Genomic DNA, 115,343 nt, shown 5'->3' with positions numbered 1-115,343 from the left:
CCCTGGTGATAACTAATTAATACCATTTTGGAGATATGACAAAACTAACAAAGAATAGAAAGTTAGCGTTAGATAAAATCGAAGCCGGAAAGCAATATTCGCTTGAGGAAGCAGCCAAATTGGTGAAGGAAATTACCAATACTAAATTTGATGCTTCGGTAGATATTGACGTAAGGCTGGGTGTCGATCCAAGAAAAGCGAACCAAATGGTGAGAGGTATTTGTACCCTTCCCCATGGTACGGGTAAAGAAGTGCGTGTGCTTGTTTTGTGTACTCCTGATAAGGAAGAAGAGGCAAAAAGTGCAGGCGCCGATTTCGTTGGATTGGATGAATACGTGGAAAAGATCAAAGGAGGCTGGACAGATGTGGATGTAATTATCACCATGCCTAGTGTAATGGCCAAAGTGGGTCAACTAGGACGTGTTTTAGGCCCTCGTGGTTTAATGCCTAACCCTAAGAGTGGTACAGTTACCATGGAAGTGGGTAAAGCCGTTACAGATGTAAAAGCCGGTAAAATTGACTTTAAAGTTGATAAGTTCGGTATTATACATGCTTCTATCGGTAAGGTGTCTTTTGATCAGAACAAAATTGTTGAGAATGCAAGAGAGTTTATTGAGGTAATCAATAAGCTGAAGCCTTCAGCAGCAAAGGGTACTTACATTAAAAGCATTAGTCTTTCAAGTACGATGAGTCCGGGTATTAGAGTTGATGCCAAATTGGTTGAGGCCTAAATGTTTAACTAACAGAAAAGAAAGGAATCATGAAAAAGGAAGATAAGAGCTTACTTGTAAAGGAACTCACTCAAACTATCGCCGAGTACAACCATTTTTATGTGGTAGATGCAGGTGGTATGAACTCGGGAAAAACGAGTGCCTTGCGTAGACTCTGTTTTAACAAGGAAGTGAAAATGATGGTGGTTAAAAACACCTTGTTTGTAAAAGCACTTGAGGAGTTAGATGGAGACTATGCCGAATTGTACGATGCGTTAAAAGGTTCTTCGGCAATATTCTTTTCAAACACAGGGAATGTTCCTGCTAAATTAATCAAAGAATTTAGCAAGGCAAACAAAAAGCCTGTTTTAAAAGGAGCTTTCGTTGAAGAGTCGATTTATTTAGGACCCGAGTACCTGGAGACCTTGGTTAACATCAAGTCTAAAGAGGAACTGGTGGGCGATATCATCGCATTGCTGCAATCACCAGCAAAAAATGTTATTTCGGCACTGCAATCAGGCGGAAGTACCATACATGGTGTATTAAAAACACTATCAGAAAAAGAGTAAATAAAAAGAATAAAACAATTTTTTAATAAATAAAAAGATGGCAGATTTAAAGAAGCTAGCAGAGGAATTGGTTAACCTAACAGTAAAAGACGTTAACGAACTTGCAGAGATCCTTAAAGAAGAATATGGTATTGAGCCTGCTGCTGCAGCTGTAGCTGTTGCCGGCCCTGCAGCTGGTGGCGATGCCGCCGCAGCTGAAGAGCAAACAGAATTCGACGTAATCCTTAAATCACCAGGTGGATCCAAACTGGCTATCGTAAAGTTGGTTAAAGAGATGACAGGCGTTGGTTTGAAAGAAGCTAAAGAATTAGTGGACAAATCACCTGCACCAATTAAGGAAAAAGTATCTAAAGAAGAAGCGGAAGCATTAAAAAGTCAATTAACAGAGGCTGGAGCAGAAGTTGAACTTAAGTAATTACTACCTTGTTATAAGGGACGGTGTAGGGACTTATCTTTGATAAGTTCCTATACCTATTTATACGTTTATGTTATAAGTTCAATTAATTTTTGTTGATAGATGACTCCAAATACCACAAGCGAAAGAATTAACTTTGCTTCTATTAAAAATCAACTTCAATACCCCGATTTTTTAGAAGTTCAATTGAAATCGTTCCGTGAGTTCTTTCAACAGGGTACCACACCCGAAGAAAGAAAAGTAGAAAGTTTATTTCAAGTATTTGAAGATAATTTTCCCATCACGGACACAAGAAACAATTTTGTACTAGAGTTTCTTGATTTCGGTATTGATCCCCCCAGATACTCTATTCAGGAGTGTATTGAAAGGGGACTCACCTTTAGTGTACCCTTAAAGGCCAAACTAAAGCTGTACTGTACCGATCCCGAACACGAAGATTTTGATACTGTTGTACAAGATGTATATCTTGGAACCGTACCATATATGACCGATAAAGGTAGTTTTATCATCAATGGAGCCGAGCGGGTTGTGGTTTCGCAGTTGCACCGTTCACCGGGAGTTTTCTTTGGTCAAAGCATCCATGCCAATGGTACAAAACTGTATTCGGCACGCATCATACCTTTTAAGGGGTCATGGATCGAATTCGCCACGGATATCAACAGTGTGATGTACGCGTACATCGACAGAAAGAAAAAATTGCCGGTAACAACATTGCTACGTGCAATTGGTTACGAGAGCGATAAACAAATTTTAGAAATATTTGACCTTGCCGATGAAGTAAAAGTAACCAAGGCAGGGTTGAAAAAAGTATTGGGTCGTAAACTGGCGGCACGCGTACTTAAAACATGGATCGAGGATTTCGTGGACGAAGATACCGGTGAGGTAGTATCTATCGAACGTAACGAAGTGATTATCGACCGTGAAACAGTTATTGAGCCGGAGCATATCGAGGAGGTGGTTGACTCTGGTGCCAAAACAATCTTGCTACATAAAGAAAATCAGAACCTGTCTGATTACGCAATAATATACAACACGCTTCAAAAGGACCCTTGTAATTCCGAAAAAGAAGCCGTGCTGCACATATATCGTCAATTACGCAACGCGGAGCCGCCAGATGAGGCTACCGCCCGCGATGTAATTGATAAGTTGTTCTTTTCTGATAAGCGCTACGACCTGGGTGAGGTAGGACGCTACAGACTGAACAAAAAATTGGGTCTGGATACAGCTACGGATACAAAAGTACTGACCAAACCCGATATTATACAGATCATTAAATACCTGATTGAGCTTATCAACTCCAAAACAGAGGTAGATGATATCGACCACCTTAGCAACCGAAGGGTGCGTACGGTGGGCGAGCAACTGGGTAACCAGTTTGGTGTAGGATTGGCACGTATGGCACGTACTATCCGCGAAAGAATGAATGTAAGAGACAATGAAGTATTTACACCTATTGATCTAATCAATAGTAAAACTTTATCGTCAGTTATCAATAGTTTCTTTGGCACAAATGCTTTATCGCAGTTTATGGATCAGACCAATCCGTTGGCCGAGATTACCCATAAACGGAGAATGTCTGCATTAGGACCTGGAGGACTTTCACGTGAGAGAGCTGGTTTTGAGGTGCGCGATGTGCATTACACGCATTATGGTCGCTTGTGTCCGATTGAAACACCGGAAGGGCCAAACATCGGTTTGATATCTTCGTTGTGCGTTTTCGCCAAAATCAACGATTTAGGTTTCATCGAAACACCGTATCGTAAGGTAACGGAAGGAAAAGTTGATCTGACCGGAGAAGGAGTGGCTTATTTAAGTGCAGAGGAAGAAGAGGAGTTGGTGATAGCACAAGCCAATGCACCATTGGATGAAGAAGGGAAATTTGTAAACAACCGCATTAAATCGCGACTGGAAGCAGATTACCCCGTGAGCACGCCGGACGAAATTGACATGATGGACGTGGCACCTAACCAAATAGCTTCGGTAGCTGCATCGCTTATTCCATTTTTGGAGCATGATGATGCCAACCGTGCACTGATGGGATCGAACATGATGCGCCAGGCCGTACCTTTGTTACGACCTGAGGCACCTATCGTGGGAACCGGATTAGAGGGTAAATTGATTAGCGATTCCAGAACCAACATTGTTGCCGAAAAAGATGGTGTGGTTGAGTTCTGTGATGCAGAGGAGATTGTTATCCGTTATGATTTAACTGAGGAAGAGAAATTTGTAAGTTTCGATTCTGAAACGAAACGTTACCGGATACCTAAATTTCAGAAAACAAACCAGAATACCTGCATCGACCTTAAGCCAATGGTAGTAACAGGCCAGCGAGTTAAGGAAGGTCAAATTCTTACAGAGGGATACTCTACCGAAAACGGAGAACTTGCACTCGGACGAAACCTGAAGGTGGCCTTTATGCCCTGGAAAGGATATAACTTTGAGGATGCGATTGTTATTTCCGAAAGCGTGGTACGCGAGGATGTATTTACATCGGTGCATATAGACGAGTATTCGTTAGAAGTACGTGATACCAAAAGGGGACTGGAAGAATTAACAGCCGATATTCCCAACGTGAGCGAAGAGGCTACCAAGGATCTGGATGAAAACGGGTTGATAAGGGTAGGTGCCCATGTTGAACCCGGTGACATTTTAATTGGTAAAATAACGCCGAAAGGCGAAAGCGACCCAACGCCCGAGGAAAAATTATTGCGGGCTATATTTGGTGAAAAAGCAGGCGACGTGAAAGACGCCTCATTAAAGGCATCGCCATCGTTAAAAGGGGTTGTTATCGATAAAAAATTATTCTCGCGGATAATAAAAGATCGTAAAGCACGATCGTCTGACAAACCCTTAATCGCTAAAATTGACGAGGAGTTTGATCGTTCGGTAGCAGATTTAAGGACAAGATTGGTAGATAAACTTTTTGCGATTACCAATGGTAAAACATCGCAAGGCGTTCAGGATTATTTTAGTGTAGACGTAATTGCCAAAGGCACTAAGTTTACACAAAAAATATTGAACGAGTTGGATTATCATAATATAAACCCGAGAGGCTGGACTACCGATAAAGAAAAGAATGAGGTAATACAAAATATTATCCATAATTATCTGTTGAAATTTCAGGAGTACGAGGCCAAAGAAAAACGTCAAAAATATAACTTGACGATAGGTGACGAACTACCTGCCGGTATTGTTCAGTTAGCAAAAGTGTATATTGCTAAAAAACGTAAGATAACGGTGGGCGATAAAATGGCCGGTCGACACGGTAACAAGGGTATCGTATCCCGTATTGTACGTGTAGAGGATATGCCATTTTTAGAAGATGGTACGCCTGTGGATATTGTATTGAACCCGTTGGGGGTGCCATCGCGGATGAACCTCGGACAGATTTATGAAACGGTGTTGGGCTGGGCCGGAAAACAATTGGGGGTTAAATTTGCTACACCCATATTTGATGGAGCCACCTTTGAGGATATGGATGAGTGGACTAAAAAAGCCAAGGTTCCTGAGCACGGTAAAACTTATCTTTACGATGGTGGTACCGGCGATAGGTTCCACCAGCCGGCCACAGTAGGAGTTATATATATGCTCAAACTGGGGCACATGGTTGAGGACAAGATGCACGCCCGTTCAATAGGTCCGTACTCATTAATTACGCAACAACCATTGGGTGGTAAAGCCCAGTTTGGAGGTCAGCGTTTTGGAGAGATGGAAGTTTGGGCACTGGAAGCTTTTGGTGCTGCCAACATCCTGCAGGAGATATTAACCGTTAAATCGGATGATGTAATGGGAAGAGCCAAGGCCTACGAGGCCATTGTTAAAGGCGACCCCATGCCACAACCGGGCATCCCCGAATCACTTAACGTGTTGTTACATGAGCTTAGAGGTCTTGGTTTAAGTGTAAATCTGGACTAAGCCATCTTTAAAGCCTTAGTTAAAGCTTTATATCATCGCACGGTGCATGGCACGGTGCGATGATTGCCTTATTTGTTTTTAATTTAATAGACGTCGACATATGGCATTCAGAAGAGATCAGAAAGTAAAGAGTAATTTTACAAAAATCTCTATCGGGTTAGCATCACCGGAAGAAATCTTGGAGAGATCGAGTGGAGAGGTGTTAAAGCCCGAGACCATCAACTACAGAACCTATAAACCGGAACGTGACGGATTATTCTGCGAAAGAATTTTCGGTCCCGTAAAGGATTATGAGTGTCACTGTGGTAAATATAAAAGAATAAGATACCGTGGAATCGTTTGCGATAGATGCGGTGTGGAGGTAACAGAAAAGAAAGTACGACGTGAACGAATGGGACATATTTCCTTAGTGGTTCCCGTAGCGCATATATGGTACTTTAAATCCCTTCCGAATAAAATCGGATACTTATTGGGATTACCCACAAAAAAAATGGATTCCATTATTTATTACGAACGCTATGTGGTTATTCAGGCGGGTATTAAAGAAGAGGATGGAATTCAATACATGGATTTCCTGACGGAAGAGGAATATTTGGATATTCTGGATACGCTACCGAAAGAAAACCAATACCTGGAAGACGATGATCCGAACAAATTCATCGCCAAGATGGGAGCAGATGCGCTGCACATGATACTCTCGCGCATCGATTTAGATGAACTGTCGTATGACCTCAGACATAAAGCCAATACAGAAACATCACAACAGCGTAAAAATGAGGCTTTAAAACGACTGCAAGTTGTTGAGTCTTTCCGCGAGTCTGTAGGACGCAACCGTCCGGAATGGATGATAGTGAAAGTGGTGCCGGTAATACCACCAGAACTACGACCACTGGTACCTTTGGATGGTGGCAGGTTTGCTACATCCGACCTTAACGACCTTTATCGTAGGGTCATCATTCGAAATAACCGCTTAAAGCGATTGATTGAAATTAAGGCTCCTGAGGTTATTCTGCGTAACGAAAAACGTATGTTGCAGGAGTCGGTAGATTCGCTTTTTGATAACTCTCGTAAAGCCAATGCCGTAAAAACGGATGCTAATCGACCATTGAAATCATTGAGTGATAGCTTAAAAGGAAAGCAAGGCCGTTTCCGTCAAAACTTATTGGGTAAAAGGGTTGATTATTCTGCCCGTTCGGTAATTGTTGTTGGCCCGGAACTTAAAATGCACGAGTGTGGTATTCCTAAGGGAATGGCTGCCGAGCTCTACAAACCTTTCGTTATCCGTAAGCTTATTGAACGTGGTATCGTTAAAACGGTAAAATCTGCTAAAAAAATAGTTGACAGAAAAGATCCGGTAGTTTGGGATATTCTGGAAAGCATAATGAAAGGGCACCCCGTATTGCTTAACCGTGCCCCTACCTTGCACCGTTTGGGTATTCAGGCCTTTCAGCCAAAACTAATTGAAGGAAAAGCAATACAACTGCACCCACTGGCTTGTTCGGCATTTAACGCCGATTTCGACGGTGACCAAATGGCGGTTCACTTGCCATTGGGCAACGCAGCAATTCTGGAAGCACAGATGCTAATGTTGGGTTCGCAGAATATACTTAACCCGGCCAACGGAGCTCCCGTTACGGTACCTTCGCAGGATATGGTTCTGGGTCTGTACTACATGACCAAAGAACGAAAGGGAGCCAAAGGTGAAGGCTTGACTTTTTACGATATAGAAGAAGTACGCATTGCCTATAATGAGGGACAGGTAGATTTACATGCGCTGGTAAAGGTAAAAGGTTACGACTTAAACGATGAGGGTGTACCCGAGTTAAAACTCATAGAATCGACAGTGGGCCGTATCTTATTTAATGAATTTGCCCCACGAGAGTCAGGTTTTATTAATGAGGTACTCACCAAAAAAGCACTACGCGATACCATTGGTAGAGTTCAGAAAATTTGTGGTACTCCGCGTACGGCAGAATTTTTGGACGATATTAAGAATCTGGGATATAAAATGGCCTTTGAGGGTGGATTATCATTTAACCTGGGCGACGTTATTATTCCCGAGGAAAAAGATACCATGGTTAAAGAAGGGTACGACGAGGTAGAAGAGGTATTGAACAACTATAACATGGGTTTCATTACCAACAACGAACGTTACAATCAGATTATTGATATTTGGACGCACGTAAATGCCAAGCTTACCAACACTTTAATGACACAGTTGAGCTCAGATCAACAGGGCTTTAACTCCGTTTATATGATGCTTGACTCAGGTGCCAGGGGTTCCAAGGAGCAGATACGTCAGTTGTCTGGTATGAGGGGACTGATGGCAAAACCACAAAAGTCAGGTGCTACAGGCGGACAAATTATTGAAAACCCCATTCTTTCTAACTTTAAAGAAGGACTGTCGGTACTTGAATATTTTATTTCTACACACGGTGCCCGTAAAGGTTTGGCAGATACGGCCTTAAAAACAGCCGATGCGGGTTACTTAACACGTCGTTTGGTTGATGTATCGCAGGATGTGATTATTACAGAGGAAGATTGTGGAACCTTGAGAGGACTTTCGGCTTCTGATATCAAAAACAACGAAGATATTGTAGCCACCATATACGAGCGTGTATTAGGACGTGTTTCGGTTCATGATGTATACCATCCTACAACAGGTGAGCTTATTGTTAATTCAGGAGACGAGATTGACGAGGTAAAAGCTAAAATTTTGAACGACTCACCTCTGGAAACGGTTGAAATACGTTCGGTACTTACTTGTGAGAGTAAAGTTGGGGTTTGTGCCAAATGTTACGGTCGTAATCTGGCCACAGGTAACTTTGTTCATATTGGCGAAGCGGTGGGTGTTATTGCAGCCCAAAGTATTGGGGAGCCGGGTACACAGCTTACCCTGCGTACTTTCCACGTAGGGGGTACAGCGGGTAATATTTCTACCGAGAGTAACCTGTATGCCAAATATGACGGTGTTGCCGAATTTGAGGAATTGCGTACCGTGCCAGCCAAGAATGAAGAGGATAAAGACATAGATATTGTAATAGGACGTTTGGCCGAATTACGTATCATCGATAAAAATACCGGTATAGCTCTGGTTAGTCATCCGATTTCGTACGGTTCGAAATTGTATATCAAAAACGGAAGTAAAGTTAAAGCGGGTGAGCTGATTAGTGAATGGGATCCTTATAATGCGGTTATTATTTCGGAGAAAGCAGGTAAGGTAAGCTTCGACAATATGATTGAAGGCGTAACCTATAAGGAAGTTTCCGATGAACAAACCGGATTTAAAGAAAAGGTTATTATAGAAACAAGGGATAAAACAAAGAATCCCGCATTGCGTATTGTGGATGGAGCGGATGAAACCCTTAAATTGTTTAACCTACCGGTAGGTGCACACGTTTCTGTTGAAGATGGACATAAGGTAAAATTAGGCGAAATTGTTGCTAAGATACCTAGAGCTGTAGGTAAAGCGGGTGATATTACAGGTGGTCTTCCTCGTGTAACTGAGTTATTCGAAGCGCGTAATCCTTCCAATCCGGCAGTAGTTTCGGAGATTGATGGTGAAGTAACCTTTGGTAAGATAAAACGAGGTAACCGCGAAATTATCGTAACCTCTAAAAACGGCCAGGTAAAAAAATATCTGGTTCCGCTTTCCAAACAAATCCTGGTACAGGAAAACGATTATGTACGTGCCGGTATCCCCTTGTCAGATGGGGCTATCACACCGTCCGATATTCTTCATATTATGGGTCCTACAGCGGTTCAGGAGTATATCGTAAACGAAGTACAGGACGTATACCGATTACAGGGTGTTAGAATCAACGACAAGCATTTTGAGATAATTGTTCGTCAGATGATGCGTAAAGTTATTATTGACGATCAGGGTGATACCAAGTTCCTGGAGAAACAAATTGCAGATAAACTGGACTTTATGCACGAGAACGACCATATCTATGATAAAAAAGTTGTGGTGGATGCAGGGGACTCGTCAAATCTTAAACCGGGTCAGATTGTTACCTCGCGTAGGTTGAGGGACGAAAACTCACAGTTGAAACGTAAGGACCTTAAACTGGTTGAATCAAGGGATGCTATCCCGGCAACATCGAGCCAGATTCTTCAGGGAATTACCCGGGCAGCGCTTCAAACCAAGAGCTTTATGTCGGCCGCATCGTTCCAGGAAACAACCAAAGTACTTAACGAGGCTGCCATATCCGGCAAGGTAGATAACCTGGAAGGCTTGAAGGAGAATGTAATTTGTGGACACCTGATACCTGCGGGTACGGGACAAAGAGCCCTTAAAAATATTATTGTGGGTTCGCAGAAGGATTACGATAAGTTAACCGAGAAAAAAGAAGTGGAAGAAGAGCAGGAGCAAGATTAATTGTTCTTACATATAAAAAAAGGGAAGTATGCAGATGCTTCCCTTTTTTGTTTTAAATTGTATTTTTTTATAAAAAACAGCAAGTAATGGAGGATAAGAAAAATAAAAACCAGCTCAATATTGAGCTGAATGAAGAGATAGGACAGGGTATTTATTCAAATTTGGCCGTAATCACCCATTCGCCCTCAGAGTTTGTATTGGACTTTATTCGAGTAATGCCCGGATTACCAAAGGCTCAGGTGAAGTCGCGGGTGGTGGTTACCCCCGAACACGCCAAGCGCCTGATGATGGCGCTGAAAGACAATATCCAGCGTTTTGAGGCCAACCACGGTCCTATTAAAAATATTGACGATGGTAACCCCGGGATGAACATTCCCATGAATTTTGGTTCTACCCCGCAGGCTTAGCTTATTGCTGTTACATAAAGTGTGATTAGGTATGATTAGGTTTTTATTTTTTATCGTCAGTGGTCTATTTTTACTATCGTTTTCGTGTGTATCGCAGCAAAGTAAAACAGAAGTGGAAACTATAGTGCCGGCAGCCGAACGTACAGAGGTTTATATACCTATGCTTAAAGATAAAAAAGTGGGCCTTTTAGTTAATCATTCATCATTGGTGGGGCAAACACATTTGCTGGATACCTTACTTAGCATGGGCGTGCATGTTCAAAAGATATTTGCACCCGAACATGGTTTCAGAGGCGAGCACGATGCCGGTGAGCTTGTTGAGAGCGATACGGATAAAAGAACCGGGCTGCCCATTGTGTCTTTGTATGGTTCAAATAAAAAGGCCAGCCCGGAACAATTGGCGGATCTGGATATTGTGATTTTTGATATTCAGGATGTAGGGGTGAGGTTTTATACTTACATTAGCTCTATGCACTACATGATGGAAGCCTGTGCTCAGTCTTCAGTTAAAATGATGGTGCTGGACAGGCCAAATCCGAATGGTGATTATTTTGATGGCCCCATACTAAAGAAGGAATACACATCGTTTGTGGGCATGCATCCCATTCCTGTGGTACACGGTTTAACAATTGGTGAACTGGCACTGATGATAAATGGCCAGGGCTGGCTCGATAAAGGCATCAAATGTGATTTGCAGGTGATTGAAATGGAGAACTGGAATCATGGCCTCAAGTACAGTTTGCCGGTTAAACCATCGCCCAATTTACCCAATTATATCTCGCTTCGTTTGTACCCTTCGTTATGCTTTTTTGAGGCCAGCAATGTGAGCGTGGGACGAGGTACCTACTTTCCATTCCAGGTTATTGGTTATCCGGATCCTACGGCTGGTGATTTTTCTTTTACGCCTGTTAGTATTGAAGGCATGTCGAAGCATCCCAAACAACAGGATAAAAAATGTTATGGCATGGATTTACGAGAGGAAGCTGAGGATCACCGTTTTACTTTATCCTACTTTATATCTTTTTATAAAAAGTTTGGCCACGAAGAAAGCTTTGGTCTAAATACCCGTTGGTTTAATTTACTGGCAGGAGATGGGCAGGTATTAAAGGACATACAGGCCGGGCTAAGCGAAACTCAGATAAAACAGAAGTGGCAAAAGGAGCTTGCTTTATATGCCAAACTGCGGGATAAATATTTACTTTACCCTTCAGGCCTGCTTTCTGATCGCTAAATTTGTTGGCAATGCCCCTGCACTGAAGCCATATCGCAAGCGTAAGGCGATGGTGGCTTACACTTACGTCGCAGCTTCAGTGACAGCGTACCCTTGGGGTAAGCTAAATCGGAGGCAAAGCTCAAATAGGAGCTGCACTTACGGTAAGATTGTTTAGGGCATATTAAAAGTTAATCGTATCGGGGTTCATGCCGGAACCACCAAAATAATCCATATTATTGATGGTTTGCATATCCTCCGGTGCTATCTCAAAATGATCAATTTGAATATTTTCTTTTATTCGGTGGGGTGAAGCCGATTTAGGCAAAGGTAAAACATCATTTTGCAATACCCATCGGATACATAGCTGTGCCACGGAGACCTTATATTTTTTTGCTATGGTAATCAAAGTCTCATTGTTCAGCATTTTTCCTGTGCCAAGAGGGCTCCATGCTTCAACTACAATATTGTTTTTGCGGCAAAGTTCAACAATGTCCTGCTGCATAAAACCCGGATGATATTCTATTTGATTTACGGAAGGCGTAAGGGTTGCACTTTCAAGTAACGGTTTGAGGTGGTGCGTAAGGAAATTACTCACACCAATAGTTTTAATTCTACCTTGCTTATTCAGCTCTTCCAGTGCTCGCCATGTTTCGGCATTGATTTTTTGCCAATCTTTGTATTGATTTTCAACGGCTGGCCAATGAATAAGATACATATCGAGATAATCCAATTGCAGATCGTTTAAGCTTTTATCAAATGCTCGCATTGTCTTTTCATATCCCCTTTCGCTATTCCAGAGTTTACTGGTCACAAATACCTCTTCGCGCTCAATTCCGCTTTCTTTGATGCCTTTTCCAACACTCTCTTCGTTTTTGTAAATAGCCGCTGTGTCGATGTGTCTATAGCCGGCTGCTAAAGCTGTTTTTACGGCATCGATAGCGGTACTGCCATCTGGCGTTTGCCACGTTCCAAATCCTATGGATGGTATTTGTAGGCCGTTGTTTAGTTTAAAATATTTTTTCATTGTATTTGATTGTTATAGGTTATTTAATAATGCTGTTGTTGGCACGCGGATAACACCGGTTTTCAAATACTGGCTGTAAAACCTGTGTTGCTTTGCATTCGCGTCATCCGCGTGCTGTTTCGGAAACAAGCCCTGAATTATCTATATATTGGACAAAATGACTTTTACGTCCTTAGCGGCTACGCGACCATATCCTTTTTCTTCCATCGCAACTTATAAATTTTAAATTTTCACCACCATTTTCCCTTTGTTTTTTCCCTCAAAAAGATCTAGAAAAGCCTGTGGTATGTTCTCAAACCCTTCTCGAATCGTTTCGGTATGATGCAGTTTGCCTTGACCTAACCATTCGGCTAATTGCATAATTCCTTGCGGATGCTTATCGGCATAATCAAATACCACAAAACCTTGCATCGAAGCGCTTTTCTTTACCAAAAACGGCTGTACGCTGATGCTTTTGGGCTGCTCGGTGTTGTTATATACAGAGATCGCTCCGCAGTTAATTGTACGGGAGAACTTATTGATATTGAAGAGTACGGCATCGGAAATCTCACCGCCAACATTGTCGAAATATACATCTACGCCATCGGGGCATGCTTTGGCAATGGCTTCGATCATATTCTCGGTACTGTTATAATTGATACCTTCATCAAAACCGAATTCCGATTTGATCATTTCCACCTTTTCATCGGTTCCGGCAATACCTACTACTCGTAATCCAAGTATTTTACCAATTTGTCCCACGACGCTACCTACCGCTCCTGCGGCACCCGAAACAAGTAAAGTCTCTCCTTTTTTTGGTTTTCCTATCTCTGTTAATCCCAGATAGGCGGTAAGTCCCGTCATACCCAGAACGCCAAGATATGCCGATAGGGGTGCCTTATCCGGATCCACTTTAATAAGCCCATCGGCTTTTGCCACCTGGGTTTCTTTCCACTCCATCATACCCAACACATGATCACCTTTGCTAAACTTACTGTTTTTTGACTCCAAAACTTCTGCAACAACACCGGATGCTATGGGCTTATTGAGCTCAAATGGCGGAATGTAGGATGGTGCATCGCTCATTCTTCCACGTAAATAGGGATCTACAGAAACATATTTAGTACTTAACAAAAGTTCTCCTTCCTTTAGCTCCGGAATTACGGAAGTGCTGAAATCAAAATCTGTTAATTCAGGCTTTCCGGTTGGTCGGTTCTTTAAATTTATCGTTCTTGTTGTGCTCATAATTATCTTTTTTATTTAAATTTTAATACTATTCCATGCCATTTCGTAGGCATCATTTACGTGAGTCGGTGTTAATTTATACAACGCACGCTGTTGTATGTTCATTAAAAATGCAATGGGGTAAATGCTAAATGCATACAACATATATGGCGATACCGGTTTAATGACCCCTTCCTTTTGGCCGCGCTCCCAAAGATCCAAGAGAGGTTGCAGATGTTTTAACCCTTCCTTTCTGCCGGCTTCATCTATCATGGGCGTGTTATCGCATTGCGAAAGAAACATAGCTTCTTCCACCTCTTTTAGTTTGAATTCTGCAATATTTTTCCAAATATTTTTAAAACCCTTTTCCACCGAAAGATGTTCCTCGTAATCCTTAAAAGCATATTGGCTAAAGGCAGCTTTCACCTCTATATAAACCTGATTGATCAGATCTTGTTTGTTATTGAAATAGAGATAAATGGTACCCGGGGAAACTTTTGCCATCTTAGCAATTTTAGACATGGGAGCGGCGTGAAAACCATTGTTGTTTACAAGGTTTATAGTTGCCCTTACAAGGGCTTCTCTCTTTATCTGGCCTTTAGAAACGGTGCACATATCTTTCCTAACTTTGGTACAAAGATAATAAAAAAAATGAACGTTCATTCATAATTATGCCAGAATTTCTTGTGGAGATGTTTTTTACCGAAAGTAGGCACTTGCGTTGAGAAGATGTTGTATCGTTATTTTTTTAGAGGATGTAGCTTAGTCGCTTCTGAGTAATTACCAACAAAAAAACCCACAGATCCTGATTTTATCTCAGCACCTGTGGGTAGGAGTATGGTGATTTATAGGTTTAATTTAAAACTATTTTATAATCAATTTTTCGATATTTTCATCAGTTTTAATCAAATATAAACCTTTTGGCAAAGCGGAAACATCAATAGTATTCTTTGTTTCGGAAGCCAGCTGGGTAGCCACCAGTTTACCTGTCATATTGTATAGGTTAATTACACTTCCTGGTTCAGCAATCACGTATACCACATCTTTTGCCGGGTTAGGATAGATCGCAAAACTTTTTTCTATACGCTTGTTTATATTGGTTGCATTTGATTCGGCAAGTACTACATCGTCGAAATGTACATTGGTTACGGCCGTACCATTTGTGGCCGTACCTAACTCAAACACAAGTTTTCCCATAGGTTCCGGATTGGTTTTAGTAAAAGTATGCGTATAAGTTTGCCATTCGGTAGTGATATCAAATGTTACACCGTCCATAAATGGATCGAACCAGGGATCAACATTTAATCCTTTTCCTACATTTACATTTATAGAGCGTGGGGCATCAGCTTTTGCTCTAAATGTTAATGTATAAGTAGCATTTGGCAGATTCATATTGTCTTGAAACAGCTGAACGGAGTAGCTAGCCCATCCTGCTTCATTTACCGATACTGTAGCCAGGTGATTTTCAAAATAGGTAACACTTCCGTTGCCACCATCTCCAAACCAGCTATCCCACAGAGGATGTGTGCTTTCGCCAATATCTATACCACCAGTATATAAATTTGGGTTTTCAGGTTGCGTTGCTCCTGCCGTGTAAATAATATCGTCAAAGGCAAAGCCTGAAATGGTAGAAGAGCCAGTGCCTTGTGTTACAAAAAACGGGAGCGGAACAGCCGATAAGTCAACATTTAAATCAGCAATAGGAACGATTACCCGATGCCATTCGCCATCTCTTAAAAAGCCGGCCGGATCGTTGCCTACTGTGAAATGAATTTCGCCTTTAGATCCACTTTTTCCTTCAATTGCAACAACAAAATTTTCTTGCGAAGATGTTTTGGCCGAAAAAGACAGTGTTCCATTTGCAAAATGAGTTAAATCCGGTGCAATATCATCATGAATTCCAAAACCGAACCAACCCCTGTCACTGGTGGTTCTCCAGGCCAATGATTCTTCTCCATCATAGGGCGCTGTTGGATATCCCACAAGGGTGTTTTCCCAAGAATAAATATGGCCCGTAACATCGTCAATAAGCAATTTTTCTGTCACATTGGGGTTTTCTGTATAAACGCCATAATAATCGGCAACAATTTTATTTTCTATCAATTCAATAGTAGCATTTCTATTAGGATTTAAAGCTGAATTACTCACATCATCAGGTGAAGTGGAATAATAGATATCGTCAATCAGGATATTGCTAACTGCCCCTTCTCCTCCTATCATAAAGATGTTGCTGGCTTTACTTAAATTTAAACCGGCAATTTTTAAGGTGCTTACCGGGATCGATATATTGTGCCATTGACCATCGCGCTGAAAGCCATACGGATCAGCGCCATTATTAAATTCAACTTTTCCTTCGTTTCCGTCTTGATCGCCTACGCCAATCCAAAAATTATTATCGGCAGTGGTACGTAAAGCAAATTTCAAGTATCCATTGTCATAATGTGATAAGTCAATACCATTGTTAGCGTTTATACCTAAACCAAACCATGTTCTTGAAGCCAATGCATAAAATGCCATTGCCTCAGTTCCATCATAACTGGGGGCGTCATTTAAAGGCTGAAGCGAATTCTCCCAAATCTGCAGCGAGTTGTTTAAATCATCAATAACAAAACGCTCGGTAATAGCAGGGTTTTCTGTATAGATGCCGAACTGATCGGCAGTTGGTGGTGCCTCGGGTGGTGTTATCACTACCTCGCCTTCACCTGTTTTCTGGTAAACCTTAATATAATCTACCATCATTTGTGCAGGTAGTGGAGCGGTGATATGATCAGGATTTGTAATTCCGGGAAAAGAACCACCCACGGCAAGGTTTAAAATAAAATAATGTGTCCAATCGCGAAACTCTTCTGCATCTGCACCATCGATATTCATCGCAAAATAAGGTACTGTTTCATTGTTGAAAAACATTTCAATTTTAGAAGGAGACCATTCCATGGTGAAAGTGTTGTACTGATACAGACTCGATCCTTGAGGAGCTGTATATTGGGGGCCGTGCCCGGCATAATTACCGGCATGCTGCCAGTGTACCGCACCATTAAATGATCGCTCCTGAGTACCAGCCGCAATTCCATCGGCATGACCACCCTCTAATATGTCAATCTCTCCGGAGGCAGGCCATACGTTTTTAGTTCCCAGGGTCCAGAAGGCAGGCCACAGCCCATCGGCCAGTACGGGCAACTTAATACGCGCTTCAATTTTCCCGTATCGAACGCCCACTTTACCACGGGTGTGAATGCGTCCTGAAGTAAACTGATAGCCTTCACGGGCTTCTCTCTTTGCCGTAATTATTAAAGCGTTATTGCCTTCTCCATCGGGTCCCACCGAAACATTGTCCGGACTATAATACTGCAACTCTTGATTGGAACCCCAATTCCAAATGCCTGTAGGGGTATCATAAGTCCAAACATCAGTGTTTAAACTTGTACCATCAAAGTTTTCTTCCCAAACTAAATTGTAGTTTTGTGCAGTTGTTGCCACGAATAACAAGAATGGCAATAAAAAAAGTAATAGTGTTTTTTTCTTCATGTTTAAAGATTTTTTTTAAGATATTCTATTGATAAGAAAATACAGCTCAATGATTACCATTGTGCTGTATTTTTAATAATTCTACTCCTTAATAAACTTGGCCGTCTTGCCCAACGATCGAATAAAATAAATACCGTTTTCCAAATCATTTAACTCAAAAGTTGTTGTTGATTCGTAAGCCGTTTTTGATGTTATTAAAGTACCAGAGATATTGTATAATGAGACTTTGCTTCCGGTTTTTACTTTTACATTCACTCTGTTTTTTGCAGGATTTGGATATACAAACAAGGTTTTATCATGAGCGTTGTGATTTACAGAACTTGCTATAGATGGCTTTAAAACTATATCATCAAAATAAACACTTGTTTCCGCAGTACCATTTTCAGTTTTACCCACTTCAAAAACCAACTTACCATTCGGGTAGGTATTACTTTTTGTAAAAACATGTGTAAATGTTTGCCATTCCGTGGTCAGATCAAATGATTGAGCATCCATAAAAGCATCAAACCATGGATCTACATTTAATCCCTTGCCGATATTTACAATAATAGATCGAGCAGCATCGGCCTTTGCTTTAAAAGTGAGCTCATAGTCGCCATCGGGCAACACTATATTGTCCTTAAAAAGTTGAGCCGAATAACTGAATGAACCAGCATTGCTTACGGCTACAGTGGCTAAATTACCTTGCTCATAGAGCACGCTGCCCGCTCCCCCTGCACCGAACCATGTGTTCCAGTCCGATTCTGGAGGAAGCGTTGTCTCCGGGTATTCATTTCCTTCTGTTTGATAAACCCTGATGTAATCCACCATCATTTGTGCAGGCAATGGGGCGGTAATACCTGCCGGGTTTGTTATACCGGGGAAAGAACCCCCTACGGCCATGTTAAGGATGAAGTAGTGAGACCAATCACGAAACTCCTCTGCATCAGCTCCTGAAATATCCATTGCATAATAGGGCTGGGTATCATCGTTAAAAAACATTTCAATTTTCGAAGGCGTCCAGTACATGGTATAAGTGTTGTACTGGTACAGGCTTGCGTTTGGAGGTGCGGTATGCTGATATCCGTAGCCTGCGTAATTACCCGCATGTTGCCAGTGTAAAGCGCCATTGAATGTCCGTTCCTGAGTATTGTTTGAAATACCTTCTCCATGACCGGCTTCTAATATGTCAATCTCCCCACTCGCAGGCCAAACGTTTTCTGTGCCCAACATCCAGAATGCGGGCCACAAGCCATTGGACAAAACGGGTAGTTTAATGCGTGCTTCAACCTTTCCATAACGAAAACTTTGTTTTCCCCGAGTATGAATACGACCGGAAGTAAATTGATAGCCTCCACGAGTTTCTCTTTTTGCCGTAATAATTAGTGCATTTCCACCTTCACCATCAGGTCCCACCGATACATTATCGGAACTGTAATATTGTAACTCTTGATTAGCGCCCCAGTTCCAAACTCCTGTTGGAGAGTCGTAGGTCCAATTTGAGGTGTTTAATGTATTCCCATCAAAGTTATCTTCCCAAACCAATTCATAGTTTTGTGCACTTGATATTGAAAAGGAAAAAAGTAATAAAAATAAAATAGCTTGTAAATTTTCTTTCATAATTGGATAAATTCAAATGATTAATATTTTTATTTTATTGTAAAAAATCATTAAAACATGACAAACATATCATCAAATGTATTTTATCACTAAAAATAAGACTCATTTAAAACTCACTAGACAGAAATTTAAACCTCACAATAAACACTCTTAAAAAAGTATAAACTTGTATATTATCAGGAACTTAGTGTCTTTTTAATCACTCTTTTGCCGACACTTTTACATTTAAACTACAGGTGGTGTATAATTGAGGAAAATAGGCTGTATTCAATAGTTGCGATATAATAAAACATACCCAGCTGTTGCCTCCTAAATGAATGAGGTTTTATCAATACATTATTTTTGGAGGCCATTCGTCCTCCGACTCATTGGGCATTGTAATTGCTTTAGCGGTTTGTGTTATGGGAGTTATTTGGATGTTTAAGCTGAAGCCATTCAGCTCACATCCAATTTTGGATTATGTATTGTAAGAAGAGGGTGTTTATTCTTAAGGGAAAGAAAACCAGTGGCTTGTGTAATAGATGTTCTGATTTAGGTTTAAGGCTACTTTGCGTTTTTCAATTGCCTTGTCAGACTCCCCAATAGCGGGCACTTTAATTTGTTACTGTATTAAGCTGTTGATATTGTAGCTTTGCACTACACCATACGAGCAGGCCATCTATAGATAATGTTGGAGGGATCGTGTTGTGTCTGCCATAGAACCTGTCTCTTTGCGCTTTGTATTTCTAAATGCCAGACCTTAAAGGTTAGTTTGGGCACCACTTTCATATAATTATTACAGAAATGGTTAGGAATCATTGAATGAATGATGCTTATTGCCCTTGTTCAGAATCAAAAAAGTAGAGAGCTCGATTTAATCCTTTTTTATATAGTTTGGTTAAAAATCAACCTCTCCAGGATGCCAGCGTGCTGTTTGTTTTGCCCACCATTTTTTATCGAATATCAAGTTATTAGGATAGGCATCAATTACACGCATCCCAATTTTATTTATGTCTTTGCATCTCATATGCTTCAACTATACGTCGGGCCTTTTCGAAATACTTACTTAAAACGATTACCTTTACAGAGCCGGCTCCGCCTGGCGCACTATACCATGGTGCAATGGTGCCGATGTACTCATCTTTTAAGAAGGCTTCTATGTTTTCATTCTCCAACAGGTTTTTTACCATTTCGGCTTCATATAAATCACCCGAGAATATTTCTATCGGGGTTGATGGTTTTTTTGTCGTCATATTTTTTATTTGATATCCAAGGATTACATGAATTTTAAGTGTACTTGAAGTGCGACTAAAGTTGGTTCTGGCTTGTCCAGATCCGGGTAAAATAATAGTCGCACCTTAAGAACAACGGACAAGCACCAGGCTCCAAATCCAAAACCGGGGGAAGTGATATATCGCCACTTTAATTTAATTGGCTTGTCTGTCACTACCAGGGAAGAAGCTTTGTTGAGCGAAAAAGCCTACATGCTCATAGCAACGTTTCTTGCGCTACGCTTCCTTCGGCCATAAACCATCTGCTATCAGCTATAATCTGCCAAAATATTCTTCACATCTTCGGCGGCTACGCGACCATATACTTTTTCGCCAATGGTAACTACCGGAGCCAATCCGCAAGCCCCCACGCAGCGCAGGCTGCTCAGTGAAAATTTACCATCGGGGGTAGTTTCGCCAACCTTCACATTCAGCAGGTGCTTAAATTCATCAAGCACTTTTTCGGCACCGCGCACGTAGCAGGCTGTGCCCATGCACACCGAAACGGGATGTCGGCCCTTGGGTATCATGGTGAAAAACGAATAAAACGTAACTACGCCATATACGTGGGCTACATTCACTTTTAACTCATCGGCCACCACTTCCTGCACCTCAGCGGGCAAATAGCCAAAGATACTCTGTGCCTGGTGCAACACATTAATCAATTCGCTTTTATCGTAATCGAATTTTTTGCAAACATCCTTTAGTTCCCGGACTTTGCTGTCTGCTAATTTTAATTCTGCCATATCGAATTGCTTTTGATATAAGTTATTCAATAAAAAAAGAGTCAAGTATCAAGATTGAATTATTAACATAAAAGCATCAAGGTGAAGGTGTTAAAGTCCTTCGAAAACAAGTTTGGAACAAATCGTACCGAATCCTTTGTATATGTAGCGATATGCTGCTAAAAAATAAAATAATCCTAATGATAAGATACCAACCTGTTATGTTCCATTTCAAATAAAATATTATCTATCTACGTATTATGATACTTTGCACTTGATACTTTGTACTTATCTTGTTAATCATTTTTAATCTCCACCTTTTTTTTCTTGTCAAAATATTGGGTGTGCAGCAGTTGATGTGCCAGTTTACTGCCCGGCTCACCAAGGAACTCTTTGTACAACTTAATAATGAAGGGGTTTTCGTGCGATTTACGTATGGCTTTGCCCGCATCCTCACGATAAATGGCCGACGCTCTTTTTTTGAGTATGCTTGAATGACCATGATGGTAGGGCTGTCCGCCGCCGCCGATACACCCACCAGGGCAAGCCATTATTTCGATGGCATGATATTGCGATTTCCCGGCTTGTACATCTTCCAGTAACTTACGGGCATTCCCCAGGCCATGGGCGATACCAATTTTTAGGGGAAGTCCGTCAAAATCTACTTCGGCCGAGCGGATACCCTCGAAACCGCGTAATGCCTCAAATTCCACTTTCTCCAGTTTCTTTTTGGTATGTACTTCGTAAGCGGTGCGCACCGCCGCTTCAATCACACCGCCGGTATTGGCAAAAATAACACCGGCACCGGTAGATTCGCCCATAGGGTTGTCAAACGCTTCATCCGTTAGTTCCATAAAATTGATATTGGCACCTTTTATCATCTGAGCTAGCTCGCGAGTGTCGATAGACAAATCTACATCCGGATTTCCATTCACGGCAAACTCCGGACGGGACGCTTCATATTTTTTTGCCAGACAAGGCATGATGGAAACTACCACCATATCTTCCCGCTTGATACCCATTTTGTCGGCCAGATACGTTTTGGCTATGGCGCCAAACATCTGTTGGGGCGATTTGGCTGTGGAAGGAACATCCAACATATCTGGGAAGTTGCTTTCGAAGAAATTAACCCATCCCGGACAGCAAGAGGTAAGGATAGGCAGTTTTACATTCTTATCGCCTGTCAGATGCTTGTTTAGGCGATCCAGCAGCTCGGTTCCCTCTTCCATGATAGTGAGATCCGCAGCAAAGTCGGTATCGAACACCTTATCGAAACCCAGTTTTTTTAATGCAGACACCATTTTTCCGGTTACTAAGGTGCCTGGTTCCATGCCAAACTCCTCGCCTAATGCGGCACGCACAGCGGGTGCGGTTTGTACCACCACGGTTTTAGCGGGATCTACCAGGGCAGCGATCACCTTGCGGGTATTGTCCACCTCGGAGAGCGCTCCTGTTGGGCAAACGGCCACACACTGCCCGCAATAGGTACAGGTAGATTTTTCCAGATCCATCTCAAAAGCCGGTGCTACCACCGATTCAAAACCCCGGTTGATAGCCGAGAGGCAACCCACGGTTTGCAGCACGTTACAGGCCATTTCGCAGCGGCGGCACATAATACACTTGTCCATGTCGCGGATGATGGCAGGCGAGCGGTCTATTTTGTAATGCGATTGTTCCCCTGCGAAGGGGATTTCGCGAATGCCCAGGTTCTGTGCCATAGTCTGCAATTCGCATTTGCCGTTTTTAACACAAGTAAGACATTCGGGGGGATGATCCGACAGGATGAGTTCCATTACAGTGCGGCGTGCGTTTATTACACGTAACGAGTGGGTATTAACGTTCATATTCTGGGTGCATTCCGTTTTGCAGGCCGGAGCCAGATTTCGTCTGCCTTCTACCTCCACCACACAAATGCGGCAGCCGCCGGGTTTGTTCTCCACATTTAAATCGTGCATTTTCAGGTGGCACAAGGTAGGGATATTCACCCCCACGCTTTGGGCAGCTTCTAACAGGGTAGTGCCTTTTTCAACTACTACTGCTTTGTCGTCTATATTTAATTTTACGATATCCATTGCTATGATCTTTAAATTGGTTACTGGATGCTGATGGCATTGAATTTACACTTTTCCATGCAGGCGCCACATTTTATACAAATGGAGGCATCGATTATATGGGGTTGTTTTTTATCGCCTGATATAGCATCTACCGGACAAACACGGGCACAGAGGGTGCAACCCACGCAGGCCACCGCATCGATGACGTACATCATCAGATCCTTACACTGCCCGGCCGGGCATTTTCCGTCCTTCACATGAGCCAGGTATTCGTGCATGAAATTATCCATAGTGGAAAGTACGGGGTTAGGCGATGTTTGCCCTAAGCCGCAAAGTGAGGTATCTTTAATAACATTACCCAAATTGCGCAATATCCCCAGATCTTCCTGGCTGGCATTTCCCTTGGTAATTTTATCCAGCATCTCATATAAACGCTTATTGCCTATGCGGCAGGGAGCACACTTGCCGCAGGATTCCTCCACCGTAAAATCGAGGTAGAACTTAGCTACAGAAACCATACAGTCGTCCTCATCCATCACTATCATACCACCCGATCCCATCATGGAGCCGCTGGCCAATAAAGTGTCGTAGTCGATGGGAATATCGAGGTGTTTTTCGGTAAGACATCCCCCGGAGGGGCCTCCTGTTTGTACGGATTTAAACTTTTTGCCGTCCTTGATGCCTCCGCCAATATCAAAAATAACCTCGCGCAGGGTAATACCCATGGGCACTTCTATCAGACCTACGTTATTGATTTTACCGGCGAGCGCAAATACCTTGGTACCTTTGCTTTTTTCGGTGCCGATAGACGAAAACCATTCGGATCCATTGATAACGATAGCAGGAATATTGGCAAAGGTCTCCACATTGTTTACGTTGGTGGGCATGCCTTTATAACCACTTACCGAGGGGAAGGGAGGTTTAACGGTAGGTTCGCCGCGCAAACCTTCCATGGAGTGTATTAAGGAGGTTTCCTCGCCACACACAAAAGCACCGGCACCGTAGCGCAGCTCCACATCAAAATCAAATCCGGTACCGAAGATGTCCTTACCCAAAACGCCCAAATCCCGGGCTTGATCGATGGCTATTTTTAATCGATTGATAGCCAGAGGGTACTCGGCTCGTATGTAAATCAAACCATGGCTTCCACCGATGCAATAGCCACAGATGGCCATGGCTTCCAAAACCGAATGGGGATCGCCTTCCAGGATAGAGCGATCCATAAAAGCACCCGGGTCGCCCTCATCGGCGTTGCACACCACATATTTTATGTCGCTCATTACTTTGTTGGTTATCTCCCATTTTAAGCCAGTTGAGAATCCGCCTCCGCCACGTCCGCGCAATCCCGAGTCTTTAATTATTTTAATGGCTTCTTCGGGTGTCATTTCGCTAAGTACCTTGCCCAGGGCAGCATACCCATCGCGGGCAATGTATTCGTCTATATTTTCGGGGTTAATAAAACCGCAATTGCGCAATGCGATGCGAATCTGCTTTTTATAGAACCCCATGTGCTTCGAATCGGTGATGTGTTCCGATGTTTCGGGATCGACATACAACAAACGATCTACTTTGCGTCCTTTTATCAGATGCTCCGAAATAATCTCGTCGGCATCTTCGGGATTAACGTGGACGTAAAAAGTATTGTCAGGAATCATTTTTACGATGGGGCCTTTTTCGCAAAAACCGAAGCAACCTGTACGTACCACCTGTATTTGATCGTCTAAGCTGTTATCGGTAACCGCTTGCTTTAGGTTTTCAACGATCTCCTCGCCCTTGGAAGCACGACATCCGGTGCCTCCGCAGACTAAAATGTGACTATTGTATTTGGCCATAGCGCTGAATTATTTTTCGTTACGATGTTCGTTTGATGTTTTATAGGCGGCAGGTATTATACCATCGACCAACTCACCACCAATGATGTGCTTGGTAATGATCTCCTCGGCCTTTTTAATATCTACATCGCCATATACCACCGGATCGGTTCCGGGTACGTGCACCTCGATGGTGGGTTCGGAGTGGCAATAGCCCATGCAGCCCGTTTGTGTTACCACCGCATCCAGGGCTCTATTATCTAACTCTTCAATCAGATAACTCATGGTTTCCTTGGCCCCTGAAGCAATGCCGCAGGTGGCCATCGACACTTTTATCTGAACTAATTTTTCGGGACGATCGCTGTTTTCACGAAGGCTAATCTTCGACTGAAGTCCTTCTCTCATCTTTTTTAGATCATCTAAGGTTTTTACTTTTGCCATATCGTTTGAGTTTTAAGAGTTTCAAGCTCCCTGAGTGTGACAGACAAGCCTTTAATTAAATTTACGGTGGCGGTATGTCGTTTCACTCCATTTGGGTTTATAGATATTGCTGCGCAATGTTTTCTCGATCCACGAATTACACAAAGTTGCTTTCCTTTGTAAAAATTACTAAAAAAAGGATTAGGTTCAAAACCACCCCGTCTGATGTTTCGTACCTCAACATCATCTAACTCCCGAATGCGAATTCGGGACAGGCTCTCCTTTTTTTAAGGAGGGGAATCCGTTGAGTGAAGCATATTTTTACAACAACTCATCTCATTTAATTTGCAAACTCTTCCCTCTCCCATTTTTTGGAGGAGGGGGAAGTACCGCACCGTAGGTGTGGGGATGGGGGTGAATTTACTGCTTACAGCAAACAGCTATTTCACATCTCCACTCCAATTTCCGTTAGGTTTTCGTTTATCATTTCTTTTATAAATTTTATAACTGGGGCTTGGCTTATTTCAACACCATCGAGCACGCTTTTTACTGAGCGGCTATTAAATATATATTCCTGTTCATTTATACGGTACGTAAAACAAAAATCGACATTGGGGTTTCCTGCTACCATCAGGCTTAGGGTTCCGGGTAAATCACCCATAGGCGGCCTGTCTATATGCGAACGGATAAATGTAGCGGTAAGTAAAGTTCCATTTCCCGGTTGCGACTCAATAAGCACGTTTCCACCTGTTAGTTGTGCGTTTTGCTGTAACAGGGGAATGCCCATCCCCACCTTACGGGTAGTGCGCGAAGTAAAAAAGGGATCCATCGCCTTTGCAATTGTTTCCTTATCCATGCCGCAACCGTTATCCTTAACGATCAACACCATGGTATCCTCGTTCGTGTTTTCAATGACGGACACCTCAACGAGTGCGGCTCCGGCTCTGACCGAATTTCCGACTATATCAAGTAGGTGCATGGATATGTCGCGCATGTTTTTTTAAGATTTTAATTCGTTAATCAAGTCTTTTACAAGTTCAACCCCCATTCTGTCGGTTTCTTTTTTATATTCGTCCAGGTACATCCAAGTAAATTTTTTGGTAGAATGCTTTCTGTTCCCTAACGGTTGCTCTTTGTTTTGAATAGATCCTTCACCCTGAGCATTCGATTCTCCATTGTTTGTAATTGTGTAATCGTATGTGAGATTTATTGGATAGGGACTTATTGCTTCAAACACACTTACCGCATAGGCAACCACTACAATAATTGTGTTGCCTTTATTTTCGTACAGAAACTTGCCGGGGATATCCTTCAATTTAATTTCTATTTTTTTATCACCTGCATACTGTTTCAAATCAAGACTATCTGCAGCCCTATAAATTCCATTTCTCACGTATTCCAATCGTGTGTTAAAATCCAATTCACATTCGATGGTGGAGTTCCATCCCCAATAAAAAATGGCCGGTACAAATGAATTTTTCTTTTGGTTGTATTTAGTTTGCTGCGGCTCTGCCTGTTCTGTATGTACAAGTAACCAATCATTTAAGTTAGACTCCGCTCTTACGTCTTTTGTTTTTGGATCAACAATGGAGGCGTATTTTTTTGTAGTTACGCAGCTGATAGAAAACAGAACTAAAATAGAAAGTAAGATTATATTCTTCATTTTTTATATTTTACAAGATTACAGCTATTCGTATCTGATCCGTCTAAATTAATTATATACAGCATCATACTCCATAACGCTCTCCTTTTTTCATTATACTCAATACCCGTCTTCCGGTTTCGTTTTTCAAGGCCATTTTCACTTCATTAAACGATGATTCCTGCAATTGCATTATGGTATAACTGCTCCCAATCTGTTCCGGTATATGGGCGTCGGAATTGGTGATAAGGCTATATTTTTTTATCCACGGATGTTTATTTTTAAACGCTTCCATATTAGCATTGGCGCTGAGCTCAACTCCCGAAACAGTAAGATTGCCAGGTAAAAAACCCAATTGACTGGATATGCTGTTACGGGGTTTATCCACGTGTGCCGGAATAAACAATCCGCCCAACTCGGCTACTTTTCTGTTCACTTCGTCAATCGATGCATCCAAACCCACAATCAACAGTCTTAGTTCTTCGCCTAAAATATTATTGTCTTTATCTACCCAAACCTGGTCGCCGAACAACTCCGGTTTATTTTTTATCCTGGGGAGATGTGTGTCCAGATATTGCTGAAATTGGTTGAGTTGGTTGCTATCTTCAAAGAACGTAAGGCAATGCACCTCTTCTTTGGTGTTTATTTCGGCACCACATAAAACCGTTAATCCTACTTCGTGGCCCATCTGTCGTATCACTTCGCACTGTTTGGTGCTGTTATGGTCGGCAATGCCTATGATGTCTAACTGTTGTTCCAGGGCCCGCTCAACAATCACATCGGGGCTCATCTGCAAGTTCGCGCAGGGCGAAAGTACCGTATGGATATGTAGATCGACCCGATAGTTTTTCATTGTAAATGAGTATCAAGTTTTTAGTATCAAGTATAAAGACAAATGAACACAGTGGCACAGGGACACCGCGTTAATTTTTATTATCTTTTTTCTAACAGCGCATATAATTTGCCGGCTATTTCAAAGGTTTCCAGTTTGGTTCCCAATATGGGGATGCCTTCCTGGTTGCTTTGTTCCCGGGCTGCTTGCTCGGGCTCGTGGCCTTTAACCAGAATGATGGCTGCTACCTCTTTTAAAGAAGCGATAGCCACAACGTTTTTGTGGGTTTGCAGGGTAATCCATACTTGGTTTTCATCTACGTTGCCCATCACATCGCTTAGTAAATCGGACACATAAGCGCCAAGCACAGAATTGTTGATGCCTTGATTACCACAAAATACTTTTAAGTCGAGTTGATCGACCAAATCACATACCTTCATTTTTAGCTCCTAACTTTTTACAGTCCTTACTCAATCTGTCTTTGCCCCATGTTTTTTCAATGATACGAATGGCGTGCTCACTACTTAGCTTATTGCTTTTTTCCATCATCCGCTGTAAAAAAACACAGTTACTCAGGTTGGCTTTGCGTTGCACTACATCTTCGGCCAAAGCCTGGCAATGGGGCGATCCACAGGCACCACAATCGATACCCGGTAAATAGCACATCAGGTTTCGGATGCGTTCCATTTTTTTTAAGGCTTTTGAAAAATCTGTATCCAGCGCCATGGCTGGCAAGGGATTTACCTTACTTATAAATAAATCTTTATCTTCAATAATGTCATTATGCGCTTTCCAATCCACATCGCCGTTTTCACTTTCTAACTGCTTTGCTCTCAGTTTCATTCTTTCTACGGTTAAAAAGCGGTTGCCATGTAGCAGCACCCCTCCGGCACAGCCTTGATCGCAGGCACGCAACTCCAGGTAATCTACCGTTGGAATCTCCTCATTTTCCAGAAGCTCTAAAAACTCTATTACATTATGTATTTCGTCCACGGCAAGGCAGGTACCCTTCATGTTATCGGTTTCGCCACGCGTTAAACTCCATTGCGTAGCTTTTGCGGACAGATGAGGAAGGACGGGAAGTTGGCTGGTTCCTGTTTTGTTATTTTTTATTCGGGTATATAGTTTATTGTAGAGGTAGCGCATATTAATTACCCCGTTTATCACTGTATCTTCATCATTGTTTATGCCTTTGAGGGCAGCAATTTTAGCAGCACAAGGGGTAATATAAAAAATACCTATTTCTTTTTCGGGCACGCCTTGAGTAGCCAACAACTTGCGATAAAAAGCCGCCGAAGCATCTACCGGTGGTTTTACCGAGGCTATATTATCGATCAGCGATGGAAACTTGACCTGTATGAGTCGAACAACGGAAGGACAAAAGGTGGATATCAGGGGCTTTTCGGCTTTCGACTGCATCTGGTCGTTCATGAGGCCATTGATAACATCCACCATAAATTCGGCCTGAAAAACATGGGTAAAGCCCAATTCCTTCATAATGCTAAATATCTCCTCTTCGGAAATGGAAGTAGGAAACTGACCTGTAAAAACTGCCGGTACCAGTGCCACGCGGCATTCATAATCAAATATATTGTCCCAATCGTCCTGCTCTACATAAATGGCATCTACGGGGCAGGCCTTAAGACATTCGCCACAATCTACGCATCGCTTTTTGAGTATCAACGCTTTACCCTTGTTTATACGAATAGCATCGGTAGGGCACACACTCATGCAATGGGTGCATCCGTAACAAATATCTTTGTCAACCTTTAAGGCATGATATATTTGTTGCTTTTTCATTTGCGTTGATGGTTCTCTTAACAGATTATACAAATACGCTCTTTAGTCTTTCCCTAACGTTAGAAAAGACTTGCAGGGAGAGGGTATGGCTATAGAAATACGGCAATCATTCACTTGAAACCTTTTAAGCTATGTGTCCCCCTCTACTCTCCTTTAGCCGGAGGGGGCTCTTCATTTTTTTTTCGTGATAAAAGAAACGAAGCAAAGAAAATATTTCATGTTGCACGTTTCGAATAATTTATAAAACTAAAAATCCATCAAAAAAAGAATTCGTCAATTCTCGTAAACATTATCTATGTCAATTATTAGCCGTCATTGGTATTTTTTTGTTTCATAGGAATCTTACAAGTTCTATAAATTAGTTTTCATCTCTACTTTGGTTCCTTTGTTTACTATGCTGCTCACCTTAAGCTCGTCTACATTCTTTTTTATATTGGGAAGCCCCATCCCTGCACCGAAACCCATTTCACGTACTTCACTGGATGCTGTTGAGAAGCCCTCGCGCATGGCCAGTTCAATATCGGGTATGCCGGGCCCTTCATCATCCAAAACAATAGATATATCTGCTGTGTTAATGTTAATGTTTATGGTACCCTTGTAGGCATGAGCCACTATATTAACTTCGGCTTCGTACAAGGCTACCACTGTTCGTTTAATCACTTTAGGATTTACGTTCAGTTGTTTCAGTACTTTTTTTACGCCACTTGCAGCGTTGCCCGCCTTGGAAAAATCTCCTCCCTCTACTTCATAAACAAATTTCATGTGTCTAGATATTCTTTTTTAATTGCCACTAACTTATCCCGCCATTGCGGGATAGCCTGCCCCGATTTTTTATCGGGGGAACTCTCCCAAACTAATCAGTCCCTCTTTGTGAGAAGTATTCTCTCCGCTTTCGAAGAGCAGGCTATGGCGCGTTTCATAATGCTTTAATAAACGGGTAACAAACCTGCCTCGTATAACTTGCCCACAGCTTTAAACATGGAATATTTACATTGTATTAGTACTAAACCTTCCATGCCCGCCAGTTCCAGCATTTGCGGTGTTACCTGCTTGTTACGCACAAACACAATGCAATTAATTTCCGACATTTCTACGGTTCGGATGGTTTGTACATTAGCCAAGCCGGTTATCAGTACCACCTTATCGGTATCTAAGGTTAGTACGTCGCTCATTAAATCGCTGGCAAAACCACGGGTTATCTCGTTTTCTAAATATTCCGAACCACATACCACCTGGGCATCCAGTATATCCGCAATCTCTTTTATTTTCATTAAAGAAACTATTCGTTAATCACTTGTAAAATACAATGTATCCTTCAAAAAAAAAACGGGGATTATCATGTATGCTGTAATACATAATCAGTCTAAATAGGGCAAATAGAAATAAATGGAAATGGCCAGGAATAGCGGCGAGATACGATCGGATTAGAAGAAAAAGAGAAATGTTAGCAATAGGGGGTGGTGAGGGGTTTGGGGAATGACTTTGATTTTGACTTGGAGAAGCATAAATTGGGCAAAGGGAGTTATGAGTTGCTTGTATCTTTCAACCATGACTTAGTTCCTACATAATGTAAATTAAACTCCCATTGAGAATAGTAATTTATCCCCTAACATCATTTATGCTGTCGTCGGATTCAAGTACTTTGGCAGCATAAGAGCATCGGGCGGTAATTTTGGCCTTCTTTTTACGCGCAAATTTTACCGCCTCCATTACCATTTGCTTACCCAGACCTTTACCGGTAAACTTAGCTTCCACGGTGGTGTGCTCAATAATAAATTGAGTTTCTCCGGCCCAGGTATAAGTCATTTTGCCTGCAAAAATGTCCTTTTCATAAATTACAAAGCGTCCTTGTTTACCATTGTCCTCATGTTTTATCTTTGCCATAGTGTTATGCATTTAGATGTTTTTAGTACTGGTTCTTATAACTTATTCCTGACCCCATCTTATTCCTGACCCTATCAAAAAACCAAATTTCATAAGCATTAAAGATATGAAAAATGATGGAATATTGCAGATAATATCGTTAGCCTGCCCTATCCGTAGATTTTATGAATAGGGCAGGCTAAAAGGAGTGGTGAAAGCGTTGTTGCTTTAATCTTCCAAATAGCCATATTTGCCGGAGTTGAAATCATGGAAGGCCTGTTGTAACTCTGCTTTCGTATTCATCACAAAAGGACCTTGAGCTGCAATGGGTTCGTTGATGGGGTGCCCGCTTAAAACCAGTACTAATGCATCATCAGTAGCTTTTATTTTAAATTTTTCGCCATCGTTGGCCATGAGCACAAAATGGTTGGTGGGTGCTTTAGTGTTATCGTTTATCGTTATGCTGCCTTCAATTACTAACAGTGCTGTGTTATAATTGGCAGGGAACGTAAAGTCAGTTGTGCCCTCTTTTTTTAGTTTTGCATTGAACATGTGAATGGGTGTAAAAGTAGAGGCGGTGCCTAACACACCTTTGTATTCGCCGGCTATAACCCTAACTTCACCTTGCTTACCTTCCAGTTGATAGCACTTGATATCGCTGTGTTTTATAGCTTGGTATTTAGGTGTACTTTCTTTGTCTTTTTTTGGTAGGTTTACCCAAAGTTGCACCATCTGAAAATCGCCCCCTTGCTTACTCCATTCCTCTTCGTGATATTCTTTATGCAACACACCGCTTGCGGCCGTCATCCATTGAATATCGCCCTGGCCTATTACACCACCGCCGCCACTACTATCGTGGTGAGCTACTTTTCCCTGATAAGCTATGGTAACCGTTTCAAAGCCTTTATGGGGGTGAACGCCAACTCCTCTTGGTTTGTCGGCTGGCGGGAAAAAAAATTTGGAATTATAGTCCATCAGTATAAATGGATCCATTCTCTGCATGCTTAAGCCCTTAACGCTGGGGATAAAATTATGAACCCGAAAGCCATCGCCCACAAAATGCGGTTGCATGGGGCTTACAACTTGTTCTACTGTTTTTATTTTCATCTTATTACAAATATTTGTTCTTTATTGGTATTCGATTGGCTCCTTCAAATTCAGGAGTATGATAGAACCGGCCATTAAGGGCCCTGTTCCATCTTACTTGTGCTTTAAATGTTTTATCTCAATAACATAATACTTTGAGCTTTGTTCTATTGAGGCTTGGAGTGGGGCGGCTTTGGGTGGGATTTGAAGCTTGAGGATTACTCCTGGCGCTACTTAGGGTGGCACTCGGTGGAGGAAGAACCCAGGTTTTTACCGATAGTAAAAAGCCTCTGCAATTCAGTGAAGCCGGTTATGCGGGAAGGGATGCGGCACAATCAGGTGAGCTGTCGATTATTGTAAACTTTCCTACATTTCCTAAAACCAGGTTGTGGCTGCATGATGACGGCATTTGCGTTGGTTGCTTTTTTATCGAGCCACTCAAAAAATACCGGGTTTTCTTAAATGCACTATATATACTCCATTGAAACTTCTTTCAGGAACTTACTCTCGAGCAGGTGGGCGATACGTTTGACCACGGTGCGCCGTATTTCGAGCTCTACAGGTAAGCTGGGGTCCTGATGGGCTACGTTGATGCGTGTTCCATTGATGATTTGTATTTTGTCGCTCTCTAAAAAAAGCTTTACAATTTGATTTGCCGGTCCTTTGCCAAGGGTGCTGTTTTTATCAAAATGCTCCATTATCCGCACTACCTTGCCCAAGGTGAGTATTCCTTCGGTAACCAAATCAATACCTTCCATTTGTGCAGTAGGGGGCAGGTCCGGATCGGACATATCAAGCCCCGAGGAAAATTTCAGACCCAGTTCGCGAGCTATAATTTCGGCTGTTGTTCCTCCGCTCACTATTTTTTTTCCACCAAAACGTTGTACTTTCAAGGCAAAGTCTACATCTGTTTTTTCATCGAAAGGGGGCCCTGTTACAAACAGGAGTCTGCGTGGTTCGCGCAGATAGATAATGCCGCAGGAAGTGTCGTCCAGCGGGCTGCCTCCATCGTTGAGTGAAGCCATATTAACAATTTTGCGCGACAGTTTGGCCGAGGCGATAAATGGGGTGTTTTTAACACTTTTAATCACATACAGTTCGGCTTCGTCGCGTCCCCAGCCAAAGGGCAGTGTTTTGCTACCCATACCCGATTGAACAATGCCATCCGACCAAAAAAATATCCGGTCCTCCTTGCGGGCCTGAAAATGGCAGGTATGTAGTTTTTTTCCTTTGTTGCGTTTACTATCGAGGGTAATCTCGTTCCATCCCGGATCGAACGGACGATGGCTGCGCATAATAAGGCAACGAGGATTGTCGTACTCCACAATGGTAGTGCTTCCCTCATCGTCGATATCAATGATGGTAAAAGTAGAGTAGCTCACCTTACGCACGCTGCATACCGGTAAGGTGTTCATTATAATTTCGGCTGTTCGCTGCACCTCTTTGTGTTCCACGGTAAAGTTGACGGCCATGGATGCGGTTAGGGTGGCCAGCACATTGGCTTTAACGCCACTGCCCATTCCATCCGAAAGAACCACAATGGTGCGTGCATCCTCTTTGATTCGGCGGGAAAGAAACACATCGCCACAGATGTATTCGCCAAAATGGTTATTTTGCTGGCAGTCGATGTCGAGAAAAAAATCTGGTTCTTTAACCTCCATGGCTGTCTCCCAATTTTTGTGCTTCGATGATGGAGCTTAATACTTTTTCGGTTTTTGAAGCGCTCTCACCCAGCAAAAAGGCTATTTGCTGCACTGTTTGCAGATTGTCGCGGATAACGGAACGTGCCCGATTGATGACCTCTTCGCGTCGGACCTCAGGTGCGGTAAGGTCGCGGATGATACCACCAACAATTTGATGCTTTTTAATGGTAAACACCGATACGTTTAGTATGACATCGTCCTGAGTGGTGTCGCGATTGATGATTTCTTGTCCGGTTTGCAATACCGTACTGAACATGGCACCAAAGGGGAGAAAGGTATTGATGTCGGCTCCTTTTAATCCGGGTATTATCTCGTTAAGCTGTTTAGCATCTTCGCCCATCATATTCACGAAGCTCAGATTAGCTTCGATGATATTCAGCCTGGCATCAACCATAACAATACCTGCCCTTATTTTATTGAGCATGGCGGTAATGGTTTCTGCGGCCTCGCGGGCTGCCAGCTCTTCCTTGCGTGCTTTTTCCTCACTTTCTTTAAGGGCTTCCTTGGTGTTTTTTAAGTTTTCGTTAGCAGCGTGAACCTTATTGATGTAGGTGTGCAAGGTTTTTAAGGAGTAGGAATAGCACATCTCAAAATTGGTGAGCCCCTGGCAGTAGGCCACTGCAAACTCCTTGCAACTGGGATAGCCGCAGGCGCCACAACCTAATTGGTCCTCTACATTACTCTTGCCCATATCATGCAATACGCGTTGAACTTCCTGCTCCGAGGGTTGGGGGAGTCTACGGTCGGTTATTTTAAAGCTACGGCTCAAATCAATGTCCTTAAATTCCTTCATATCCTTTTCCCATAGTGTATTGTCAATTACTTTAAGGCGTTTTTCTACATACCGGACAACATTAGACTGACGCAAAAACTTTTTATCACCGGGCGACATGCCCGGCCCCATGACACAACCCTCGCAATAATACAGATCGAGGTTTTGGTTAAGGTTAGTATGGGCAGAAAACTCTTTGAGGGAGCCCAAAAAATTATTTCGTCCATCAACAGATATGATGTTGGTATTCAGTAAGTCTTGTTGCATATCTACCGTCTGCCATAATCCCTGGTTGATGGGATATAAACCTCCTTTGCGTCCTACGGGTGGATCAAAGTCGCTGTATTCTACCGAGGCTTCATTAATGTCATCCTCTTTAAACATGGCTCGGAGTTCTTGAAAGGAAATTACTGCATCGATTTTACCATCGGTATGGGCAAAAGCCATAGCTTCATCTTTGGCCGCCACACAAGCGCTAATATACACCACTTTAACATCGCTGCCATATTTTTTATGCATCACCTTGGCCATGGCCACAAATGGGGGTACGATGGGAGCCAGGTTATCCACCAGCCCGGGGCGATATTTTTCTACGTACGAGCGAACCGGCGGACAATGCGTGCTAACGTAGTATTTACCGTGGAAATCGCCCAGCAGCTCTTTGTACTCCTGCGCAACCAAATCAACACCAAATGCCACTTCGCTCACCAGGCTAAAACCCAGCTCACGTATCATGGCTACAAACTTACGGTAGTCGGATATATCGTCGAATTCGCCCGATATGGCGGGGTCGCATATGGCGGCCACCTTAACATCACTATTCAACATTTTACGCACAGTATCCACCTGATTGCGGAAACTAATGGCTTTTTGGGCACACACCACCACGCAATTGCCACAACCTATACACCTGTCGGGCATAATGTTAGCATAGTTATCGGCAATTTTTATGGCCTTTGCCGGGCATACTCTGATACAGGTGAAACTAAGGTTGCATTTATCCTTATTTCCTTTGATTAGTTGTGCCATACCTTAGTGGTTTACGTTAAAGTATTCGTTCAATATCTGAAATACATTATTGGAATTGACTTGACTGTACATCGCATTGTCTATTTTTAGGATAGGGCCATTTTCGCAATTACCGCTGCACAATTCGCCCCTAAAAAACACCAACTCCTCTAATTCGTGCACCGATAAAAACCTTTTAACGATATTTAAAATTTCCTTATTGCCCCGTGCAAAGCAAGAGCTACCCAGACATATGGTAATGGTATGTTCGTTTTGCATATCGTATAAGTTTTAAGCCCACATAATAAAGATAAACATATTTTACAGATTTGTGATATTTGCAATGTGCCCCTGGCATAATGATACCTGCAAAATTAATTATGAAGGCATACAATTGGCCGTAATCTAAACTAATCACCCACAGTCCGTTAGACAGCCAATTGGTGTAGAAATTTTAAAGTGCATATTTCCCAGAGTGGGACGGAACCTACCGGGATAAAACAACGGTAGAGATATTACCCCTATGGGAATTCCACACCCAGCCCATCTGATTCCTTTTTTTACGATGATTTATATCTAATACCTATTCCTTCCGATATAGCTGGTATGTAACAATTCATGCGACTTATGGCCCAGGGGTTTTTTCAGGAATTCTTTGTAAAGTTTCACTACTTCAGGATTTTCGTGTGACTTTCGGATAGGTTTTCCTACATCCTCCCTGTAAATGGCTTTGCTACGCTGCCGGCGTATGGTGGCGTTGGTAGGTATGGGTTGTCCCCCTCCACCCAGGCATCCACCGGGGCAAGCCATTATCTCAATAAAATGATAACTTGCTTCACCTTTTTTTACTTTGTCCATTACCGTTTTAGCGTTGGCCAATCCGTGTGCAACACAAGTTTTTAATTCTACACCGTTTAAAAAGTCCCACTCAGGTAGTGCGTCCTCTATTTTAATAGTAGCCTCTTTTACTTCGTCCATGCCACGCACAGGGGTTATGTTTAAACCTTTAAAAGGTACTTCGCGTCCGGTTACCACTTCGTAGGCGGTGCGCAGAGCGGCTTCCATCACACCTCCCGTGGCTCCAAAAATAACCCCGGCTCCGGATGAAACACCCATAAAAGAATCGAACTCTTCGTTTTCCAGTGCTTCAAAATCGATGCCTGCCTGCTGAATCATTTTGGCCAGCTCGCGTGTTGTCAGCACCAGATCTACATCTTTATATCCACTGGAATGCATCTCGGGGCGGTTGGCTTCATATTTTTTGGCAGTACAGGGCATTACCGATACCGATACCATATCTTCGGGTTCGATATTCATTTTTTTGGCATAATAGGTTTTTGCCAGGGCACCAAACATTTGCTGTGGTGATTTGGCGGTTGAAACGTTAGGCAGATACTCGGGGTACATGTGTTCGATGTATTTAACCCATCCCGGTGAGCAGGACGTGGTCATGGGCAAATGAACATCGGGGTTCTTGTCAACCAAAGCAGCTTTTAAACGATGCAGTAGTTCGTTGCCCTCCTCAATAATGGTAAGGTCGGCCGTAAAGTCGGTATCCAACACTGAATTGAATCCTATGCGACGCAAAGCACTCACCATTTTGCCTGTAACAATTTTACCGGCAGGCATGCCCAGGGCTTCGCCCAAGGCAATGCGTACGGCAGGTGCCGTTTGAACCACCACATGTTTATTGGGATTACTAATGGCAGCCCAGACCTCGTCGATGTAATTATGCTCTACCAGCGCTCCTGTGGGGCATCTGTTCACACACTGTCCGCAATTGGTACAGATTACCTCGTACATAGGTTTCTCAAAAAAGGAGGATACCTTCATATCTTCCCCTTTATAGGCGACTGAGAGTGCACCTATAGCTTGCAGTTCGTCGCAAGTGCGCACACACCTTTGGCAACGGATACATTTGGAGTCATCTTTAATAATGGAAGGCGAAAAGTAGTCGATGGTATATTCTTTCAGCGGAACCAGATCGATATAACTGTCCTCACCTATCAAGTATTCGGAGGCAAGATGCTGAAGCTCGCAATTACCATTTTTATAACAACGGGTACACTCGGCCCTGTGCTCCGATACCAACAAGTCGATAACGGTTTTACGGGCGTTTCGTACCTTTAAGCTGTTGGTACGTATTTCCATGCCTTCCGAAACGGGAGTGGCACAGGCGGGCAGTAATCTATCGCTCCCCACTTGTTCAACAACGCATACCCTACAGTTTCCGGCAACACACAAATCTTCGTGATAACATAAAGTAGGTATTTTTATTTTCAGTTGGCTGGCGGCGTTCAATAAGGTGGTATCCCGTTCCACGCTCACCTGTATATTGTCTATGTTAAGGTTTACTTTGTTCATATGCCTGGTGTTTAACGATTAGTAAATCATTTCTTCCTTAAAATTCTCTACGATGGACGAAAAAGAATTGGCCACTGACTGCCCCAGTCCACACTTGGCTGTCACCCTCATATTTTCGGCCAGATCGAGTAGTCGATTTAAATAATCCGAGGGACGTTCTCCTTTTTTTACTGCTTCAATACCCAGCAATAATTGTTGCGTACCCACACGGCAAGGAGTACATTGGCCACAGCTCTCTTCTACAAAAAAATCGAGGTAGTTGTGTAGTACGTTATACATGCTTCGTGAGGAATTAAAAATCATCATGGATCCCCCGGTGGGTAAGGACTCGCCGGTGAGTTTACCCTGATAGCCAATTTTTGTGTTAGCAAACCTTTTTCGGGGTACACAAAAGCCGGCAGCGCCGCCCACTTGCACCGCCTTGGTATCGCCATCGCCAAAGTCCTCTACAAATTTTTGTACCGACATACCAAACTCAAGTTCGTAAATACCGGGTATGGGGGTATCACCCGAAACCGAAAAAACTTTGGAGCCTCTGGAATCCTGAACCCCCAGATCTTTAAACATCTCGGGGCCGTATTTAAAAATGGAGTAGGTATGGGCCAATGTTTCCACATTGTTAATTACCGTGGGCATACCTCTGTATCCCGATTGGGTGGGAAAAGGAGGTTTATTGCGAGGCTCACCCCGGAAGCCTTCCATGCTTTCGAAGAGGGCAGTTTCTTCGCCGCAAATATAAGCGCCACTGCCTAAAAATATTTTTACTCTAAAATCTATGCCCATTTTATTCATCCAAACATGGAAATCGTCAATAACATCGTTGAGCTGTTGCACTAAAAATTTATATTCTCCCCGCAAATAAATAAAGCCTTGATGGGCTCCTATTATCCTGGCACAAACTGCCATCCCAACTAAAACTTTATTGGGTACCTGACTTAATATTTCTCTGTCTTTAAATGTTCCGGGCTCACCCTCGTCGGCATTGCAAATTACATATTTCATCTCACCCTTTGCTTCCGAAGCCAGTTTCCATTTTAACCCTGTGGGATATCCGGCACCGCCCCGGCCTTTAAGTCCCGATATAATTAAATCATTAACAATTTCCTGTGAGGGGCGAGCCAATGTTTTTAGCAGTATTTTTTCGCCATCGTGTTCGTTTTTGAAAATGAGGTCTAATCTCTTTAGGTTTTTTTTAGACATAACGTTTTAGTTTAAAGGGTTGGAGGTGCTGTCCACTAAATCGTCTTTTTTTAACGATTGAATTATATCTCTTATCTTTTCGGGGGTGAGATCCGTATAGGGTGTTTCGTTAACCAGCATGGCCGGCCCTTTGTGGCATTGTCCCAGGCAGTTGGTTTCTAAAAGTGTAAACTTGCCGTCGTGCGAGGTTTCGCCCAACTTAAGTTTCAACTGTTTTTCGAGCTCTTGAATCATGATGTTTTTTCCATGCATCATGCAGGTGATAGTTTTACATACCCGTATTACATGCCGACCCATGGGCTTGGTGTTCAGGAAAGAGTAAAAGGAAGCTGTTCCAAAGACCCGCGCCGCCGAAATATCCAGTTCGCGTGCTACCTCTACCATAGATTCCTCTGAAAGGTAGCTTTCCTTTTCAACTACTCCCTGTAGAATGGGTAATAAGCTTTCGTGATATCGACCGTACTTGTCGGCCAGGCTCTTCACAAGATTTACAGTTTCGGTCATAAGGCATATTTTTAAGAAGTACGATAAAATCAATAAAGAAATATTTCAGCAATAAGTTAATCAAAGCACGTTTAAAAGCAGCTAACAAATGTCATGTTTTACAGCAGAAATGAATCATTAAAGCCTGATAATCAATATGTGTTTAGACTAAATAAACAAATACAACACTTTAACCTTTGATTTGTAGCACAGGCACAAAATCCTTATTTTTGCCTTAAATTATTGAGTGATGACAAATAAGCAGTTGCAGGTTAAAATAGCGGAAGGAGAGCACCAACAACAAGATTTTAAATATGCCATTAACGATTCTAAAAAAATTGCCCGTTCACTAGCTGCTTTTGCCAATAGCGATGGAGGTAGCTTGCTTTTGGGCGTTAAAGACAACGGAAAGGTAGTTGGTGTTGCTTCGGAGGAAGAGTTTTACATGGTGGAGGCCGCAGCTCAAAGGTACTGTAAGCCACCGATAGCATTTGAAACCTACGAATGGGAGGAGGAGGGTAAAACGGTTCTTGAAATAAAAATCCATAGAAGTGCACATAAACCGCATACCGCACCCAACAAGGAGGGTAAACCCATGGTTTATGTAAGGGTGGACGACCAGAATTTACTGGCCAACAAAATATTACTGGATTATTGGAAAGCGCAGAAAAAAAACAGCAATAACCTGTTCCGGTTAAACGAGCCCGAAAAATATATTTTGAATTATCTGGCCACTAACGAATCCATTACACTGACTCGTTTTCAGAAGCAGGCACGTATATCGTATTACAGAGCGCAAAAAATAATGGTGAGTTTATTATGTATGAAAATAATCAATATTCACATTACTGAAAAGGGGGTTTATTATACCTTAGCTCAACAAGCAGGTAAAAAGCAAAAAGTGGATTAGTTGGAAAAGATATTTGGTTAAATATACAATATAGTATGACGGCATCAATTCAGGTATTAGAAAAGGAATTTGTGAATTCACTCATTGCTTATCGTCAGGGCGAAGAAAAGCTGGGGCAAGGAATGGACATATCGCATGATGGTAGTTTGAATAATTTTAGGGGGAAATTTGTGATAGTAGGAATTCCGGAGGATATAGGTGTCAGAGCTAATCATGGAATGGCCGGTGCCTACACCGCTTTTCATTCTTTTTTGCAAAGCTTTGTAAATATTCAAAATACCGAGACTTTAAATGGGAGACAGTTTTTTTTGTTAGGACAAGTAGATACGTGTCAATTGATGCAAGAAAGCCAAAATGCTAACATTCAGGAGTTGAGGAGTTTGACGCAGGCCTTGGATGATAGGGTATGCCCGGTTATTCAAATGATTGTTAGTGCCGGTAAAATACCAATCGTTATCGGAGGAGGGCATAACAATGCTTTTCCCATACTTAAGGGCTGTTCATTGGCACTCAAACAAGGAGTTAATGCTATTAATTTAGATGCACATACCGATTTTAGAACCAAAGAAGGAAGGCATAGTGGTAATGGTTTTAGCTATGCCTATGATTCCGGGTTTTTAAAAAGATATGCCATGTTGGGTTTGCACGAGGCCTATAATAGCGATTATTGTACCAATGAATTACGAACTAACCCGGACTTTTTGCCCCTCTTTTTTGAGGATGTTTTTCTGCGAAAAAAAGAATCGTGGGAAAATGCCCAGCAACGCGCCATTGATTTTGTGAGTGATGAATTATTTGGGGTAGAATTAGATGTAGATAGCGTACAAAATATGCTGAGCAGTGCGTGGAGTCCTGTGGGGATTTCTGCCAGGGAATCTTTAAACTATTTATACTATTGTGGCAAAAACAAGGGAGCTGCTTACTTACACCTTGCCGAAGCGATTTATAAACGCAGTGATGGACAGGAAGATAGACTGGTGGGTAAGTTGCTTAGCTATATGGTGCAAGCTTTCTGTAAGGGGGTGATTGAACGCTAAGTTTTTTTTGTTTCATCTCAATTTAAATATGAGTTCTTTATTGGTAGTGGATGCCTGACCGGCGCAGACGGTAACTCCCCATTTACAACCAGCTAACACCAAGCATTATGAAGTACTTATTTTTGTTATTATTATTGCGTTTGAGTTCCTAGTTTAAATTTTATACAGCAACCATGCCTACAGCTAAAACAAAACATACAAACGAATGGCAAAATAAGCAAATGCAGGACGGAAATAGTAAAGATAGATTTGTAATACTTGGGCAGGAAATAAAATTGGGCGAGAGCGCTGTTATTGAGATGGAGGTAGCTAAATTACACACCCGAAACAGTTTAAGCATACCCATAATTGTGGAGCGGGCTAGCTGTGAGGGGCCGGTTCTTTTGCTGATGGGCGGGGTACATGGTGATGAAATTAATGGTGTGGCTATTGTTCGTGACCTTATCCGAAAAAAAATCAATAAACCTACCCGTGGTACTGTCATATGCATACCTGTATTTAACGTTTTTGGTTATTTGAACCAACAAAGGGAATTTCCGGACGGCAGGGATTTAAACAGGATGTTTCCGGGTACCGCAAAAGGTTCCCTGGCAAGCCAGTTTGCCCATAAGTTTACGGAGGAGATTGCTCCACTGGTCGATTACATCCTGGATTTTCATACGGGAGGGGGCAACAGGTATAATTATCCCAATATCAGGTGCGATTTTAAACAAACCGAAATGGTGAGACTGGCCAAAATATTTGGAGCCCCATTTGTAGTACACTCAAACTATATAGCCAAATCAATACGGGAAACCATCAATAAAATGGGGAAAAGTATATTGTTGTTCGAAGGAGGTAAATCCTTGCAACTCGATCAGTCGGTTGTTAAATGCGGTGTGGAGGGCACGCTTAACCTAATGAAACACCTGAAAATGCAAGACGGTGAAATAAAAATAGAGGAAGAGCCCATTGTTTTAAAAGATAGCAAGTGGTTGCGTGCCCCGTATTCAGGTATATTTGAGCCCCTGGTAAATAATGGTTGCCGGGTGCAGCGCAAAGCAATCATAGGCAGGATTTCGGATCCTTACGGCGAATTTGAGAAGAAAATTTATGCCCCCTTCAATGGCTATATTTTTGGTGTGAATACCGCTCCTATCGTTTATAAGGGCGACGCCATATTCCATGTTAGTGTTGAGGAGAACACGCACGTGGATTGAATACCTGTACTTACCTATTAAAACCAACAAACCCCGGAGTGTTGCCAGGCAATACCGGGGTTTGCAAAGTAAAGTTTAATATGGCTATTGTGTTTACCTCCCGATTACGGCAGGTTCCTGATGGCGCTGTTAATTAAGGTACTAGTAAAGATAATTTATATTGATGCGTCTACCACTTTCTTACGGTAGTCATCGATAGCTACATGGTAATCAGGGTCTTTTAGTATGTTTACATCGCATATTTTTTCAGCTCTTTTTATCAGTTTAACGCAATCACCACTAAGGTAACGCAGGTGTACGTTGGTACCTATCAATTGATACCTTTCGGCCAGTTTATTGATGGCTTCAATAGCTGATTGGTCCATAATTCTGGATTCCTCAAAACTGATGACCACTTCTTTGGGGTCGTTTTTAACATCAAATTTAGAAATAAAGGAGGTTGTGGAGGCAAAAAACAATGGGCCATGCACAATATAATGCTTTACTCCTTTCCGGTCGGTAACATTCGAAACCCTTATTTTAACTGCATTTTCCCAGGCAAATACCAATGCCGAAACCACTACACCTGCTGCAACAGCTACGGCCAAATCAAATAGCACGGTAAGTACAGTAACTAATACGATAACAATAACATCGGCCAGGGGAATTTTATTGATGATTTTAAATGTACTCCATGCAAAGGTGCCAATAACCACCATAAACATTACCCCCACTAATGCGGCAATCGGAATCATTTCGATATAGGTAGAGGCAAATACGATAAAGCCGAGCAGAGCCAGTGCAGCCACAATGCCCGACAAACGACCTCTACCGCCCGATTTGATGTTGATGATGCTTTGTCCTATCATGGCACAGCCACCCATGCCACCAAAAAATCCGTTGGTGATATTGGCAAGCCCCTGAGCAACACATTCGCGGTTGCCGCTGCCCCGAGTTTCGGTGAGCTCATCTACCAAGGTAAGTGTCATAAGCGATTCAATTAAGCCAATCATAGCTAAAATAAAGGCATATGGACTAATAAATCGTAACGTTTCCCAATTAAGTGGTATCATGGGTACATTAAAGCTGGGTAATCCGGCTTTAATACCGGTGCCACCTTTTGCAATCACAAAAGAACGTACCGTTTCGGTTTCTACTCCACCAAATATTACGATGCACGAAACAACGATAATTGCAACCAATGCTGCCGGAACTTTTTTGCTGAACTTGGGCAGGATATACATTATGGCCATAGTGAGCAGTACTAAGCCAAGCATCACATAGAGTGCAGATCCGGATATGTATTCCCCGTTGGTTTTAAACATACCCAACTGCGAGGTAAATATTACGATGGCCAAACCGTTTACAAACCCCATCATTACCGATTGGGGCACCATACGTATAAATTTACCTAATTTTAAAATGCCGGCTGTCATTTGAATGAGGCCTGCCAACACAATGGTGGCAAACAAATATTGCAGTCCGGCGGAGTCGCCTCCCATTTGATTTCCCTCGGCCACCAGACTAACCATAACAACGGCCAGTGCACCCGTAGCACCGGATATCATGCCGGGGCGTCCTCCAAAAATAGCTGTAACAATACCCATCATAAAAGCTCCGTACAAGCCTACAATGGGCGATACGCCGGCCACAAAGGCAAAGGCAACCGCTTCGGGTACAAGTGCTAAGGCCACCGTTATGCCCGCCATAATGTCATCTTTGACAGATACTTGGCGTTTATCGATAAAGGAAAAATTGAATTTCATTATTGTAGCTTTTTGTTAGTAGGATTGCCCACAGGTTTACACCGTAAGGTGCCTACTTTTTAAATAAGGGCGCAAAAGTAACAAAAAGCAACGAAACCACCATATCTGGATAAAATATCGTTACGCCTTGTTTAGGCAGTAGCTTCTATACCCTATGGTTTCATAGTGTCTCAGGCTTATGAAAAATATAATTGTTTGTTATTCTAAAGCGTTCCTTTAATAGTGCCACCCTCGATGGCATATACCTGCCCGTTTACAAATTCTGAAAGTGGCGAAAGCAGCCAGGCGGCCAGTGATCCCGCTCCCTCCGGTTTTCCCATGTTTTTTGAGGGTTGTTTGTCTAAGAAGATAGCTTTGGATTCCTGAAAGCTAATTTTTTGCAGATCGGCCTGTTTTTGTATCAAACGGTCGATGGCCGGTGTATCATGCGATCCCGGTGCAATCATGTTAAAGGTGATGCCTTGGCCCGACAACTCTTGCGACACGGTTTTCATCATACCCACCACAGATAGGCGCAACGCTGTGCTCAGTACCAAATTGTCGATGGGTTGTTTTATCGAGGCGCTTTCTAAATAAACGATGCGTCCGTACTGTTTTGTTTTAAAATGGGGGAGTAGTGCCCTGGTAAGTGCCACTTTCCAGCGCAGTAGTTGGTGGTACGCATTGTCCCAATCATCGAGTTCGGTTTCCTCAAACTGCATGGCAGGAGGTCCGCCGGCATTAATAAAAGCACCCGATATATCGCTTTCCATCGCTATTTTGGCCACTTTTACTACGTTGTCTATCTCGGTTATATCGCCGCAAAAAGGAATCATTTTTTCTTTATGCAGCTTGGTCATTCTGTTCAAATTGGATTGGGTGCGCGCCACGCCAATTATTTTGGCACCCCCGGCCATCAGATGTTCGGCAGTAGCTTTGCCAAAACCACTGGTTACGCCGGTTACCAAAAAAGTGCAGTTACGTATATTAAGGTTCATGGTGTTTTTTTACGGATAATGCTGTAAGTAAATGACATAAAAGATACAACTATTTATTTAAGATATAGTTATACTCAGCACTTATGTTCGTTTTGGTTGGAGACTCCCTCGTTTTTTTGCTTTACAAGCCTGTTGTATCTGTCAACAGAAGTGCGCGTGAGTGGCTATGATTTTTTAGGATTTCCGCTTTGTGCTATCCGCTATTCATTTCCCACTCTCCGCATTCCCCTGTATTGCTTTCCATTTATCTCCTTCACTCATCGCATTTACCAGCTTTATTTTAAATTATAAAAAGTAACAAATGCTTTTTTTGCATAGGCATGATCCAATACGCCTCCGAGTTCACGCACCGAGTGCATGGCCAGCATCGGGTTGCCAATGTCCACAGTACGCATATCTATTTGGCTGGTTGATACATTGCCTAATGTTGAGCCTCCCTCCATATCCGATCGGTTTACAAATTTTTGGAAGGGCACACCGGCTTTTTTACATATGGTTTCGAACACGGCACTGGAATCGCCATCGGTGGTATATTTTTGTTTGGCGTTAATCTTAATTACCGGGCCACCGTTTATGGTAGGCTGTAAAACCGGATCGTGCTTTTCAATCAGGTTGGGATGAATGGCATGAGCCATGTCGGCGGATATCATAAACGAGTTGTAAATCGTTTTGTAAAAATCGTCGGCATTATTGCCTAGTGCAAAGTTGATGCGCTGCAGAATATTATTCAGAACCGGCGATCCGGCACCCTGCTTGCTAACACTGCCCACCTCTTCATTGTCGAAGATGCATAGCATTTGTGTGGTTTCGTTGTTGTTTGATTCCAATAATGCTTCTAAACCTGCATGCGTCATGGCCAGGTCATCGAGTTTAGGCGAACTGATCATTTCGTTGTTCATACCCATTATACAGCCCTTCTCAAATTCGTAAAGCGTAAGGTCAAAGTCGATGATATCCTCCTGTTTTATATCTAACTCTTTGGATAGTAGGCTCAATAGAAAATTATTTTTTTCAAAAGTATCGTTCACAATACCCATTAAAGGAAGCATATCCTTTTGACGGTTCAAAGCGATACCGTCATTTATAGCGCGGTTTAAATGGATAGCCAGGTTAGGGATGATGAGCAAGGGACGATCGAAATTAACAAAAGCAGAAGTGGGGTGCAACGGATCGTTGCTTTTTAAGCTTACTCTGCCGGCAATGGAAAGCGGACGGTCCAGCCAGGTCATTAATATAGGTCCACCGTACACTTCGGTGTTAAGTTTTAGTAAGTGGTTACTGACTAACATTTCGGGTTGTGGTTTTATCTTAAAACCCGGTGAGTCGCTGTGTGCACAAATCATTTTTATGCCAGTTTGAGGCATTGCTTTGTTGCCTATAGTGATGGCAAATATTGCCGAATCGTTCTTGGTGACAAAGTATTTTTTACCCTTAGCTATTTTCCATGTTTCGGTGAGGCTCAGTTCCTCAAATCCGTTTTTTAAAAGCGCTGATTTAATGTTGCTAACTACCTGATAGGGGGAGGGGCTTTGGTAAATAAAATCTATCAATTCTTGTGCGAATGCGGTTTCATTGTTCATATCGTAAAATTTTGGATGCAATTTAATGAATTTGGGTATAAATCAACTAACACAAATGTATGAGATTTGTTGGTAAGGGTATACCGCAGTTGTAAAAATATGCGCCATGCTGCGCAAGAAATTGTACCGACATATCCGCGGCATTGGTGTTGGTTAGTTATACATGAGTCAAACATTATAAATCTCAAAATTATTCATTTTCTTAAAAAAGGAAAGCATAACAAAAATGTTTACTTTTGTCTGTTGGATTCCTGGGAATTCATTTCAGGTGCATAAATTAAAACTAAAAAGGACAAACTGATGACAAGAAATTTATTATTATCGCTTTTTATATTGATTGGGCTTGCTTCATGCAGAACAGGGGAGAGGGATACGGAGAATAGCCCAAAACCCAATATCATTTATATATTAGCGGATGATTTAGGATATGGCGATTTGAGCTGTTATGGACAAAGTAAGTTTTCTACACCCAATATAGACAAGCTGGCCGAGAGCGGTATTCGCTTTACCCAGCATTATTCGGGGAGCACAGTATGTGCACCCTCCAGATCGGCACTTATGACCGGGCAGCATACCGGGCGCACCTACATCCGTGGTAACCGCGAATACCAACCCGAAGGACAGCATCCTTTGAAAGAAGAAGCGGTAACAATAGCCGAGCTGATGAAAAAGGCGGGTTATGCAACGGGTGCTTTCGGAAAATGGGGGCTGGGGTATCCCGGTTCGGAGGGCGATCCTAATAACCAGGGCTTTGATGTGTTTTTTGGATACAACTGTCAAAGGTTAGGACATCACTATTATCCTTATTTTTTACGATCGAATCAGGACAGTCTTGTGCTTGAAGCCAATGCAGGCAATAAAGAGGGAGTTTATGCACCTAATCTTATTCACGAAAAAACTTTAGAGTTTATAGACGATAACAAGGATAAACCTTTCTTTTTATATGTTCCTACCATCATACCTCATGCCGAGTTGTTTGCACCCGAAGAGTATATGGCTAAATATCGTGGTAAATTTGATCCGGAACATCAGTACAAAGGGGTGGATAGTGGTGAAGGTTTTAGAAAAGGAGCATACGGATCGCAGCCCGAATCGCATGCAGCGTTTGCAGCCATGATTGATTTATTGGATACCCAGGTGGGCGAAATTGTGGCGAAAGTAAATGAGCTGGGACTGACCAATAACACACTGATCATATTTACTTCCGACAACGGACCACACAAGGAGGGTGGTGCTCAGCCGGATTATTTTAACAGCAACGGGCCGCTTAGAGGCTATAAACGTGATTTGTACGAAGGTGGTATTCGTGTTCCTTTTGTGGCCAGTTGGCCGGGTCAGATAAAGCCGGGCACCACATCCGATCATATTTCGGCCTTTTGGGATATGCTACCTACTTTTACCGACCTGCTTGGCATGGAGCATCCCGACAACATTGACGGTATTTCTATGTTACCAAGCTTAACAGGACACGGAACTCAAAAGGAACATAACTATCTGTATTGGGAGTTTGCGGCTGTAGGTGGCCGTAAAGCAGTGCGCATGGGGCAGTGGAAAGCTGTACAGTACGATATTTCCAAAAATCCGGATGCACCGATTGAGCTGTATAATTTAAATGAGGATTTGGGGGAGGAAAACAATGTGGCGGCTAATCATCCCGATATTGTTGATAAAATCGTGGACATAATGAAGGAAGCACACGTAGAATCACCCTTATTTAAATTTTAAAACATTTATAAATATTCATTAAGCAGTCCGATAATCGCATTGCGATTATCGGCACGGCTTTTTTACTTCCAACAAAAACAACTACTTTTGTGCTTTTTAAATTTTATTAGTGGGTAGGATTTTAGCGATTGATTACGGACAAAAAAGGACAGGGCTGGCTGTTACCGACCCTTTACGGATTATTGCAAGCGGGTTGGACACTGTGCCTTCACATACCTTGATAGAATATCTGGAAAAGTATTGTGCACAGGAACAGGTCGATTTAATTTTATTAGGTTATCCCAAACAAGCATCAGGGTTGGACTCTGATTCGATGCGCTTTATCAAACCTTTTTTTAATCGATTAAAAAACAAATTCCCCCATATACCCGTTCAATGGGTAGATGAGCGATATACCTCAAAAATAGCATTTCAGACTATGATTGACGGAGGTCTTAAAAAAAAGGCCCGTCAAAATAAAGGATTAGTTGATAAAATTAGTGCTACCATTATATTGCAGTCGTACTTAGAACAACATTGTAGATGATTAAGAAAAAATAATATGGCATTACCGGTAGTTGTATATGGACATCCTGTTTTACGAAAGATGTCGGACGAAATAGACGAGAATTATGAAGGTTTAGAACAGCTGATAGAAGCCATGTGGGAAACCATGTACGATTCGGACGGAATAGGTCTGGCAGCTCCCCAAATCGGAAAAAACATTCGCCTGATCGTAATTGATGGGGATCCACTTTCGGATGAGTTTCCTGAGTTGGAAGGCTTTAAGCGCGTGTTGATAAATCCGATTATTACAGAGCATGGTGAGGATCAGTGCATAGAGTCTGAAGGTTGTTTGAGCTTGCCCGGCATACGTGAGGAGGTAAAAAGACCAAAAAAAATAACGGTGGAGTACGAAAACGAAAACTTTGAGTTGGTTGAGGAAGAGCTTGATGGCTTTGCTGCCAGGGTAGTTCAGCATGAGTACGACCACGTGGAAGGTAAACTCTTTATTGATCACTTGTCGCCCTTAAAAAAGCGCTTGCTTAAAGGTAAGTTAAATGCCATTTCAAAGGGCAAAGTAGATGTGCGCTACCGGATAAAAACGGCGTAACCGTTCCGATAATTTTAAACGGTTACAAAACACAATTTAAAACATAGATAGAATAATAACAAAAGCCCCTGTTTGCATTGCCTACAGGGGCTTTTGCGTTAGTATTATTTAGTTTTCAATTGTACTGTTGTTAGTCAGGGTATAAATGTCGGTTCTTCTGTCCCTTAAGTTTCGCACGCCACCGCTATGATTTAATTCGCGTAGCAAATCTATGTCTACATCAGCTATCAATATCATTTCGGTGTTGGGGGTAGCTTCTGCCTTTACTCCATTTGTGGGAAAGGAAAAATCGCACGGTGTAAATACCATGGACTGGGCATACTGAATGTCCATGTTGTGTACTTTGGGCAAGTTACCAACACTGCCGGCGATGGCTACGTAACACTCGTTTTCGATGGCTCTTGATTGGGCACAATGGCGCACCCTTGAATAGCCGTTTTGTGTGTCCGTTAAAAAAGGCACGAACAATATGTTCATACCCTGGTCGGCCAGCAGGCGGCTCAGTTCGGGGAATTCCACATCGTAGCATATTAATATGCCAATCTTACCGCAATCAGTATCAAAAGTATGAATCTGTGAACCGCCCTGCAAACCCCACACCTTTTTCTCGTCGGGTGTTACATGCAGCTTTTCAAAGCGTTCAATTCCGCCGTCGCGCTTGCACAGATAACCCACATTATACAAACTGTTGTGCACCACCTCGGGCATGCTGCCGGTAATAATGTTGATGTTGTAAGTGATAGCTAACTCAGAAAAACGATTAACTATCTCCTCAGTATATTCTGCCAGGCGGCGTATGGCTTCAGGCTCTGAGAGGTGATTGTATTCCGACATTAAAGGTGCATTAAAGAATTCAGGGAATAGTGCAAAATCTGAACGGTATCCGGATACGGCATCGACAAAATACTCTACTTGCTGCATCATTTCGTCAAAATCTTTATACAGGCGCATTTGCCACTGTATCAATCCTAAACGTACAATGGTTTTGTTTTTGGCGGCTTTGGTCGATGTTTTTTCGTAATATACATTGTACCATCTGAGCAATACGGCAAACTCTTTCGAGTCTTTATCACCCTCCAAATAACCACGCATTATCCTCGATGGATGAAAATCGTTCGACATTTGAAAGTTCAGCACCGGATCGTGTATCTCTTTGTTTCGCACTTTATCAATGTACTGACGGGGTGTAATTTTGTCGGAATATTTATGGTAGTTGGGTATACGGCCCCCAAAAACAATGCCCTTCAGGTTAAGGCGCTCGCACAGTTCTTTTCTGTAATCGTATAAGCGGCGTCCCAATCGAAGGCCGCGAAATTTAGGACGAATAAAAACATCGATACCATATAATATGTCGCCATCATTGGTATGGGTGTTGAAGGTGTAATTGCCCGTTATCTCGGCGTAGGTGTGTTTGTTATCAAAATTACTATAATCTACAATAATGGACAGTGCGCATCCGGCCAATACTCCATCTACTTTTATGGCTACCTGCCCGTCCGGAAACTTTTTTATCAAGGATTTGATGTGTTTTTCCTGCCAATACGATTCGGGTAGGTTTGGATATGCCTCTATCATGGCATTTTTCACCTCGGGATAGTCTTCATTTTTAAGAAATACCAATTCAATATTTTCTATTCCTTGTACGTCCATCTTTTTTTAATTTGCAGATATGCCGCAACGCCTATTAAGCGCATGTCGGTCTGATTTTATTAGTTGTGTAAGCTAAATATTTTACTAACAGCTTATTTTAATGCTCTCAAAAATACAGATAAGCATCGGTAATATTGCTGCAAGGTTCGATAAAATAACAGCACCTCAGCTACATTGTTTTTAGAGATGGGTAGGAAATGGATTCTTGGGTTAATGAACTTATCTGTTTGTTTGTAGTAGTAATAACCACCAATAAAATGGAAGGTTGTGGCAGACTAGGCCTGCGGTGTGGTGTTTTATTGATTCTTTTATCTTGTATGGTTACGCTGCTTTGTAGGTTTGCCCTTACTATCCATTTATGGTTGGCAAAGCCGTATCGTTTGTATTAGGTGACAAAACCAAAAGAGCGTGCCTCCTGCGAAATACGCGCTTAAGGGTTGATGTTGTATTATTCTACCTCTAACACTGCTTCTTTTAAATTTGCAGCACTGTTTCCTACCATAATTTTAAACTTCCCCGGTTCCACAACAAAACTCTTGTCGATACTATAAAAGGCAAAGTGATCGGGAGTCAATTCAAATTCAATTGTTTTACTGCTTCCGGCCTCAAGCGAGACCCTGCTAAATCCTTTTAGTTCTTTAATAGGAAGGGTTACAGAGCTTACCATGTACCGAATATATAATTGAACCACTTCATCCGCAGCTACATTGCCGGTATTTTTAACATCTACCGTTACTTTAAAAATTTTATCTTTTGACGTTTTAATAGTCGATAGTTGGAGAGCGGATATTTCAAATCGCGAGTAGCTCAAACCATAGCCAAAAGGATAGAGTGGGGTAACCTCGTCGTTAAAGTAACCTCTTCTGTCGAAAGGCTTATGGTTGTAATAGGCAGGGATGTGCCCGACCGAACGGGGGAACGAGATGGGTAGTTTTCCGCCCGGATTGTATTCGCCAAAGAGCACTTTTTTTGCATTCCACTTTCCCTCCGCATCCAATAATTGATCGGCATTACTTTCCCATACACAAATAGTTTGTGTCACTTTTTCTGCCAGGGGTCATGTGCTTGAGTAAATTATTGGCTCGTATCGCAGGGGATAAAGAAGCATCTTTATATCTTAAATCGCTTTTAAATGAGTTCATTGTGATTTTATTAAGAGATTGGTTTTATCGATAAAAGCAATAGAGTTGTTCGCAGTCGTTATTATAATTGTAGCATAATTTATTCTAACTGTAATTGAAAAAACTTTCTGTTTCTAATTTTAAGTATTAAAATTGTCGAAAGTTAGTTGAAAAGCCTGTATTGTCAATGAAAACAACAGTTGGGGTGTGCTTATCTTATTATGTTTTTTAATAGGCCTTACTTTTCCGCTTATCCTGACGCAAGTCATGCTTTAGATATATCGAAATATATAATTTTGGTTCAGAACAAACGCAAAACTAAACATATTGCCATGGATGCAAAAATTAAGCAGTTTATAGATGTTGTTAAAATGAAAAATCCCGGTGAGGATGAGTTCTTACAGGCTGTTCAAGAGGTGGTTGAAACGGTTTGGGATTTTTATTGCGAAAACCCGCAATACCAAAAGGCGAAGATCCTGGAGCGGATGACAGAGCCCGAGCGCGTTATTATATTTAGGGTTCCCTGGGTTGACGATAGTGGAGAGGTTCAGGTGAACCGGGGGTATAGGGTGGAGTTTAACAGCGCAATCGGACCTTACAAGGGCGGTATCCGTTTTCACCCTAGTGTTACCTTGAGTGGTCTTAAGTTTCTGGGTTTTGAGCAGACCTTTAAAAACAGCCTTACGAGTCTGCCTATGGGCGGAGGTAAAGGTGGTTCAGACTTTAATCCTAAAGGAAAATCGGATTATGAAATCATGCGGTTTTGTCAAAATTTTATGAGCGAACTATTCCGGCATATTGGTGCTAATACGGATGTGCCGGCAGGCGACATAGGTGTTGGAGGGCGAGAGATAGGATATTTATTTGGACAATATAAAAAGTTACGAAACGAGTTTACCGGTGTGCTCACCGGTAAGGGACGCGAGTACGGAGGTAGTTTAATCCGTCCGCAGGCAACAGGCTTTGGAGCAATTTACTTTGTTCGCGAAATGTTGAAGCTGAAAGGTGATTCGTTAAAAGGTAAAACTATTGCATTATCGGGCTTTGGCAATGTTTGTTGGGGTGCGGCCATAAAGGCCAGCGAGCTGGGCGGTAAAGTGGTTACCCTGTCCGGCCCCGATGGTTACGTTTATGATCCCGAAGGAGTAAGTGGCGAAAAAATCGATTACCTGTTAGAGCTTCGTGCTTCCAATCAGGATGTAATACAACCATACGCCGAACGATTTGGGGTAGAATTTTTTGCCGGGAAGAAGCCCTGGGAGCAAAAGGTAGATATTGCTATACCGTGTGCTATCCAAAATGAGCTGAATGAAACGGATTGTAAAATGCTGATTGAAAACGGATGTCAGCTTATTGCAGAAGCTAGTAATATGGGATGTACGGCTGAGGCCGCCTATTTGGCAGAGGAAAAAATTACATTTGCACCAGGTAAAGCGGTTAATGCAGGTGGTGTGGCCGTATCGGGTCTGGAGATGACACAAAACAGTATGCGTTTAAACTGGAGCACCGAAGAGGTAGATGCCCGTTTGAACCAGATTATGACCAGCATCCATAACGAATGTGTACGTTATGGAACAGAGATGAACGGAAAGGTGAATTATATAAAGGGTGCCAATATTGGTGGCTTTGTAAAAGTGGCGGATGCCATGATTGCTCAAGGAGTTGTTTAGCAATCGAAAAAAATAATTATAAATTAAAACCTTGGGAGGCAGCTTTGCAATCCCAAGGTTTTTTTACACCTACTTATACATACATTGGTTACCCAATAGCGTAACTTTTGCCATTTATTACAACTTAATGCTTTATGTCCATTATTGATACGCACACGCACATTTACGCATCACAATTTAGCAAGGATAGGGATGATGTCATTCAGCGGGCTTTTGATTCAGGCGTAGATACCCTACTAATGCCCAATATTGATGTAGACTCTGTTATCCCGATGTTACAGATTGAAGATAAGTATCCCGGAAAATGTATTTCAATGATGGGCTTGCATCCAACATCGGTTGATGAAAACTATATGGAGCAGTTAAAAGCAATGGAGCTGTGGTTTAGTAAGCGTAAATTTTGTGCCGTAGGTGAAGTAGGTATCGATTTATATTGGGATAAAACATTTCTAAGCCAACAGATTGACGCTTTTAAAATCCAGCTTTCCTGGGCGCAAAAGTACAATCTTCCTGTAGTAATGCATGTTCGTGATTCCTTCGATGAAATTTTTCAGGTACTCGATGGTTTTGATCTTGACGGTATTACAGGAGTGTTTCATAGTTTTTCGGGAAATGACGATCAAGCCCAAAAAGCATTGTCATACGGTTGTTTTAAGTTAGGTATAAACGGTGTTGTTACGTTTAAAAATTCTAATTTAGGCGAAGTAATTAAAAAGCAAGGTTTAAAACATTTGATTTTAGAGACCGATGCACCTTACTTAACCCCAGTGCCTTATAGGGGTAAGAGGAACGAACCTTCGTACCTTAAGTTTATAAAAGCTAAATTAGCAGCGCTATTTAAAACAAGCGAAATGAAGGTAGAAAAGGTAACTACCCACAACGCCAAGCAACTATTTAAGCTCTAATAATGTCGTCAAAAAATACGGGAGGATTCATTTGAAACGAAAAGTACTTATAATATATACAGGTGGTACAATAGGTATGGCTATCGACCCGGATACCAATTCGCTGGTGTCCTTTGATTTTTCGATGATTGAAGAAAAAGTGCCGGAAATAAAACGTTTTGATTTTAATGTGGACAGTACTTCGTTTAGCCCCATCATCGATTCCTCCGACATGAAACCGGAAGTGTGGATAAAGTTAGCTACCATTATTCAGGATAATTATCCAAAATACGATGGCTTTGTAGTGTTGCACGGTACCGATACCATGGCCTATACGGCAAGTGCATTAAGTTTTATGTTGCATCATCTGGGTAAGCCTGTGGTTTTTACCGGTAGTCAGTTACCCCTGAGTACTATCCGTACAGATGGTAAAGAAAACCTTATTACTGCCCTGGATATCGCATCAACGTATGAAAACGGATTGGCCAAAGTGCCTGAGGTGTGTATCTTTTTTCAAGACAAGCTTTTCAGGGGCAATAGAACAACAAAATATAATGCAGAACATTTCAGGGCTTTCCGCTCTGACAACTATCCTCCCCTGGCCGAAGCCGGGGTTCATGTAAAATACAACAACCCCTATATTCATAAAGTAGATCCCGAGGCCGCTTTTTCGGTTGCTAAAAATATGGACAATAGGGTAGGTTTATTAAAAATTTTTCCCGGTATCAGCAGCACCTTTCTACAGGCGGTTCTCCAAGCTCCCGGATTAAAAGCTTTGGTTTTGGAAACATTTGGTTCGGGAAACGCACCTACCGACAAATATTTTTTGGGTTTAATAGAAAAAGCACTCCGAAACGACCTTATTATTTTAAATGTAACACAGTGTTTGGCGGGGAGCGTAGCCATGGGAAGATACGAAACGGGTATACATTTGATGGAGATGGGTGTGTACAATGGTGGCGATATGACAACAGAGGCGGCAATCACTAAACTTATGTACTTATTAGGTAATACATTAAATATAGATGAGGTTAAAATTGGATTAAATAAATCATTAAAAGGCGAAATCTACCTGTAAACAGTTTGTATTTGCTGTTTTTTTTGTATTTTGCACACCTGAAAAATCTAAGAATTTTATTATTAACTTGTTTGATATCTTAAAAAAAATAGGGATATTTAAACTATGCTATTTATTAACAAACTAATGCAAATTAAAAATTTATTACAGACTATGAAAAAGCTATTTGCGTTTTTTGCAGTTTTCGGAATGATGACTCTTGGAGCATCAACAATTTATGCGCAGGATGAAACTGGAGCACAAGATGTAGAAACTGTTGAGGAAGTTGCCAGCCAAGGGGCTGATGAAGAGATGGCTGTAGAAGAAGTAGCTACAGACCAAGCCGAAGCCCCCAAGGGGATTCACAAACAAATCAAAGCCAAATTTATCGAGGGTGGTGCTGGTTTCATGAGCTTTGTGCTTTTGTGTCTAATCTTTGGATTGGCATTGTGTATCGAAAGAATCATTTATTTGAATCTTGCTTCCACAAACACAAAAAAATTGCTTCAGAACATTGAAAATGCCTTGAGCGAAGGGGGTGTTGAAGCTGCAAAAGAAGTTTGCCGTAACACACGCGGACCTGTTGCATCAATTTTTTATCAAGGATTGGATCGTGCCGACGAAGGTATGGACGTAGTTGAGAAATCAGTGGTTTCTTACGGATCGGTTCAGATGGGTCTTCTGGAAAAAGGGCTGACATGGATTTCGTTGTTTATCGCTATTGCACCTATGCTCGGGTTTATGGGTACGGTAATCGGTATGATCGAAGCCTTTGACAAGATTCAGGCTATGGGTGATATCTCGGCAACGGCTGTGGCGGGTGGTATTAAAGTAGCACTTATTACTACAGTATCGGGTTTGATTGTAGCCATCATTCTGCAAGTGTTTTACAACTACATCGTTTCTAAAATCGATGGTATTGTTAATACAATGGAAGATGCTTCTATCTCCCTGTTAGATATTTTGGTAAAATACAACATGAAAAAATAATAAAACATGACTAAGCTTTCAAAAATATTAAGTTTGGTACTATATGCTTTGTTGGGTGTAACAGTGGTGTTAACAATAATGTATTTCACCGGTGGCGATGTTCCCGGCGAAACCTTTAGAACACCTGTTTATACCGACACATTTTTGAACTGGGCAAAAATATTGGTGGTGGCTACCGCTGCCATTGTTGTGCTGTTCGAGCTTGTTAATATAGTACTGAATCCAAAAAATGCTGTCCGAAGCCTAATTTCAGCAGGTGTATTAATTGTTATTGCATTGGTTTCCTACAGCATGGCAGATGATACAGCCTTAAGATTAAGTGGATACGAAGGTGCAGACAACGTACCTTCGATGCTTAAAATGGCGGGTGCTTTTCTGTATGGTACTTACATACTTTTAGGAATTGTATTTGTTACCATACTGGGAACAGAACTTTCGAAAATATTCAAATAATTGGACAATTATTATGGGAAAAAGAGATGTACCTGAAGTAAACGCCGGTTCTATGGCCGACATAGCGTTCCTTCTGCTCATATTCTTCCTTGTAACCACTACCATGGATACGGACTCCGGATTGGCCAGGCTTTTGCCACCACCGGTGCCCGAAAATCAAGAGCCGCCACCGCCAATTAAAGACAGAAACGTTTTTACGGTGCTTATTAACAGTAAAAATCAGCTGTTGGTAAAAGGTAAACCCATGAAGATAGGTGAACTCAAGGATGCTGCTAAAGAATTTGTTTTGAATCCGAACAGGGATGAAAAATTACCGGAGTTTAAACAAGAAGAGATCGAATTTTTTGGTCTTTACGAAGTTTCAAAAGGGGTAATTTCTTTGCAAAATGACAATGGAACCCAGTATGCACAATATTTAATGGTTCAAAATGAACTTCAAAGGGCATATAATGAGTTGCGAAATGAACTGGCTCGAAGAAAATGGGATAAAGATTACGAACAACTGGATGATGATCAACAAAAGGCGATTCGTAAAATTTATCCTCAAAAAATTTCAGAAGCAGAACCTAAAAACATCGGTAAAAATTAGCTATGGCAAAGTTTAGAAAGAAGAAAAGTGAAGGGCAAGCTGCCATTAACACAGCATCTTTGCCTGATATCGTTTTCATGCTTTTATTCTTCTTTATGGTGTCTACAACTATGAAGGAGGTAACCATGAAGGTGAGTATCCAAGCTCCTGAAGCAACCGAGTTGGCAAAGTTGGAAAAAAAGAGTCTGGTAACCTATATTTATGTTGGAGTACCCACAAAACAATATCAGGGAATGTACGGTACCGAACCGCGTATTCAGCTTAACGATGCGTTTGCAACAGTAGGAGATATTCAAAGTTATATAGCACAAGAACGTGAGGCCATGAAAGAGAATGACCGTCCGAAAATGACAACCTCTATTAAGGCCGACTATGATACCCCGATGGGAATTATAACCGAAATAAAGCAAGCATTGCGTAAAGCGCAGGCGCTTAAAATTAATTATTCGGCGCGTCAAAAATCAGAGTATTAATAAAAATTGCTCTTTATATTAAAAAAAAGGGGAACCCAAAAGGTTTCCCTTTTTTTATTGCTCCAAAATTATCGTTCTACCCTAATTCAATTAATCCATTCACTCATCTGGTATTATTAATTGTGTATCTTTACTGATGTGGCCTCTCAGTAATCATTAATTTATAATTAGCCTATACATGGATTCCGCAAGCTCATTTACAGATACACAGTTCAATAAGTTAATGCAAAAACGTATCCAGTCGGTACTGTTGATTTCGAGCAGTTACGACGCTTTTTTATTGGAGGAAGATGGTAGGATAGAAGAACAAATTTTTAACGAGTATGTATCGTTAAACCTACGTTACCCACCCCGGTTTATACAGGTAACAAATGCAGAAGATGCCCTGCGCATAGTACAAAACGAACCAATTGATTTAATTATCTCCATGTTAAGTGTTGGAGGCATGAATCCTTTTTGCCTGGCCAAACAAATAAAAAATGACTATCCGGATATTCCCATCGTTGTTTTAACACCCTTTTCGCGAGAGGTGAGTATTAAATTATCGCAGGAGGATACCAGTGCCATCGATTATGTGTTCTGCTGGCTGGGTAATGCCGATATACTGGTGGCCATCATTAAGCTCATTGAAGATGAGATGAATGCCGCTCACGATATTTTAACCGTAGGGGTACAGTGTATTTTATTGGTTGAGGACTCTATACGCTACTATTCCAGTTACCTTCCTATCATCTATCGGATTGTGTTTAACCAGTCGAAAAAATTTATGAGCGAAGCGCTTAATGAACATCAAAAGATGATGCGAATGCGTGGTAGGCCTAAAATATTATTGGCACGTAATTATACAGAAGCCGTACACCTTTATAAAAAATACAGAGCTAATCTATTGGGAGTAATATCAGATGTTACTTTTACCAAAAACAACGAAAAATATAACCATGCGGGGATTGAATTGGCCGAAATGGTTAAAAAGGACGACCCTTACATGCCCTTTTTATTACAGTCGTCTGACATTTCGGTGGCAGAAGTGGCTAAATCTATAAGGGTGGGTTTTTTACATAAATATTCAAAAAGCCTTTTGCAGGAATTGAAACAATTTTTAAAAATATACCTGGCCTTTGGCGATTTTATATTTACCGATCCCGTAACACAATGTGAAGTGGGCAGAGTAAGCAATTTAAAACAATTGCAGGAGCAACTGTTTGTACTGCCTGACGATTCATTGCGGTATCACTTTCAACGGGACCATGTATCAAAATGGCTTAAAGCCAGGGCACTTTTTGCCATATCTGATGTGATTAAAAGCTTGAGTGTCGACGATTTTGAATCACTCGAGGCCACAAAGCAATTTATCTATGATACGATCGTAAATTTTAGAATATCAAAAAACAGAGGTGTTATTGCTACTTTTGACATTAAGAATTACGATAGGTTGGTAAAATTTGCGCGCATCGGGGAGGGGTCTATTGGAGGTAAAGCACGAGGGCTGGCGTTTTTAAATACCGTACTTTCTAAAAAAGCAGACTATCTTTATTTTGACAATCTGGATATTACCATACCGCGTACCGTGGTTATTGCTACTGATGTTTTTGAACAGTTTATGGAGTCGAACAACTTGTATCAGATAGCACTCTCGGATAAATCTGATGAGGAGATATTAGATTGTTTTGTTCAATCCAAATTACCGCCTAAAGCTCATTTGTATCTGCGTAAATTTATTTCTGTTATAGATAATCCTATTGCTATACGTTCCTCTAGTGTGTTAGAGGATAGCCATTACCAACCTTTTGCCGGAATCTATTCTACTTACATGGTTTCTAATACCGACGAAGTGGAAGTGGTGCTGAAACAAATAAGCGATGCTATAAAGTGCGTGTACGCCTCGGTTTACTTTAAATCGAGCAAAGCCTACATGCGGGCCACAATGAATATTATTGATGAGGAAAAAATGGGCATTGTATTGCAAGAAGTGGTAGGTCAACAGCATAATAATCGGTTTTATCCTACGATATCGGGCGTAGCTCGGTCGATCAACTTTTATCCCATTGCACCCGAAAAAACTGAGGATGGTATTGTTAACGTAGCGCTTGGCTTGGGTAAACAGATTGTGGAGGGAGGAACTTCGCTGCGTTTTTCGCCCAAATACCCTAAAAAAGCATTACAATTATCCAGTACAGAGTTTACTATTAAAGATACGCAAAAGGAATTTTTTGCGCTGGATATGGATAATACCACTTTTAAGCCTTCGGTAAATGATGGTATTAACCTGCAACGCCTTAGTATTCGGACAGCACTTAAGGATGGTTCCTTAAAATGGTTGGGCTCCGTTTTCGACCATCAAAATAATATTATACGCGATGGTGTGGGCAGGGAAGGTATTCCTCTGGTTACCTTTGCCAATATCTTAAAGCATGATGCATTGCCATTGGCAAGTATGCTGCAACGTCTTTTGGAGTTGGGGCAAGATAAAATGAATCAACCGGTAGAGATAGAGTTTGCGGTAGACCTGCAAATACCCAATGCCAAACCAATATTTTATTTGCTTCAAATAAGACCTATAGTAGAGCTCGAAGAGGCTATTGGAGAGGAGGTTGAAAGCCTGGATCCGGCAAAGCAGTTGATTTATTCAACATCGGCATTGGGCAACGGTGTAATTAATGATATTTGCGACGTGGTTTTTGTTAAAACCAATGGGTTCTCGGCAGCTAATATGATAAATATGGTACCTGTTATAGAAAAAATAAACAGTACCTTATTGGAAAAAGATACCAATTACATTTTAATAGGGCCCGGTAGGTGGGGCTCGCAAGATCCCTGGCTGGGGGTTCCGGTTAAGTGGGCTCAAATATCGGGTGCACGACTTATTGTGGAGACGGCCATGGATGGGTTCTCCGTTGATCCGAGCCAGGGAACGCACTTTTTTCAAAACCTCACCTCTTTGCGTGTGGGATATTTAACGGTAAACAGGTTTGCAGGCAGTGATTATTATAACGAATCTCTTTTGCTACAACAACCGGCGGTATATGAGGATGAATGGATAAAACACGTTCGATTCAGTAAGCCCCTATTGGTTAAAATAAATGGTAAAAAGGGTCTTGCTTCCGTGTCAAACCCGCTATTTTAGGTTTTGTATAATCACACTGAAATAATTGTATGGAGCGGTTTATAGCGGCCTGCGGTCAATAACAAAAAATGCTACGCTTTTATTTTAGATGGGCTTTTAATTTGCTCACCAACTCTTCCGTTTGAAAGGGTTTGCTTATATAATCGTCCATTCCGCTGGCTATGCACCGTTCTTTGTCTTCAGGAAAAGCGTTGGCTGTAATGGCTATGATAGGTATATGTGTGTTTGTACTCTTTTCAATCTCTCTAATTTTCTTTGTTGCCTTGAGCCCATCCATAATGGGCATTTGAACGTCCATCAAAATCAGATCGTACTTGGTTTTACCAAACTTATCGAGCGCTTCCTTACCGTTGTAGGCTACCTCAATCTTATTTACCAGGTTTTTAATGTATAAAATAATTATTTGCTGGTTGCTGAAATTGTCTTCCACCAACAAAATATTAGCATCTTTAATATCAACCGAAGGTTTGTAGAACGAGGTGCTATTTGAAACTTTTTCTTTTATGTTTTTAACCGAATAGCTTTGCGTACTTTCCTTAAAGGTAATGCCAAATTCAAAAGTGGTTTTGTCTGCTTCCGGCTTTATGGATAACAAATGACCGTCTTGTTCTATCAACTTCTGGGTTAGCCCCAACTCTAAAAACTGAATGTGCTTGGAGGTGTTTAGCAATAATATGTCGGTACCATAAAGCGACTCGTCGGATCGGTACTCCTTAGGGAAAGGGATATTGCCGGTAGCGGTAATTTTAAATAATAATTCAAGGGTACCAGGCATGTTGTTGGTTCGGCTCACCTCAATAGTAATTTCTTTGTTTTCGGACAGGTTGTATTTAGCAATGGAGTTTAAGATGTTAAGAAAAATTTGCTTTGTTTTAATAGCATTACCCGTCATGTTAGAAGGGACTTCTGCCGAAAACGAAAGGCTGAACTTTTGTTTGCTGTTGTTTTCGGAAAATAGCCTAATCGTATTGTTTAGTGTAGAAAATAGGTTGAAACTTATTTTTTCTTCCTGAATGCGAAGCTCATTTGATTTTGTTGTAGATACCATATTGGAAACTACATTGACCAAATTATTGGCCGAGGCATGTATGGTATTGATGTAATCGCGCTGATCGTCGCTTAAGTTTGTTTTACCCAAGATATCCAGGATGCCTGTAATGTTGCTTAAAGGGGTACGTATTTGCCTGGATAAATCGGCAATTTGTTCGTCTCTTGATGTACGATTGTTTTGCGAGTTTATCATTGCCCGTTCCTTACTGAAGAGTACCTGGGCAAAAACAAACTTAAGGGTGTAAGCCAAAATAAATGAAAACAACACATAAATAGAAATAAGAACACTCATATTTAGTGTGTAATGTTGGGCCAGAGGAATGATTTTGCTCAATAATAAAAAATCAATTAAAATAAAAACAAACATCCCTAATGAATACAATGAGCCAGCTTTTCGTCCAAAAAGATTGATCGCAATAAAGGGAAAGCTACCTACCCAAACGATGTTGACTCCGGTGGAACCACCAAATATGATAAAGAAAACAAAAGTGAGTATAATAAATAGAAATAATAACCTATTATATAATGCTATGTTAGGGCGTCGGCTGATGTAGAGGTAATTAAATGCAAATAATACACTAAGAGACAACAATGTGCCGGCAAAAAAAAGTTTCTCTTCCAATAAAGATATGATTCCTTCTACAAAGACAATAACAAATAAAAAAAAGTTTAAAACATTTGATAGTAACAAAAAAGCTTGGGTTTCAACGTCAAGTTTTTCATCGTGATCAAAGGCAAAGAGCAATAGAAATTTATTGATAGATTTCATATGTAAATTAAGTATAAAGCAATAATAACTGTTATATTCGTGTGAAATATTTCCCTAATCAGTATAACTATTTATGCGGCATATCGTATAAGGTGGTTTCCAATTATGCTGCGTTAGGATATTTACGAACGCGGGAAATATAGTATAAAATTATTATAAAAATAGTATTGCTGACAATATTCTAATAAATCTACAGTTTTGTCTAATACCAACCATTTATTACACTAATTATAAAAACAAATTAATGAAGCATTTATTTATACACCTGTTGCTGTTTCTGTTTTTTGCCGGAGCTGCCAATGCGCAAAAGCACCTTCCAACGCCAAAGGACTATAAAGATTTTTTAAACACCAAAACTTTTGTGGTATTAGATGAAAATCCAATGTCGGATTTTAACTTTATGATTAAAAAAGTGATGCCGAGAATATGGAACATCACCGATTACGAAGTGATTTCGCAGGCTGAATTTGAAGAGAAGCGACGTGACCCTTCCTATTCATTTATTGTAACTTCAACGGTAACTTTCGACAGGGACAAAACCAAGGCGCGATACACTTTTGTTAGCCTATTGATGGGCAAAGATGTAAAGTCGATAACCGAAATGCCCGATTTGTGTTCCATTCCCTTATCCTACGTACGCGTGGAGGACGATAGTTATGCATATAAAATGGAAGGATTTATAAGGTTTATGCAAGACCACGTTGAGTTGGTAAATCGTGAGCCTAAAATCATCAGCAATAATATGTTTAAGTATTACAATAAAAATGTAAAGAGTTTAAGTAATAAAATATTGTATGTTGTAAAGGAGGATTTGGCACCTGATGTAAATACCATAAATAAAATAGAAGCGGTGTATCCGTATGCGGTGCAAATTGTTTCGCAAGAGAAGATTGCCGAAGCTATTGAAAAAGAGGATCCTGATGTTGTTTTTTTACACAAGGTAGGACCTGAAGGTACTAAGTTTAAAGCCCGTTGTTATAAAATAATTATAGGTGCGAACGATTCGCAGTTTTATTATTTCGATTGGCATATGGTGAGCCTTAAAAAACGAGATGGTTTGTTAGCTAAAGATTTTAAAGCTATGGGAAAGAATTAAAAAAAGTAATCTTGAAATAGATAATTGTTGGTACAGCCCTGTTAAAACTAATTTGACAGGGCTTTGTTGATTGTTTTTTGTTGAAAGTAATTTGTAATTTAGCGCTTAATTGTAATTAGCATTAATATAAAACAATAGAATAATTTAAAAAATCATGTCTGACGATAAAAAAATAATTTTTTCGATGGTTGGCGTAAGCAAGGTGGTGCCGCCCCAAAAAAAGATACTAAACAATATTTACCTTTCTTTTTTCTATGGAGCCAAGATTGGTATCATAGGTTTAAATGGCTCAGGAAAGTCAACCTTGATGAAAATTATCGCTGGTGTGGATAAGAATTTCCAGGGCGAAGTGGTTTCATCGCAAGGTTATTCGGTGGGTTACCTGGAGCAAGAACCATGGTTGGATGATGAAAAAACGGTAAAGCAGGTAGTGGAAGAAGGCGTACAGGAAGTGGTTGACGTGATGAGCGCCTACAATCAGGTGAACGAAAAGTTTGGCGATGCTGATGTCCTGGATAACCCGGATAAAATGGATGCACTTATTAAGGAACAAGCACGCTTGCAGGAAAAGATAGATCAGTACGATGCGTGGAACCTGGACAGTAAGTTGGAACGGGCTATGGATGCGCTGCGCTGTCCGGAAGAGGATAAATTAATTAAATATCTGTCGGGAGGCGAAAAGCGTAGGGTGGCACTCTGCCGCTTATTGCTTAAAGAGCCCGACGTGCTTTTGCTGGATGAGCCTACTAACCACCTGGATGCCGAATCGGTACAATGGCTCGAGCAACACTTGCAACAGTACAAAGGAACGGTGATTTCGATTACCCACGACCGCTATTTTTTGGATAATGTGGCGGGTTGGATTTTAGAACTCGACAGGGGAGAGGGTATCCCGTGGAAAGGTAATTACTCATCCTGGTTAGAGCAAAAAACCAAACGCATGGCCCAGGAGGAGAAAACAGCTTCTAAGCGACGCAAAACATTGGAGCGCGAGCTTGAATGGGTTAGGATGGCACCCAAGGCCCGTCATGCCAAATCCAAAGCCCGTTTGTCGGCCTATGATAAGTTAATGGATGAGGACACCAAGGCTAAAGAAGAAAAACTGGAGATATTTATCCCTAATGGCCCCAGGTTAGGCGACAAAGTAATTGAGGCACATGGCGTTTCCAAGGCTTTTGGCGATCGTTTGCTTTTTGAGGGTTTGGAATTTGTGCTGCCTAAAAATGGTATTGTGGGTGTAATAGGTCCTAATGGAGCAGGTAAAACCACCTTGTTTAGGATGATAATGGGGCAGGAGAAAGCAGATAAGGGTACTTTTGAAGTGGGCGAAACGGTAAAAATAGCTTATGTTGATCAAACACACCAGGACATAGATCCCGAAAAGTCAATTTATCAGGTGGTAGCCAACGGGCAAGAAACCATAAAAATGGGGGGGAGAGAGTTGAACTCCAGAGCTTACCTGAGCCGTTTTAACTTTGCAGGTTCGGATCAGGAAAAAAAATGTGCGGTACTATCGGGTGGTGAGCGAAACCGCTTGCACCTGGCCATGACCCTTCGCGAAGAGGGTAATGTGCTGCTGCTGGATGAGCCTACCAACGATATTGATGTAAACACGTTAAGAGCCCTCGAAGAAGGTCTGGAAGGCTTTGCCGGTTGTGCCGTCGTTATTTCGCACGACAGGTGGTTTTTAGATCGTATAGCCACGCATATACTTGCGTTTGAAGGTGATTCGGGGGTGTATTATTTTGAAGGTTCGTTTAGTGAATATGAAGAAAATAAGAAACGTCGCCTGGGCGATGTTGAACCGAAGCGATTAAGGTATAAAAAGCTAATGAGTTAATATTATTGGAAAAAAAGGCTGTCGTTTTTCGGCAGCCTTTTTTTGTCAGTATAAATCAAAATTTTTGCACACTTTTGAAAGCTCAAGATTAGAGTAAACATTCATCACATTATAAATCTCCATTTTATTCATGCCTTTTAGGCTCACAACACCTTGTTTTTCAAAAATAAAATCCTCACTTGTTAATTCATAAGTAGAAGTGCTTACGGCGATATCCATTGGCGAACATTGGTGTTGTATGCGTGAGGCTGTATTTACATTTTCTCCAAAAATATCAAAAAGATAATTTTCAAGTCCAATTAAACTACCAACTATTTCACCGCTATTAATGCCTGTGGTAATTTCCCATTTTATCGAACTCAACATGTTCCGCTCCAGAATAAACTGACGAAACTCAATTGCTGCCCGGATAATGTTGCTAGCGTGATTCTCGTCCTCTTCCGGGAGCCCCGAAGCAACAAGGTAGGCATCTCCAATAGTCTTGATACGGGTACATCTGTTTTTTGTAATTATTTTATCAAATGAAGAGAATATATCATTTAACTCATTAATTAATCTTTTAGGCGACATAGAAGTGGTTTTTGCGGTAAAACCAACTAAGTCGGTAAACATCACCGTGGCATTTTTGTATCGTTTGGGTTTTGAATTGCCGGTTTCCTTTATCTCCTCAAGAATTTTAGGAGGTAGTAAGCCTTTTAATATTCGTTCTACTTTTTGTCGTTCCAATTCCAGTTCCTCTTGTTTTTCAATCAACGCTTTAAACGATTGTGTTAAGTTAATGGCGGATTGAACACGAGCAATAAGTTCTGTGGGGTCTATTGGTTTTTTTATATAGTCAACTGCGCCAGCTTCAAGTGCCTTTCTTACATCTGTAAAACTGGACATGATAATAACAGGAATATCTTTGATGGATTCATTTTTCTTCATCAACATCAAGGCATCAATTCCATTCATTTTGGGCATCTCCCAATCCATCAGTATTAAGTCAGGCTTCGACTGCTGTGCAATTTTACATGCACTTCTTCCATCATTGGCCTTCAGGTAGGTGAAATCCTGGTTCATGGTATCCAAATGTAATATGATGATGTCCAAAATAATTGCCATATCATCTACCAACAGTATTTTCAACGAAGAAGGAGTCATGTTTTAAACGGTTTATATCTGTGCTTGTCTTTTAAAGTGAATATAAAGTTATTACCATCTATTGTTGCCATCTATTCAAATGGGAACTGTTTATCTTTGACTTTAAATAATACATATTCTTTACTCCCAGCCCCTTAACGTCATTGGGTAAGCGCTCTATGTATCGGAACTTATCACGCGTAGATAAATACGTGCGCATACCAATGTTGATTTGGTTGGGGGCGCAAGTCTTTTCCATCCGTGCTGCAGTATTTACTGTGTCGCCAAAAATATCGAACAAAAAATTATTTGTACCCAGTATACTGCCTATTACTTCGCCCGAATCAATTCCGATTTTTAATTCCCATTTTACCGCATTGCTTTCATTCCTTTGGGATAGATACGCTCTCATATCAATAGCTGTTTGTATTAATTTAACGGCATGTTGTTTATGTGGAGTGGGAATTCCTGAAACAGCCAAATAGCCATCTCCCATTGTTTTTATACGCGTACATCCATTTTTTTTAATAATGGAATCAAAAGCATTAAAAATCTGGGTTAGTTCGTCAATTAATATTTTGGGTGCCAGCGTGGTTGATTTTTTTGTAAAATCAACCAGGTCCACAAATAGCACCGAAGCTTCCCGGTATTTTTTTGGTCTTGATTCGCCCGAAACGGTCAGCTCATCAATGATTTTTTTGGGTAACAGACCCGATATTATTTCGTTTACTTTATTTTGACTTTCCCTGATAACATCAGCCTGATGGTTTAACTTTTTTACGGTACTGGATAAAATAAGGGCGGTGCGCACACGTGCAAATAATTCAATGGGCTTAAAAGGTTTTTGTATAAAATCCAGTGCTCCTGCTTCAAGCATTGTTTTAATTAGTTTAGCACTTTTTTCTACAAAGCATACAAGTATCGGTGTATTGTGATTTTGATGCGATTTCTTTACGATTTCTATTTTCTTTAATAGTTTTTCAGGTGACCCCCCAAAATCTATAATCACCAAATCGTGATGTGTATTGTTCAATTCGTACACCGAATCATGAAATAATTTTACTTTTATACGCCACTCTTCGCTAAAGGACATCAACTGGTGTTCCAATAGTTCCAAATTACAATAATCTTTTCCTATTAATAATATTTTACCAGTATCCATCGAGTAATATTCTTTTTTGGAATTCTCATCATTCTTAGATTCTATTTCGTACATATTTTTACTTGCAATAAGTAAAATGGTTAAAAGTATGTGGCAAAAGGTGCTGTTTTGTTTGTAGATAACGCTATTTAGGCGATGAAATACTGTAGCCGTATACGATAAGGAGACGTGATGGAAATTATTGCTGCTTGTACTTGCTATTATAGGATTACGTAAGTTTAAAAAAATAAATAACTTTGCGCCTCTAAAATAAAAATAAATACTATGGCTCAAAAACCCGCTATACCAAAAGGAACAAGAGATTTTACGCCAGTTGAAATGGCAAAACGGAATTATATTTTTGATAGCATTAAAGCAATTTTTTTAAAGTATGGTTATCAGCCTATCGAAACGCCTGCCATGGAAAACTTATCCACATTAATGGGAAAATACGGCGAAGAGGGGGATAAGCTGCTTTTTAAGATATTGAATTCGGGAGATTTTTTGGCCAAAGCAGATATTGATGCCTTAAAGGAAAAAAACTCAATTAAAACTACCACACAAATTGCGGATAAAGGACTTCGTTACGATCTTACCGTTCCATTTGCCCGTTTTGTAGTGCAGCACCAAAACAACATAACTTTTCCGTTTAAGCGTTACCAGATGCAACCCGTATGGCGAGCCGACAGGCCGCAAAAAGGACGTTACCGCGAGTTTTATCAATGCGATGTGGATGTGGTTGGCTCTAACTCCTTAATAAATGAGGTAGAGCTTATACAAATTGTAGATGATGTGTACAAAGCGCTCAAAATTAATGTGTTGGTTAAGATGAACAATCGGAAGATCTTGAGCGGAATTGCGGATATCATAGGGCAGGCGGATAAAATTGTTGACATCACTGTGGCTATAGACAAGTTGGATAAAATTGGTATTCAAAAAGTGAACGATGAGTTAATTCAGAAAGGATTACCTCGCGAAGCGGTGGATAAGTTACAGCCTATTATTAATCTTTCCGGAACCAATCAGCAAAAACTCGATACTTTAAAAACTGTTCTTAAAGCTTCGGAAACAGGCCTAAAAGGGGTAGCGGAAATGGAAACCGTATTTAGTTATCTGCAAAATATTAATGTGACCACAAAAGTTGAATTGGATTTGACCCTGGCACGTGGCCTAAATTATTATACCGGAGCTATTTTTGAGGTGAAAGCGCTGGATATGGAAATTGGCAGTATAACTGGTGGTGGCCGGTATGATGATTTAACAGGCGTATTTGGTTTGCGCAACGTATCAGGCGTAGGTATTTCGTTTGGTGCCGATCGTATATACGATGTGATGAACCAATTGGATTTGTATCCTAAAGAATCGATTGTTTCTACGCGTTTGATGTTTGTGAATTTTGGTCAGCGAGAAGCTATGTATTCTCTGCAAGCGCTGCAAAAGGTTCGAAACGCTGGTATTAATGCCGAGCTTTATCCTGATGCAGCTAAAATGGGAAAGCAAATGAATTATGCCAACAAAAAAGAAATCGCCTTTGTGGCCATGGCCGGCGAAAATGAAATACAGCAGGGCAAGCTAACACTTAAAAATATGCACAGTGGCGAGCAGCAACTTTTATCGGTTGAAGAGGTGATTAATATCATCGGCTAAAGTAAGATTTTTATATAGTTTGCGGGACTTAAAAAAAACTGGTAGCTCAATAAAACTCGCATAGTTTAAAATGGAAAATACACATTATATATCCCCTGCACCTTTAACTTTTGATAGGCTCGACGAATTGATGCGCAATCCGGTGACTGTTAAATTGTCGTCCGAGTCAAAGGATCTGATTCAAAACTGTAAAAGTTTTTTGAATGATTTTTTAAAAAATCACGAAGGACCGGTTTACGGAATAAACACCGGATTTGGTGCCTTACACAATAAATCAATATCAAAAGAGGATCTGAGTAAACTGCAAGAAAATTTATTGCTTAGCCATGCCTGTGGTGCCGGAAAAGAAGTGCCGGCCGAAGTGGTTAAAATGATGCTATTGCTTAAGGCACATGCATTGAGTTTGGGTAAGTCGGGTGTGCAGGTAAAAACGGTAGAGCGGATATTGGATTTTTATAATCATTCAGTATATCCTATCGTTCTCGAGATGGGTTCGCTTGGTGCATCGGGAGATCTGGCTCCCCTGGCGCATTTGTTTCTCCCTTTGATTGGGCGTGGCGAGGTGTATTTTAAAGGCGAGAAGATGCCTGCCTCGCAGATGCTCAAAAGGCAAGGATGGGAGCCTATCAAACTCGAAGCTAAGGAAGGGCTGGCATTGCTTAACGGAACCCAGTTTATGAGTTCGCATGCCGTATATACCTTGCTAAAAGCATTCCGCCTGGCAAAATATGCCGATATTGTGGCGGCTTTGTCTCTTGATGCTTTTAACGGACGGATAGACCCCTTTAGGCAGCAAATGCATGTGATCAGGCCCCATGCCGGACAATTAGAGACCGCAAAAAATATTACGGCCCTGTTGGCAGGTAGCCAAATAATTGAACAAAAAGACAAACAAGTACAGGATCCTTATTCGTTTCGGTGTGTTCCGCAGGTGCATGGGGCAATCAAAGATGCCATAAATTATGTGGCAGGGGTTGTTTGTACCGAAATAAATTCAGTAACAGATAACCCCATCGTGTTTCCGGAGGAAGGAAGTATTATTTCAGGGGGTAATTTTCATGGCGAACCTTTAGCCTTGGCGCTCGACTTCTTGAGCATAGCACTGGCCGAGATAGGCAGTATTTCTGAAAGACGAACATATAGGCTTATTTCCGGTGAACGTGGTTTGCCGGAGTTTTTAGTAGCCAACCCGGGTTTAAACTCAGGCTTTATGATTCCGCAGTATGCTGCCGCCTCAATTGTAAGTCTTAATAAGCAAATGGCAACACCCTCGTCGGTAGACTCCATCCCCTCTTCCAATGAGCAGGAAGACCATGTAAGCATGGGCGGTAACGCAGCAACCAAAGCCCTCAAGATAGTGGAAAATGTGGAACGGGTGATTGCAGTGGAGCTTTTTAATGCAGCACAAGCTATTGAGTTCAGACGACCTATGAAAACTTCGCCTTACCTCGAAAAGTTTTTATCTGCTTTCAGGCAATATGTTCCTTTTGTTACCGAAGATAAAATAATGTACCAACAAATGGAGGCCGCTCTCGAATTTTTACATAAGGGTGAGTTCGATGAGTTTAAAAGCCAGGGGTAAATACTATTTCCTTCTGCTTTATAAGATGTTTATGCACGATGCTGTTTAGATAGGTTTTGGCCATATAACAGTTTGGTTGCATAGGCACTTTTACAAACAATCCTTGAAAGAATCATGATTTATTAAATAAAAAAGAGCCTGTCATCGTTCGATCGACAGGCTCTTTTCTATTGAAAATCTCTTTACAAAGCTACCAACTGAATAGTCGTATTTTATTCGCAGTATGCGACAACTGAACACCCACATGCGGCCATGTTACCTTGCTCAATGATAATGACTTAGGCCTCAGCCGGAACAGTCACTAACTCACCTTCTAACGAAAACTTAGCTGCCGCACTAACTTTTAACTCAATTATTTGACCTATTAAAGCTTCGTTGTCTGATTGAAAGCGGATGACCAATTTTCCATCGGTATGTCCGGACAGATAACCTTCTTTGCGGTCGTGCTCGCGTACCAAAACTTTAACGGTTTTTCCAATCATGGCACGATTGTATGTCAAGGTATGTTTGGCCAGCTCCTCACTTAATATGGCATAGCGTTTTTTCTTGTCTTCCAGGCTAACGGTATCTTTCCAACGGTACGAGGCCGCACCGGGTCGCGGTGAATACATCGCAATATAGGCCATATTGTATTTAAACTCTTCCATCACCTTACGTGTATTTTCCAGCTGTTCATCTGTTTCGTCGGTAAAACCAACAATAATGTCGGTAAAAACAGTAGCCTGCGGTAGTATTTCACGAAGGGCATGCATGGTTTCGCGGTATTTGCTCACCGAGTGGTTACGGTTCATTTTAATCAATACCTTTTCGTCGCCACTCTGCAAAGGAAAATGGATTTGTTTACCCAGGCATTCGTACTTGGCAATGATATGAAAAATATCGGTGGTCATGTCTCGTGGATGGGGCGAAGTGAAATATACCCAGAACTCGTTGTCGATTTCTTCGCCCATTTGACCAACTTTTTCCAACAGCTGGGCAAAGTTTATTTCGTGTCCGTTTTTATCCAGCCCATAGGAATTTACATTCTGTCCCAATAGGGTAATGGTTTTATATCCTTTTTCGGCCAGTTCTCTTACTTCCTGCAATATTTCGTCCGATGGTCGTGATATTTCCCGGCCACGCGTGTAGGGTACAGCGCAATAGGTACAGTATTTATTACAACCATTTTGTATGGGCACAAAAGCTTCAAATTTGCTATCGTACTTGGGCTTCACTTTCCAAAAAAGTTTTATCTCATCAACGGGCGATTGTGGCTCGGCGATCAAACTCAGCGGGTTGGCAATACCATATTCACCAAGCATACGCGGTAGTTGAGGCAACTCGGGCATGGTAAACACAATGTCAAATAGCTTTAAAAATCGCTCTTTGTCCGAAGGCAGCATACAGCCTGATATAAAGGTAACCAGATTTTTTTTATCTTTCCATTTGTTCCACTTCGCTATTTTATTGTAAACTTTATCAATTGCCTTTTGGCGGACAGAACATGCCAGTATCCCAATAAAATTCGCTTCCTCCTCAGTCTCTACTTTTTCGCAACCTGCCGCATCAAGCACTGATGCTACGCGTTCCGAATCGCTCATGTTCATTTGACATCCAAGTGTCATTAAAAAGTACTTCACAATTTTTTATATTATTAATTGATTAAATAACAAGGCACAAAGCGTAAAAGATGAATAATCCCAATATCTCTTAACTACCTATCCCTTTGTGTTCTTAAAAATAAACCTCAGCATGAATGCGCTCATTGGGTATCCCTTTGTTTTCCAGAATATCGTATGCGTCATGTATCATGTTGCAATTTCCGCACAAATATACTTCAGATTCTTTATCAATTTCTAATTCAAGCAAATAATTTGTCAACCTACCGGTGTAATCCCCACTTGTATCGCGCGAGGAACATAGGGTATAGCGTTGTTTCTCGTACTCTTCTTTTTCGTAACCTTCGTTAAGTGATCGTACCCCGTGTATGATTTGATAATCCAGTTCGGGATATGATTTTACCATGCAGTGGAAAGGCGAGATGCCTGTTCCTGTAGCAATAAATAAAAATTTTTTCTTTGTCTTGTCGGCACCGTTAAGACCAAAATAGCCTACCGGTTCCTCCACAACCACCGAATCGCCCACCTTAAGTTTTTTGAGTACGGGCGTTATCAACCCGTTTTGCACCTCTTTTACCAAAATTTCAATATACGGATCGTTAACTGCACTGTAAATAGAATACTCGCGTGTGTGTATTCCGTTTGGAGGTCCAACGCAAACGTGTTGCCCGGGGGTAAATTCCAGCCCGTTTTTTTCAAATCGAAGAATAAACGTGGACTCGGTTAAATTTCTTACTTCCAAAATCTCATGTAAATTCATGCGTTTTCTGATCATATTCATTATATAATATTCTTTTATTTTCTATTTTTATAGGATTGCTATTACAACTTAAAATAAGATGATTTGTTCAACCCGTTGCAGGGGCAAACAGTTGCATGAAAAAATTACCATATGAGTGTAAAGAATTTTAGAAGTAAAGAGATTAGTTGGCTTTCGTTTAACGAAAGGGTATTGCAGGAGGCTATGCGCGATAATGTTCCCTTAATTGAGCGGATAAAATTTCTGGGAATCTACTCCAACAATATGGATGAATTCTTTCGCGTTAGGGTTGCAATACTTAAAAGAATAGTTCAGTTAGATAAAAATACCGTCTTTGAGGGAGGATCCCCGCAGGAAATATTACAAGGAGTGCATGAGTTGGTGCGCAAGCAAGGTGCAATGTTCGACCAGGCCTACCGTATGGTTATAAAAGATCTGGCCAAAGAAAATATTTACCTCATAAATGAAAACGACCTGAGCAAAGAACAGGGGGAATTTGTGCAACGCTATTTTCATAAAAAAGTACGCGGCAAACTTATGCCTATAATTATCAGCAATAGTCGTCCTTTACCCGATTTAGCCGATGATGGAATTTATTTGGCGGTGTACTTAAAACGAAAAGACAACCGCCGTGTTCATTACGCACTGATAGAAATACCTCCATCGCTGGATCGTTTTGTTTTGTTGCCATCAAAAGACGGTAAAAAATATATTATGCTGTTGGATGATGTAATTCGTTACGAGCTGGGCGATATATTTTATATGTTTAAGTTTAATGAGATAGGTGCCTATACCTTTAAACTGACCCGCGACGCCCAACTCGATATCAACGAAGACATATCAGAGAGTTATGTAAAAAAAGTATCAAAGGGCTTGGAACGACGAAAGGAAGCCGAACCCGTGCGTTTTGTTTACGACAAATTAATGCCCGAACCCCTATTGAGTCTTCTGTTAAAAAAGCTTCACTATTCATCAAACAGCTCCATTATAAAAGGAGGCCGTTACCATAATTTTAAAGATTTCATCGACTTTCCTAAGATAGGGAGTAAAAGCATGACCTACCCTGCTCTGCCTGCCATAATACATCGCGATATTGAGCCGCAATCTTCTTTTTTTAAGATAATTAGTAAAAAAGATATCCTTTTTCATTTCCCGTATCATTCGTTTCATTATTTCATCGATTATCTGCGCGAAGCTTCTATTGACCCTATGGTGCGCGAAATAAAAATTACCATTTACAGGGTAGGAAAAAATGCGCCTGTAATCAAGGCCTTGATTAACGCGGCTCGCAATGGTAAAAAAGTGACCGCCGTAGTGGAACTGCAAGCGCGTTTCGATGAAAAAGCCAATATTAAATGGGCTAACCGTTTAAGGGATTCAGGCGTAAAGGTAATATTTGGTGTGCCCGGATTAAAAGTACATGCCAAGTTGTGCATGGTAGTGCGCAAAGAACGAAGCAAAATGGCGCAATACGTGTGTGTAGGTACGGGTAACTTTAACGAAGATTCGGCCGAGGTATTTGCCGATCATTTACTATTTACAAAACATACTGGCATTACACGGGAAGTGGCATCTATTTTCGAGTTCTTTAATAAAAACTACAATATCCCTACCTTTAAACACCTGTTAGTGGCGCCTTTTATTTTGCGTAGTAGCCTGGAGGGCTTTATCGACCGCGAAATAAAAAATGCCCAGGAAGGAAAAGAAGCGTACATCTATTTAAAAGTGAACAACCTGGTTGATTTTGACTTGATTTTTAAGTTGTACGATGCCCAGCGATTAGGCGTGAAGGTGCAGTTGAATGTAAGGGGTATGTTTTCGGTATATCCGAAGTTCGACAGCAACGAAAGTGCCATTGAGTCTATTGGAATTATCGACCGCTTTCTGGAGCACTCACGGATATATGTTTTTTGTAACAATGGAAAGGAGAAAATGTATATTTCCTCTGCCGATTGTATGACGCGTAACCTGGATCGTAGAATAGAAGTAGCGTGTCCTATTTACGATGTAAAAATACAGAATGAACTGAAGATGATGTTGGAAATGCAAATGAAAGATAATTGTTCGGCACGCTTGCTAAATAACGAAATGGATAACAAAATTAGAGAAGTTGAAGTAGACAAAGGTGAGTTTCGCTCCCAATTGGAGTTTTATAAATGGTTGAGCGATGTAAGCGAATAAATAAAAGTATTTGTAATTGAGATTTATCACTATGTCATACTTATTTTGCCTCTATCTTTATGCCGTTAAAGTGGAAGTATAAAAACAAATAAGTAAATTGTTTATGGCAAAAATGAAAGCGCTTGTAAAAGCTAAGCCCCAAAAAGGTATTTGGCTACAAGAAGTGGATATGCCCGAAATAGGGGTAAACGAGGTGCTGATAAAAGTGTCAAAATCGGCCATCTGTGGTACTGATTTACACATTTACCATTGGGATGAATGGGCACAAAAAACCATTAAAACCCCAATGATCATAGGGCATGAGTACGTGGGTTATGTAGCCGGAGTGGGATCCGAGGTAAAACAGTTTAAAGAAGGCGATCGGGTTACAGGCGAGGGGCATATCGCATGTGGACATTGCAGAAACTGTAGACGCGGAAGACAGCATATTTGTGAAAATACCGTGGGAATAGGGGTAAATATTGATGGCGCTTTTGCTGAGTATGTAAAGGTGCCCGCTAATAATGTAATTAAGGTGCATCCCAACATCTCGGATGAGGTAGCTTCTATCATGGATCCCTTTGGAAATGCAACTCATACTACACTTAGTTTCCCTATTATTGGTGAAGATGTACTAATAACAGGAAGTGGTTTAATTGGCAGTATGTGCGTGGCCATTGCAAAATTTGCAGGAGCGCGTTATGTGGTGGCCACCGAAACCAATGAATACCGGGCCAATTTGGCGCGTAAAATGGGGGCAACACGAGTAGTTAATCCCTTGAATGAGGACTTACACAAGGTGGTGGTGGACGACCTTAAAATGAAAGGTTTTGATATTGGACTGGAGTGCTCCGGAAACCCGATGGCATTTAACTCCATGGTAGATAATATGTATAATTCGGGTAAGATTTCGTTGTTGGGCTTGCTCCCTTCAAATACCCAGGTGGATTGGAGTAAAATAATTTTTAAAGGGCTTACGCTTAAAGGAATATATGGTAGAGAGATGTTCGAAACCTGGTATCAGATGGAACAAATGATACTGTCAGGTATCGATTTAACACCTATCATCACACATCGTTTTCCCATTGATGAATTTCAAAAAGGTTTCGATATCATGGAATCGCACAATAGCGGAAAAATAATCCTCAATTGGGATTAGATTTACAATTAAGCTCAAGGTGCAACAATATTCTAGTGGTATTATTGTGCCTTGAGCAATCCCGTAGCAGAATCGCTGTGCTGTAATCGCTGCTCAGAAAAATAGTTGGCCTGAATTGCTATGTCACATCGAATATAGTATGCCAAACAGGCTCAACTTATTGCCCCACCATTTCACAATCTCACTGACCACAAATTACTTAAAAACCAGCACCAATCCGGCAAAGGAACCATATAAAACGCTGTTTACCGGATTTGAAGTTATGGCGCAGGAGCCTGTGTTACACCCTATAAAATAGTAGTAAGCATATCCTGCTACGGCACCCAAAAAAACTCCCAATAAGATACGCTTTAAACTTTGTTGTTTTATTTTCTCCCAAATCTTCATAATTTCGCTTTTATAAATATCAAAGAAACAAATATATTAAAATATATAACAATGTATATATTTAAATTGTCATTTTTGTTCATATTCCTTTTTTCCTTGAATGGCGGGGCCCAAAATAATGGGGTGGATTTTGACCTGAAAGCCAAATCTATTTCTGACTTGGACGATATCAACGAAAAAAAATACCAACTCACAGAATTTGCCAGTGCGTTTGCGAATTATCTGGAGCAAAATGTTGTGACCATAGCTGCCGGTGAGGATTCGTATATTAAAACAACCAACTCCAGCGATTCAAAATACACCCTCTATTATTTTAACACCTTTGCCAATGGAATTATTTACAGGATTGATTGGTTTGTGCTGTATGGCGATATCGATAGGCGCAAAGTTTTGCACGGTTTCGACGACCAGGTGAGTAAGCAGGTGAAAAAGGGAAATGGCGAATTGGAATTGCATCTGGCTCGACAGCAACATAAGCAACTCTACTTGTACCCTTTAACTTTTTCGTTTAAAGAAGATAAGAAAACCTACAAGGAGTATCGTGATGTGGCTGTGATTTGCTATTTTGAAGAACTGATGCAGCGAAAAACTGAAGCAGAGCGTCTTTCCTTAAATGATTCTATCCTGCATAGAATGCAAATATTATGGGAAAACCCCGAGTTATTTACCGACAATTTTAACGGTATAAAGCGAATGTCGACTTTACTGTCGGAGGATGGTAAGGTAAAGGTGTGCACCTGGAATCTTGTACTTCCCAATTCCACTAATAATTTTTATGGTGCCGTGGTTGTTAAAACAAAAAATGGCGTTAAAGTGTCGCCATTAAACGATAATACGGACAAGATACGTTCGCCCGAGCGATCCTCTTTGACAAATAAAAGCTGGTATGGGGCCATCTATTACGATATGGTGCAGGTAAAAGATAAAAATAAACGGGTGTACTATTTGCTACTCGGCTATAAACCCAATAACGAAATGACCAAGAAAAAAGTGGTGGAAACATTGATGGTGGTGGGCAACGGACAGGTGCGCTTTGGCCATAGCGTTTTTCGGGAAAACAGGTACTTGTACAAACGCTTGGTTTTTGAATATGGCGCGGCGGCAAATATGATGCTGCAATACGATAAGGAAAACCAAAGGATTGTACTGGACCACCTGGCTCCGCCCAATAGTATGTATATCCAAAACAAAAGGTTTTATGGCCCCGATTTTTCGTACGATGCGTATGTTTTTGATAAAGAAAAATGGGTGCTTGTAAAAGATGTAGATGTTTTTAATCCGACAATAACACAATAGTCCCAAATTATCTCAACCCTTGTCTGTTATGGGTTGTTTAAAGATAGAATAGCAACTTGAATAATTACGAATGGAAATAATTGTAGATAAGTTTGATGATATTAAAATATTGCGTTTTGAGGTGCCGGGTTTTGAAAACCTTGACTTGAAAAAAAAATTGTTTATCTATCATTTAAGCCGGGCTACCCTGGCCGGTAGAGATATTCTATGGGATCAGCATGGGAAATACAATTTGATGTTGCGCGATGTATTGGAAGCTATTTATCTTCTGGATGAAGAGGGGGAGGAGTGGGATAACTTTGTGGTTTACCTGAAAAAAGTATGGTTTGCCAGCGGTCCGCACCATCATTATAGCACCGATAAATTTGTGCCCGGTTTTTCAGTTGATTCCTACCATAGTTGGATTTCGCAACTCAAACCCGGCATGGCTAAGCTTACACCGGAACATCTTAGGGCCGAGAACATAAGTTTGTTGCAGCGCTTGATTTTTGATGCGGATTTTTTGCCCAAGCGCGTAAATATGAACCCTAATGTTGATTTGATAGCAGGCTCGGCCAATAATTTTTACCAGGGCCTTACCCAAAGCGAAGTGGAAGCGTATTATGAGCAGCAAAAGGAAAAGTCGGAAAATAAAAAATTGTCCTTTGGGCTCAACAGTAAACTCATAAAGGAGAATGGCAGATTAAAAGATCAAAAATATAGCGTAGGCGGCCTTTATGGCAAGGCATTGTCGGCAATTAACGGGCATTTAAAACGAGCACTCCCTTTTGCCGAAAACAAAGAGCAACAAGAGATTATCAGCTTACTGATTGATTTTTATAAAACAGGTCGTCTGGATTTGTTCGACACCTTCAGTATAAAATGGTTAGCTGAGTTGGATGGTGATGTTGATTTTATCAATGGTTTTATAGAAACCTATGGCGATCCATTGGGTATAAAAGCCACCTGGGAAGGTGTGGTGCAATGGATTGATAAAGAGGAAACACGAAAAGCGACCACCATAGCTGATTATGCCGATTGGTTTGAACAAAATTCGCCTACACACAAAAAGTATAAAAAAGAGAAGGTAAGTGCTGTATCCTTAAAAGCAATAAATGCTGTTATGCTTGGTGGTGATTGTTACCCGGCCAGTCCGCTGGGCATTAACCTGCCCAATGCCGAGTGGATTAGGGAAGAATACGGATCTAAATCAGTTACCCTAATCAATATTTCTAACGCACACCATAAGGCCTCGCTGAGCACAGGTATAACCGAGGAGTTTACATTAACCGAGGAGGAAATGGCCTTAGATAAAAAATATGGTGCCCTGGCAGATAACCTTCATACGCATTTGCACGAATGCATTGGACATGGCTCCGGAAAAATGCTGCCCGGGGTAAGTGCCGAGAGATTAAAAAACTATGGTGCTGTTATTGAAGAGGCCAGAGCTGATTTGTGTGGGTTGTATTTTATGTATAGTCCTAAAATGATTGAACTGGGTCTTATGCCTAATTTAGACGTAGTCAAGGCACATTACAATGCCTACATCCGCAACGGTCTTTTAACGCAAATTACACGAATTAAGCGGGGCGATAAAATAGAACAGGCTCATATGCGTAACCGACAGATGATTGCCGCTAGGGCATATGAAGCAGGGCAGGGTAAAGTGATAGAAAGAGTAGTAAAAAACGAGAAGACGTATTTTATAATTAAGGATTATGCCACCCTGCATAAAATATTTGGCGAGATGCTAAGAGAAATACAACGGATTAAATCGGAAGGTGATTTTGTTTCGGCTCAGAACATTGTGGAGGCTTACGGTGTTAATATAAACCGTAAACTGCACGAAGAGGTGTTGCAGCGTTTCGAGAAGCTAAAGGTGCCGCCCTTCACCGGGTTTTTGAATCCTAACCTGGTGCCAATATACAAGGATGGGCATATTAAAGATGTTAGGATAAAATATGTTACCGATTACGCCCAACAAATGATGCAGTACTCTGCAGAATACGGTTTTTTAAACGCAATAGAAGAGTTGGAATAGTTAAAATAACCTTTGCGTAGAAATCGGTTTTTTTATAATTGCTTTGGCATTTCTTAAAAAACTCGCTTTCTTTGCACAATAATTAATTTAGCCTGAACGATTTGGGTAGAACAGAATTCATTAAAAATAAAACATATGGAGATTTCAAGAAATAAGTACGTAACCGTTTCCTACGTATTAAGATTACAAGGGTTTGAAGGGGAGATTGTAGAAGAAACACCCGAAGATAAGCCATTAGAGTTTATCTTTGGGACAGGACGTATGCTTCAAATGTTTGAAGAAAAGTTAGACGGTTTAAAAGCTGGCGATAACTTTAGCTTTAAACTAACTTCTGAAGAGGCTTATGGAGAGATCAATCCCGAAGCTAAAGTGGAAATTCCACGAAATATTTTTGAAGTGGATGGGAAAGTTGATGAGGAACTGATTAAAGTGGGTAATATGGTTCCGATGCAGGATGCGCAGGGAAACCGATTGAATGGTATTGTTCTGGAAGTTACAGACCAAAATGTGAAGATGGATTTCAATCACCCATTGGCTGGCGACGACCTATATTTCTCCGGTTCAGTTAGCAACGTTCGCGAAGCTACTGAGTCCGAATTGATGGCTGCTGTTGGTGGCGGTGGATGTGGATCAGGTTGTGGATGTGAAAGCGGTGAAACAGTGGGTTGCGAAAGCGGATCATGTGGTCCCGACGGTTCCGGTTCTGGTGGCTGCGGTTGTTAGTAACCTGAAAGTTAAACGTTGGCAATAAAGAGTAAGCCGGATATGCTTAACTTTAAAAATATAAAGCCTGTTCTTATATAAGAGCAGGTTTTTTACGTTTTTCGGGGAACTGCATATCATCTATTACAAAACAATTCATCATGAGCCAATTTCATCTTTTCTTACCTAAAATCTCTTATCTTTTTAATTCATAAACATGGCTGGTAATACTTTTGGAAACATATATAAATTAACCTCATTCGGAGAGTCGCACGGCAAAGCTGTGGGTGGTGTTATTGAGGGCGTTATGCCGGGTACAGAAATCGACTTGGATTTTATCCAGTCTGAGCTGAACCGTCGTCGTCCCGGTCAAAGTGCTATTACTACGCCTCGCGACGAAAAGGACAAAGTGGAAATACTCTCTGGCGTTATGGACGGAAAAGCCACGGGAACTCCTATGGGTTTTGTCATCTGGAATGCAGATCAGCGTTCCAAAGACTATGGCAACATAAAGGATGTGTATCGTCCATCACATGCCGATTACACCTATCAGCAAAAATATGGTATTCGCGACCATCGGGGAGGAGGTCGTTCTTCGGCGCGCGAAACGGTGGCCCGGGTAGTGGCGGGCGCTATTGCTAAGCTCATGTTAAAAAAATATGCTGTACAGATAAATGCCTATACTTCGCAAGTGGGCGCCATAAAATTGGAAAAAGCGTACAACGAGATGGATTTGGCTAAAGCCGAAGAAAATATAGTACGTTGTCCGGATGCCGAGGTGGCACAACAGATGATCGCCTATATCGATCAGGTACGCCAGGATAAAGATTCGGTAGGAGGGGTGATTACCTGCGTCATAAAAAATGTTCCCGTAGGTCTGGGAGAACCTGTGTTTGATAAGTTTCATGCCCAAATGGGGCAGGCTATGCTAAGTATTAATGCCGTTAAAGGTTTTGAGTATGGTATGGGTTTTAAGGCCTGCGACATGAAAGGCTCCGAGCATAACGATGAGTTTTATATGGATGGTGACAAGGTGCGTACCAAAACAAACCGCTCGGGAGGTGTGCAAGGTGGAATTACCAATGGCGAGGATGTATATATGAATGTTGCGTTTAAACCTATCGCTACGATCTTAAAGGAGCAGCACACTGTTAACAAGCAGGGCGAGGAGGTGGCCAGCACGGTAAAAGGTCGTCACGATCCCTGTGTACTACCGCGTGCAGTACCCATTGTGGAAGCCATGGCGGCCATGGTGATGGTAGATATGATTTATCTAAACAAGATGTATTTGTAATTACGCTCGGAGCTGGCACATCAGGGGTAGTGCAGTAAAAAGATCTTGCCTGTAGTTTTATTATGGGGTATTTTATGGTGCCGCACCTCCTGGTTTTTACAGAAATTTATCAGCAAATCAGCAGCCTGTATGTAGGTACCGGGTTATTTTCTTGGTACCGGCAGCCGTGTTAGATTATAGGATAACTTCGTGTTTTCACTGCGTGTATTGACAGAATAGTGAATGGTGTTCAACATAGAGTTGTCGTGATTCCCAATTCTTCAAAGCAATTTTCTATAATAAAATATGCCAAATAAATTTACGAAGATGAGCGAACTATTTGTCCATTCTAATTATTGAGTGTTGAATTGGATTACGGTTTGTACATGCCCTTTTTAACAATATAAGCATATGCCTCTTTGGGCACCATAAACGTATAGTTTTTACCCTCGCGAATGCCTTTGCGTATAGTAGTGGAATCGATGTTAAAAACAGGGGCTTCAATCGTTTCGAGTTGAATTTTAAGGTGTTTCTGCTCTGTTTTAAATCCCGGGCGAGGATATACCATAAAGGAGTAATTTGCGGCAATCTGTTGGGCATTGTTCCAGCGGTGCAACTGCTGCAAATTATCGGATCCCAGGATAATGGTGAAAGTAAAGTCGGGATAAGTTGCTTGTAATTTTTTTAAGGTAAGATAGGTATAGGATGGGGTGGGGAGGTTCAATTCGATATCACAGATTTTAAATTTCGGGTATCCCTTAACCGATGCCTCTAACATTTGTAAGCGCAGGGTGGTGTTAGCCAGTTCATCCTCTTCCTTAAAGGGGTTTTGAGGACTCACTACAAACCATATCTGTTCAATGTAGGAATTTTCAACTATATAATTGGCCAATGCCAAATGTCCCACATGAACCGGATTAAACGATCCAAAAAATAAACCTATTCTTTTTTTGTTCATTGTAAAAAGTCTGTCAATAGATGCGCAGCTTCGTCAATAGCTGTTTGCAGGTCGTTGTTAACCACAATGTGGTCGAATTTTTTGGCATATTGTAATTCTTCTTCGGCTTTATTAAGGCGTTGTGTAATTACATCCGGGGTGTCGATGCCACGGCAAATTAACCTGGTTTTTAATGCTGCAATGGATGGAGGTTGAATAAAAATAGCCAGTGAGTTTTGGGGAAACATTTTTTTTATATTGAGTCCGCCTACAACATCTACGTCAAACACTACATTTTTTCCCTGTTTGGTGATGCGTTCGACTTCGCTTTTTAGTGTGCCATAATATTTATCGGCATAAACTTCTTCCCATTCTAAAAGTTCGTTGGCATTTATTTTTGCTCTGAACTCATCGGGTTGTAAAAAGTAATAATCCACACCGTGTTTTTCCTGGCCACGAGGAGCACGCGTAGTGGCTGAGATGGAAAATTCGAGATTGAAATTTTTCGTGAGCAAGCTTTTTACAATGGTGGTTTTGCCCGATCCGGAGGGAGCAGAAAAAATAATTAATTTGCCGTTCTTGGGGTTTGTGCTGTTCATTGGTTAAGGCGTAAATTATGGCGTTGAATATGTCTATACAGAATAGGATGGCTATTTTAAATGGCCGGTAGCTTTTGCTTAAAGCACATTTAAATTCTGTTCTTTTATTTTTTCCAACTCGTCCTTCATTTGAATTACCAATTTTTGTATTTCGGAATGATTGGCTTTTGAACCCATGGTGTTTATCTCGCGTCCTATTTCCTGGGTGATAAAACTAAGCTTCCGTCCCACTTGTTCTTCTTTTTCCATGGTTTGTAAAAAATAGTCCAAATGAGCTGTCAAGCGTACCTTTTCCTCGGTGATATCTAACTTCTCCAGGTAAAAAATCATTTCTTGTTCAAAGCGGTTCTGATCCAGACTTATTTTCTCTTTTAATTCGTTCAGTTGATCCAAAATCCGTTCGCGTACTTTTTCTATCCGTTGCTTTTCATAGGGTTCAACGGCGGCCTGTAACCGTCGGATATTGTTTATTCTGGCTGTTACCTCCTTTTGCAGTACCTCACCTTCCTGTTCCCTAAAGTTGTTCAGGTTGTTTAATGCTTCTTTAAAAGTTTCAAAAACAATACCCCATTCTTTTTCGTCCAGCTCGGCCTGTTCTATTTTTACGGTGTCGGGCAGGGTCATAATTACCCGCAGCATATCACTGTTTTTACTTAAACCCAGTTTGTCACTAATGGGCTGTAACTGGCTGAAATAGTTTTCGACAATATGCGAGTTGATAGAAGCATTTTTTTCTGAGCCTAAATAATCAATGTAAAACCCAACATCTACCTTACCTCTTCCTAAATTACCTGCAAGCTCGTTGCGAAGTAGCATGTCTTTTTCACGATAAATATTGGGTAAGCGCAAGTTGAGGTCTAACTGTTTGCTATTGAGCGATTTTATTTCGATGCTAATTTTTTTATCCGAAAGCTCACAAGTAGCTTTTCCGAAACCTGTCATTGATTTAATCATAAGGTAAAACTGTTTTTTTTGAAGCCACAAAGTTAATCTTTTAACTCGGATTTAACGGATAAGCACACCGCTGTTTGTGAGTAGAATAATAGATTTTTCATATAGTGTTTAATAAAATACAAAAAAGAATGAACAAAAATAAGCATGTTGATGTTTAGCTTTTAAACTAATTTATTAAACAAACTTGACCACGTCAATTAAGAAGTGGCCAACAAACAAATTTTCAGACTATTATTTAAATTAAAAATCAGCACTAAAACAAAAAATTATGAAAGCACAAAAATTTAGTTTTTATTCCATCTTTGCGATGCTAATGTTTTTAGGGTTCTCACTAACTTCATGCGATGATGATGACGACAAGCCGAAACCTGTAGAAACCAATACGGTTGTAGATATTGCACTTAGCAGTCAGGACTTTTCTATATTGGTGGCGGCACTTACAAAAGCCGATTTGGTTTCTACCCTAAATGGAAATGGGCCATTTACTGTTTTTGCGCCAACCAATACTGCCTTTACCGATTTATTTGCTACTATGGAAGGTGTTTCCGGTATAGACGACCTTTCAGCGGAAGCCTTAACACCGATCTTACTTTCACACGTTGTGGCAGGGGATGTACGATCATCAGCGCTGACCAATGGAGCAGTACCAACCTTAAATACAGGTAAAAGTATTGTAGTAGATATAAGTAATGGTGTTGTTATAGACGGAGATGTAACAGTAACCGGTGCCGATAAAGTTGCAGATAATGGGGTTGTGCACATTGTTAACAAGGTGATCTCCCCGGAAAATTACGAAGAACCTAACACGGTTGTAGATATCGCGCTTGGAAATGATGATTTCTCCATTTTGGTAGAAGCGCTCACGAAAGCCGATTTGGTATCAACACTTAGTGGAACGGGTCCTTTTACGGTTTTTGCACCAAACAATGCCGCTTTTGAGACCTTATTTGCCACGATGGATGGTGTGTCCGGCATAGCTGATCTTTCAGCCGAAGCTTTAACGCCTATCTTGTTATCGCATGTTGTTAGCGGCAATGTTTTGGCAGCAGATTTGGCTAATGGAACCGTGCCTACATTAAATACAAACAAAAAACTATTTGTGGATATTAGCGCGGGTGTTGTAATTGATGGAGATGTAAACGTTACTGATGCCGACGTGCTTGGTGATAATGGGGTTATTCATATTGTTGATAAGGTGATATCTGCCCAAAATTATACCATTGTAGATATTGCAGTTCGGAATCCTGATTTCTCTATCTTAGTAGAGGCGCTGGCCAAAGTCGAATTGGTTAGTACATTGCAGGGCGAAGGTCCGTTTACGGTTTTTGCACCAACTAACACAGCTTTTGAAGCATTGTTTGCCGCCTTGGAAGGTGTATCGGGAATAGCAGATCTTTCCAAAGAAGCCTTAACACCTATATTGCTTTCTCATGTTGTTGCCGGTAATGTTATGTCAACGGACTTGTCAAGCGGTTCAGTGCCCACTTTAAATGATGGCAAAAGCATTCGTGTTGATGTTGGTGATGGTGTAAAAATTGATTATGGTATTACGGTTACAGCCGCCGATATAAGCGCAAGTAATGGTGTGGTTCATGTTATTGATAAGGTAATTTCAGCATCCAATGCAACCTCTGTTGTAGATATAGCAGCTGGAAATATGGAATTCTCCATACTGGTAGAAGCACTCACAAAAGCTGAGCTGGTTGAAACATTGCAGGGGGAAGGTCCTTTCACAGTATTTGCACCCAATAATGCAGCTTTTGAAGCATTATTTGCCACACTGGATGGCGTGACTGGAATAGCCGATCTGTCAAAAGAAACATTAACACCAATTTTACTCTCTCATGTTGTAGCTGGTAAGGTGATGTCCACAGATTTGACCAATGGTGAAGTTCAAACATTGAATACGGCCAAAAAAATAGCTGTGGATATAAGCCATGGTGTTGTAATAGATGGAGATGTGAATGTTATAACAGCAGACCTGGATGCAGATAATGGCGTTGTACATGTTGTTGGCAAAGTTATTATGCCATAAGCATATAACGGATAGAGTTTAATACTTATTAAAGGCCGTATCAGAGAGCGGAGAGTTTTCAGTAAATCAAACTGGCCATATGGCAGGTGGTTTTACTGTGGACGCTCTGCTCTTTTTATATACATGGCTCCATCGCTTGCTTTTGCCTAAAGTTATATTAAATTTGATGAACAAAAACAAGCAAGTAAGGGTTAAAGAATTGTAGTTTTGGCTTAAAGCTTTGTAGAAATACCTTGTTGAAGCTTTTGAATTCAAAAAAAAACAGGATCACCTTAAACGCAAACCGAACACAATTTAAATCATGGCAGTATATTCAATAAAAGATTTAGAAAAAATATCCGGAATCAAAGCCCATACCATACGTATTTGGGAACGAAGATATGCTGTTATTGAGCCAATGCGAACCGAAACCAATATCAGGCAATATACGGATGATGATTTAAAACGGATTCTTAATATATCTATTTTATATCAAAATGGGTTTAAGATATCTAAAATAGCGGGTCTCAATAACCACCAGCTCAAAGAAAAGGTGATAGATCTAAGCTTGGATCACAGCAATACCAATGTTCAGATAGAAGGTTTAGTAGTGAGTATGTTAGAGCTGAACGAGCATAAGTTCAATGGAATATTAACCAATTCCATTATAAAAATTGGTTTTGAAAACACTGTTGAAAAAATCCTGTTTCCATTTTTAGACAGAATAGGTATTTTGTGGCAGGCCGGAACCATTAACCCTGCACAGGAACATTTTATTAGTAACTTGATACGCCAAAAACTAATTGTTGCCATTGATAACGAGATGGCAACGGAGCATCGCAATAAACGGATTATATTTTTCTTGCCGGAAGGGGAGCTCCACGAAATTAGTTTGCTGTTTTATAGTCTTTTGGCTCGTAAAGAAGGTTTCGGTGTTATCTACCTTGGGATATCTGTACCATTTACCGATTTAGAAACCATACATCAAATACAAAAAGCCGATGCTTTTTTTACCGCACTCGTAAATCCTCCATCTAATACCGATGTGAAGGAAAAACTGGAGAGATACAAATCTACCTTTCCCGACACACCATTTATTCTTACAGGACTTCAGATAAAACATCACGCCGATGAAGTGCCTGATAACTTTTATCTGGTTAGCTGCTCACGCGATTTTAAACAAATCATAAAAAAATTGTAATATTTAAGTAGTTTTTCCCAGTCACCTATTATTTTTTGTGAGAATCGCAGGGAAAGATAAATATTGCTTTTCTGTGGCTTGTATTAAATAATTATTAGCCTATATTGCATGCAATATCAAATACAAATCATTAAAAAAGTGATTTATTTAAACATATATTGTAATGGATAATATTTTAATAGGTGAGGGCATGGGTAATATCCGTTTTGGAATGACTCGTGACGAAGTAAAAAAAATATGGGGTCAGCCCGATGAGATTGATACTTACAGCAGTAGCGATATGAAGGATGATAACACGGAAGCGTATCATTACGACGAGATGGAAGTTTCCGTTTCTTTTGATCAGCTCGACGGGTGGCACTTAAGTTCAATAGCCGTAAGCAGCCCTGAGGTTCGCCTGGAAGGGCTCCAGTTAATAGGCACCTCGAGCGAGGAACTGTTGCAAAAGGTAGCCAAACTTGATTTGGGTGAATATGAAAGGGAAGACGTTTCGTCGGTTGAAACACCGAACCATGAGCTGATATCTTTTTATGATGCAGATTTAAACTTCTGGCTCGAAAATGATCAGGTAACGGAAATACAGTTTGGGCCTATTGCCGACGACGAAGGATATGCCGAATAGGACAAAGTGGAATGCCAAAGGATAAGAATAAAAACGCCGTTTTGAATTTCAAAACGGCGTTTTTTTTGAATGTGAAGTGTTTGTACCGGGTAATCAGTTTATTTGGTAAATATTAGTATTTTAGTGAGGTGTTGTATTTAAAATAAAAAAACATCCCAAATTGCTTTAGTGTACTAAAATTGAAGCTGGCAGAGAATGATACGAAAAGATTATATTTTACGGATGATAGAGGAGATTGGCAAAATGATTGCCGCCATGCTTGCTTTGCTTAGTAAGGGAGATACAGAAGAGGCACAGAAGCTCTATATCCAGGGGCTAAAACGGGGTTTTGATATAAATGAAGATACCATGCTGGATATGGATATTAGGCAGCTGCGTGCTGTTTTAGAAAATAAATTTGGCGAAAGTTTTGAAGGGCTCGAAGTGCTGGCAGGCTTAATATCGGCCGGTGGCGATCTTCATCTTAAAAACCATGACCAAGAAAAAGCTAAAGAATGTTACCTTAAATCAATGCAGCTTTACAAGCTGGTGGACTTAGAATCGGCAACGTATTCGCTAGCACGCCAAGCCCAAATGGGTAAGGTTGAAGCGGTGCTTAGGCAATTGGACTAAGCACATAAAAAAATACCAATGTTCAATGTTGTTGAAAAGGTTGCATAACATGCTGTGCAGCATAACATGCAACTTCCATTTTTGGAAGGAGGCCGCCGGTTATCTGAATGATGATTGCTTGTATTTTACCTGACGAACATCGTTATTTATGAATAAAGACTTCCTGTAAAATATTATAAGCCTCCATTCAACGGTGCCCGTGCGATGGTCTGTACTGAAAAAGGAATGTGTATGAAATTACTAATACCTCTGATAATTTCTTGGTGTTCCTCTTTTAGTTTCAATTACCAACACACCATTTTTTGCGTCTTTGCCGTATAAATCCATCGCTTTTTCACCTTTTATTACGCGAATCGATTTTATGTTGTAATATGCCAAGGTGGTGAGTCCCAGTACTTTTTTCTTATCCACTATAAATAGGGGAGGGTTGTTATTTATGTAAAATGGTTTTAACTGTTGGCTTAGTTGCTTGTTTTCCTCCGACAGATAAAAATGTACGGGAATAGTTACTTGTGTGGCTACGTTGCGCCCGTCTAATTTGGCAGGTTTCCATTTTTCCATTGTACCTACCACCCTTAAGGCTTCTTCGTTGGTGCTTGGGGTAAGGCCTTCTTCTAGCCTAATGTCTTTGATATTACCACTGCTGCTTACCACAAATGACACCAGTACCTTGCCTTCAACAGCTTTGGCCAGTGCGTCTACAGGATATTGCAGGTTTTTGCTTAAATATTTTTGAACATGCCCTCTGTTTTTTGTGAAAACAGGCACCTGGTTTACCGTTTCGTATATTTTCTCCGCTTGTATTTCCTCTGATTGTGTATAAGCAGATAGCGATAAAATTGCAAAAATGATTGTAAATAGTAGAGTTTTCATGCTGTTAGTTTTTTATTTGGCAAAATATTTTAAACAAAATTTATGCCTTATGTCATTTTTTGCATAAAAAAAAGCCCCAAAGGGGCTAATTTATTCCAATATAGAGTAATACATTATTTGTTTTTATTTCTTTCCCGGTCAATTCGGGAGATGATGTCCCTGATATCTTTCATGGCATCTTTTCTTGTATTAGAAGATTGTTGCTTACCTAAACTACTATTACCTGCGGATAGGTTTGTATCTGACTTTGGAGCTGGATTATTTGAGGATCGAATCTCAAAATTTCCACCGGGATATACACGTGGCTCGTTAACAGGTTTTATTTCTTCGTACTTTGTAAAACCCAATTTATCCATCAGATGTCTAAAAAACTGCACCTCTGTATCCTCAATTTGTATTTTATAGTTTTTCATAATTTTTGCGGATTGAGTCGATTAAATACTAATCAAAAAGTATTTGTTTTAAATTTAACTATAAAATTGTTAGTTTGCAAGCGAAGGAATTGTAAAAATTAATCTACAATCAAATTAAAGTTATCCCCGTCTTTGTGTGCGGCAAATTTCTCTTTAAATAATTTTAGTTTATTAAAATCAAAAGTGCAATATCTTATAACATCTACTTGTTTATCTAAATTTAATAGGGATACACCTTTAAAGTCAATAACTTGCGATTCGCCTATGTAATTGATGTTGCCACCTGAGCCCACCCGGTTGAGGCCGCAAACATAGCATTGGTTTTCGATGGCTCTGGCTTTTAATAAGGTGTTCCAAACATGTTGTCGGGCAGCCGGCCAGTTGGCCATATAAATAGCCAAATCGTAATCGTTTCTGTTTCGGCTCCAAACAGGGAATCGCAAATCGTAACATATTTGCGGTAAAATACGAATACCTTTGTAATTGAATATTTGCCGCTCGCGACCCGGAGAATAATTTAGATGCTCATTTCCGGGACTAAAAAGATGCCTTTTGTTGTAATGGAGCACCTGTTGGTTGGGGAATACGAATAGTGCGCGGTTGTAAAATTTCCCTTTTTCTTTGATTGCTTGTGAACCCATGATAGCCATTCCTTTTTCTTTGGCTTTTTGCTTTAACCAGCTAAGGACTTCACCGTCCATACCTTGTGCAATTTTTGTGCTGTTCATCGAAAAGCCTGTAGCAAACATTTCGGGCAGAACTACTAAGTCAACATGGGGTTGAGTGTTATCAATCAAATCGCTCAGCTTGCTTAAATTACTTTTGGTATCTTCCCAAATGATGTCGTGTTGAACCAATGCGATATTAAAAGTCATAATAGATTCCTTCCGTTTTAATTATTTTTCAAGTATCAGCCCGGTCATTATCTGATCTATTTTTTCTCTTATCTGTTTTGTAGGCACTATATAATTATTGGTAAGGATGCAGAAGGCAGTTTTTTTTCCGGAAAGCGTGGTGAGATAACCACAGTAGCCCAGTACCCCTTCCATCGACCCGCTTTTTCCTATCAGTTTGCCTTTTATTGCCGGATTTTTAAAAGTGGTGCGCAAGGTGCCTGTCTCACCGCCTTTGGCGAGGGACTGGGCATAAAACGCAAAGTTTTTACTGTTTTGCTCCATCCAGATAAGCAGCTCTACCATCCCACTGGCCGAAATCAGGTTTTTGGGCGTAAGACCACTTCCGTCGCGTAAACGGAAATTATCTTCAAAAGATATTTTATTTAGCCAAAACTCCCGAACAACTTGGTTGCCATTATCCCATGATGGTGTTCCCTTGAATAGTTTACCCAATGTTAATAAAAGTTGGTCGGCGAAAAGGTTATGGCTTTGCTGATTAATGGTTTTGATTATCCCGGACAGTGGGGGTGATTGATGCGTAAATAGGGTGATTTGCTCCGTACTAGCAGCGTGCAAAGGCGGGTTGTGACTGATGTTTATCCCTCGATTGCGCAGAAAATCCTCCAGACCGTTTTTAAAGGCTTGTGCCGGATCGGGCAGAGCCGATTTAATCCTGAATTTATGGCGATGTGGCGGTATAGATCCTTCTATCCACCATTCAGGCAGGTTTTTTAGGCCATATACGTAGGCACTATCCTTGTTGTGCGATCCTGCCACGGCAAGGCAACGAACTGTATAAGGTGCAATATGCGGCTCTAAAGAAACAAGTGTAGCCGTACTGCCGATTTCTGCCGACCGCAATGTGAGCACGGCGGTATTGTCGCGCCAGTTAAAGCCTTGGGGCGAGGCACCATAATAATTGCCCATGTCTTCCCATAGTCTCGGGGCCGAATAATTTATCTTATCCGATTCAATAACAACTGTTCCGTCGATACTTTTTATGCCGGCCATATTAAGCGCATTGGCCAAGCTGTTGTAAATTATCTCGGGCTTGGTTTGCTCAAAATATTTCGAACCCAAGGTAGGGTCGCCACTTGATTTTATAAGCAAGTTACCTAACAACTTGCCTTTTTTAATCTTTCCTAAAGCATAAAACTTAGTAGAATAAGTGAATTCGGGTCCCAGCAATTCCAGCGCTGTTGCAGTAGTTATTATTTTGGTAAGCGAAGCGGGTGTTAAACGCAATTCCTCGTGCTGAGACAGTAGTATTTCGCCTGTTGATACTTCTGCTACTTTTAGGGTAACAATTGTACCTTTGTCTTCTGTTTGAAATTGGGCATAACAATTGGTTAGGATGAAGAAAAAAAGCAAGGTGGGCAACGATTTTTTCATTGTACTACGCCTCCTATTTGTTGTTTTAAATCCTTTATTTCCTTCCTTCTTTTGTTCATATAAAAGGAGTACGATATGATTCTCTTTTTGTCCACATTAACGGATTGACCTGATAGAAAACTTAAGGCCTCTGTTGCCTGATCGAGCCAATATTGTGCAGATTCATAATCGTCTAACATTTCCGATGCCAAGGCTAAATTATAGGCGGCACGTGCCTTGGTCTTTTTTTTGGAGTGATCAAAGGCATACTTCCAAAGTTTGATGGCTTCGCCCCATTGATTTTGGCGCACAAATTCTGTGGCTTGTAAAAAATGATAAGTGCCTGTGGCGTAATAGCCCCTGAGTTGGGCTTCCCATATGGGGGTTGAATGATTTGCAGCTTGTTCGCCTAAATAAATGGCCAGCTCTTCGAGTCCCCCTTTTATCGTAGGTAATTGGCGCGCTACCTGCTCTATGTTGCCGCCTATTGCATCCCACGATATAGTGTCCACCTGTGTTTCTTTATAGATTAGTTCCTTTGTAAGGTTGTTATATGCCCGCCATAAAATTACCCCCGAAGCATCCATGTAGCCATACAACCCCCCGTCGTAGCTTCGGTCTACTTGTATTTTTGTGTCATATATATATCTTTCAAGTGCGATAACGGCTTGTGCATTGTACTGTTCGCACAATGCATTGACCTGTTGCCAACTTAAAGCCCGGTTTACCAATCTATCATCACTTTTTAAGCGGTCGGGATGTAAGTAAACCGAATCGAAAAACATACGTACTTGCATCTCTTCTTTTAGCGTACCCAGATTACGGGTGGAAAAATCGTCGAACCAAATGGTATCTACCGAAAATTTACTTGTTGGTGTTTGTACTTTGTTCACATCTTTGCCTCGGAAGGGGATGGAATTATCTACCAATACCACGGATTTTATTTGGGGCTGAAAAGTATGTTTGGCCGGTTTTAAAACATCTATGTTCAATACCTCGTAGCTTGCACATGAGCCTAGTAGTGCTATTAAAAACAGTATAAGAAATCGCTTAATTAACATATGTTTAATTTTAAGATACTCAATCATAATGCAAAAACTATACCTAAAGGTTGCTAAAGGTGATAGCAGTGCCAAGCCTACATTTACACAATGTTAAATGGAGCCATACTTTAATAATAGCTTTACCAGATAACCGGAGTCAGTTACAAAGCTGTTTGGTTAATCCAAATTACGAATCAGGGTGGGTAGTTTGAACCTAACCCTACTTGCTCATTTCCAGTATCTGCGTAACAGCTGCATCATTGAGTCTGCAAAAATATCCGATAGGTCCAAACTGACATGCCTTTTTACCCATTTCGGTAAAATGCGTATCCGGAATATCTACCTCCGACAATTTTGATGGCATACCCAGTGAAACAAAAAAATCGCGGATGGCATCAATGGTTTTGTTGGCTGCGACCATGGGATTCTCATCTTCGATACCAAACACATGCTTACCCAGACGAACAAACTTAAAGGCATTTCGTTCGTTTAGCACAAATTTCATCCAATAAGGGAACAGTATGGCCAAGCCAACACCATGCGTCAAATCGTACATGGCGCTTAACTCGTGTTCTATCGTGTGGGTTGCCCAATCGCCAATTAATTTACCTGTACCGGTAAGCCCATTCAGTGCCAGGCTCGATGCCCACATCAGGTTGGCTCTGGCTTCGTAATTTCGGGGCTCTTGAATAGCAATAGGGCCATATTTAATACATGTTTTCAGTATAGCTTCTGCAATGCCGTCCTGGAGGTCGGTACCTGAATCGGGTGTAAAATAGTTCTCGAACAGATGGCTCATGATATCTGCCGTTCCGGCTGCCGTTTGCCACTTGTTGACGGTATAAGTATAAACCGGGTCTAAGATGGAAAATTGGGGGCGTAATAAGTCGCTTCCCATAGGTAGTTTTTCCTGTGTACGCTCGTTGGTAATAACGGCCGAACCGTTCATTTCGGATCCTGTGGCCGATAGGGTGAGTACAGCGCCCAATGGAAGGGCATCTGCAGGCGTGGCCTTTCGGGTGCAGAAATCCCACACGTCGCCATCGTAGGCAAATCCCGCCGCAATAGCTTTGCTGGCATCAATGATACTGCCTCCGCCAACAGCCAAAATCAAACCTATATTTTTATCTCTGCATATTTTAATGCCTTCTCGTACACTTGTCAGCCGGGGGTTGGGCTGTATGCCAGAAAGCTCCTCAATATGGATTTCCTTTTCGATAAGCTTGCTTTTAATCGTATCCAGCAAGCCGCTCTTTACAACAGATCCTTGTCCGTAGGTGATTAAAACCCGATTGCTGTGTCGCAGTACTTCGTTTGCCAATTCATTGATTTTATTTTTTCCAAAAAGGATTTTTGTACCGGCCTGAAAGTTGAAATTCTTCATGTTGTTATATGTTGATAATACTTTAAAAATAATTATTTGGCTTTAAAATTGTACATTGGTTTTATCCTCCCCACAATTTCAACGGTGTCTGTAATAGTCGATTTTATCTCGTCCAACGACTTGTATGCTTGTGGTGCTTCATCCAATGTTTCAGATGCTATCGATGTTGTATAAACACCTTTCATTGCTTTTGCAAAATCATCCAGTTCAATATTTTCCCTGGCTTTTCTTCGGCTCATTAAACGCCCGGCCCCATGTGGTGCCGAGTAATTCCAGTCTTTATTGCCCTTTCCTATACACAGTAAGGAGCCATCGCGCATGTTAATGGGGATGAGCAGCGTTTCTCCTTTTTCGGCACTAACGGCGCCTTTGCGTAATATCATGCGTTTAAAGTCGATGTAGTTGTGAATGGTCTCAAAGCGGTTTGCTTCGGACAGTCCCATTTCGGCAATGATTGTTTTGGCCATGGTTTGGCGATTGAGTGTGGCAAACTGCTGAACAATAGCCATGTCATTCATATAATCGGAGAAACCCTGCCCTTCGAGATACGCCAGGTCTTTATGTGGAACAGGACTTTTGCGTCTGCTTTTTTTAAGTTTTTTTATTTCTTTCGAAATTTCTTTTTCTCTGTTATCAGCCTTGCGCTTTTCTATCAGCTCGTCCACATCAGGGAGTCGTTCAATGGCCTGTGCTATGGCTTGGTTCTGATAATACTTACACACGTCGGCCCCCAGTTTCCGGCTGCCCGAGTGTATAATCAAAAACAACTCGTCCTTTGCAGATAGGCCTACTTCAATAAAGTGGTTTCCGCCCCCCAGTGTACCAATAGAAAGCATAGCCCGTTTGACATCCACTTTTGATGCGCAGCGTAAACTCGATAAATCAAAGTTGTTTATTGCTTTTTTGTGTACATTAAAACCACTGGGTACCTTAGCTTTGATAATCTCGTCGAGTTGAGCGAAATCCATTTTTTTGTCATTCAGCCTAATGGTGAGCATCCCGCAACCGATATCAACGCCCACCAAATTGGGCGTTACCTTATCCCTTATGGTCATTGTAGTTCCTACGGTACATCCCTTACCTGCGTGGGCATCGGGCATAATGCGTATTTTGGAACTCTGATATGCTTCAAAGTTTGCCAGCTTTTTTACCTGATCAAATGCTTCGCTCTCAAATGTGTGGGCAAAAATTAAGGTTTCAATACCTTTGTTGTTTACGATGGTGTTGGTCGGTTTCATAACATAAAAGTAGAAAATTTACAAATCAATAAGTATCGGCTTAGTAATAGGAATACCCCATCGTAAAGCATTTTTATGCTTACGAGGTTAGTGGATGATTTGCGGTTTTCTTATAACCTCCGGATATTCCCATTAGCAGCAACAAAGGTATTTGCTCCCAGCTTTTATTTTAAAAAAATATTAGTGCGGTAAGGTTTCGCTTGGAGCGAAATTTTGGATATCCAAGCGAAACGTACCGTTGATACTATTTTAACAAAGTCATTTCTTCCAACAGATAGTTGGCTCCGGCAAATTTATCAATCAAAAATAGCACATAGCGCATGTCGAGACTGATATTGCGGCATTGCTCCGGATTGAACATCATATCGCTCATCACGCCTTCCCAGGCACGGTCGAAGTTGATGCCCACCAGGTGGCCATGGGCATTCACCACCGGACTGCCCGAATTACCTCCGGTGGTATGGTTGGTGGCCACAAAACACACAGGTACGGTTCCGTTTGTTTCGTACATCCCAAAATGTTTTTGTGCATAGAGTTCCTTGAGCTTTTCGGGAACACGATAATCGTACACATCCGGATTGTCTTTTTCCATGATACCATCCAGCGTGGTGTAGTTTTTAAAGACCACCCCATCGCGCGGTTCGTAGCCTTTTACCTGGCCATAGGATACCCGTAAGGTAAAATTGGCGTCGGGATAAAACACGGCATCCGGCTGATAAGCCATTTGTGCAGCCATATATTTTTTATCGAGCTCCTTTATTTTTTGGCTCAACTCGGCATAGGGCTTTGCCACCTTGTTTTCAAGTACATCCCTAAAGCTACTGAACAAAATATAGGTGGGGTCTTTTTGCAGCTTCTTAATACTTTTAGCCGAAAAATTAGCGGCCAGTTCCATGCTTGCATTTTTATCGTCGAATATCGTTTTTGTAAATAGGGCATCTACATAACGGTTTATATCACCCTTATACTTTTTATCTATTAGCTGATAAATATCGGGATGGAACTCGGGGTTCACCCTTTCTTTATAAATACGCAAAACGGCAGTGCTAACTTCCTTATCGATGGGCTGATAGTAATCTTTAAAGAAATTATCGAGTTGTTTAGCCAACTCTTTTTTTAATCTATTGATTTGCTCAATGTTTACCGTATCCTTTTGGCAGGCCTCTTTCAAACGATTAAACCTCCCGGCCATCTGCACTGTTTCCATGCCGTTGCGTACCAATGCTTCCAGGATATAATTGTAGGCTAAGCGGTAGTCGTCATAGGAGTTATAAACCGCTTTGTAATCGTTTAGCAAGGAGGAGTATTCTGGAGCAATGTTATCCGCCCAGTTTTGAAATCCTTTTTCGTATTTTTCCTTTTTTTCGATGGCGTTTAACTTTTCCAGTCCGCTTATTTCGCCTTTCCAGCGTTTCCAACTGTTGGATATACGCGCTGCCTTGGAGGCATATTGTATTCTGACGGCAGGATCCTGGTTCTGGTATTTTTTTATTATTTGTAACTTTTGGGTACGCATGTCAATCAAGGCGGGGTTCACCTGTTGGGTAATCATCTTTAAATGAAACGATGGGGCATATTGTTCCGTGGAACCGGGATAGCCGAACACCATGGTGAAATCACCTTCTTCGACACCTTTTAGCGAAATAGGAAAATGCTTTAATGGTTTGTAGGGCACATTATCTTCCGAGTAGGCTGCGGGTTTATTGTCTTTGTCGGCATAAATCCTGAACAAGGAAAAATCACCCGTATGGCGGGGCCACATCCAGTTATCTGTATCGCCGCCAAATTTGCCTATGGCCGATGGTGGGGCACCTACCAGACGAACATCGTTGAATACTTCGTTTACGGATAAAAAATATTGGTTACCGCCAAAAAACGGTTTTACATTAGCGGTAAAATGCGTACCATCGGTGGCCTCTTTGATTATGGCATTTATATTTTTCCGGATACTGTCGGCCTTTCCCTCCATGTCGTCGCTCAGGCCCTCAAGCACCCTATCGGTCACATCTTCCATCCGTTTTAAAAAAGTAACCGACAGGCCTTCATTGGGCAGTTCCTGTGATGGATCCTGCGCCCAGAAACCATTGGTGAGGTAATCGTGTTCCACGGAACTGTGCTTTTGTATTTGGCCATACCCACAGTGGTGGTTGGTAATGAGGAGGCCATTGTCGGAGATGAGCTCGCCGGTACATCCACCGCCAAAAATAACGATAGCGTCTTTCATGCTGGCCTGGTTTACGCTGTAAATATCTTCGGCAGTAAGCTTAAAGCCCATTTGCTGCATTTCTTCGATATTGTATTTTTTGAGCAACATGGGAATCCACATCCCTTCTTTGGCATGTAGCGGCAAAATGATGATGGCCGATAAAATCAGTAAAGTGATCAGTTTTTTCATATGTGTATAAATTAGATGAAAAATTATAAGACTGGAGATAAGAGACTGCTAACACAATTTGTTCTGCCTAAGCAGAAAGGAATTGCTTTTGGCGTCGGACGATTTTTTTATAATCATTGGTCTGGCCGATTTATCAATTCTCCTGTATGTTTATACCATGTAATCATTGGTGCGTTGGTTTTTAGATCTACTTTCGAGCTGCGAGGTTTTACGCAAAGAACGTAAAGATACACGCAAAGAATACAAAAAAAAAGAAGTTTAAAGGAAATTCAATGTGTTGTGGGTTCAGGTTTTTTTGAGCATCCAAATAAATAAAATCAGGCACTACCTTCCGAAATATCGAAGGGTAATGCCTGAAAAATTCATTCCATGCCTGCCACCTGTTTAATTTTCAGGCAGGATGAATGGGTAAGCAGCGCCTAATTACTTGCTTGTACCATGCCAGTTACCGGGCTAATGGTAAAGCTGTACGTATAGTTTTTATCGGTCAACCTGTATTTCTCATGCGTCCATGCACCCCAGCTGTTGTCGCCGCCCACGCCCATTTGTTTGTGGTCGATATTTACCGAGGTAAGCTCGCGGGACTTCACGTCGGTGGTGTGCCTGTTTATCACCGGCACGCCTTCAACCTGGCGGCCATCGGTACGGTGCGGCGATTCAAAGTCCTCCATAATGTTGTGGTGGGCCGATACTTCCAATAGACGCTTGCCCGTGAATTTAAGGCCAAAGCCGTTTCCGTCGGTGATGCTCACCCAGCGCACATCGGTTTTATTGCCGTTTTCCTGCGGACGGATATATGGAAAGTACTGATCGGCCACCGGGCCTGAATACAAATCAACAAAGGCACTGGTTTTGCGGTCGATGTATGATTCGTGCGGACCGCGGCCCAGCCAGGTCATTTGGTCGTAGCTGCCCGGCATTACCAGGTTGGTGCCCATGCGCACAGGTTCGGGCGCATCTTTCCCGGTTATCTTCAGCTCATTGAATACCTGCACCTTTCCTGTTCTGTCAACGGTATAAACTACCTTTCCCGTTCCTATTTGGTCCCCTTTGTAGGCATACTCAAAATTATAGCTTACGTTTACGCTTTGGGGCGTAGATATGGTTTTGGCTGCGGTTACCTTTCTTTCCTGCCCTGCCTTGCGCCATGCCCGGGCCCGTTGGTCCAGTTTGTTGCCAAAATCATTGTCGATGGGCGCCCTCCAAAAATTGGGCGTGAGCCCTTGCTCGATCATTTCCCTGCCATCCGTAATAAAAGATATCAATGTACCTTTGTCGTTGTCAAACACTACTTTAAAAGCCGTATTGCCAATGCTCGTTTTTCCACCCTTTTCTTCAACGGTTAAATCCTCGGCCTTGGGGGCTACCTGGGCAAGTTGTTTGTAAACGGGCAGTTTAAACTGCTCTTTGGCCAGTTCCGTACCGGCATCCACCCGCCATTCTGCTTCTTTCAGTTTGGCATAGATATTTAAAAAGTACTCGGTATTGGGTTCCGGATCAAAGTTTACGTCCAGATTGAAGTTTTTATGCTGGTCCGGATTCAAGGATACGCCATTGATAGCACCTTCCTTCACTACTTTGCCGTTTCCTTTTACCTGGTAGGTAAAATCGAATTTATCGGTATTGATAAAAGCGTATTTATTTTGGATGTTTACAATACCCCTGTCCAGGTTAACGGGCTTGAACTTGATGTACTGGTACACTTTTTTCATTTCTAACAGGTGCGGCTTGATGCCCCTGTCGGGATTTACCAGTCCGTTGATGCAGAAGTTACCGTCGCTGGGCACCGTGTCGGGGCCGAAGTCGCCACCGTAGGCCCAAAACTCCTCACCGTTTTCGTTGGTGGTCAGCAGGCCTTGGTCCACCCAGTCCCAGATAAACCCGCCTTGCAGGTTTTTTTCCGACTCGATGGCGTCCCAGTAGTCCTTAAAGTTACCCAGGCTGTTGCCCATGGCGTGGGCATATTCACATTGTATGTAAGGTTTTTCGGCCACGTTTTTGGCATAGTTCAACATGCTGCCTATCCTCGCATACATGGGAACCATGAGGTCGGTATTGCGTCCGTTACCGGCCCTTTCGTATTGCACGGGGCGCGAGCTGTCCATTGCTTTGAGATAATCGTAGGTGGCATTAAAATTTACCCCGTCGCCGGCCTCGTTGCCCAGGGACCAGATAATAACGGACGGTTGATTTTTATCGCGTTGGTACATATTGCGGGTGCGATACAAATGCGCCTCTTTCCAATCGGGATCCTTGGCCAGGGATTCTTCGCCGTAGCCCATGCCGTGCGATTCGATATTGGCCTCGTCGATAACATAGAGGCCGTAACGGTTGCACAGCTCATACCAGCGTTCGGGCTGTGGATAATGGGCCGTGCGTACTGCATTCACGTTGTGGCTCTTCATCACCTCAATATCTTTTAGCATGGTAGCCTCATCCACCACATGCCCGTTCACATCGTGGTGCTCGTGCAGGTTTACACCTTTTAGGTACACGTATTGTCCGTTTACCAACAGGGTGGCGTCCTTAATTTCTATTTTTCGGAAACCTACATCCTGACGAACAACCTCCAGCACCTGGTCGTTTTCGTCCATCAGGGTGATGAGTAATTCGTATAAGTGGGGTGTTTCGGCAGTCCATTTTTTTACCTCGGTTACACTACATTCGCCTACCGCCTGTTGGCTGGTGCTGATGATCATGGTTTGTAATACCTGGCTGCCGTCCTTCAGTACGGCCTTCACTTTGGCCTGTCCGGGTGTAGCTACATCCACATCTACCTTAAACAAGCCGGTGTTGTAGTCGTCGCTCAGGGTAGCGTTTACCCTAAAATCTTTAATATGAACGGGGTTGCGGGCCATTAAAAACACATCGCGCGTGATGCCCGCCAAACGCCAAAAATCCTGATCTTCGAGATAGGAGGCATCGCTCCACTTAAATATTTCGACGGCCAGGGTGTTTTCGCCATCTTTCAAATAGGAGGTGATATTAAATTCCGACGGTGTTTTGCTGTCCTCGAAATAGCCCACCTGCTGCTCGTTAACCCAAACATACACGGCAGAACCGGCTGCTCCAAAATGAAGGATCACATCCTTGCCTGTCCAGTTTTCGGGGATGGTAAAGCTGCGTTTATAGGACCCCACGGGGTTATAATGAGCCTGGATGGTGGGCGGTGTTTTGGCGTGCGGATATTTTACATTGGTATAAATGGGGTATTCAAAACCCTCGCACTCCCAGTTGGCCGGTACTTTTATGGTTGTCCATTCGCGTGTGTCAAAATCGTCCATAAAAAAATAGAAGGGACGCTCTGAGGGGTTTTGGGCGATATGGAACCGCCATTCCCCGTTCAAAGACTTTATGAGCGACGAGCCCCAGATGTTATCGGCATCCACCTCTTGCGCATTGGCAAAGGGGATAAAATAGGCCCTGGGCGCCATCCGGTTAATTTCGCTTACCGCAGGGTTTTCCCAGTCGGCGGGGGATTTTTCCTCCCAGGGCACGTCCTCGTAGGAGTTGTAGTTGGTGCAAGACATAAAGACCAACAGGAGCAAGGCCATGCCGTAATTTTTGATTTGACGCATTTGACTGTTCATTTTATTTTTATTTAGATAACTAATGTGATGAAATAATGCTAATTAAGGCTGTACACCTGAAATATTTGGTATAATTTTTATTCCGCTCTTTTTCATAAGTTCACTAGCGTTAAAATCAGTGCAAATACCGGGATTGAGTTCGTAGTTGAAAATCATTGAATTATCCTTAATATTACTGTTAAAGCTATAATTTACAACCCATTTTTTATGCTCCATTAATTTGGCAAGTTCAATATCGTGTGTTGCAATAATTCCTGACGTAGGGAGCTCATTAAATTGATTAATCAAGGAAAAGCTTCCTTTATGTCTATCTTTTGAGTTGGTACCTTTAAACATCTCATCCAACAGAAAAAATACATTGCAATTATTACCTATCAATGTCAGCATTTTTTCTATTCTATCCAATTCTGCGTAAAAGGACGAAACTCCCTCCTTCAAATTATCCTGGGTTCGCATACTTGTAAATACTTTCAGGTTCGAAACCTGCCCTAATTGAGCACAGCAAGGCGCACCGGCCAGTGCCAATACTAGGTTTACGCCAACGGTTCTTAATAAAGTACTTTTCCCTCCCATGTTAGAACCTGTTATCATAACAACTTTACCCTGTCCTTCGGAGTGAAAATCATTACCAACACGTTTGTCAGCATCTATTAAGGGATGTCCTAACAACTCAAAATGTACGTAGTTGTTTTTTTCTGTTATCTCCGGGAAAGTATATGATGGGTTTGAATAGCAAAAACCTGCAAAACTATTTATTACTTCAAACTCACTAACTGCTTCGGCCCAAGATTTTAAATATGTTTTATTTTTCGATTTCCATTTTTCTGTCCCAATAACCAAGTAAATATCTATTAGTAGAAAACTGTTAAAGAGTGAATAAAAGGGATTTCCTTTGATCGGAATCTTTATCTTATTTACACCTCTTTGCTGAGAGAAGTCTAATAATTTGCAAAGCTTTTTAATTTCTCTGGATGCTGAGTAGGTATCATTGGATACCAGTGATTTTAATTGTGCTAATTTCTCCGACTTGAAACTCGCGCATTCTATTTTTTGGATAAGCGATTGATAAGCTCTAAAAGTGTTAATATGCTCTTGTGAGGTTTCAACGATATCCTCCGCCAGTGGTTTTGCTTTTCTTAAGAATATGTAGTTGAAAAGTAAAACAGTGATAACGGAAAGTAAATAAATTGGCCAGTAGGATGAGCTTATATTAATCGTGTAAAAATATAAACTAAGCAAAGTCAGAACCGAAAGGATTATTGCAAGCGCTATATATGATTTTTGATGTTTTAATAAAACCACAGGTTTTTCTACCCAATCCAACAATTTATAATAGTCACTTTTTTTATTTTTAAAGTGCATGCCCAAAGCCTGAAAATCCTGCCTCCAATCCAATTTTTCAGATATTTCTTTTATGGCTTTTTGTCTGTTTAGTATTACATTATTTGATGCAGGCTCCATTAGCCATTCCGATAAACGTATCCTGCCCGACTCCGTGGTTGTTCTGTTAATCAATTGAAAAATGGAATGCTGCCCGAAAATATCTAAATCAGCGGTGTAGGGATGATTATGATTTATAAATTGATGGCCTGTATCAAAGTCGTCCAGCTCACATTTTTCTCTGAGGATTTCGGATTCATTTATTCTATTCAGGAAGGATGCATGTTTTCTTAAGTAAGCTATTTTGTTATACTGTTTTATAGCAAAAGCGAAACTTATTATTAGAATAGGGAGAACAATAAACGCGGGCGTAATTAAATGGACACTAAACAAAGTGATAATAATACTACTTGAAATTACAAAAATAAGTAGTCTAAGTAAAGATAATCTATTCAATACCTTTTTTAAGCGTAATGTAAGAGCATTGTACTTGTCGATATTTTTCTGATAGATGATCATTATTTTTTTATTTACCTAAAATACGATAGCCAATCTTCACTTTGGCATTTAACTACGATTCGTGAAGGTTTCAACTTCCGCTAAAACTTCATCAATTCCATGTATAATTTTTGCAGCGGTAGCCCTACCACGTTAAAATAGGAGCCTTCAATTTTTTCGATGCCCGTCATGCCTATCCACTCCTGAATGCCATAAGCGCCTGCTTTATCGTAGGGCTCAAAATTATCTACATAATATTCTATCTCTGTAATGGGTAGCGTTTTAAAAAATACCTGGGTAGCCACTGCGAAGGATTTTTGTTTGTTACTGCTCGTCAGGCTTACGCCCGTAATTACCTCGTGTAATTTTCCGGATAGTTTTTTGAGCATGTTAATGGCATCATTTCTATCTGTAGGCTTCCCGAGCACTTCATTGCCCAGGCAAACGATTGTATCGGAAGTAATGACCAATTTGTTGGTGTTGCGCACTTCTTTTTGAAAGGGCGATGCTTTTAATTGGGAGAGGTATATTGCTATTTCTTTGTTTTTTAGGCCTTTGGGGTATATCTCCTCAACACTCTTGCAGTCCAAGCTAAAATCCAAACCCAGCTGCTTTAAGAGCTCGGCACGCCGGGGTGATTGGGAGGCTAATATGATTTGGTAATGTTTTAAATGGTTTTGAAGCATGCGGTTTATATTCGGCAAGTTAAAACTATTGGTTGAATGCGAATTAGTTTAAAATCAGAATAACTGTCTCGCTACCAGGATGAATAATATGCCTGCCAGCATAATAAGCTTATACCACGTACTTAAGCGGTGATAGGCTTTAGGGGTATCCGATTTAAACAGCAGGTACGTAGACCATAAAAAGGGCAGGGTAATCAGGCATAGGATGTACCACAGCGTAACGGAAGAGTTGTTTAGTATATCAATATAAAAATAAAGCCCCCAGATCGACGATAGGGTGCCACATGTAAGTATGAGAACGAATATTTTGGCATATTTAATTCCTATTTCAATGGGCAGGGTACGGCAGCCTCCTTTTTCGTCGCCGTACAAATCTTCCATATCTTTTACCACTTCCCGGATTAGCGTTGTTACAAAGGCAAAAAAAGCAAAACCCAGCGTCCAGAACCAAGCCGTAGAGCAAGCTTCGGAGTTAATAACAGCACTTCCGTGAACGCGTTCCAACATGGCAAACTCTAAGGAAACCACCACTATGGTCACCAAAGCCGTTAAACCGGAAACTACCAAGTTGCCAATAAAACCTTGTTTTTTAAAGGTGGTGGAGTAGTACCATAGAATTAAGGGTATGGCTAAAAATAACAGTGCCCAGGTTTCTTTGCGTGCTACATACGAGAGGAACAGACCTGTAAATACGCCTACAAAGGTGAGGATGACATGTAAAAACATGGCCTCACGCCTTTTTAATCCATTGTCGATAACCATTTTTTGCGGACGGTTCAGGCGGTCGATTTTAATGTCGAAGTAATCATTAATTACATATCCCGATGCCGCCAGACAGGCAGTAGCCAATACCAACAACCCAAACCGGAAATGGGACAACACCGGATCGTAGCCATAATAATTTAAAATAGGAAGGATGAGTCCATACCTAATTAAACTTTGCAGCAGGGCAATGATAATTAGATTAGGTAAACGTACTAATCGTAATAATGATATCATGTTTTTTGGTGTTTGATTGTTGATATAGCACAAATTATCAAGAGTAAGTTTTTACCTGGTAACTGATACCTGATAACTGTTCACTGATAACTGTTCACTGATAACTGTTCACTGATAACTGTTCACCAGCGATGATCAAAGCCCCACTTACCATGTGCCCGGAGAACCTGTTCAATGACATCGCGTGCACAACCCTCGCCGCCGTTTTTATGACTGATGTATTTGCAGAGCGACTTGATTTCTTCAACGGCATCTGCCGGACAAACCGGAGCTCCAACAATATCCATAACCGGATAATCAGGTAGGTCGTCGCCCATATACATCACCTCTTCGGGTTTCAGATTTCGTTTTTTTAACCATTTGTTCAATGGGGGTATTTTTTCCGAAGCACTCATGTATATATCTTCAATGCCCAGTTGATGGTAACGTTTTTTTACTGCTTCGGTATTCCCGCCGGTGATAATGGCTATAGGATAGCCTAGTTTAATGGCCAGTTGCAAGGCATAGCCGTCCTTTATGTTAATGGTGCGTAAAGGGATTCCTTCGGCATCCATGGTTATAATCTGGGCAGACAAAACCCCATCTACGTCAAAGGCAAAAGCTTTCACCTTCATTAGGTCTTCTTTAAAATTACTCATGTATTATGTAGTTTGTTGCGAATTTACAAAATACAACGATAAAACCATTGCTTACCTATTAAAGGAGCGTAAATTATTAAGTGTAAATAAAGGGCTCGTACCAAAACCATTTTTTCAGACCCATTTTAATGCCGTAATTTAATCAGGGTTTTATTACCTTAAGCCATATAGTAAATTCTCTGCCTGTTTTTAACGGGGAGTTAACCATTTAATAATTGATTTATGAAACGAGCCAGTTTGTATCCGGCCAGGGAGAGAGCCATTAATGTGGGCATAATAAAGGGGTTGATGTATGCCGATAGCCAGGCAAGCTACGATATGGCGCTGAATAATTTTATTGAAAATATCCACCCCTCCCTATTTGCCGAGATGGACTGGATGGAAATAAGCGTTCCCCCCGAACGAAAGGAAAATGCCAGGGTTATGAACGATGCTTTGTTTTTAAATAACCTGGAACATGTATTAAAACTTCGTGGCTTGGAGTTTGAGATGAACGATGACGAACTGTTTGATGAGATAAGGGAAAATAAGGATTTTTACAGGTATATTCTGGAAGTTGAGCCCAGAATATCAAAAGCATTCAATGAGCATACTTATCAGGCCATTGTAAATTCTTATAATCAAAGCAACAAAAAAAAGGGATTTATAACATACCCACCCAAAACCAATATTCCGAATCGGAGGCCGAAGATTTGTATGGTGAGATGATAGGTGAATTGCGTGAGCGCTATAAAAAACGGATATCGTCTCAAGAGGCCGAAGCATTTGACCGAGCCGGCGAGGAGATAAGTTATAATATGACACATTTTATTACTGCTGTTCAAATGGGTACCGTCAACAAGGTGTGGCATACTTTTTTACGGGTGCGGCTCGCAGATGGATCGTCTGTGTTACTGGATCAAACAAGTAATACCCTTATTGATTTATTAAACCCGGCAGAAGTTACCCGAATGTGGGATTTGATTCCGGAAGAGCCGGTAAGGGAAAATATAATTCTTTACAGCAATAGTAACAAGCAAGCTTTTAACGATGCAAAAGAAGCGTATAATCAGAAAGATTACCAGAAGGCAGAAAAGCTATTCGCGCATTTAAATGAAAGTGATCCCGATGATAAAGTAATAGGCAGGTACCTATCAAGTGTTTACCTTTATCAAGGCAAAAAAGAAATGGCGCAGGCCATATTAAAAAACAATTAAGGATGGAAAGTGTTCTGGATTTTTTGAACAGTAAAACCGGTGTTATGGCTGCTTTAGCGGCACTTATTACACTTATAGGTGGTGTAGTAGGTATATTGCGGCCCTGGGTGAAAAGTAATAAGGGTAAGAAGGCCCTTATACCCAGGCTTGAGTTTGCCGGAATGAAAACTAATCAACCCCCACCCTGGAGCAATGCCGGGGAAATAAAATTTAACCTTGTTAATGCGAGTGGCGGAAAGGCCGTGATGACCCAAATGTGGCTCAAGGTACAAGGTAATGGTCCATGCGAAAAACAAAAACAAGTTGAAACAGCCGCCCCCATACCCCAATATACGTACAAGGTTGTACTTAAGCCCCATGAAAAGAATTACGATGTAAGAGCTAAGAAATTTGGCCCAAAGCCTCAGCCGCATGCTTTTGAAAAGGATGAGGTAGAGGCTTATGTGATCGAATTAACATCTTCGGAGCCACAATGGTACAGCTTTGTTATAGAGGTGGAATGGTATATTACCTCTAAACCACAGCAAATAAATATTGTACAATCGGAAGAGCTGTGGATGGAGTTTTTGCCCGATACGGTATAAAATAATCAGTGGTTATCACACTCCGCTAGCTCCATAGTTAGGCAGTACCCGTGCGCTGGGGTCATTCACGTTGCAGTTTTCCCATTCCTTGTTAGGCATCCAAAAGTTTTTGATAAGACCTGATCTTCCGGGGAAGTGCATCTCAAAAATATCGCGGTACATCAGTGATTCTTTGGAGAAGGGAGTGCCGTGGGGATATTTTTCTGCGGCATTAGCAAGGTCGGGATAGCTGTACATTTCTTCGGCACAGGCTTTTAAGTGATCCACGCAACTGTGCCCAACGGCATCCGAAAAAGCCGCTTTTTGCCGATATAGGATTTCCTGCGGTAAATAATCATCTTCAAAAGCTTTACGTAACAGGTATTTTCCTATGCCGGTATTGTTCATTTTAATTTCGGGTGCTATGCGCATTACGTAATCCACAAAGTCGAGGTCGCCAAAAGGTACGCGGGCTTCCAGACCACATGACGATATGCATCGGTCGGCACGCAGTACATCGTATTGATGGATTTCGTTCAGACGTTTTTCGGCTTCCTTCTGAAAAGCAGCTGGACTGGGGGCGAAGTCGGTATATTTGTAACCGAAAATTTCATCTGCAATTTCGCCCGTCATTAATACTTTTACGTCGGTGTTTTCGCTGATGTATTTACAAATAAGATACATGCCCACGGAAGCCCTGATGGTTGTTATGTCCCAGGTTTCGATGTTATATATTAAAGTACTGAGGTTATCAAAAATATCTTGTTTTGTAAACAGTACTTCGGTATGATCGGCCCCCAAATAATCGGCTACGATGCGTGCATATTTAGTATCTATGGGGTCATCTTCTATGCCTATGGCAAATGTTTTAATAGGGCACTTCAGCATTTTGGCAGCTACTGCGCATACTAAGCTAGAATCCAGCCCACCGCTGCAAAGGAAACCAACCGGAACGTCGGCATGAAGTCGTTTTTCAATCCCCCGTGTCAATTTTTCGTTGATGTTACGGAATATTTCGTTCAGCTTGTGGTGGGCAAAGGTTTCTACTTTTGAGATATCACGGTAGCAAATAAACTCTTCGCCATCGTAATAATGTCCGGGAGGAAATGGTTTTATCTCCTGACAGAACGAATGTAATGTTTTCATTTCGCTGGAAAATAGGATATCCCCTGTGGCTGAATAACCGTAAAACAATGGTCGGATACCAATAGGATCGCGGGCTGCAAAGTATTTGTTTTCTGCTGAATCGTAAATTACAAATACAAATTCAGCATCCAACGCACACACGGTCTCCTTAATCCCTTTATCTAAAAATAAGGGGATAATTACTTCACAATCACTGGTCGACATAAAATGATAGTGATCTTCGTACTTTTTACGCAGTTGGGGAGAGTTGTATACTTCACCATTACACACCAAATGGATGTTTTGGTATTCAAGAGGCTGGTTTCCATTGTTCGACACATCCATTATGCTTAAACGATGAAATCCCATCCAGCCTTGTTTTCCAAAGTCTCTGAACACTGAATTATCCGGTCCTCTGTATTTGATTCTGTTGAACTCACTGGCAAACAAAATTTTGTCCATCTTATCGCTTCCGGTATAAACTGCAAATCCGCACATAGGCTTCTTGTTTGAATTAGAATAGTTATTAATTGTGTTTCTTTAGTTTTGATATGTAACAAATATCGGGATAAAGATATGGAAATATAATAAAAATGCAATAAAAAAAGATAAATAGTAATAATAATGCGGTATTTGCTATCTGTTTGATACTTTAAGGATGGGTTTATTTATAGGTAAGTAGATTTTTTTCAAAGCTTCAGCAACAGTCTGGGTAGCCGATTTTTTGGACTAATATTGATTTGATTGGAGGGATGTTGTGCTTGCAAACGCCTACTCGGCAGAGTATGCATCATAGTTTTGTATTTGGTATTCAGAAAGAATACACTTCATTTGTTTGTAATTGATTTTTTTTGTTTTTTTGCATGTCACTAAATGTGATTTGATTAACCATTCTAAAAAACAAATGCCTATTGCAAATATTTACGCTTAATTAAAAATTACTTAAGCATGAAGAGCATTCAAAAAATGCCCGATAACAGCTTGGTTCAAGCTTTTATATCAGGCGATGAGAAATGTTTGCAAGTTCTCATAGACAGGCATAAGAATAAAATTTACTCCTACATACTAATGCTGGTAAAACAGCAGGAACTGGCCGAAGACATATTTCAGGATACTTTTATTAAGGTGATTCAAAATCTGAAAAGAGGTAAATACGTCGATAACGGAAGGTTTCCGTCGTGGGTGATGCGTATTGCCCATAATTTGGTCATCGATTTTTACCGCAAGCAAAAGCATATGAAGGTGGTGTCCAACGACGACAACGAATACGATTTGCTTAACTCTACAAAATATGCCGATGCTACGGTAGAGGATAAAATGGTGTACACGCAAATTTTAAACGACGTAAGCGAACTGCTGGAGCTACTGCCCGACAATCAAAAGGAAGTAGTCAGGCTCAGACATTTTATGGGGCTTAGCTTTAAAGAGATTGCCGAAGAAACCGGAGTGAGCATAAATACAGCCCTTGGCAGGATGCGATATGCGCTAATAAATATGCGCACAATGGTTGAAGAGAAAAATATTTCGCTAACAATTTAATTTTTTTGCAATAATTGAAAATATTCGGCGTTTTTTAACTGTGTGTTAAAGATTAGATACCGATATTTAAATGTAATGTTTTGATCGTTTTTGCATTGATGGTCAATGGGCATTTGTATCGAAAACTACAGTTGTTTAAATTGTACATAGTGAAAAAAACGCCTATGAATTCAAATGTTACCCAGGATTTAGCCAAGCTGGAAGAATACAGTTTGGCTTTAATTGATTTTTTCGAGAAATTACCCGACAGTTTTTTCGATGATGAAAATCTCAATCCACCGCAACACATAATCGACCTTGTACTCGGTTATTCAAAAAATCATGTTTCGCCTTTGCAAAATAATTCCAAATTGTACAGGTTTGGTATGAATTGAATTAATACTACGAGGGGTTTTTAATTTTAGTCGTAAAAATTCTTCTCGTAGGCGGTAAATTCCCGGCCTCTGAATAGCTTACGTTTTATTGTGGCCGAGATGAATCCCAAGCCATAGCCAACTATTTGTACCATGGCGGCCAGGCTTGATGCCATGCCCACCTTTACACTTTTACTTTGTATAGAGGCATCTACAATAAATATTATCCACGGAAAAAGTGCCAAAAGGTAAAAAGATGGAAAGTAGATGCCTGCCAATATGGTAATGATGTATCCAATGGTAAACAGAGCCGGCAAGGCATGAACCATTTTTAGCGATCCGGGATGGCGATAGTTTAAATTAATGCGAGCAATACCGGAGTTATATACCTGTTTAAAAAACGATTTGAAATTGTTGCGGCGTTTGTGATAAACGCCGGCCTCTATAATCAGTTTGGTGGTATAGCCGGCCTCAAGTATGCGCATGCTAAAATCCAGATCTTCGCCAAAACGGAGTTTTGCAAATCCTTTCAGTTCCTGAAATACTTCCTTTTTTATGCCCATGTTAAAACTGCGGGGATAAAATTTATCCAGTTTCTTTTTTCCGCCTCTTATACCGCCTGTGGTCAGGGTAGCCGTCATGGAATAGCTGATGGCCTTTTGAATGGTGTTAAACGATGGGTGGGCCATATCGGGTCCGCCGAAACAATCTACATTGTCCAGTTTTTCATCTACCCTGTTAAAATACTCCGCCGGAATCAGACAATCGGAATCAAAAAACAAAAAATAGTCGCCTTGAGCTAATCCTGCACCGGTGTTGCGCGCAGGTCCGGGGCCGGTGTTGTTCTGGTATTCGTATCGCAGATTCAGCTTATTTTTATAATGTGCACAAATATCTTTAGAGCTGCGTTGCGATCCGTCCTCCACAACAATAACTTCAAAATCTTTATAGTTTACGAGTGTTAGGCTGTGCAGTAGTTCGTCTAGTTCGTGCGGACGGTTATACACCGGTATAATTACAGAATACTTGGGCATAGATATCGTTTTGCGTGTTTAGGCACAAATGTAGCTTAACCAAAGATAATTGCAACCACAGTTCGTAGGTTTTAGCTGGTGAATCCGGATAAATATATAAAATGTAGAATAAAAACGTAAAAAGGCCGGGCATGATGGAGGCAAATCCCGGTCATATTGCTGCCAATGCATTTTCTATTCCGTTTTTTTCTTTTTTTACAGACTTATAATTTATTAGTTTTACCTTTCATACCAAAAAATACACAATGAAGATAATATCATGGAACGTGAACGGTTTGAGAGCCGTTGCCAAGAAAGATTTTTTTAGCGATTTGGCTAAGATGAATCCGGATATATTATGCCTGCAAGAAACCAAAGCACAAGACGATCAGGTGGCCGAAGCCCTGGCCAATGTGGATGCTTATCATATTTACTCCAACTCGGCAGAAAAAAAAGGATATTCGGGAACAGCCGTACTTTCAAAAACGGTTCCTTTGAAGGTTACCAGAGATATAGGCATGCCGGAACACGATACAGAAGGACGGGTGCTGTGTTTGGAGTATGAGGATTTTTATTTGGTAAATGTTTATGTGCCCAATTCAGGTAGTGCGTTAAAACGTTTGGATTACCGTCAAACATGGGATAAGGATTTTTACAACTACCTGAAAAATTTAGAAAAACATAAGCCGGTGATTGCTTGTGGCGATTTTAATGTGGCGCACAAGGCCATTGATTTGGCTCGTCCAAAGGCCAATTACAATAAGTCAGCCGGTTTTATGCAAGAGGAGATAGACGGTATGGATAGATATACTGAGGGAGGGTTTATTGATACCTTCCGTCACTTCTATCCAAACCAAACCGACACCTATTCGTGGTGGAGCTACAGGGCTGGTGCCAGAGGCAAGAATGTAGGCTGGAGAATAGATTATTTTCTTGCGAGTGAATCTTTCCTTCCCTCAATTAAAAATGCTTTTATTATGAATGAGGTATTAGGATCGGATCATTGTCCGGTGGGGATTGCCTTGAAATAGATTTTTTAACGGGAGTATTGCCTCGGGTAACACTCTCGTTTTTTTAGTATCAAATCCATCTAGAATTTAAATGATAACTTCTGCTTAGGATAAGCCTGTAGCCTCATTGCGGCATTTAAGTGCTGAATTGTGAGTTAGCCTGAAAAAATAGACTGACATGTATTGAAATACTAGCAAAATAGACCTATATTACGAATGTACAACTGAATGTTATAACTAAAAAGTAGCTTTATGTCTGAATTCGTAAAATCAAAAGCGGCCATCGCTTGGGGGCCCAACCAACCACTTTCCATTGAAGAGGTTGATGTTATGATGCCTAAAAAAGGA

At 41.2% G+C, this 115,343-nt stretch carries 97 protein-coding genes (2 of these 97 running past the window's edge); 43 read left to right on the top strand and 54 right to left on the bottom strand.

Annotation, left to right across the window (positions count from 1 at the left end; all coding sequences use genetic code 11):
- From rplK to FN809_RS12500, 8 genes are all read left to right on the top strand, one after another.
- Positions 1-16, top strand: partial view of a 50S ribosomal protein L11 gene (gene rplK, locus FN809_RS12535; RefSeq protein ID WP_142533876.1) — the 3' portion only. It extends 428 nt beyond the left edge of the window; the window shows 16 of its 444 coding nt (coding positions 429-444); the start codon falls outside the window, past its left edge; it ends in the stop codon at positions 14-16.
- A gap of 19 nt (positions 17-35) precedes the next feature.
- Complete coding sequence (rplA, locus tag FN809_RS12530; protein WP_142533875.1) at positions 36-731, top strand: 50S ribosomal protein L1; 696 nt, start codon at positions 36-38, stop codon at positions 729-731.
- Between the two features lie 29 nt (positions 732-760).
- Positions 761-1,279, top strand: coding sequence for a 50S ribosomal protein L10 (gene rplJ / locus FN809_RS12525; RefSeq protein WP_142533874.1), 519 nt, complete (start codon positions 761-763; stop codon positions 1,277-1,279).
- A gap of 37 nt (positions 1,280-1,316) precedes the next feature.
- Positions 1,317-1,694 carry a 50S ribosomal protein L7/L12 gene (rplL, locus tag FN809_RS12520; protein WP_142533873.1) on the top strand — a complete coding sequence of 126 codons (378 nt, stop codon included), beginning with the start codon at positions 1,317-1,319 and terminating at the stop codon, positions 1,692-1,694.
- A gap of 102 nt (positions 1,695-1,796) precedes the next feature.
- On the top strand, positions 1,797-5,609 hold the full coding sequence (rpoB, locus tag FN809_RS12515) for a DNA-directed RNA polymerase subunit beta (RefSeq protein WP_142533872.1): 3,813 nt from the start codon (positions 1,797-1,799) through the stop codon (positions 5,607-5,609).
- 100 nt (positions 5,610-5,709) lie between these two features.
- Positions 5,710-9,990 carry a DNA-directed RNA polymerase subunit beta' gene (rpoC, locus tag FN809_RS12510; protein WP_142533871.1) on the top strand — a complete coding sequence of 1,427 codons (4,281 nt, stop codon included), beginning with the start codon at positions 5,710-5,712 and terminating at the stop codon, positions 9,988-9,990.
- Between the two features lie 86 nt (positions 9,991-10,076).
- Entirely contained in the window at positions 10,077-10,397 is a 321-nt protein-coding gene (locus FN809_RS12505; RefSeq protein ID WP_142533870.1) for a DUF3467 domain-containing protein, read from the top strand.
- A 31-nt stretch (positions 10,398-10,428) separates the two neighbouring features.
- On the top strand, positions 10,429-11,628 hold the full coding sequence (locus FN809_RS12500; protein ID WP_142533869.1) for an exo-beta-N-acetylmuramidase NamZ family protein: 1,200 nt from the start codon (positions 10,429-10,431) through the stop codon (positions 11,626-11,628).
- Positions 11,629-11,791: 163 nt separating this feature from the next.
- Here the strand turns inward: FN809_RS12500 and FN809_RS12495 are convergent, their stop codons facing one another.
- The 25 genes from FN809_RS12495 to nuoE all read right to left on the bottom strand — a co-directional run bounded on the left by FN809_RS12495 (position 11,792) and on the right by nuoE (position 39,995).
- Positions 11,792-12,634: an aldo/keto reductase gene (locus tag FN809_RS12495; protein WP_142533868.1), complete on the bottom strand. Its 843-nt coding sequence runs from the start codon at positions 12,632-12,634 to the stop codon at positions 11,792-11,794.
- A 222-nt stretch (positions 12,635-12,856) separates the two neighbouring features.
- Positions 12,857-13,858, bottom strand: coding sequence for an NADP-dependent oxidoreductase (locus tag FN809_RS12490; protein ID WP_142533867.1), 1,002 nt, complete (start codon positions 13,856-13,858; stop codon positions 12,857-12,859).
- Positions 13,859-13,873: 15 nt separating this feature from the next.
- Positions 13,874-14,452 (bottom strand): TetR/AcrR family transcriptional regulator, encoded by a 579-nt coding sequence (locus FN809_RS12485; protein WP_262709426.1) that lies wholly within the window; start codon positions 14,450-14,452, stop codon positions 13,874-13,876.
- 249 nt (positions 14,453-14,701) lie between these two features.
- Positions 14,702-17,362: a T9SS type A sorting domain-containing protein gene (locus FN809_RS12480; protein WP_142533865.1), complete on the bottom strand. Its 2,661-nt coding sequence runs from the start codon at positions 17,360-17,362 to the stop codon at positions 14,702-14,704.
- An 81-nt stretch (positions 17,363-17,443) separates the two neighbouring features.
- Positions 17,444-18,961, bottom strand: a complete 1,518-nt coding sequence (locus FN809_RS12475) for a family 16 glycosylhydrolase (RefSeq protein WP_142533864.1) — start codon at positions 18,959-18,961, stop codon at positions 17,444-17,446.
- Between the two features lie 983 nt (positions 18,962-19,944).
- Complete coding sequence (locus tag FN809_RS12470) at positions 19,945-20,193, bottom strand: DUF2007-related protein (RefSeq protein ID WP_142533863.1); 249 nt, start codon at positions 20,191-20,193, stop codon at positions 19,945-19,947.
- Positions 20,194-20,480: 287 nt separating this feature from the next.
- The gene (locus FN809_RS12465; protein ID WP_142533862.1) at positions 20,481-20,957 is read right to left on the bottom strand and encodes an NADH-quinone oxidoreductase subunit NuoE family protein; all 477 of its coding nucleotides are present in this window, start codon (positions 20,955-20,957) and stop codon (positions 20,481-20,483) included.
- 275 nt (positions 20,958-21,232) lie between these two features.
- Positions 21,233-23,008, bottom strand: coding sequence for an NADH-dependent [FeFe] hydrogenase, group A6 (locus tag FN809_RS12460; RefSeq protein WP_142533861.1), 1,776 nt, complete (start codon positions 23,006-23,008; stop codon positions 21,233-21,235).
- Between the two features lie 20 nt (positions 23,009-23,028).
- Positions 23,029-24,822, bottom strand: a complete 1,794-nt coding sequence (locus tag FN809_RS12455; RefSeq protein ID WP_142533860.1) for an NADH-ubiquinone oxidoreductase-F iron-sulfur binding region domain-containing protein — start codon at positions 24,820-24,822, stop codon at positions 23,029-23,031.
- Positions 24,823-24,831: 9 nt separating this feature from the next.
- Positions 24,832-25,242 carry a (2Fe-2S) ferredoxin domain-containing protein gene (locus FN809_RS12450; RefSeq protein ID WP_142533859.1) on the bottom strand — a complete coding sequence of 137 codons (411 nt, stop codon included), beginning with the start codon at positions 25,240-25,242 and terminating at the stop codon, positions 24,832-24,834.
- A 424-nt stretch (positions 25,243-25,666) separates the two neighbouring features.
- On the bottom strand, positions 25,667-26,215 hold the full coding sequence (locus tag FN809_RS12445; protein ID WP_142533858.1) for an ATP-binding protein: 549 nt from the start codon (positions 26,213-26,215) through the stop codon (positions 25,667-25,669).
- 6 nt (positions 26,216-26,221) lie between these two features.
- A complete protein-coding gene (locus FN809_RS12440; RefSeq protein WP_142533857.1) occupies positions 26,222-26,884 on the bottom strand; it encodes a hypothetical protein in 663 nt (220 codons plus the stop codon).
- Positions 26,885-26,948: 64 nt separating this feature from the next.
- Entirely contained in the window at positions 26,949-27,716 is a 768-nt protein-coding gene (locus FN809_RS12435; RefSeq protein WP_142533856.1) for a PHP domain-containing protein, read from the bottom strand.
- An 80-nt stretch (positions 27,717-27,796) separates the two neighbouring features.
- Positions 27,797-28,135 (bottom strand): DRTGG domain-containing protein, encoded by a 339-nt coding sequence (locus FN809_RS12430; protein ID WP_142533855.1) that lies wholly within the window; start codon positions 28,133-28,135, stop codon positions 27,797-27,799.
- Positions 28,122-29,495, bottom strand: coding sequence for a [Fe-Fe] hydrogenase large subunit C-terminal domain-containing protein (locus tag FN809_RS12425; RefSeq protein ID WP_142533854.1), 1,374 nt, complete (start codon positions 29,493-29,495; stop codon positions 28,122-28,124). Before FN809_RS12425 ends, FN809_RS12430 begins: the two co-directional genes overlap by 14 nt.
- 351 nt (positions 29,496-29,846) lie before the next feature.
- The gene (locus FN809_RS12420) at positions 29,847-30,257 is read right to left on the bottom strand and encodes an ATP-binding protein (RefSeq protein ID WP_142533853.1); all 411 of its coding nucleotides are present in this window, start codon (positions 30,255-30,257) and stop codon (positions 29,847-29,849) included.
- A 164-nt stretch (positions 30,258-30,421) separates the two neighbouring features.
- Positions 30,422-30,766, bottom strand: coding sequence for a hypothetical protein (locus FN809_RS12415; RefSeq protein WP_142533852.1), 345 nt, complete (start codon positions 30,764-30,766; stop codon positions 30,422-30,424).
- A 328-nt stretch (positions 30,767-31,094) separates the two neighbouring features.
- Positions 31,095-31,379 carry a GNAT family N-acetyltransferase gene (locus tag FN809_RS12410; protein ID WP_142533851.1) on the bottom strand — a complete coding sequence of 95 codons (285 nt, stop codon included), beginning with the start codon at positions 31,377-31,379 and terminating at the stop codon, positions 31,095-31,097.
- A gap of 207 nt (positions 31,380-31,586) precedes the next feature.
- Positions 31,587-32,465, bottom strand: a complete 879-nt coding sequence (locus FN809_RS12405; RefSeq protein ID WP_142533850.1) for a pirin family protein — start codon at positions 32,463-32,465, stop codon at positions 31,587-31,589.
- 446 nt (positions 32,466-32,911) lie between these two features.
- A complete protein-coding gene (locus FN809_RS12400) occupies positions 32,912-34,105 on the bottom strand; it encodes a SpoIIE family protein phosphatase (protein ID WP_142533849.1) in 1,194 nt (397 codons plus the stop codon).
- Positions 34,095-35,948, bottom strand: a complete 1,854-nt coding sequence (locus FN809_RS12395; protein ID WP_142533848.1) for a [Fe-Fe] hydrogenase large subunit C-terminal domain-containing protein — start codon at positions 35,946-35,948, stop codon at positions 34,095-34,097. Before FN809_RS12395 ends, FN809_RS12400 begins: the two co-directional genes overlap by 11 nt.
- 3 nt (positions 35,949-35,951) lie before the next feature.
- On the bottom strand, positions 35,952-36,206 hold the full coding sequence (locus tag FN809_RS12390) for an NAD(P)H-dependent oxidoreductase subunit E (RefSeq protein ID WP_142533847.1): 255 nt from the start codon (positions 36,204-36,206) through the stop codon (positions 35,952-35,954).
- 297 nt (positions 36,207-36,503) lie between these two features.
- The gene (locus FN809_RS12385) at positions 36,504-38,291 is read right to left on the bottom strand and encodes an NADH-dependent [FeFe] hydrogenase, group A6 (RefSeq protein WP_142533846.1); all 1,788 of its coding nucleotides are present in this window, start codon (positions 38,289-38,291) and stop codon (positions 36,504-36,506) included.
- An 18-nt stretch (positions 38,292-38,309) separates the two neighbouring features.
- Positions 38,310-39,491 carry an NADH-ubiquinone oxidoreductase-F iron-sulfur binding region domain-containing protein gene (locus FN809_RS12380; RefSeq protein WP_142533845.1) on the bottom strand — a complete coding sequence of 394 codons (1,182 nt, stop codon included), beginning with the start codon at positions 39,489-39,491 and terminating at the stop codon, positions 38,310-38,312.
- 6 nt (positions 39,492-39,497) lie between these two features.
- Entirely contained in the window at positions 39,498-39,995 is a 498-nt protein-coding gene (nuoE, locus tag FN809_RS12375; RefSeq protein ID WP_142533844.1) for an NADH-quinone oxidoreductase subunit NuoE, read from the bottom strand.
- 229 nt (positions 39,996-40,224) lie between these two features.
- Here nuoE and FN809_RS12370 point away from each other — a divergent pair, with 229 nt between their 5' ends.
- From FN809_RS12370 to FN809_RS12360, 3 genes are all read left to right on the top strand, one after another.
- On the top strand, positions 40,225-40,884 hold the full coding sequence (locus tag FN809_RS12370; RefSeq protein WP_142533843.1) for an AlbA family DNA-binding domain-containing protein: 660 nt from the start codon (positions 40,225-40,227) through the stop codon (positions 40,882-40,884).
- 35 nt (positions 40,885-40,919) lie between these two features.
- A complete protein-coding gene (locus FN809_RS12365) occupies positions 40,920-41,921 on the top strand; it encodes a formimidoylglutamase (RefSeq protein WP_142533842.1) in 1,002 nt (333 codons plus the stop codon).
- A 173-nt stretch (positions 41,922-42,094) separates the two neighbouring features.
- Positions 42,095-43,120 (top strand): succinylglutamate desuccinylase/aspartoacylase family protein, encoded by a 1,026-nt coding sequence (locus FN809_RS12360; RefSeq protein ID WP_221929419.1) that lies wholly within the window; start codon positions 42,095-42,097, stop codon positions 43,118-43,120.
- Between the two features lie 155 nt (positions 43,121-43,275).
- Here the strand turns inward: FN809_RS12360 and FN809_RS12355 are convergent, their stop codons facing one another.
- The 3 genes from FN809_RS12355 to FN809_RS12345 all read right to left on the bottom strand — a co-directional run bounded on the left by FN809_RS12355 (position 43,276) and on the right by FN809_RS12345 (position 47,422).
- Positions 43,276-44,865: a SulP family inorganic anion transporter gene (locus FN809_RS12355; RefSeq protein ID WP_142533841.1), complete on the bottom strand. Its 1,590-nt coding sequence runs from the start codon at positions 44,863-44,865 to the stop codon at positions 43,276-43,278.
- Positions 44,866-45,068: 203 nt separating this feature from the next.
- The gene (locus FN809_RS12350) at positions 45,069-45,842 is read right to left on the bottom strand and encodes an SDR family oxidoreductase (RefSeq protein WP_142533840.1); all 774 of its coding nucleotides are present in this window, start codon (positions 45,840-45,842) and stop codon (positions 45,069-45,071) included.
- Between the two features lie 275 nt (positions 45,843-46,117).
- Entirely contained in the window at positions 46,118-47,422 is a 1,305-nt protein-coding gene (locus tag FN809_RS12345) for a M18 family aminopeptidase (protein ID WP_142533839.1), read from the bottom strand.
- Positions 47,423-47,722: 300 nt separating this feature from the next.
- On the opposite strand from FN809_RS12345, the gene FN809_RS12340 reads away from it, so the two are divergent.
- The 3 genes from FN809_RS12340 (at position 47,723) to def (ending at position 50,240) form a co-directional block, all read left to right on the top strand.
- Positions 47,723-49,147 carry an arylsulfatase gene (locus FN809_RS12340; RefSeq protein ID WP_142533838.1) on the top strand — a complete coding sequence of 475 codons (1,425 nt, stop codon included), beginning with the start codon at positions 47,723-47,725 and terminating at the stop codon, positions 49,145-49,147.
- A 109-nt stretch (positions 49,148-49,256) separates the two neighbouring features.
- Positions 49,257-49,673, top strand: a complete 417-nt coding sequence (gene ruvX / locus FN809_RS12335; protein ID WP_142533837.1) for a Holliday junction resolvase RuvX — start codon at positions 49,257-49,259, stop codon at positions 49,671-49,673.
- A 15-nt stretch (positions 49,674-49,688) separates the two neighbouring features.
- The gene (gene def / locus FN809_RS12330) at positions 49,689-50,240 is read left to right on the top strand and encodes a peptide deformylase (protein ID WP_142533836.1); all 552 of its coding nucleotides are present in this window, start codon (positions 49,689-49,691) and stop codon (positions 50,238-50,240) included.
- Between the two features lie 108 nt (positions 50,241-50,348).
- Here the strand turns inward: def and FN809_RS12325 are convergent, their stop codons facing one another.
- Together FN809_RS12325 and FN809_RS12320 are read right to left on the bottom strand one after the other, a co-directional pair.
- Entirely contained in the window at positions 50,349-51,890 is a 1,542-nt protein-coding gene (locus FN809_RS12325) for a carbon-nitrogen hydrolase family protein (protein WP_142533835.1), read from the bottom strand.
- Positions 51,891-52,338: 448 nt separating this feature from the next.
- Positions 52,339-52,932, bottom strand: coding sequence for a fibronectin type III-like domain-contianing protein (locus FN809_RS12320; RefSeq protein WP_142533834.1), 594 nt, complete (start codon positions 52,930-52,932; stop codon positions 52,339-52,341).
- Between the two features lie 411 nt (positions 52,933-53,343).
- On the opposite strand from FN809_RS12320, the gene gdhA reads away from it, so the two are divergent.
- From gdhA to FN809_RS12280, 8 genes are all read left to right on the top strand, one after another.
- A complete protein-coding gene (gdhA, locus tag FN809_RS12315; protein ID WP_142533833.1) occupies positions 53,344-54,681 on the top strand; it encodes an NADP-specific glutamate dehydrogenase in 1,338 nt (445 codons plus the stop codon).
- Positions 54,682-54,815: 134 nt separating this feature from the next.
- Positions 54,816-55,586, top strand: a complete 771-nt coding sequence (locus tag FN809_RS12310; RefSeq protein ID WP_142533832.1) for a TatD family hydrolase — start codon at positions 54,816-54,818, stop codon at positions 55,584-55,586.
- Positions 55,587-55,617: 31 nt separating this feature from the next.
- The gene (locus FN809_RS12305; protein ID WP_185957548.1) at positions 55,618-56,643 is read left to right on the top strand and encodes an asparaginase; all 1,026 of its coding nucleotides are present in this window, start codon (positions 55,618-55,620) and stop codon (positions 56,641-56,643) included.
- Between the two features lie 153 nt (positions 56,644-56,796).
- On the top strand, positions 56,797-57,612 hold the full coding sequence (locus tag FN809_RS12300; protein ID WP_142533830.1) for a MotA/TolQ/ExbB proton channel family protein: 816 nt from the start codon (positions 56,797-56,799) through the stop codon (positions 57,610-57,612).
- Between the two features lie 6 nt (positions 57,613-57,618).
- Complete coding sequence (locus FN809_RS12295) at positions 57,619-58,065, top strand: hypothetical protein (protein ID WP_142533829.1); 447 nt, start codon at positions 57,619-57,621, stop codon at positions 58,063-58,065.
- A 13-nt stretch (positions 58,066-58,078) separates the two neighbouring features.
- A complete protein-coding gene (locus FN809_RS12290) occupies positions 58,079-58,654 on the top strand; it encodes an ExbD/TolR family protein (protein WP_142533828.1) in 576 nt (191 codons plus the stop codon).
- Positions 58,655-58,656: 2 nt separating this feature from the next.
- On the top strand, positions 58,657-59,127 hold the full coding sequence (locus FN809_RS12285; protein ID WP_142533827.1) for an ExbD/TolR family protein: 471 nt from the start codon (positions 58,657-58,659) through the stop codon (positions 59,125-59,127).
- A gap of 178 nt (positions 59,128-59,305) precedes the next feature.
- On the top strand, positions 59,306-62,251 hold the full coding sequence (locus FN809_RS12280) for a PEP/pyruvate-binding domain-containing protein (protein WP_142533826.1): 2,946 nt from the start codon (positions 59,306-59,308) through the stop codon (positions 62,249-62,251).
- 79 nt (positions 62,252-62,330) lie between these two features.
- Here the strand turns inward: FN809_RS12280 and FN809_RS12275 are convergent, their stop codons facing one another.
- Positions 62,331-63,593: a response regulator gene (locus FN809_RS12275; protein ID WP_246095594.1), complete on the bottom strand. Its 1,263-nt coding sequence runs from the start codon at positions 63,591-63,593 to the stop codon at positions 62,331-62,333.
- Between the two features lie 721 nt (positions 63,594-64,314).
- Here FN809_RS12275 and FN809_RS12270 point away from each other — a divergent pair.
- Complete coding sequence (locus tag FN809_RS12270) at positions 64,315-65,166, top strand: hypothetical protein (protein WP_142533824.1); 852 nt, start codon at positions 64,315-64,317, stop codon at positions 65,164-65,166.
- 154 nt (positions 65,167-65,320) lie between these two features.
- Positions 65,321-67,006 (top strand): energy-dependent translational throttle protein EttA, encoded by a 1,686-nt coding sequence (ettA, locus tag FN809_RS12265; RefSeq protein WP_142533823.1) that lies wholly within the window; start codon positions 65,321-65,323, stop codon positions 67,004-67,006.
- 45 nt (positions 67,007-67,051) lie between these two features.
- On the opposite strand, the gene FN809_RS12260 is transcribed toward ettA, so the two are convergent.
- Both FN809_RS12260 and FN809_RS12255 read right to left on the bottom strand, forming a co-directional pair.
- Positions 67,052-68,149: an adenylate/guanylate cyclase domain-containing protein gene (locus tag FN809_RS12260; protein ID WP_142533822.1), complete on the bottom strand. Its 1,098-nt coding sequence runs from the start codon at positions 68,147-68,149 to the stop codon at positions 67,052-67,054.
- Positions 68,150-68,207: 58 nt separating this feature from the next.
- A complete protein-coding gene (locus tag FN809_RS12255) occupies positions 68,208-69,344 on the bottom strand; it encodes an adenylate/guanylate cyclase domain-containing protein (protein WP_142533821.1) in 1,137 nt (378 codons plus the stop codon).
- Between the two features lie 210 nt (positions 69,345-69,554).
- On the opposite strand from FN809_RS12255, the gene hisS reads away from it, so the two are divergent.
- A complete protein-coding gene (hisS, locus tag FN809_RS12250; RefSeq protein WP_142533820.1) occupies positions 69,555-70,916 on the top strand; it encodes a histidine--tRNA ligase in 1,362 nt (453 codons plus the stop codon).
- Between the two features lie 70 nt (positions 70,917-70,986).
- Positions 70,987-72,498, top strand: a complete 1,512-nt coding sequence (gene hutH / locus FN809_RS12245; protein ID WP_142533819.1) for a histidine ammonia-lyase — start codon at positions 70,987-70,989, stop codon at positions 72,496-72,498.
- Between the two features lie 278 nt (positions 72,499-72,776).
- Here hutH and miaB read toward each other — a convergent pair whose 3' ends face one another.
- Both miaB and FN809_RS12235 read right to left on the bottom strand, forming a co-directional pair.
- Positions 72,777-74,117 (bottom strand): tRNA (N6-isopentenyl adenosine(37)-C2)-methylthiotransferase MiaB, encoded by a 1,341-nt coding sequence (gene miaB / locus FN809_RS12240; protein ID WP_142533818.1) that lies wholly within the window; start codon positions 74,115-74,117, stop codon positions 72,777-72,779.
- Between the two features lie 94 nt (positions 74,118-74,211).
- A complete protein-coding gene (locus tag FN809_RS12235; RefSeq protein WP_142533817.1) occupies positions 74,212-74,877 on the bottom strand; it encodes a ferredoxin--NADP reductase in 666 nt (221 codons plus the stop codon).
- Between the two features lie 111 nt (positions 74,878-74,988).
- Between FN809_RS12235 and ppk1 the strand changes: the two genes are divergently transcribed.
- Both ppk1 and tdh read left to right on the top strand, forming a co-directional pair.
- Positions 74,989-77,037, top strand: coding sequence for a polyphosphate kinase 1 (gene ppk1 / locus FN809_RS12230; protein WP_142533816.1), 2,049 nt, complete (start codon positions 74,989-74,991; stop codon positions 77,035-77,037).
- A 103-nt stretch (positions 77,038-77,140) separates the two neighbouring features.
- Positions 77,141-78,175, top strand: a complete 1,035-nt coding sequence (gene tdh, locus FN809_RS12225; protein WP_246095593.1) for an L-threonine 3-dehydrogenase — start codon at positions 77,141-77,143, stop codon at positions 78,173-78,175.
- Between the two features lie 195 nt (positions 78,176-78,370).
- Here the strand turns inward: tdh and FN809_RS12220 are convergent, their stop codons facing one another.
- Positions 78,371-78,562, bottom strand: a complete 192-nt coding sequence (locus tag FN809_RS12220; RefSeq protein WP_142533815.1) for a DUF6132 family protein — start codon at positions 78,560-78,562, stop codon at positions 78,371-78,373.
- A 51-nt stretch (positions 78,563-78,613) separates the two neighbouring features.
- Here FN809_RS12220 and FN809_RS12215 point away from each other — a divergent pair, with 51 nt between their 5' ends.
- The 4 genes from FN809_RS12215 (at position 78,614) to aroC (ending at position 83,874) form a co-directional block, all read left to right on the top strand.
- Complete coding sequence (locus FN809_RS12215) at positions 78,614-79,858, top strand: hypothetical protein (protein WP_142533814.1); 1,245 nt, start codon at positions 78,614-78,616, stop codon at positions 79,856-79,858.
- 70 nt (positions 79,859-79,928) lie between these two features.
- Positions 79,929-81,878, top strand: coding sequence for a dipeptidyl-peptidase 3 family protein (locus FN809_RS12210; RefSeq protein ID WP_142533813.1), 1,950 nt, complete (start codon positions 79,929-79,931; stop codon positions 81,876-81,878).
- A gap of 135 nt (positions 81,879-82,013) precedes the next feature.
- Positions 82,014-82,601: an FKBP-type peptidyl-prolyl cis-trans isomerase gene (locus FN809_RS12205; RefSeq protein ID WP_142533812.1), complete on the top strand. Its 588-nt coding sequence runs from the start codon at positions 82,014-82,016 to the stop codon at positions 82,599-82,601.
- Positions 82,602-82,797: 196 nt separating this feature from the next.
- Positions 82,798-83,874 carry a chorismate synthase gene (gene aroC / locus FN809_RS12200; protein ID WP_142533811.1) on the top strand — a complete coding sequence of 359 codons (1,077 nt, stop codon included), beginning with the start codon at positions 82,798-82,800 and terminating at the stop codon, positions 83,872-83,874.
- A 352-nt stretch (positions 83,875-84,226) separates the two neighbouring features.
- On the opposite strand, the gene nadD is transcribed toward aroC, so the two are convergent.
- The 3 genes from nadD to FN809_RS12185 all read right to left on the bottom strand — a co-directional run bounded on the left by nadD (position 84,227) and on the right by FN809_RS12185 (position 86,343).
- On the bottom strand, positions 84,227-84,811 hold the full coding sequence (gene nadD, locus FN809_RS12195; protein WP_142533810.1) for a nicotinate (nicotinamide) nucleotide adenylyltransferase: 585 nt from the start codon (positions 84,809-84,811) through the stop codon (positions 84,227-84,229).
- Positions 84,808-85,389, bottom strand: coding sequence for a guanylate kinase (gmk, locus tag FN809_RS12190; RefSeq protein ID WP_142533809.1), 582 nt, complete (start codon positions 85,387-85,389; stop codon positions 84,808-84,810). Before gmk ends, nadD begins: the two co-directional genes overlap by 4 nt.
- A gap of 78 nt (positions 85,390-85,467) precedes the next feature.
- Positions 85,468-86,343 carry a YicC/YloC family endoribonuclease gene (locus FN809_RS12185; protein ID WP_142533808.1) on the bottom strand — a complete coding sequence of 292 codons (876 nt, stop codon included), beginning with the start codon at positions 86,341-86,343 and terminating at the stop codon, positions 85,468-85,470.
- 268 nt (positions 86,344-86,611) lie between these two features.
- Between FN809_RS12185 and FN809_RS12180 the strand changes: the two genes are divergently transcribed.
- The 4 genes from FN809_RS12180 to FN809_RS12165 all read left to right on the top strand — a co-directional run bounded on the left by FN809_RS12180 (position 86,612) and on the right by FN809_RS12165 (position 90,792).
- The gene (locus tag FN809_RS12180) at positions 86,612-88,378 is read left to right on the top strand and encodes a fasciclin domain-containing protein (RefSeq protein ID WP_142533807.1); all 1,767 of its coding nucleotides are present in this window, start codon (positions 86,612-86,614) and stop codon (positions 88,376-88,378) included.
- A gap of 301 nt (positions 88,379-88,679) precedes the next feature.
- Positions 88,680-89,558, top strand: coding sequence for a MerR family transcriptional regulator (locus FN809_RS12175; RefSeq protein WP_142533806.1), 879 nt, complete (start codon positions 88,680-88,682; stop codon positions 89,556-89,558).
- Between the two features lie 163 nt (positions 89,559-89,721).
- A complete protein-coding gene (locus tag FN809_RS12170) occupies positions 89,722-90,180 on the top strand; it encodes a hypothetical protein (RefSeq protein ID WP_142533805.1) in 459 nt (152 codons plus the stop codon).
- A gap of 195 nt (positions 90,181-90,375) precedes the next feature.
- On the top strand, positions 90,376-90,792 hold the full coding sequence (locus tag FN809_RS12165) for a DUF6483 family protein (protein ID WP_142533804.1): 417 nt from the start codon (positions 90,376-90,378) through the stop codon (positions 90,790-90,792).
- A gap of 240 nt (positions 90,793-91,032) precedes the next feature.
- Here the strand turns inward: FN809_RS12165 and FN809_RS12160 are convergent, their stop codons facing one another.
- The 13 genes from FN809_RS12160 to FN809_RS12100 form a co-directional block, all read right to left on the bottom strand.
- Positions 91,033-91,665, bottom strand: coding sequence for a TonB family protein (locus tag FN809_RS12160; protein WP_142533803.1), 633 nt, complete (start codon positions 91,663-91,665; stop codon positions 91,033-91,035).
- 113 nt (positions 91,666-91,778) lie between these two features.
- Positions 91,779-92,078, bottom strand: a complete 300-nt coding sequence (locus FN809_RS12155) for a hypothetical protein (protein ID WP_142533802.1) — start codon at positions 92,076-92,078, stop codon at positions 91,779-91,781.
- A 98-nt stretch (positions 92,079-92,176) separates the two neighbouring features.
- Positions 92,177-92,953: an amidohydrolase gene (locus FN809_RS12150; protein ID WP_142533801.1), complete on the bottom strand. Its 777-nt coding sequence runs from the start codon at positions 92,951-92,953 to the stop codon at positions 92,177-92,179.
- A gap of 21 nt (positions 92,954-92,974) precedes the next feature.
- Positions 92,975-94,366, bottom strand: coding sequence for a D-alanyl-D-alanine carboxypeptidase/D-alanyl-D-alanine endopeptidase (gene dacB, locus FN809_RS12145; protein ID WP_142533800.1), 1,392 nt, complete (start codon positions 94,364-94,366; stop codon positions 92,975-92,977).
- Positions 94,363-95,406, bottom strand: a complete 1,044-nt coding sequence (locus FN809_RS12140) for a DUF6340 family protein (protein WP_142533799.1) — start codon at positions 95,404-95,406, stop codon at positions 94,363-94,365. The genes dacB and FN809_RS12140 overlap by 4 nt, the downstream gene beginning before the upstream one ends.
- Before the next feature lie 202 nt (positions 95,407-95,608).
- Positions 95,609-96,772 (bottom strand): iron-containing alcohol dehydrogenase, encoded by a 1,164-nt coding sequence (locus FN809_RS12135; RefSeq protein WP_142533798.1) that lies wholly within the window; start codon positions 96,770-96,772, stop codon positions 95,609-95,611.
- A gap of 32 nt (positions 96,773-96,804) precedes the next feature.
- The gene (locus FN809_RS12130; protein ID WP_142533797.1) at positions 96,805-98,010 is read right to left on the bottom strand and encodes an RtcB family protein; all 1,206 of its coding nucleotides are present in this window, start codon (positions 98,008-98,010) and stop codon (positions 96,805-96,807) included.
- A 244-nt stretch (positions 98,011-98,254) separates the two neighbouring features.
- Complete coding sequence (locus FN809_RS12125) at positions 98,255-100,405, bottom strand: S46 family peptidase (protein WP_142533796.1); 2,151 nt, start codon at positions 100,403-100,405, stop codon at positions 98,255-98,257.
- A 419-nt stretch (positions 100,406-100,824) separates the two neighbouring features.
- Entirely contained in the window at positions 100,825-103,995 is a 3,171-nt protein-coding gene (locus FN809_RS12120) for a glycoside hydrolase family 2 TIM barrel-domain containing protein (protein WP_246095592.1), read from the bottom strand.
- Between the two features lie 42 nt (positions 103,996-104,037).
- Complete coding sequence (locus FN809_RS12115; protein WP_394348167.1) at positions 104,038-105,318, bottom strand: MutS-related protein; 1,281 nt, start codon at positions 105,316-105,318, stop codon at positions 104,038-104,040.
- Between the two features lie 656 nt (positions 105,319-105,974).
- On the bottom strand, positions 105,975-106,559 hold the full coding sequence (locus tag FN809_RS12110; RefSeq protein WP_142533794.1) for a Maf family nucleotide pyrophosphatase: 585 nt from the start codon (positions 106,557-106,559) through the stop codon (positions 105,975-105,977).
- A gap of 54 nt (positions 106,560-106,613) precedes the next feature.
- Positions 106,614-107,558 (bottom strand): geranylgeranylglycerol-phosphate geranylgeranyltransferase, encoded by a 945-nt coding sequence (locus tag FN809_RS12105; RefSeq protein WP_246095591.1) that lies wholly within the window; start codon positions 107,556-107,558, stop codon positions 106,614-106,616.
- Positions 107,559-107,680: 122 nt separating this feature from the next.
- Positions 107,681-108,196, bottom strand: a complete 516-nt coding sequence (locus FN809_RS12100) for a KdsC family phosphatase (protein ID WP_142533793.1) — start codon at positions 108,194-108,196, stop codon at positions 107,681-107,683.
- 222 nt (positions 108,197-108,418) lie between these two features.
- Here FN809_RS12100 and FN809_RS12095 point away from each other — a divergent pair, with 222 nt between their 5' ends.
- Genes FN809_RS12095 through FN809_RS12085 form a run of 3 tightly spaced genes read left to right on the top strand, consistent with a single transcriptional unit; the run spans position 108,419 to position 109,976 of the window.
- The gene (locus FN809_RS12095; protein WP_142533792.1) at positions 108,419-108,904 is read left to right on the top strand and encodes a hypothetical protein; all 486 of its coding nucleotides are present in this window, start codon (positions 108,419-108,421) and stop codon (positions 108,902-108,904) included.
- Complete coding sequence (locus FN809_RS12090; RefSeq protein WP_142533791.1) at positions 108,901-109,392, top strand: tetratricopeptide repeat protein; 492 nt, start codon at positions 108,901-108,903, stop codon at positions 109,390-109,392. The genes FN809_RS12095 and FN809_RS12090 overlap by 4 nt, the downstream gene beginning before the upstream one ends.
- A gap of 2 nt (positions 109,393-109,394) precedes the next feature.
- The gene (locus tag FN809_RS12085) at positions 109,395-109,976 is read left to right on the top strand and encodes a hypothetical protein (RefSeq protein ID WP_142533790.1); all 582 of its coding nucleotides are present in this window, start codon (positions 109,395-109,397) and stop codon (positions 109,974-109,976) included.
- Between the two features lie 15 nt (positions 109,977-109,991).
- Here the strand turns inward: FN809_RS12085 and asnB are convergent, their stop codons facing one another.
- Complete coding sequence (gene asnB, locus FN809_RS12080) at positions 109,992-111,578, bottom strand: asparagine synthase B (RefSeq protein ID WP_142533789.1); 1,587 nt, start codon at positions 111,576-111,578, stop codon at positions 109,992-109,994.
- Between the two features lie 450 nt (positions 111,579-112,028).
- Between asnB and FN809_RS12075 the strand changes: the two genes are divergently transcribed.
- On the top strand, positions 112,029-112,619 hold the full coding sequence (locus FN809_RS12075) for an RNA polymerase sigma factor (RefSeq protein ID WP_142533788.1): 591 nt from the start codon (positions 112,029-112,031) through the stop codon (positions 112,617-112,619).
- A 164-nt stretch (positions 112,620-112,783) separates the two neighbouring features.
- Positions 112,784-112,993, top strand: coding sequence for a hypothetical protein (locus FN809_RS12070; protein WP_142533787.1), 210 nt, complete (start codon positions 112,784-112,786; stop codon positions 112,991-112,993).
- 26 nt (positions 112,994-113,019) lie between these two features.
- Here FN809_RS12070 and FN809_RS12065 read toward each other — a convergent pair whose 3' ends face one another.
- Complete coding sequence (locus tag FN809_RS12065; protein WP_142533786.1) at positions 113,020-114,006, bottom strand: glycosyltransferase; 987 nt, start codon at positions 114,004-114,006, stop codon at positions 113,020-113,022.
- Positions 114,007-114,251: 245 nt separating this feature from the next.
- On the opposite strand from FN809_RS12065, the gene FN809_RS12060 reads away from it, so the two are divergent.
- Both FN809_RS12060 and FN809_RS12055 read left to right on the top strand, forming a co-directional pair.
- Positions 114,252-115,016 (top strand): exodeoxyribonuclease III, encoded by a 765-nt coding sequence (locus FN809_RS12060; RefSeq protein WP_142533785.1) that lies wholly within the window; start codon positions 114,252-114,254, stop codon positions 115,014-115,016.
- Positions 115,017-115,247: 231 nt separating this feature from the next.
- Positions 115,248-115,343: the start of an S-(hydroxymethyl)glutathione dehydrogenase/class III alcohol dehydrogenase gene (locus FN809_RS12055; protein WP_142533784.1), read on the top strand. Its footprint extends 1,026 nt past the window's final position; only the first 96 of its 1,122 coding nucleotides appear in the window; it begins with the start codon at positions 115,248-115,250; its stop codon lies off the right edge, out of view.

Origin of the sequence: Saccharicrinis carchari (assembly GCF_900182605.1) — a bacterium.
Taxonomy (GTDB): Bacteria; Bacteroidota; Bacteroidia; order Bacteroidales; family Marinilabiliaceae; genus Saccharicrinis; species Saccharicrinis carchari.
This window is presented reverse-complemented; position numbering and strand designations above follow the sequence as displayed.

Coding starts and splice junctions, on each gene's coding strand:
- rplA (WP_142533875.1), top strand. CDS start 36: ATGACAAAACTAACAAAGAATAGAAAGTTAGCGTTAGATAAAATCGAA.
- rplJ (WP_142533874.1), top strand. CDS start 761: ATGAAAAAGGAAGATAAGAGCTTACTTGTAAAGGAACTCACTCAAACT.
- rplL (WP_142533873.1), top strand. CDS start 1,317: ATGGCAGATTTAAAGAAGCTAGCAGAGGAATTGGTTAACCTAACAGTA.
- rpoB (WP_142533872.1), top strand. CDS start 1,797: ATGACTCCAAATACCACAAGCGAAAGAATTAACTTTGCTTCTATTAAA.
- rpoC (WP_142533871.1), top strand. CDS start 5,710: ATGGCATTCAGAAGAGATCAGAAAGTAAAGAGTAATTTTACAAAAATC.
- FN809_RS12505 (WP_142533870.1), top strand. CDS start 10,077: ATGGAGGATAAGAAAAATAAAAACCAGCTCAATATTGAGCTGAATGAA.
- FN809_RS12500 (WP_142533869.1), top strand. CDS start 10,429: ATGATTAGGTTTTTATTTTTTATCGTCAGTGGTCTATTTTTACTATCG.
- FN809_RS12495 (WP_142533868.1), bottom strand. CDS start 12,634: ATGAAAAAATATTTTAAACTAAACAACGGCCTACAAATACCATCCATA.
- FN809_RS12490 (WP_142533867.1), bottom strand. CDS start 13,858: ATGAGCACAACAAGAACGATAAATTTAAAGAACCGACCAACCGGAAAG.
- FN809_RS12485 (WP_262709426.1), bottom strand. CDS start 14,452: ATGTGCACCGTTTCTAAAGGCCAGATAAAGAGAGAAGCCCTTGTAAGG.
- FN809_RS12480 (WP_142533865.1), bottom strand. CDS start 17,362: ATGAAGAAAAAAACACTATTACTTTTTTTATTGCCATTCTTGTTATTC.
- FN809_RS12475 (WP_142533864.1), bottom strand. CDS start 18,961: ATGAAAGAAAATTTACAAGCTATTTTATTTTTATTACTTTTTTCCTTT.
- FN809_RS12470 (WP_142533863.1), bottom strand. CDS start 20,193: ATGACGACAAAAAAACCATCAACCCCGATAGAAATATTCTCGGGTGAT.
- FN809_RS12465 (WP_142533862.1), bottom strand. CDS start 20,957: ATGGCAGAATTAAAATTAGCAGACAGCAAAGTCCGGGAACTAAAGGAT.
- FN809_RS12460 (WP_142533861.1), bottom strand. CDS start 23,008: ATGGATATCGTAAAATTAAATATAGACGACAAAGCAGTAGTAGTTGAA.
- FN809_RS12455 (WP_142533860.1), bottom strand. CDS start 24,822: ATGGCCAAATACAATAGTCACATTTTAGTCTGCGGAGGCACCGGATGT.
- FN809_RS12450 (WP_142533859.1), bottom strand. CDS start 25,242: ATGGCAAAAGTAAAAACCTTAGATGATCTAAAAAAGATGAGAGAAGGA.
- FN809_RS12445 (WP_142533858.1), bottom strand. CDS start 26,215: ATGCGCGACATATCCATGCACCTACTTGATATAGTCGGAAATTCGGTC.
- FN809_RS12440 (WP_142533857.1), bottom strand. CDS start 26,884: ATGAAGAATATAATCTTACTTTCTATTTTAGTTCTGTTTTCTATCAGC.
- FN809_RS12435 (WP_142533856.1), bottom strand. CDS start 27,716: ATGAAAAACTATCGGGTCGATCTACATATCCATACGGTACTTTCGCCC.
- FN809_RS12430 (WP_142533855.1), bottom strand. CDS start 28,135: ATGAAGGTATGTGATTTGGTCGATCAACTCGACTTAAAAGTATTTTGT.
- FN809_RS12425 (WP_142533854.1), bottom strand. CDS start 29,495: ATGAAAAAGCAACAAATATATCATGCCTTAAAGGTTGACAAAGATATT.
- FN809_RS12420 (WP_142533853.1), bottom strand. CDS start 30,257: ATGAAATTTGTTTATGAAGTAGAGGGAGGAGATTTTTCCAAGGCGGGC.
- FN809_RS12415 (WP_142533852.1), bottom strand. CDS start 30,766: ATGAAAATAAAAGAGATTGCGGATATACTGGATGCCCAGGTGGTATGT.
- FN809_RS12410 (WP_142533851.1), bottom strand. CDS start 31,379: ATGGCAAAGATAAAACATGAGGACAATGGTAAACAAGGACGCTTTGTA.
- FN809_RS12405 (WP_142533850.1), bottom strand. CDS start 32,465: ATGAAAATAAAAACAGTAGAACAAGTTGTAAGCCCCATGCAACCGCAT.
- FN809_RS12400 (WP_142533849.1), bottom strand. CDS start 34,105: ATGGAGGTTAAAGAACCAGATTTTTTTCTCGACATCGACTGCCAGCAA.
- FN809_RS12395 (WP_142533848.1), bottom strand. CDS start 35,948: ATGGCACAACTAATCAAAGGAAATAAGGATAAATGCAACCTTAGTTTC.
- FN809_RS12390 (WP_142533847.1), bottom strand. CDS start 36,206: ATGCAAAACGAACATACCATTACCATATGTCTGGGTAGCTCTTGCTTT.
- FN809_RS12385 (WP_142533846.1), bottom strand. CDS start 38,291: ATGAACAAAGTAAACCTTAACATAGACAATATACAGGTGAGCGTGGAA.
- FN809_RS12380 (WP_142533845.1), bottom strand. CDS start 39,491: ATGTCTAAAAAAAACCTAAAGAGATTAGACCTCATTTTCAAAAACGAA.
- nuoE (WP_142533844.1), bottom strand. CDS start 39,995: ATGACCGAAACTGTAAATCTTGTGAAGAGCCTGGCCGACAAGTACGGT.
- FN809_RS12370 (WP_142533843.1), top strand. CDS start 40,225: ATGACAAATAAGCAGTTGCAGGTTAAAATAGCGGAAGGAGAGCACCAA.
- FN809_RS12365 (WP_142533842.1), top strand. CDS start 40,920: ATGACGGCATCAATTCAGGTATTAGAAAAGGAATTTGTGAATTCACTC.
- FN809_RS12360 (WP_221929419.1), top strand. CDS start 42,095: ATGCCTACAGCTAAAACAAAACATACAAACGAATGGCAAAATAAGCAA.
- FN809_RS12355 (WP_142533841.1), bottom strand. CDS start 44,865: ATGAAATTCAATTTTTCCTTTATCGATAAACGCCAAGTATCTGTCAAA.
- FN809_RS12350 (WP_142533840.1), bottom strand. CDS start 45,842: ATGAACCTTAATATACGTAACTGCACTTTTTTGGTAACCGGCGTAACC.
- FN809_RS12345 (WP_142533839.1), bottom strand. CDS start 47,422: ATGAACAATGAAACCGCATTCGCACAAGAATTGATAGATTTTATTTAC.
- FN809_RS12340 (WP_142533838.1), top strand. CDS start 47,723: ATGACAAGAAATTTATTATTATCGCTTTTTATATTGATTGGGCTTGCT.
- def (WP_142533836.1), top strand. CDS start 49,689: ATGGCATTACCGGTAGTTGTATATGGACATCCTGTTTTACGAAAGATG.
- FN809_RS12325 (WP_142533835.1), bottom strand. CDS start 51,890: ATGGACGTACAAGGAATAGAAAATATTGAATTGGTATTTCTTAAAAAT.
- gdhA (WP_142533833.1), top strand. CDS start 53,344: ATGGATGCAAAAATTAAGCAGTTTATAGATGTTGTTAAAATGAAAAAT.
- FN809_RS12310 (WP_142533832.1), top strand. CDS start 54,816: ATGTCCATTATTGATACGCACACGCACATTTACGCATCACAATTTAGC.
- FN809_RS12300 (WP_142533830.1), top strand. CDS start 56,797: ATGAAAAAGCTATTTGCGTTTTTTGCAGTTTTCGGAATGATGACTCTT.
- FN809_RS12295 (WP_142533829.1), top strand. CDS start 57,619: ATGACTAAGCTTTCAAAAATATTAAGTTTGGTACTATATGCTTTGTTG.
- FN809_RS12290 (WP_142533828.1), top strand. CDS start 58,079: ATGGGAAAAAGAGATGTACCTGAAGTAAACGCCGGTTCTATGGCCGAC.
- FN809_RS12285 (WP_142533827.1), top strand. CDS start 58,657: ATGGCAAAGTTTAGAAAGAAGAAAAGTGAAGGGCAAGCTGCCATTAAC.
- FN809_RS12280 (WP_142533826.1), top strand. CDS start 59,306: ATGGATTCCGCAAGCTCATTTACAGATACACAGTTCAATAAGTTAATG.
- FN809_RS12275 (WP_246095594.1), bottom strand. CDS start 63,593: ATGAGTGTTCTTATTTCTATTTATGTGTTGTTTTCATTTATTTTGGCT.
- FN809_RS12270 (WP_142533824.1), top strand. CDS start 64,315: ATGAAGCATTTATTTATACACCTGTTGCTGTTTCTGTTTTTTGCCGGA.
- ettA (WP_142533823.1), top strand. CDS start 65,321: ATGTCTGACGATAAAAAAATAATTTTTTCGATGGTTGGCGTAAGCAAG.
- FN809_RS12260 (WP_142533822.1), bottom strand. CDS start 68,149: ATGACTCCTTCTTCGTTGAAAATACTGTTGGTAGATGATATGGCAATT.
- FN809_RS12255 (WP_142533821.1), bottom strand. CDS start 69,344: ATGTACGAAATAGAATCTAAGAATGATGAGAATTCCAAAAAAGAATAT.
- hisS (WP_142533820.1), top strand. CDS start 69,555: ATGGCTCAAAAACCCGCTATACCAAAAGGAACAAGAGATTTTACGCCA.
- hutH (WP_142533819.1), top strand. CDS start 70,987: ATGGAAAATACACATTATATATCCCCTGCACCTTTAACTTTTGATAGG.
- FN809_RS12235 (WP_142533817.1), bottom strand. CDS start 74,877: ATGAATATGATCAGAAAACGCATGAATTTACATGAGATTTTGGAAGTA.
- ppk1 (WP_142533816.1), top strand. CDS start 74,989: ATGAGTGTAAAGAATTTTAGAAGTAAAGAGATTAGTTGGCTTTCGTTT.
- tdh (WP_246095593.1), top strand. CDS start 77,141: ATGGCAAAAATGAAAGCGCTTGTAAAAGCTAAGCCCCAAAAAGGTATT.
- FN809_RS12220 (WP_142533815.1), bottom strand. CDS start 78,562: ATGAAGATTTGGGAGAAAATAAAACAACAAAGTTTAAAGCGTATCTTA.
- FN809_RS12215 (WP_142533814.1), top strand. CDS start 78,614: ATGTATATATTTAAATTGTCATTTTTGTTCATATTCCTTTTTTCCTTG.
- FN809_RS12210 (WP_142533813.1), top strand. CDS start 79,929: ATGGAAATAATTGTAGATAAGTTTGATGATATTAAAATATTGCGTTTT.
- FN809_RS12205 (WP_142533812.1), top strand. CDS start 82,014: ATGGAGATTTCAAGAAATAAGTACGTAACCGTTTCCTACGTATTAAGA.
- aroC (WP_142533811.1), top strand. CDS start 82,798: ATGGCTGGTAATACTTTTGGAAACATATATAAATTAACCTCATTCGGA.
- nadD (WP_142533810.1), bottom strand. CDS start 84,811: ATGAACAAAAAAAGAATAGGTTTATTTTTTGGATCGTTTAATCCGGTT.
- gmk (WP_142533809.1), bottom strand. CDS start 85,389: ATGAACAGCACAAACCCCAAGAACGGCAAATTAATTATTTTTTCTGCT.
- FN809_RS12185 (WP_142533808.1), bottom strand. CDS start 86,343: ATGATTAAATCAATGACAGGTTTCGGAAAAGCTACTTGTGAGCTTTCG.
- FN809_RS12180 (WP_142533807.1), top strand. CDS start 86,612: ATGAAAGCACAAAAATTTAGTTTTTATTCCATCTTTGCGATGCTAATG.
- FN809_RS12175 (WP_142533806.1), top strand. CDS start 88,680: ATGGCAGTATATTCAATAAAAGATTTAGAAAAAATATCCGGAATCAAA.
- FN809_RS12170 (WP_142533805.1), top strand. CDS start 89,722: ATGGATAATATTTTAATAGGTGAGGGCATGGGTAATATCCGTTTTGGA.
- FN809_RS12165 (WP_142533804.1), top strand. CDS start 90,376: ATGATACGAAAAGATTATATTTTACGGATGATAGAGGAGATTGGCAAA.
- FN809_RS12160 (WP_142533803.1), bottom strand. CDS start 91,665: ATGAAAACTCTACTATTTACAATCATTTTTGCAATTTTATCGCTATCT.
- FN809_RS12155 (WP_142533802.1), bottom strand. CDS start 92,078: ATGAAAAACTATAAAATACAAATTGAGGATACAGAGGTGCAGTTTTTT.
- FN809_RS12150 (WP_142533801.1), bottom strand. CDS start 92,953: ATGACTTTTAATATCGCATTGGTTCAACACGACATCATTTGGGAAGAT.
- dacB (WP_142533800.1), bottom strand. CDS start 94,366: ATGAAAAAATCGTTGCCCACCTTGCTTTTTTTCTTCATCCTAACCAAT.
- FN809_RS12140 (WP_142533799.1), bottom strand. CDS start 95,406: ATGTTAATTAAGCGATTTCTTATACTGTTTTTAATAGCACTACTAGGC.
- FN809_RS12135 (WP_142533798.1), bottom strand. CDS start 96,772: ATGAAGAATTTCAACTTTCAGGCCGGTACAAAAATCCTTTTTGGAAAA.
- FN809_RS12130 (WP_142533797.1), bottom strand. CDS start 98,010: ATGAAACCGACCAACACCATCGTAAACAACAAAGGTATTGAAACCTTA.
- FN809_RS12125 (WP_142533796.1), bottom strand. CDS start 100,405: ATGAAAAAACTGATCACTTTACTGATTTTATCGGCCATCATCATTTTG.
- FN809_RS12120 (WP_246095592.1), bottom strand. CDS start 103,995: ATGAACAGTCAAATGCGTCAAATCAAAAATTACGGCATGGCCTTGCTC.
- FN809_RS12110 (WP_142533794.1), bottom strand. CDS start 106,559: ATGCTTCAAAACCATTTAAAACATTACCAAATCATATTAGCCTCCCAA.
- FN809_RS12105 (WP_246095591.1), bottom strand. CDS start 107,558: ATGATATCATTATTACGATTAGTACGTTTACCTAATCTAATTATCATT.
- FN809_RS12100 (WP_142533793.1), bottom strand. CDS start 108,196: ATGAGTAATTTTAAAGAAGACCTAATGAAGGTGAAAGCTTTTGCCTTT.
- FN809_RS12095 (WP_142533792.1), top strand. CDS start 108,419: ATGAAACGAGCCAGTTTGTATCCGGCCAGGGAGAGAGCCATTAATGTG.
- FN809_RS12090 (WP_142533791.1), top strand. CDS start 108,901: ATGATAGGTGAATTGCGTGAGCGCTATAAAAAACGGATATCGTCTCAA.
- FN809_RS12085 (WP_142533790.1), top strand. CDS start 109,395: ATGGAAAGTGTTCTGGATTTTTTGAACAGTAAAACCGGTGTTATGGCT.
- asnB (WP_142533789.1), bottom strand. CDS start 111,578: ATGTGCGGATTTGCAGTTTATACCGGAAGCGATAAGATGGACAAAATT.
- FN809_RS12075 (WP_142533788.1), top strand. CDS start 112,029: ATGAAGAGCATTCAAAAAATGCCCGATAACAGCTTGGTTCAAGCTTTT.
- FN809_RS12070 (WP_142533787.1), top strand. CDS start 112,784: ATGAATTCAAATGTTACCCAGGATTTAGCCAAGCTGGAAGAATACAGT.
- FN809_RS12065 (WP_142533786.1), bottom strand. CDS start 114,006: ATGCCCAAGTATTCTGTAATTATACCGGTGTATAACCGTCCGCACGAA.
- FN809_RS12060 (WP_142533785.1), top strand. CDS start 114,252: ATGAAGATAATATCATGGAACGTGAACGGTTTGAGAGCCGTTGCCAAG.